Genomic DNA, 111,073 nt, shown 5'->3' with positions numbered 1-111,073 from the left:
GAGATGCCGCCCAGGGCGGTAGCGGAGGTAATCAGTGCGAACAGAATTTTTTTCATGTTAGTGATCTTTCAGCAAAAAGTAAGGGACTTGCTTGGGATCGCAGTTCGTTTTGAAGCGCGATGTAAGGACGATAGCATTGGCAAACCCTCTACGGGTCACTCAATTCCGTAAGAATTGTGAGAAGATGTAATCACCCTTGAAACGCAGAGGATCGCCACAAAATGGCAGAACTTAGCTTAAGAAGCGCTTAAGAAAGCATTTAAGCGAGAATATTGCGGAAGGTGAGGTTGACACGCGGCCCTGACGCTGACTTTTCCTTGTTGATGCCGTGCCGCCAGTGGTGCTGCAAGGCGCCGGCCATTACCAGCAGGCTGCCGTTGCCCAGCGCCAGCTTGACGGTCTTCGGCAAGCGCTTGTGCTTGAGAATGAATGTGCGCGGCGCGCCGAAGCTGACCGAGGCGATCACCGGATTGCGGCCCAGCTCTTTCTCGTCGTCGCTGTGGAAGCCCATGCTGTCCTGGCCGTCGCGGTAGTAATTGAGCAGCACGCTGTTGAAGCGCTGGCCGCTGGCCTGCTCGACGGCATGCTTGATCTCCGATTGCAGCGGCGTGAATGGCTGCGGCTGCAGCGTCATGCCGGAATAGGTGTAGCGCGCCTCGCCGTGCCAGGCGGTCAGGCGCGGCTGCAGCATCTGCTTGCCCCACAGCGTGATCGACTCGGCGCGCCAGTCCGTCTCCGCCACCAGCCGCGCCAGCACGGCGGCGCTGTCCTGCGATAGCGGCAGGCAGGGCATGAAGTACAGCTCGCCGTCTTCAACGGGGATGGCGTCCAGCACGCCGGAGTGCTCGGAAAAAAGGTCCATAACCGCTATGACACCCGTATGAAAAAACGACTCTTCCTCGGCACGCTGGCCGCTGCGGCCACCCTGCCCGCCCTGACTCCCGCCCACGCAGCCGCCCCGGCGCGCGGCCCCGCCCTGCTCACCGTCACTGGCGCGATCAACAAGCCGAACCGCGGCCCGTTCGAGCCGGTGCGCGACCAGATGATGCACAAGCAAAAGCTCAGCTTCGACAAGGCGCACGCCTTCGACTTCGCCGAACTGTCCGCGCTGCCGGCCATCGCCATCAAGCCCACGCTGGAATACGACGGAAAGGTGCACGCGCTGCGCGGCCCGCTGCTGCTGGACGTATTGAAAGCGGCCGGCGCCACTTTGGCGGACAGCAGCAAGATCGTGCTGCGCGCGGTGGATGGCTATGCGGCCGGCATCACGGTGGCGCAGGCGCGCGCGCACCGCTACATCGTGGCGACGCAGATGGACGGCGCGCCGATGGCGCTGGGCGGCCTGGGCCCGCTATGGGCGGTGTACGAGGCGGACAAGGTGCCGGAAATGGCGAGCAAGCCCGTGCAGGACCGTTTCGGTTCCTGCCCATGGGCTCTGTACCACATTGAAGTGCAGGCCTGACAAGTGCAGGCCTGACGGCCTGCCGGGATCAGCGCAGGGGATTTACGCGTAGGCTTCGGCCAGCGACATGACGCGCGGCGCGATGGCGATGCCGACGTCGCTGAAGATCTTGGTGATCTGCGCCATGTTGGCTTCGTTCTCTTCAGGCTTCCAGCCTTTGAACAGGTCGGTGCCGTCTTTCTGGAAATGCAGGTCCAGCACTTTGCCGCGGTCTTTGTGGGTGTAGCCGGAGCTGTGGGTGTTCTGGAACCCGGCTGCGGCCAGCGCGGCCAGCACGTCGGCTGGCGGATTGTCCGGGTCCGTGGCCAGGTAGACGCCGTAAGTCTTGCCTGGCGGTTTGGCGGCGATATCCACTTCGTAGATGCCTGGCGCCTTCGTTACGGACGTACTTTTCAGAAATAACATGGTCTTGCCCCTATCGCTTTGGCCGCCGCGCCATTGGGGCCGGCATGCTCTTGTTTTCCAGTAATTAAGCTTATTGCTTCTGCCGAGGTTTTACAAGGGAATCGGAAGTGTAGAGGAGCAACTCCCGCTATTTGTTGTGCTTTCGGCGCGCCAAGTTCACAGTTGGCGCCACCAGGGCCTGGTAAAGCTCGCCCGTGGCGGCGTCCCATTGCGATACCGCCTGCTGCTGGCGCGCCACGGTGGCCATGTCGCCGCGCGCGATGGGGCCGCTTAACGCAGGCGCCGCGCCCAGGCGGAACACATTGGCCACGGTCTCCGTCACCAGCGGCTGGGCCAGTTCGCGCGCGGTGGCTTCGGGGATGCCGGCGGCCTGGTAGGCGCGCAAGGCGGCGTCCAGCACGGTGGTCAGGTAGTTGCTCGCGAACACGGCGGCGGCGTGGTAGACCGTCTTGGCGGCAGCGTCGATGGCGACCGGGCGCGCGCCGATGGCCAGCAGCGCGGGCTCCAGCACCGCCAGCGCCGGCGCGTCGCCTTCGATGCCGCAGAAGGTGCCCGCAAATGCGGCAGCCACGGCTGCGGGATCGGCAAAGCTGCGGATGGGATGGACGCTGGCCACGTAAGCGCCCGCGCCGCGCGCGGCCTGCAGGCGGCCGGAGGCCAGCGCGCCGCTGCAATGGAACACGATGGCGCCCTTGAGCGGCACGGCCGCCGCCAGCGCGGCGCAGGCCGCCGCAATCTGGTCGTCGCCCACCGATAACATGTAGACATCGGCCGGGCGCAGCGCGGCGTAGCCGTCGGCAGCCGCGCCGGCGCCGATGAAGTCCACCGCGCGCTGCGCCGATGCGGCCGAGCGCGCCAGCACGTCTTGCAGCGCGAACGGCGCGGCCGCGCCGTCCTGCCCGCCGGCTTGCGTGAACAGACGCCCCAGCGCGCGGCCCACGTGGCCGCCGCCGATCACGCTCAGGCTGCGCATCAGAATCCCGATCCCGGCTGCTTGAGAAACTCGGTCTCTTCCGCAGTGGATGCGCGGCCGAGAATGGCGTTGCGGTGCGGGAAGCGGCCGAAGCGGCGGATGATCTCGTAATGGCGCTTGGCGTAATCGAAGGTGCTGTCGAAGCCGCTGGCCGAGGCGCGCAGCATGTCGAACAAGTCCACCGAGCGCAGCTGCATGGACAGGCTTTCCGCGTGCTCGAACGGCAGGTAGGCGAACATGCGCTGCACCGGCGGCAAGGTCTGGTTGGCGCCGGAATTGTCCAGCGCCAGCGCCGCCTCCAGCGCCAGGCTGTCGCCCGCGAACGCCAGCGGCGTGTCGCGGTGGATATTGCGCGTGAACTGGTCGAGCACCACGATGCGCGCCAGCGTGCCTTGCGTGCCCTCATCGTCCCAGTGGCGCAGGCCGCCCTGCAGGGCATGCTCCACCAGCTCGCCGAACTGGGCGCGGATCTGCGCGTCGAAGGCCGCGTCCTTGCGGAACCATTCGGGCCGCTGCGTGTTGTGGCCCTTCACGCCTATCGGCAGGAACCAGAAATCGAGTACGTCTTGTGCAGTCGCTAAAACCATAAAGTAACCTCAGTTGCGCGCGTGGGAAACCTGGAAACCCTCCAGGCCTTCGAACAGCGCCATCTCCGCCGCCAGCTCCGACATCGTCGCGCCGGAGTGCTTGCTCAGCGCAATGGCAACGAAGCGCCATTCCTGCATGCCCTTGTCGCTGGCGATCATCATCGATCCGCCGGCAATTTCGTAGCCGCGCTTGAGCGCGATGTCGCGCAGCGCGGCCTCGTTCGGCACAAAGCCGGCCTTGAAGCGCATGGTCATCGCCACCGCGTGGCGCGACGGCAGCCAGGCTTCCAGCTTGGACAGGTAAATCATCGACATCGAACACAGGAAGGCCAGCCCCATGGCGCCAAGGTAGAAACCGACGCCTATCATCACGCCGATGGCCGACGAGGCCCAGATCGACGCGGCCGTGGTCAGGCCGCTGATATTGAAGCCTTCGCGCATGATGACGCCCGCGCCCAGGAAGCCGATGCCGGTGACGATGCCCTGGATGACGCGGGTGGGATCGGTGGCGATCACGCTGCCGACGTGCGCCATGTGGCCGCCGTACCAGAACGAGGGGTAGCCGGAGATCACCGTCAGCGCGCAGGACGCCATGCACACCAGGCCATAGGTGCGCATGCCGGCCGCCCGGCCGTGATACGAACGCTCATAGCCGACCAGCAGCCCCAGCAGCAGGGCGCCGAAGATGTTCAGCAGCACGATGGCGTTGGTGGCAAGTTCGCTGGCGGACCAATAGGTTTCCAGTAGTGCATTGGCGGGCATGGCCGTCCCCAGGTTATTTTTCGGGTGTCTTTTTAGTCAGCTGCTTTTCAAACGCCACGTCCAGCTTGCTGACGCGCTGGACTTTCTGCGGCCCTTGCGCGTTGACGAAGGCGACGAACTCGTCCAGCTCCATCGGCGCGCACAGCGGCGGCTGGCCGGGGCCGGCGGTGAGGAAGAAATGGCCGCTGCCGGTGCGCGACATGGTGTACAGCTTGTTGCCGCTGCGCTCTTTCAAACGGTCGAGCGCGTTGCTGGCACGGGTGGAACGGGCCGAACTCATACTGCCTCCGTGCGGGTGTGCAGCCAGGCCAGCGCGTCGCCGGACAGGTGCGGGGCCAGGCGCTGGCGCACCGTGGCGTGATAGTCGTTGAGCCAGGCGCGCTCGTCCTCGCGCAGCAGCGCGTGGTCCAGGCAGCGCGTGTCGATCGGGCACAGGGTCAGGGTTTCGAAGCGCAGGAATTCACCGAACCCGCCCCCGCTCTCTCCCATGTCCACCGGCTGGTTCAGCACCAGGTTTTCGATGCGGATGCCCCAGCGGCCGGGCCGGTAGATGCCAGGTTCGATCGACGTGATCATGCCCTCTTCCATGGCGGTGTGCGGTTCCGGCATGGCCGACGGCGAGATCGATTGCGGCCCTTCATGCACGTTCAGGAAAAAGCCCACGCCGTGGCCGGTGCCGTGGCCGAAATCGATGCCCGCCGCCCAGATCGGCGCGCGCGCGATGGCGTCCAGCATCGGCGACTTGGTGCCCTTCGGAAACTTGGTGGCGGACAAAGCGATCATGCCTTTCAGCACCAGCGTGAAATCGCGCCTGTGCTCGGCGGTGATGGCGCCCACCGGCACCACGCGCGTGATGTCGGTGGTGCCGCCCAGGTATTGGCCGCCGGAATCGATCAGCAGCAGTCCGTCGCCCTCGATCACCGCGTGGTTTGCCTCGGTGGCGCGGTAATGCATGATGGCGCCGTTTGAATTAAAGCCTGCGATGGTGCCGAAACTGGGGCTGACGAAACGCGGCCGGCGCGCGCGGGCGGCCGTGATGCGGGTGTTGATGGCCAGCTCGGTCAGCGGTTCGCGCCGCGGGTCGGCCAGGGTCTGCTCCAGCCAGCAGAAGAACTCGCACAGCGCGGCGCCGTCCTGCTCCATCGTGGCGCGCACGTGCGCGGCTTCGGCGTCGGATTTCCTGGACTTGGCCAGGGTGGTCGGATTGACCGCTTCCACCGCCTTCACGCCGGCGGGCAGCGCCTGGCGCGTGCCGTAAGTGACGCGGCGCGGGTCCAGCAGTACCGGCAGGTCCAGCGGCAGCGCCGCCAGGGCTGCGGTGAAGCCGCCATACGGCGCGAGGTCCACGCCCTGCTCCGCCAGCGCGGCGCGCAGCGCGGCCGGCACCTTGCCTTCGGCCACGAATAATGTGGCGCGTACCGGATCGATGAGGGCGTGTGCCAGGAAAACCGGGTTGTAATTGACGTCCGCGCCGCGCAGGTTGAACAGCCAGGCGATATCGTCCAGCGTGGAAATCACGTGGCGGCCGGCGCCGTGCCGGGCCATCGCCGCGCGCAGGTCGGCCAGTTTTTCGGTGCGGCTGCTGGTGGCGTAAGGCGGCAGCAGCTCGTAGACTTCCGCCGTTGGCAGACTGGGGCGGTCCTGCCAGATGTCGATCAGAAGATCGCGCTCCGTGCGCAGGGTGACATTGTTGGCGGCCAGCGCCTGCTCCAGCAGGCGCGCCACGGCCAGGCCCAGCACCGCGCCATCGACCGCGACTGTCTGGCCCGGCTGCGTATGTTCGGCCAGCCAGTCCACGTACTGCACGCTGGCGCCGGATGAAATTTTCATCAGCTGTACCGTGCTGCCGGCCAGCTCGGACTCGGCCTGGGTCCAGTAGCGCCCGTCGGTCCACACGCCCGCGAAATCGGCGGTGATGATGAAGGTGCCCACCGAGCCGGTGAAGCCCGACAGCCATTCGCGGCCCTGCCAGTGCTGCGGCAAATATTCGGACAGGTGCGGATCGGCGGACGGCACCATGCAGGCGTCGATCTGGCGGTCCCGCATGGCCGCCCGCAAAGCGGCGAGGCGGCCGGCGACGGAAGAAAGTTCTAAGTTTGGCATGAGCAAAGTGATGCAGTCGACTTGGCTCTATCATACCTCGCAGCAAACTTTGATGTAGACCTCAATGCAGGGTGCGGCGCTCGCCGGGATAGGTCGTGCCCGGCTCGAGCTCGGGGGCGCGGCGGCGGTCTTCGCCGGGCCAGCCGGAGTTGCCGCTGCGCTCGGCCGCATCGGACGCCGGCAGCAGGCGCAGCTGCTGCTCGCCTTTCTTGTGCGAGAACAGGTAGTAGCCAGCCAGCGCCGCCAGGCCGGCCACGCCGACCACGCGCATCACCCCCCATCGTGCCACGGCCGACGCTGCGCCGCGCAACACCAACATTTCGCCGATCCGGCGTGCCAGGGTATCCATGCTATGCCCTCCTGCAACAGGTGAGTGATACCCCACAGCTTATACCAACTGCTCACAGCGTAGTGTTATGCCACTAACACACTGCCAGCGGCCCGGAGAACGCAACGCTCGGGACGTTCCGGGCAGCTTTATCAAATGATAAAATTGCTGCATGCAAAGAAAATACGCTCCGTGGATTGTCGGCCTGTTCCTGATTGCTGCGATTGCCGATCTGGTTTCTGGAATTTCCGAGGGAAAGAAGCACGAATTGATCGCCAGCCTGGGATACTTCTCGTTCGCGCTGGCCTACCTGCTCGAGTGGCTGCGGCCGCAAGTGGACGGGCAGACGCCGCCTATGATGCAAAGCAAGCGCGCCGCCATCCTGACCCTGACCGGCGTGGTATTGCTGGCGATCGCCTTCGGCCTCAGGCGCAACTGGTTTTAAGCCTCGGACGTTTCGTAACGCCGCAAGCCTTCCAGGTCGAGGATGCGGATGCCGCCGTAGTCCAGGCGCAGCAGGCCCTGCTTCTCCAGCACCTGCAAGGCCTGGTTGGCGCGCTGGCGCGAAGCCCCCGACAGCAGGCCGATTTCTTCCTGCGAAATCTGCACCAGCTTTTCGATCCCCGGATACAGCAGCGAGTTGAACAGCCCGGCCAGGCAGCGCGCCACGCGCGTGTCGATGTCGAGCAGGCGGTCGTTTTCCACCATGCCGATGAACTGCCCCAGCCGTTCATTGAGCTGCATCAACAAAAAGCGGGTAAACGGTAGACTCGTTTCCAGCAGCCAGTTAAAAGTGTCGGCCGGCATGCGCGCGATGCGGCTGTCGCGCAGCGCCATGGCGTCGTATTTGCGCGGTTCGTTCTTCAGCAGGGAGCCTTCGCCGAACCAGCCTCCGGGCGGCACGCCGGTGAAGGTGACGCTCTTGCCGGACGGCGAGAAATTGTTCATCTTGACCATGCCGGCAATGATGCCCACCCAGTTGTCGACCTCTTCGCCTTTACGGCACACAAAGCCGCCTTTCGGCACGAACGTCTCGTAAGTGTCGGCTTCTACCCGGGCCATTTGCTCGGGCGTGAGCGCCTGCGCCCAGATGGCGGAGCGCAGCGCTTCTTTAAGGGTCGGTTGGTTGTTTGTCATTGTTGCATAGCAACGTCAAAATATGAGTGAATTGTCACCGAAAAGACAACGCGCCGGCGAAACGCGAGCTACTATCATCACACAAAAAAAGCACTGAACCAGACAATAGTATACCCCTCGCTCCCACGAGCCATGAAGGAGACAATGGTGCAGACAGATCTGGAGACATTCCCCCGCCGCTTGCTGCAGCACGGGAAAGTGAGAGCGCACAAGCCCGCGTTCCGCGAAAAGTATTTGGGCATCTGGCAGACCTGGACCTGGGCCCAGGTGAACGAGGAGGTGCGCGCCCTCGCCTGCGGCCTGGCCTCGCTCGGCTTCGAGCGCGGCATGAACCTGGCCATCATCGGCGACAACCGTCCGCGCCTGTACTGGTCCATGCTGGCCGCGCAATGCCTGGGCGGCGTGCCGGTGCCGCTGTACCAGGACGCGCCCGCCGCCGACATGGCCTACGTGCTGGAGAACGCGGAAATCCGCTACGCCATCGTGGAAGACCAGGAGCAGGTCGACAAGCTGCACGAGCTGGCCGAACTCTATCCGCACATCGAGCATATCGCCTACGACGATGAGCGCGGCATGCGCCACTACACGCACAAGGAGCTGATCTCCTTCGCCAAGCTGCAGGAACTGGGCCGCGCCTACGACAAGGCCAACCCCGGCTTCTTCGACGCCGCCGTGCAGGCCGGCCAGGCCGGCGATACCGCCATCATCCTCTACACCTCCGGCACCACCGGCCGCCCGAAAGGCGTGTGCCAGACCCACGCCGCCTTTATCGAGGCCGGCGAAGGCGGCGTCACCTTCGAGAAGCTCACCGACGAAGAAAACGTGCTGTCCTACCTGCCCATGGCCTGGGTCGGCGACTGCCTGTTCTCGGTGGCGCAGGCCATGGTGGCCGGCTTCACCGTGAACTGCCCGGAATCGGGCGACACGGTGATGACGGACATGCGCGAGATCGGCCCCACCTTCTACTTCGCCCCGCCGCGCGTGTTCGAGAACATGCTGACCACGGTGATGATACGGATGGAGGACGCCGGCGCCATCAAGCAGCGCATGTTCCACTACTTTATGGACGTGGCGCGCCGCAGCGGCGCCGACATCCTGGACGGCAAGCCGGTGCCGCTGGGCGACAGCATCAAGTACGCGCTGGGCCGCCTGCTGGTGTACGGCCCGCTGAAGAATGTGCTGGGCATGTCCCGCGTGCGCGTGGCCTACACGGCCGGCGCCGCCATCGGCCCGGACCTGTTCCGCTTCTACCGCTCCATCGGCGTGAACCTGAAGCAGTTCTACGGCTCCACCGAAACCTGCGCCTATATCTGCCTGCAGCCGGACCGCAACATCAAGTTCGACAGCGTGGGCCTGCCTGCCCCGGGCGTGGAAGTGAAGCTGGCCTCGAACGGCGAGGTGCTGGTGAAGTCCGCCTCCACCATGCACTGCTACTACAAGCGCCCCGACGCCACCGCCGAAGCGCTGGACGAGCAAGGCTACTTCCACACCGGCGACGCGGGCGTGTTCGACAGCGAAGGCCACCTGAAGATCATCGACCGCGCGGCCGACGTGGGCAAGATGAAGTGCGGCACCATCTTCGCGCCGAACTACATCGAGAACAAGCTGAAGTTCTTCCCCTTCATCAAAGAGGCGGTGGCCTTCGGCCATGAGCGCGACCAGGTGTGCGCCTTCATCAACATCGATATCGAGGCGGTGGGCAACTGGGCCGAACGGCGCGGCATCGCCTACTCGGGCTACACCGACCTGGCTGGCCTGCCGCAGACTTATGAGCTGGTGCAGGAATGCATCGAGAAGGTCAACGCCGACCTGGCTTCCGAAGCGCTGATGGGCAATACTCAGATCTCGCGCTTCCTGGTGCTGCACAAGGAGCTGGACCCGGACGACGACGAACTGACCCGCACCCGCAAGGTGCGCCGCAAGTTCGTGGCCGAGAAGTACGCGGTGCTGATCGACGCGCTGTACGGCGGCAAGCCATCGCAGTACATCGAGACGCAGGTCAAATTCGAGGACGGCCGCGTCGGCACGGCCGCCGCCGATTTGAAGATCAAGGACAGCAAGACATACCCGGTTGTGGGTAAAGCGGCGTGATCGAGGAGACTTCCATGCAAATGAACGAACCCGACGCGCTGCTGCGCGCCACACGGCGCGTTGGCCCCGTGATCCTGGACCTGAAAAACATCTCGCTGTCCTTCGGCGGCGTGAAGGCGCTGACCGACATCTCCTTCGACGTGCGCCAGCACGAGATCCGCGCCATCATCGGCCCCAACGGCGCGGGCAAGAGCTCGATGCTGAACGTGATCAACGGCGTGTACCGCCCGCAGCAGGGCTCCATCATCCACAAGGGCCAGCAGCGCAAGGGCATGGACTGCTACGCGGCCGCCAAGTCCGGCATTGCGCGCACCTTCCAGAACATCGCGCTGTTCAAGGGCATGACGGTGCTGGACAACATCATGACCGGCCGTAACCTCAAGATGAAGTCCAACTTCCTGATGCAGGCCCTGTACTGGGGCCCGGCGCGGCGCGAGGAAATTGCGCACCGCGTGAAGGCCGAAGAGATCATCGACTTCCTGGAAATCCAGGCCATCCGCAAAACGCCGGTGGGCCGCCTGCCCTACGGCCTGCAAAAGCGCGTGGAGCTGGGCCGGGCGCTGGCCGCCGAGCCGGAGATCCTGCTGCTGGACGAGCCGATGGCCGGCATGAACGTGGAAGAAAAGCAGGACATGTGCCGCTTCATCCTCGACGTGAACGACCAGTTCGGCACCACCATCGTGCTGATCGAACACGACATGGGCGTGGTGATGGATATCTCGGACCGCGTGGTGGTGCTCGACTACGGCAAAAAGATCGGCGACGGCACGCCGGACGAAGTGCGCAGCAACCAGGACGTGATCAACGCTTATCTCGGCACGCATTAAGGGGCGCCACCATGAATATCAGTTTTTTCTTTGAAGTGCTGATCGGCGGCCTGCTTTCCGGCGTGATGTACGCGCTGGTGGCGATCGGCTTCGTGCTGATCTACAAAGCCTCCGGCGTGTTCAACTTCGCCCAGGGCGCCATGGTGTTTTTCGCCGCCCTGACCTGCGTGGGCCTGATGGACAAGTTCGGCTTCTCGCTGTGGCTGGCGATACCGGCCACCGTGGTGGCCATGATCATCCTCGGCCTGGCCATCGAGCGCGTGGTGCTGCGGCCGCTGGTGAACCAGCCGGAGATCACGCTGTTCATGGCCACCATCGGCCTGGCCTTCTTCATCGAAGGCCTGGCGCAGCTGATGTGGGGCTCGCAGGTGCACCGCCTGGAACTGCCCATCGAGGACGTCCCGCTGCAGATCCTGATGGACAAGTTCAACATCATCGTGTCGCAGTTCGACGTGACGGCGGCCGCCGTGTGCGGCGTGATGGTGCTGGTCCTGTCGCTGGTGTTCTCCAAGACCAAGGTGGGCCGCGCGCTGCGCGCCGTGGCCGACGACCACCAGGCCGCGCTGGCGGTGGGCATCCCGCTGCAGCGCATCTGGGGCATCCTGTGGGCGGTGGCGGGCATGGTGGCGCTGGTAGCGGGCCTGCTGTGGGGCGCGCGCAACGGCGTGCAGTTCGCGCTCACCTTCATCGCGCTGAAAGCCTTGCCGGTGCTGATCCTGGGCGGCTTCACCTCGGTGCCTGGCGCGATTGTCGGCGGCCTGATTATCGGCGCCTCCGAGAAGCTGGCGGAAGTCTACATCGGCCCCATGGTGGGCGGCGGCATCGAGGGCTGGTTCCCTTATGTGCTGGCCCTGCTGTTCCTGCTGGTACGGCCCGAAGGCCTGTTCGGCGAAAAAATCATCCGCAGGATTTGAGAGGACTCCACCATGTTCTATCGTGAAGCAGGACAATTCAAAACCCGCTACGAAACCGACGGCCAGATCTTCCCGATCCGCCAGGACCGCATCGCCGTCGTCGCAACGCTGGCGGTGGCGGTGCTGGCGCTGCCGCTGCTGGCATCGCCCTACATGCTGTCGGCCATCCTGATCCCCTTCCTGATCTTTGCGCTGGCCGCGCTCGGGCTCAACATCCTCACCGGCTACGCCGGCCAGCTGTCGCTGGGCACCGCCGCCTTCATGGCGGTGGGAGCCTTCGCCTCCTACAACTTCATCCTGCGCATCCCGGGCATCCCGGTGCTGCTGGCCTTTGTGCTGGGCGGCCTGTGCGCGGCCATGGTGGGCATCGCCTTCGGCCTGCCGTCGCTGCGCATCCGCGGCTTCTACCTGGCCGCGTCCACGCTGGCCACGCAGTTCTTCGTGGTGTGGTGCCTGACCAAGATAGGCTGGCTGACGAATTACAGCTCGTCCGGCGTGATCACCGCGCAGAAAATGGAAATCCTCGGCTACGCTTTCGACACCCCGGCCCGCAAATACCTGCTGGTGCTGCTGGTGGTGTCCATCATGGCGCTGCTGGCCAAGAACATGGTGCGCTCCAACGTGGGCCGCTCCTGGATGGCGATCCGCGACATGGACGTGGCGGCCGAAGTGATCGGCTTCCGCCCGCTGCGCACCAAGCTGATGGCCTTCGCGGTGAGTTCCTTCTACTGCGGCGTGGCCGGCGCGCTGTACGCCTTCGCCTACCTCGGCACGGTGGAGCCGGAAGCGTACAACCTGGACCTGTCGTTCCGCATCCTGTTCATGATCATCATCGGCGGCGTGGGCTCGATCCTGGGCTCCTTCCTGGGCGCGGCCTTCATCGTGCTGCTGCCGGTGTTCCTGAACATCGTGGCGCACGGCCTGGGGCTGCCGACCAGCGTGGCGTCGAATCTCGAGTTGATGGTGTTTGGCGCCCTCATCATCTTTTTCCTGATCGTGGAACCTCACGGTCTGGCGCGTTTGTGGCAAATCGGTAAAGAGAAATTGCGCCTGTGGCCTTTCCCGCACTGAGCGCGGCTTACAACAACGAAGGAGACAAAAATGAAATCGATTAAATCCCTGGTGATAGGCGCTACCCTGCTGGCAACCGTGGGTGGCGCATTCGCCCAGTCCGAACAGTTCATCGCGCTGCCTTCCTACCGCGTCGGCCCTTACGCTGCCGGCGGCTCCGGCTTCTACGGCGGCACCATCGACTACTTCAACCTGGTGAACGCCAACGGCGGCATCAACGGCGTGAAGATCGCGTGGGAAGAATGCGAAACCGAATACAACCCGTCGCGCGGCATCGAATGCTACGAACGACTGAAAACCAAGAACGGCGGCGCCACGCTGGTGGAGCCGCTGTCGACCGGCATCGCCTACGGCATCCTGGACCGCGTGGCCAAGGACAAAGTGCCCATGACCACCCTGGGCTACGGCCGTTCGGACGCCGCCAACGGCAAGGTCTTCCCCTATGTGTTCCCGCTGATTACCAGCTACTGGAACCAGGCCGCCGCCATGATCAAATACCTGGGCGATAAGAACGGCGGCATGGCCAAGCTGAAGGGCAAGAAGATCGTGCACCTGTACCACGACTCGGCCTTCGGCAAGGAACCCTTGCCGGTGCTGGAGGAACTGGCCAAGCAGCACGGCTTTGAACTGATCAAGATCGCCGTGGCGCCGCCGGGCAGCGAGCAGCAGTCGCAGTGGCTGCAGATCCGCCAGGCCAACCCGGACCACGTGATCCTGTGGGGCTGGGGCGTGATGAACTCGGTCGCCATCAAGACCGCGCAGCGCAACGGCTTCCCGCGCGAGAAGATGCTGGGCGTGTGGTGGGCCGGCTCGGAGGAGGACACCATTGCGTCCGGCGACGCGGCCAAGGGCTATACCTCGATGACCTTCAACACGCCGGGCAATTATCCCGTGCTCGATGAACTGCGCAAGAAGGTGTACGCCGCCGGCAAGGGCAACCTGGCCGACCAGAGCCGCATCGGTTCGGTGTACCACATGCGCGGCATGACGGCCGGCATCCTGTACGCGGAGGCGATCCGCACCGCGCAGGAGAAATTCGGCAAGGGCAAAGTGATGACCGGCGACCAGGTGCGCTGGGGCCTGGAGAACATGGACATCAACGAGGCGCGCCAGAAAGCGCTGGGCGCGCTGGGCATGTTCCCGCCGGTGAAAACCACCTGCGACGACCACGAGGGTTCGGGCGCCGTGAAGGTGCAGCAGTGGGACGGCAAGAAGTGGGTCGCCATCACGCCGAACTGGGTGGTGGGCGACAAGGCGCTGACCCGCAAGCTGGTGGAGGAATCGTCCGCCAAGTACGCGGCCGAGAAAGGCATCACGCCGGCCTGCGCGAAGTAACTCCCCGGGGCGGGCCGCCAGCCCGCCCATCGAACCATTTTTGGAAAAGCCGCCATGGATACCGCTACCTCCACCGCTCCGCCGCCCTACCTTTCGGTGAACAACATCGAGGTCATTTACGACCACGTGATCCTGGTGCTGAAAGGCGTTTCGCTGCAAGTCCCGCAAGGGAAGATCGTGGCGCTGCTGGGCGCCAACGGCGCGGGCAAGTCCACCACGCTGAAGACCGTCTCCACGCTGCTGCGCGGCGAACGGGGCGACGTCACCAAGGGCGAAGTCCAGTTCAAGGGCGAGCGCGTGGACCATCTGACGCCGAACGAACTGGTGAAACGCGGCCTGTCGCAAGTGATGGAAGGGCGCCACTGCTTCGGCCACCTGACCATCGAGGAGAACCTGCTGACGGGCGCCTACACGCGCAGCCTGAGCCGCGCCGAGCTGAAGGAGTCGCTGGACAAGGTGTATCACTACTTCCCGCGCCTGAGGGAGCGCCGCTCCAGCCAGGCCGGCTACACCTCGGGCGGCGAGCAGCAGATGTGCGCCATCGGCCGTGCCCTGATGGCCAAGCCTTCCATGATACTGCTCGATGAACCGTCGATGGGCATCGCGCCGCAGATCGTCGACGAAATCTTCGGCATCGTGAAGGACTTGAACCACAAGGAAAACGTGTCCTTCCTGCTGGCCGAGCAGAACACCAACGTGGCGCTGCGCTACGCGGACTTCGGCTACATCCTGGAGAACGGCCGGGTGGTGATGGAAGGCGAAGCGTCCGAACTGGCCAACAACGAGGACGTGAAAGAGTTCTACCTCGGCATGTCCGGCGCCGGCCGCAAGAGCTTCCGCGACATGAAGTTTTACCGCCGCCGCAAGCGCTGGCTGGCTTGAGGCAAGCATGAATATGGAAAAAGCGAAAGCCGTGTGCCGCGCCCTGCCCGGCGCCACCGAAGACATCAAATGGGGCGCCGACCTGGTGTTCTCGGTGGGCGAAAAAATGTTCGCCGTCACCGGCAGCGAAGCGGCCGACGGCATCAGCTTCAAAGTGGACGATGAACGTTTCCTGGAACTGACCGACCGTGCGGGCATCGTCCCCGCGCCCTACCTGGCGCGCGCCAAGTGGGTGAAGATCGAAGACCTGAAAGCGGTGAGCGACGCCGAAGCGGCCCAGCTGCTGAAGCGTTCCTACGACATCATTTTCGGCAAACTGACCAAGAAACTGCAGCGCGAGATCGGAGAAGCGTCGTCATGAACGAAACCCTGAGCGACACCCTGGACAGCCTGGAAACGCGCGCGCCCGAGCAGCGCGAACGCGAGCTGCTGGCGCGCCTGCCCGGCCTGGTAGCGCGCGCGCAAAGCGCGCCGGGCTGGGGCCGCATCCTGGCCGGCGTGGACCCCAACGCCGTCAACAGCCGCGCCGCGCTGGCCGCGCTGCCGGTCACGCGCAAGTCCGAACTGAAAGGGCTGCAGCAGCAGATCAAGCCGTTCGGCGGCCTGAACGCCACCCCGGTGGGCCAGCTGGGACGCCTGTTCATGTCCCCCGGCCCCATCTTCGATCCCGAGGGGCGCGGCGCCGACTGGTGGCGCTTCTCGCGGCCGATGTATGCGGCCGGCGTGCGCGCCGGCGGCCTGCTGCAGAACTGCTTCGCCTACCACTTCACGCCGGCCGCCTTCATGGTGGAAGGCGGCGCGGCCCGCATCGGCTGCGCGGTCATCCCGGCCGGCAGCGGCCAGACCGAGATGCAGGTGCAGGCCATGGAGTCGCTCAAGCCGGACACCTACATCGGCACGCCGTCCTTCCTCAAGATCATCATCGAGAAGGCGCGCGAAATGGGCGCCGACATCAGCAGCGTGAAGCAGGCCATGATGGGCGCCGAAGCGCTGCCCGAGTCGCTGCGCCGCTGGTTCGCCGACAACGGCGTGCCGCACGTGCTGCAAACCTACGCCTCGGCCGACATCGGCAGCATCGCCTACGAAACCCGCAGCGGCGACACGGTCCATCCCGGCATGGTGCTGGACGAGGACGTGCTGCTGGAAATCGTCCGCCCCGGCAGCGGCGAGCCGGTGCCGCCCGGCGAAGTGGGCGAAGTGCTGGTCACCCTGTTCAACCCGGACTATCCGCTGATCCGCTTCGCCACCGGCGACCTGTCGGCCATCCTGACCGACGCCCCGCCCTCGCCCTGCGGCCGCACCAACGTGCGCATCCGCGGCTGGATGGGCCGCGCCGACCAGACCACCAAGGTGCGCGCCATGTTCGTCCACCCTTCGCAGGTGAACGAGATCGCGCGCCGCCACCCGGAAATCCTGAAGGCGCGGCTGGTGGTGTCGGGCAAGATGGCCAACGATGTGATGACTTTGCATTGCGAAGTCGACCATCCCGAGGCTGTACAGGCCAGTTCCATCATAGAAACTATTCGCGACCTGACCAAGCTGCGCGGCGAAGTGGCGTTCGCGGTTAAAGGCAGTTTGCCGAACGATGGCAAGGTGATCGACGACGTACGCGACTATACGTGACATCTGTAGCGCGAATCCAACGCCGGAGCGGGCGCGCGGGATATGGCGGATAATAAAGACCATTCCTACCGATGTCAGAATAAGACCAGATCATGCAAGACTTTCATCACAACCGCGCCCGTGACCTGCTGAAGAACGCAGAAGAAATTTTCGATCAAAAAGCCGTGCAGACCGCCGTTAGCCGCATGGCGGACGAGCTGAACCAACGCTTCGACCGGCCGGAAGACCAGGCCTTCCCGCTGGTGCTGGGCGTGATGGGCGGCGCCGTGGTGTTCACCGGCAACCTGCTGCCGCAGCTGACCTTCCCGCTCGAGTTCGACTACATCCACGTGAGCCGCTACGGCGACGAGGACAAGGGCGGCGCCGTGGTGTGGAAAGTGATCCCGCGCTCCAACGTGGTGGGCCGTACCGTGATCGTGCTGGACGACATCCTGGACGAAGGCGAAACCCTGGCCCACGTGAAGCAGCGCCTGCTGGACATGGGCGCGGCCGAAGTGATCCTGGCCGTGTTCTGCGACAAGGCCATCGGCAAGGTCAAGCCGGTGACGGCGGACATCGTCGGCATCACCATCCCCAACCGCTTCGTGGTCGGCTACGGCATGGACGCCTATGGCTACTGGCGCAACCTGCCGGGCCTGTGGGCCATCAACACCGACGACCTGAACGCCTAGACGCCAGCCCCCGGGGGAACTAAGATACCCAATATGGGTATCTTCGCCGACGTACTATTCACCAAGACGCAGCAGCGCGTGCTGGCCGTGCTCTATGGCCAGCCCAACCGTTCCTTTTACGCCAATGAAATCATCGCGCTGGCCGCCTGCGGCTCCGGCGCGGTGCAGCGCGAGCTGGCCAGCCTGGAAGAATCCGGCCTGGTGCACAGCTGGCGCGCCGGCAACCAGAAGCACTACCAGGTCGACCGCGACGCCACCATCTTCGAGGAATTGCACAGCATCGTCGTCAAAACCTTCGGTGCGGGGGATTTGATACGCGCCGCCCTGCAAGCCCAGTTGCCCCAGCTGGAAGCCGCCTTCATTCACGGCGACGCCGTGGCGGGCACGGTGCATGCCAGCAGCGGCATCGATCTGATGTTGATTGCGCCAACCGCCCCACAGGCTGAACTGCGCCACGCGCTGGGCGGACTGACAGGCGAGCTGGGCCGTGAAGTTCGGCCCGCCTTCTACACGGCCGAAGAATTCGGCCAGCTGTGGCGCAGCGGCGACACCGCGCTGCGCGCCGTGCTGGAACAGCCGAAAATTTTCATCAAAGCGTCGGAAGCCGAACTGATCAAACTGGCTCAGGTCCAGTGATTCGCGGCGGGTTTGCAATACCCAGTGTTCAGTTGGCCGCGCGGCCCAGGTAACGGGCAATTGCCTGTTTGCGCAATGCTTGCAATTGGCCATCGGCCTGCATTTTCTCCAGCACGGCGGTAATGCGCGGTACCAGTGGCGCGTGTTTTTTATGCAAATAGTGGAACAGGTGATGCTTGATCAACGGTGGCTCCAGCACTGTAATGCCCTGCAGGCCGGCCGCCTTCACCTGCCACAGGCCTGACAGTCTGGTCTCGACCACCACATCGACCCGGCCGGCGGCCAGCTTGGCAAACGACTGTTCCACGCTCGGAACGCGTTCGACGTACATACCGGCGGTGCCTTGTTCCGCGAACTTCAATCCTATCCTGGTGCCGACCCGGTAGGGACGCAGGCTCTCCCAGCCCGACACAGGAAAATTCAGCCCCTTGGTGAAAACCACCCCGTCCACCTGGTTGATGGCGACAGGCACGCGTATCAGATTAGGGTAAAGCTTTTCCATCCCCTCGATGCGATTGACCTCGCCATCCATCGTGCCGTCGTTGGACAGCGCCAGTGCGCGCGCGGCCGGCAGCTCTTGGGCGTGGATGGTGATACCCAGCTTGGCGTATGCGACGCGCAGCACGTCCTCGCCGATACGGGTCTCAAGATCGGTGACAGCGGCAAAAGTCAGTGGTTCCTGCGAACGTGCCGGAGCAGCGCAGCTTGCCAGCGCAACGGCACAGGCCAGGATAGGGGCGCGCCATGCTGCCATCTGCCCTCTCGGAATGGGGATGTATCGTCCAGTATGCCGATATGGCTCCGGTTTATCAACCCGCAGCAGATCCGCACCAGCGGCACAAGGATTTTCGATCCTTGTGCCTGCCCCGCATCAGAGGCTCAGGCGCGCACGCGCGGCGGCGTATTCGGCTTGCAGGCGCTCCATCATCTCGGCCACGGTCGGCACGTCGTCCATCAGGCCCACGCCCTGGCCGGCGCCCCAGATGTCGCGCCAGGCTTTGGCGCTGCCGGAGCCGAAGCTCATCTTGCTCTTGTCCGATTCCGGCAGCGCGTCCGGGTCCAGGCCGGCGTTGACGATGGATTTTTTCAGGTAGTTACCGTGCACGCCCGTGAACAAATTGGTGTAGACGATGTCCGCCGCAGCCGATTCCACGATGGCGTCGCGGTACTCGTCGGTCACGTTGGATTCCTGCGTGGCCAGCCAGCGCGAGCCGATGTAGGCGAAGTCGGCGCCCATGGCTTGCGCGGCCAGGATGGCGTCGCCGGTGGCGATCGAGCCGGACAGGGCGATCGGCCCCTTGAAGAATTTCCGCACCTCTCCCACCAGCGCGAACGGCGACAAGGTGCCGGCATGGCCGCCGGCGCCGCTGGCGACCAGGATCAGGCCGTCCACGCCCGCTTCCAGCGCCTTTTGCGCGTGGCGGATGGACACCACGTCGTGCAGCACGATGCCGCCGTAGCTGTGGATGGCGTCCATCATCTCTTTCGGCGGCGCGCGCAGCGAGGAGATGATGATGGGCACCTGGTGCTTGACGCACACTTCCACGTCGTGCGCCAGGCGGTCGTTCGACTGGTGCACGATCTGGTTGACGGCGATGGGGCCGACGCGCTTGCCCGGATTGGCGGCCTGGAATTCGGCCAGCTCCGCTTGCAGCTCGGTCAGCCAGGTGTCCAGCAGCTCGGCCGGGCGCGCGTTCAGGGCCGGGAAGGAGCCGACGATGCCGGCCTTGCACTGCGCCGCCACCAGCTTGGGGCCGCTGGCGATGAACATCGGCGAAGCGATGACGGGAAGGGTCAGGTTTTGCAGCACGGTAGGCAAGGCCATGTCGAACTCCGAATTGAATGATTGAAAACGATCAAACCATTATAAATCGAAAAAAGTACGATCGTGCGCTAAACTTGGCGACGTTGTTCAGCCGTCGTTGAGTAAGTACCCACTCTCAATGCGGGCGCTGCAGGCGCGCACCAGCTGCTTAATGGTCCACTCGGCCGTTTCTTCCGGCGTCTTGTCCAGGTAGCGTTTGGAGGCGGCCTGGATGATGGGCAGCGACGCGAACAGGGCCGGCAGCTCGTCCAGCGCCATGCGCTGGCGCTCCAGCAGCAGGAACTTGAGCAGCACCTTGACGGCGTACTCGGCGTTGCGCACCGGGTTGCCGGACAGGAAGTCGAGACGCGTGCGGGCGCGCTTCAGCGCCGCCGCCACGTCGGTGAACACGGCGCCGTGGCCGGGGATCACCGTGCGCACGTCCAGTGTGGCGATCAGGTCTAGCGTGGCGCGCTCTTCGATGAAGCCGGATTCGCCGTCCAGCTCGGGAAAGATCACGCCGAAGCCGTTCTGCCACAGCGCGTCCGCCGAGATCAGGATGCCTTCCTGCGGACAGTACAGCATCAGCGAGTGCGCGTCGTGGCCGGGCGCACCCAGCACGTGCCATTCCAGGTCGGCCATGGTGAGCTTGTCGCCCGGCGTGAGCACGCCCTCGGCGCTGAAGCGCTGGCATTGCTGGCCGGTGGCTTTGAAGCTCAGCTTGTCCTCGTCCCAGTGGCGCACATTGTCCAGCTCGGACACCGGCACCAGCGTGTCGCTGCCGTAGTGCGCCTGCAGGGTGGCGTTGCCGCCGCAGTGGTCCGAATGCAAATGGGTGTTGACGATGCGGTCCAGGCGGCGGCCCTTGAGCGCGTGGCGCACCAGGTCCAGCGTTTGCGGCGCATGGATCAGGTAGCCGCTATCGACCAGGGTGGTCTCGTGGCGGCCCAGCATCAGCACGTTATTGGACGACAGCCAGCCACGTTCGAAGACGTGGACGTTGTCCGGTAGTACAGCGGGTAAGGCTTTCATTGTTACGTCTATTCAAAATCGATCAGCTGCTCGCGGCGGCGGATGTCGGCCCACACGGTGCGCTTGAAATCGTCATCGGCGCGCGACCATTGCACGATTTCGTCGATGGTGCGCATGCAGCCTTCGCAAAAACCGGTGTCGCGGTTCATTTTGCACAGGCTGACGCAGGGGGATGGCACCGGGGAGGCCAGTTCGGGCGTGCCGGTGGGATTTTCAGTGCTCATTGCGCAGTTCTACGGGAAGAATGTGCGCATTTTACCGCGCCAGGCGTTCGACCAGCTCAATCCGGTTGCCGAAGGGGTCGAAGATGCTGGCGCGCAGGGCGCCCGGCACCGGCTCGTCAAAGCCACCGTCCAGGCCGCGCTCCCTCAATTCGGCGAGGTAGCCGGCCAGGTCGTCGACCAGCAGCGCCGGGTGGGCTTTCTTGGCCGGCTGGAAATTGCTTTCCCCGCCGATGTGGATCTGCTGGCTGCCGGACGCGAACCAGCAGCCGCCGCGCACCGCCAGGTTGGCCGGTTTTTCCAGCTCCTGCATACCGAGAACGTTGCCATAAAACTCACGCGCGATGTCTTCCGCGCCAACCGGGATGGCCACCTGCACGTGGTCGAGTCCAATTATTTTTGCCATGGTTTTACCTATGAGAACACCCCTCAACCATACTCCAAGTGCAGAAAAGGCGCTTGCAATTAGAGGGTTCAACCCTATACTACCATCCATGTGGATGGCGCATAGATGCCAATCGGAAGGAACAGGAGACTATGGCAACGCAAGAACTGAGACTGAAAACGAGCGATTCGGAAAAGATCACGATCAACCTGGGTCCGATCGACCTCGGGCAAATCGATTTGCTGGTGCAGGAAGGCTTTTACGCCAACCGCACCGATCTGATCCGCACCGCGATCCGCAACCAGCTGGCGCAGCATGCCGACGTGGTGAAACAGACCGTGGCGCGCAAGAGCCTGGTGCTGGGCATGCAGCATTACAGCCGGCAGGACCTGGAGCAGTTGCAGGCGGCGGGCGAGCGCTTGCGCATCCATGTGCTGGGGCTGGCGAGCATTGCCAACGACGTGTCGGTGGAACTTGCGCTGGCGACCATAGAATCGATATTCGTGCTGGGTGCACTACACGCCAGCGCGGTATTGAAAACCGCGCTTGCAGGGCGCATTCATTAGCGTGCAGATGGCGCTTGAGGGGCAGGACATGAAATTGAATCATCAGCTATTCAGCCAGATGCGGGCGGCGACGCAGCAGTTGTTCGGTAAAGGACCAGGCAAGGGCGCGGCGGCAGCCACTGCGGCGATCCAGCAGGCGCTGGCCGGGCTGAACCTGGGCGGCCGCCGGCCGCAATCCGCCCCCGGCACGGCGCCGGAAGCCCCGCCGATGCGCGACATCAATTCCCCGCCCGGGGCTGCGCAAGGTGGCGCCGCGCCGCATGCCGGCGCGGCGGCCTTTGCGCGGCAGCCGCATAGCGAGCGGCAGCACGCCGGGGCCACGCAGGAGGGGCAGCGCGCAGCCCCGGGCGGCGCCCATGCGGCGGACCAGGAGGCGGCCCACGGCTGGACGCCGCCGCCCATGCCGCAGGTGCCGCCCAACGCGCAGGCCTTCGTTGAAGACTTGCTGGGCCAGCTGGGAGTCAATGGCGGCAAGCTGCCGCAGGGCCTGGACCTCGGCAATTTCGAGATGCCGAATTTCGACCTGCCCGGCATGAAAGGCGGCAAGCACGTGCCGATACCGGAAGGCGCGCAGTTCATCAGCGGCAGCTACACCAACCACGCCGGCACCCGCGGCTACAAGCTGTACATCCCCAGCACCTACCACGGCCAGGCCATGCCGCTGCTGGTGATGCTGCACGGCTGCACCCAGGACCCCGACGATTTCGCGGCCGGCACCCAGATGAACGCGGTGGCCGAGGAGAAGCAGTGCTTCGTGGTCTACCCGGCGCAGTCGCAGCAGGCCAACAACCACAAGTGCTGGAACTGGTTCAACGCGCTGGACCAGCAGCGCGGCCAGGGCGAGCCCTCCATGATCGCGGGTATTGCGCAGCAGGTGATCGCCGACTATCCGGTCGACGAACGGCAAGTGTATGTGGCCGGCCTGTCGGCGGGCGGCGCGATGGCGGTCATCGTCGGCACGCTGTACCCGGACCTGTTCGCGGCGGTGGGCGTGCATTCGGGCCTGCCGTATGCGTCCGCGCAGGATCTGCCGTCGGCGCTGAGCGCCATGAAGCGCGGCGCGTCGGGCAACGTGAGCAAGGCGGCGCACACCGAGGGCGCCAGCCCGCCCATCATCGTGTTCCATGGCGACCAGGACCGCACCGTCCATCCACGCAACGGCGAGCAGGTGATGGAGCAGAAGCTGCGCGCGCACGGCGTGGTGCAGGCCACGGCTGAAGCCGATGCGGGCAGCGTGCCGAACGGGCACCGCTACACCGTCACCACGCACCGCCACGAGGACGGTACACCGCTGGGCGAGCATTGGGTGGTGCACGGCGCGGGCCACGCGTGGTCCGGCGGCAGCGCGGCGGGCAGCTATACCGACGGCAAGGGACCGGATGCGAGCAGGGAGATGATGCGCTTCTTCCGCACGGTGGCGGGTTAGCGGAAGTTGGTGCGGGCGGCGTGGGCTTCGCGCTCGGCGATGTGCTGCTTCAGGCAGGCAGGGCACCAGCATGTCAGGTCGGAGGCGGGACGGGCGCTGGCGTCCGGCACCGGGACGGCGGGCGGCATGGCGGTGCACCAGCACGGGCTGCCGTCGTTGCCGTCCACCATGGCGCAGCTGAACTCCGCGCCGCAGCGCTTGCACACGCTCACGGTTCGTCCCCGGGGAACGCGCGCATGGCCTTGCGCAAGGTGTCCATCTGGCTGTTGAAGCGCGTGCAGGCGCCGCACACCATCAAGTGCAGCCGCATGCGCGTGCGCTCGACCAGCGACAGCTCCCGGTCCATGCCTTCGGAAACCAGGCGGTGCACTTCCCTGCAAGTTGGTTTCAAGCCGTCCTGACTCATATTCCTCTCCGCTTTATCCCCGTGCGCCGAACCAGTTCAGGTCCAGGCATTCGCGCAGGCGCAAGCGCGCCCGGTACAGCAGCACCCAGGCATTAGCCGAAGTAATCGCCAATTCCTTACAAATTTCTTCCGTCTCCAGCTCCAGCCACTCGCGCATCATGAAAATGCGCGCGGTCTTGGCGGGCAGCTTCTCCAGGCACACTTCCAGCACCTTGAAAAAATCCTTCTGCTCCAGGGTGCGGTCCGGATCGCCCCACTGGCGCGGCATGTTCACGGTGTGGCCGTCGGCGGAAAACAGCGCGTCGATGGCGTCGTCCTCGGACTGGTCTTCGGCGGTGTCGATCTGGCGCTCGCGGGTGGAGGCGCGCAGGTTGTCGATGATTTTGTACTTCAGGATGCCGGTGACATAGGTGCGCAGCGAGGACTGACCCTGGAAGCGCTCCGGCTGTTCCAGCACCGCGATCAGCGTGTCCTGCACCGCGTCTTCCGCCAGCGCCTGATTCCGCAATTGCAACAGTGCGAAGCGGACGAGCTGGGGCCGCATGGCTTCCAGCTGGCTATGGAGTGATTGGGTGGTTGGCGTGGTGGGATCCATTTTGGCCCAGCCTAGCGGAACATCCCGGAAATTACAACCGCAAAAAGCCCTATAATGCGTGCTGGAAGCCAGCTTTTGACTTAAAATCGCTCACCTTTTTACCGGATTCGCCATGACCCAACTCACCAACTTGAACTTGGCCGTACCCTCTGACGACCTGACTGCGGTATCGCCCGCAATCAAGGCACAGATCCTGGCCGAGGCGCTGCCCTACATCCGCAATTTCCATGGCAAGACCATCGTCATCAAATACGGCGGCAACGCGATGACCGACGAACGCCTGAAACACGGCTTCGCGCGCGATGTGATCCTGTTGAAGCTGGTGGGCATGAATCCGGTGGTGGTGCACGGCGGCGGTCCGCAGATCGACAACGCGCTGAAGAAAATCGGCAAGCAGGGCACGTTCGTGCAGGGCATGCGCATCACCGACGAAGAAACCATGGAAGTGGTGGAGTGGGTGCTGGGCGGCGAAGTGCAGCAGGACATCGTGATGCTGATTAACCACTACGGCGGCCAGGCAGTGGGCCTGACGGGCAAGGACGGTGGCTTGATCCGCGCGCGCAAGATGGCCATGCCGGACCGCGAGAATCCGGGCCAGTTCCTGGACATCGGCTTCGTCGGCGAGATCGACGCGATCAACCCGGCGGTGGTGAAAGCGCTGCAGGACGACGCCTTCATTCCGATTATTTCGCCGATCGGCTTCGGCCAGGATGGCCAGGCTTACAACATCAACGCCGACGTGGTGGCGGGCAAGATCGCGGAAATCCTGAAAGCCGAGAAGCTGATCATGATGACCAATATCGCCGGCGTGCAGGACAAGAACGGCAACCTCGTGACCGACCTGTCGGCGCGCGAAATCGACGAGATGTTCGCCGACGGCACCATCTCCGGCGGCATGCTGCCAAAAATTTCGTCAGCGCTGGACGCCGCCAAATCGGGCGTCAACACGGTGCACATTATCGACGGCCGCATCGAGCATTCTTTGTTGCTCGAAGTCTTGACGGAACAGGCTTTTGGCACTATGATCCGGTCTCACTAAAGTTTTGGCGGTGCTGAAAGCCACTTGCACCGCCGATGTGTATGCCCTTGTAGCTCAGTGGTAGAGCACTCCCTTGGTAAGGGAGAGGCCACGTGTTCAATCCACGTCAAGGGCACCATTCTTTCCGCAGCACCTCCGCAGTAAATCCTCCCTTGTAAATCCCCCTTAGTAAATCCGCTCCACCGCCACGCCGCGCCGCTTCAGCAATTCCGGTACGCTGTTCGTTCCCACCAGGTGCAGGATGCCGATCGCCACCAGGCTGTTTTTTTCGCGCGCCAGCAGTTTCACCACATTGTCCGCCAGCGCGGGATTGCGCCCGTCCAGCAGCACCTTCTGCACGAAGCGGCCGGAAAAGCTGTCGTCGGCGGCCGCCTTGCGCGCCAGGGCGTCCAGCGCGGCCGCGTCCGCGTTGCGCCAGGCGTTGGCGATCTCGCGCGCCTGCGCGGCCTGCTCCTGGTCTTCGATAGCCGTAATGCCCTCTTGCAGGAACAGCCCCTGCTCGGCCATGGTCATGCTGTTGAACAGCGCCATCTGGCCCGCCACCGATTCCAGCTCCACCACGCGCAGCTTGCGCGCGCGGGCCTGTTGCGACAGCCATGCGTCCACCGCCAAACCGGCTTGGTAGCCCTGCGCCGCGAATTCGCTCACGGTGAGCAGGCTGGCCAGCATCCACGGCTTCATGGCGGCCACCGATTCGTCGGCAATGGAAAAGCGGCGCAGCAGGCGCTCCAGGCGCGGCCGGTACTGCGCCGGCAGCTCGGCGGAGGCCGGGCCGCGGCCGCGCTGGTACAGGCCGTGCTCGCGCACCGCGTTGCCGATCTTGACCGGGTCGCCCAGCGGATCGACTTCCAGCGCCAGCACGGTGGCGCGCTGCAAGGCCTGCATCACGCGCGGTTCCAGCGGATAGAAATCGGCCGCGCCGACATGGATGGTGCCAAACAGATAAGCTGTATGCCCGCCCTGCTCCAGCTTGAACAGCGCGCCCCGGTTGGGCACAACGCCTGGCGACGCCGGCGCCTCCGCCTGGGCCCATCCGGACGCCAGCAGGAAGAGACTGCAAAACATCACTATAATCTGGCGTCGCATGTTTACCTTTTGTACTGAATTTAGCTGTGAATAATAAACCTTCCACCAGGGCACCTGTGTGGCTGTTTGATCTGGACAATACGCTGCACAACGCGTCGCATGCCATTTTTCCGGCCATTACCGCCAACATGAACGCCTACATTGCGCGCGTGCTGGGCAAGGAAGGCGCGCCGGCCGGCGCGGACGAGGTGAACGCGGCGCGCAAGCTGTACTGGCAGCGCTACGGCGCCACCTTGCTGGGCCTGGTGAAGCACCACGGCGTGCGCTCCGAGCACTTCCTGCACGAGACGCACAACATGCCCGACCTGGCGCGCATGATACGCGCCGAAAAAGGCCTGGGCCGCTTGCTGCGCGCCCTGCCCGGCCGCAAAATCCTGCTGACCAACGCGCCGCACCGCTATTCGGCCATGGTGCTGCGGCACATGGGCTTGCAGCGCCACTTCTCGCACCACATCGCCATCGAATCGATGCGCATCCACCGCCAGCTGCGGCCCAAGCCTTCGCGCCTGATGCTGCGCAACCTGATGCGCAAGCAGGGCGTGGCGCCGGGCCGCTGCATCCTGGTGGAGGACACGCTGGCCAACTTGCGCACCGCGCACGGCCTGGGCATGCGCACGGCCTGGGTGACGCAGTACCTGAAAATGGCCGACCCGATCGGTGCGGCCCATGTGCCGAAAAGACTAATTCGCCCCGCTTGGGTCGATGTCAAAGTAAAATCCGTACTGCATCTGCCTGCGCGCCTGTCCCGGCTGCGCTGACTTTTTTTCATCCCGCTTTTTCACCAACCGTCGAGATCCCATGGCAAGCACACAGCCAGGCCAACGCAGGCAACAAATTCTGGAAGCTCTGGCCGAGATGCTGGAGCAGCCCAAAGGCGACAAGATCACCACCGCCGCGCTGGCCCGCAAACTGGAATTTTCCGAAGCGGCCCTGTACCGCCATTTCGCCAGCAAGGCGCAAATGTTCGAGGGGCTGATCGAGTTCATCGAGGCCACCGTGTTCGGCCTGATCAACCAGATCGCGGAACGCGAGGAAGACGGCATGGCGCAGGCGCGCGGCATCGTCGGCATGCTGCTGCAGTTCGCCAGCAGCAACCCGGGCATGACGCGGGTGCTGATCGGCGACGCGCTGGTGAACGAGGACGAGCGCCTGCAGCAGCGCATGAACCAGTTCTATGACCGCGTGGAGCTGGCGCTGAAGCAGGCCTTGCGCCTGGCCGCCAGCACCGGCCATGGCCACGAGGCCGACGTGGCCGCGCGCGCCGCCATGCTGGTAAGCTATGTGGCGGGCCGCTGGCACCGCTACGCCAAGAGCGGCTTCAAGCTGAACCCCGCGCAGGACGCGGCGGTGCAGATCTCCCTGCTGCTGAACTGAGTAAGGGAACGGGCAAGAACATGAGCGTTGAACCGAGTGTGCAGTGCTTCGCATTGCTGGACGATGCCAGCCCGGACGGCATGGCGACGGCGCGCTCGCGCCTGTACACCAGCCACGCGGTCACGTTGCGCTGCCACGATCTGGCCGGCTGGCACCGCATACTCGAACAGATGGAGACCGCGCTGGGCAACGGCCAGCACGCGGTGACCTTGTGCGCCTACGAACTGGGCGCGCATATCGCGGGCATGCCGGCCGTGGCGCAGCACCAGCAGCACCAGGCCACCGGCGCGCCGCTGGCGCAGATCCTGATCTTCAACCGCTGCGACCTGCTATCGCAAGCAGAAGTGGCGGCCTGGCTGGCGGCGTGCTCGGAAGCCGACGCCACGCCGGCCGGCATCGCCAACGTGCACGCCAATGTCGGCAAGGAGCAATTCACCGGCGCGATCAACCGCATCCGCGACTACATCGCGGCGGGCGACACCTACCAGGTGAACTACACCTACCGCCTGCGCTTCGACGCCTTCGGTTCCATCTTCGGCCTGTACGAGCGCCTGCGCGCGCGCCAGCCGGTGCCGTACGGCGCGCTGGTGGCCCTGGACGACGGCACGGCGGTGCTGTCGCTGTCGCCGGAACTGTTCGTGCGCCACGCGGACGGCGAGCTGACAGCGCGGCCGATGAAGGGCACCGCGCCCGCAGCGGCGGGCGGCGACGAGGCGGAGAACGCGAAACGCGCGGCGGCGCTGGCGGCGGACGCCAAGAACCGCGCCGAGAACCTGATGATCGTGGACCTGCTGCGCAACGACATCGGCCGCATCGCGCAGACCGGCACGGTGGAAGTGCCGGCGCTGTTCGAGGTGCGGCGCTACAGCAGCGTGCTGCAGATGACCTCCACCGTGCGCGCCCGGTTGCGCGACGGCGTCGACATGGCAGGCATCTTCCACGCGCTCTATCCCTGCGGCTCCATCACCGGCGCGCCCAAGCGGCGCACCATGGAGATCATCGCCGAACTGGAGCCGTCGCCGCGCGGCCTGTACACCGGCGCCATCGGCTGGTTCCAGCCGTCCGACCACGGCGTGGGCGACTTCTGCATGTCGGTGCCGATCCGCACGCTGGCGCTGCAAGCGCCTCAGCATGGCGTCCGGGCCGGCGAAATGGGCGTGGGCGCAGGCATCGTCTACGACAGCGAAGCGAACGACGAGTTTGCGGAATGCCAGCTGAAGGCGCGCTTCCTGACCGGGCTGTCCAACGACTTCGAACTGTTCGAAACCATGTACGCCACGCGCGAGCAGGGCGCGCGCAACCTGGAGCGGCACTTGCAGCGCCTGTCCGCGTCGGCGCGCTACTTCGGTTTCGCCTACAACGGCGACGCTGCGCGCGCCTACGTCGCCATGGCCTGCAACATGATGCAGCCCGCCACGCCGATGCGCCTGCGCCTGGCGCTGAACCAGGCCGGCGCCTTCGCCGTGCAGCAAGGCGAGCTGGCGCCGCTGGCCGAGCCGGTGCGCGTGCTGCTGTCCGACGACACCACCGACAGCGGCGACCTGTTCCTGCGCCACAAGACCAACCTGCGCGCCCGCTACGACGCCGCCTGGCGCGCGGCCGAAGCGCAAGGCGCGTTCGACATGCTGTTCTTCAATGAGCGCGGCGAGCTGGCCGAAGGTGGCCGCAGCAGCGTGTTCGTGAAGCTGGATGGCCGCTGGTACACGCCGCCGCTGGCAAGCGGCCTGCTGCCCGGCGTGATGCGCGCCGCCATGCTGGACGATCCGGCCTGGAACGCCAGCGAACGCGTGATCACGCGCACCATGCTGGAACAGGCCGAGGAAATCGTGGTCTGCAACGCGCTGCGCGGCGCCGTGCGCGCGGTCCTGTAAGCATTCCACGCTTCGCCGCAGCCCGAAGCAAGGCTGCGGCCGCCGCCGTACAGTGCCTTCATCGACGACAACGGGCGGCACGCATGGAACTGATACGCTACCTGGAACACACTTATCTTGACGAAGAGCAGTTGCTCGCCGCGAGCGGCCTGGCCGCCGGCGAACTGGCCGGCCTGCAGGAGCGCAGGCTGATGCCGCAGCCGTCCTACACGCTGCGCCTGGACATCGCTTGCGATTCGTATTTCGGCGCCCATGCGGAACAGGCCGGCGCGCGCTACTACGCGCGGGGCTATGTCATGTGGGCAGGCACGGTGCGCGCACTGGCGCATGAGGAGGACGGCTTCCGCATCTTCGCCGAACGCTATCTGGCGCGGCTGGCGGCGTTGGACGCGCAAGGCAGCGAGCCGTACCGGCCGGACCTGCGCGCTGAGTGGCAGCACTTCCTGAGCGGCACCTACGGCCTGTGCACGCGCTCGGGACTGCCGGAAGACATTGCGGCCAAGGAGCTGGCCAGCGCCGCGATCCGCAGCCTGGCGGCGCACGGCGTGGCGGAACTGGACGGCGCGCAGCGCGAGCGGCTGATGGCGGCCATCGACCTGCTGGACCTGGCCAGCTCGCCATTCGCGCCGCATGAACGCGCGCGCAGTTCGCGCCACAGCCTGATCGACACGCTGCGCGCGCAGATGGCAGCTACAAATCGATGATCATCTCGAAGCCGCCCCAGAACATGCGCTTGCCGTCGAACGGCATGCTCTCCGGCTTCATCCAGTCGGCCAGGCGCGGGTCCTTCATCACCTTCTCGTTGACCTCGTCGCGCTTGGCGCGCGACTCGTAAATAATCCACGAGAACACCACCGTCTCGCCCTCCTCCAGCTTCACGGCTTGCGGAAACGAAGTGTGCTCGCCCGGCTTCACATCGTCGCCCACGCACTCGCGGTACTCCAGCGCACCGTACTCGCGCCAGATGGCGCCGCAGGCGGTGGACATTTTCTTGTACGCATCCAGATTCTTCGTGGGAACCGGCAATACAAATCCATCGACATAAGGCATGGCTGTCTCCTTAGCGTCTGTAACGCTTGTTGGTGAGCTTTCCAGATTAGGCCAAGGCCGCGTGCAACACAAGGTGCGCACGATAGATGCGGCGCAGGTCCAGGCAACGGTCAAGCCGGTGGCTAAACAGTGGCGGCGAAGCGGCGGCGGTAGGCGCCCGGGCTGGTGGCGGCGAGGCGGCGGAAGTGGTGGCGCAGCGATTCTTCGGAACCGAAGCCGGCCCGCTCGGCCACTTGCGCCAGCGGCACGTCGGCCGCTTCCAGCAAGTCCTTGGCGATGGCGATGCGCTCGCGCGTGAGCCACTCCACCGGTCCCATGCCGGTGGCATCCTGGAACTGGCGCTGCAAGGTGCGCGCGCTCATGGCGGCGTGTTCGGCCATCGATTTGACGCTGTGCTGCTCCGCAGGATTGGCGCGCAGCCAGTCCATCAATCGCGACAGGCGGCCTTGCTCGTCGTGCGCCATGGGGCGCGGCAGAAACTGGGCCTGGCCGCCCTCGCGGTGCGGCGCCACCACCAGCCGCTGCGCCACCAGGTTGCCGACGCGCGCGCCGTAGTCGCGCCGCACCAGGTGCAGCAGCATGTCGATGCCGGCGGCGGAGCCGGCCGAGGTGATGATGCGGCCCTGGTCGACGTACAGGTCGTCCGGCTGCACCATCACGCGCGGATGGCGGCGCGCCAGGCGTTCCGTGTAGCGCCAGTGGGTGGTGGCGCGCAGGCCGTCCAGCACCCCGGCGGCGGCCAGCACGAACACGCCGGAGCAGATCGAGCACAGGCGCGCGCCGCGCGCGTGGGCGGCGCGGATGGCGTCCAGCAGCGCCGGCGGCGGCGCTTCGTCGGCGTCGCGCCAGCCGGGGATGACGATGGTGTCGGCCAGCGCCAGCAATTCCGGCTGGTAAGGCGCCTGCACGGTAATGCCGCCCGCCGCGCGGATCGGGCCTGGCTCGACTGCGCACACCTGGAAGTCGTACCAGTCCACGCCCAGCTCGGGGCGTTCCAGCGCGAACAGTTCGACCACGCAGCCGAACTCGAAGGTGCACAGCCGGTCATAGGCCAGCGCGACGACGAGGTGTTTTTTCATGGCGCAATCTTACCGCATATTAGCATGCGCGCCACTGCCGGACGCGGCGGGCAGCTTCGATAATGGCCTTATTGCAACCAACAAGGAGTCCGCCATGTCGTTCGTCACCGAAACCGCCGCCGCCCCCAGCCAGCTCGCCCTGGCGCATTTTGAAGCGCAGTTCACCTTCGAAACCGACTGCTGGGACGTGCACGACGCGCTCAGTACCGGGAAGCAGGATTTCGTGCTGCTGGACGTGCGCGGCAGCGAAAAATACGCGGCCGGCCACGTGCCGGGCGCAGTGGACCTGGCGCACCGCAAGATCATCGGCTCGAAAATGGCGGCCTACCCGGACGGCACCTTGTTCGTGGTCTATTGCGCCGGGCCGCACTGCAACGGCGCCGCCCGCGCCGCCATCCGCCTTGCCAGGCTGGGCCTGCCCGTCAAGCTGATGACCGGGGGCATCACCGGCTGGCTGGACGAAGGCTTTGTGTTGCAAACGTCCACAGCCAAATCGTTATAGCCATGCCAGCAGGTGCTGGCGGACTTGCGGGCAGTCCAGCAGTTCCAAGTGGTTAACGCCGTACACGGTCGCCAGCCGTTCGGCGGGGATGGCGAGGCTGCGCTGCGGGTCGGGATGCTGGCCGAGGGCGCTGGCCAGGGGGACCAGGCCGTCGCCCGCCAGCCGGCCGCTGAGCCGGTCCGCGTCCTTGCCGATGGTGCCGGCCACGGCGTAGCAGGCCACGCCGGATGGCAGCGGCACCGATGCCGGCGGCGCGCTGCCGTGGGCAAAACGGTCGCGGCCCGCCCAGTCATCGTCCAGCAGGCTGCCGTGCCGCAGATCCGTGATGCCGGCGCTGCGCAGCTTGGCCAGCCGGGTGAAGGGTGCGGTGTAGGGCGTGAGTTCGGTCAGCAGGTGCACCCAGTTGCCGCCGCGCTCCAGCGGCGCGCCGTGGTGCGGCGATCCAAGGAAGACCAGCTTGCTCAGCAGCCCCGGCCAGCGGTGGCCGGCTTGCGCGCCGTAATGGCAGGCGCTGCGGGCCACCAGGCCGCCCATGCTGTGGCCGATAATCACCAGCTCTTCCACCGGTACCGGCCAGGCGGCCAGCAGCGCTTCCAGCTTGTGGGCGAAATCGTCGCCGTTTTCGGAGATGTGGCGGCCGGTGTTGTAGTGCAAATAAACCGGCGTGTAGCCGCGTTCGCGCTCCAGCAGCGCGCCGTGGTCGTGGCCGTTGCGCTGCCACTGCAGATCGTTCATGCAGAGGCCGTGCGCCAGCACCAGGACGCGGCCGCTCAACGCGCTGGCGGGCGCGCCTTGACGGTCCGGCAAGGCCAGAGGCATGCCGGCGCGCCGGAATTGCATGGGGATGGCAAGCGGGTTGTTGTCGCGCGCGAGCTGGTCGCCCAGCACGCCGTTCAGCGCCGCCAGGACGGCTTCCCGCCCGGACCAGCCGCTGCGCTCGCCCAGCAGGGGCTGCAGGCGCGCCAGGGCGTGCTCCAGGCCGCCGCCGGCCAGTCCCGCCACGCCGCGCACGCTGCGGTAGACCAGCGAGGTGGCCAGCGCCAGCGGCCGGCCAACTGGCGCGGGGATATTGCCCAGGACGGCCATGTGCAGCGCCTCCGCCAGCTCCGCCACGCCGCCCACCGCGCCCGTCGCCAGGCGCGCTGCGCCGATCAGGTCGGCAACGCGGGAGGGCTTGGCGGCCACGGCGCGGGCCGCTTAGCCGCCCAGCGCTTTTTCCACCGCGCCGACCAGCTGCTTGTCTTCCGGCGTCACCTTGCTCGGGAAGCTTTCCACCACTTTGCCATTGCGGTCGATCAGGTATTTATGGAAATTCCATGCCGGGGTCTTGCCGGTGGCCTTGATCAGGCTGGCGTAGAAGGGATTGGCGGCCGTGCCGGACACCACCGTCTTGGCGAACATCGGGAACTTCACGCCGTAAGTGTTGTAGCACAGGTCGGCGATTTCCTTGGCCGAGCCCGGCTCCTGCTTGCCGAAGTCGTTCGAAGGAAAGCCCAGCACCACCAGGCCCTTGCTGCCATACTTGCCGTACAGCGCTTCCAGCCCTTCGTACTGCTTGGTGTAGCCGCAATAGCTGGCGGTATTCACCACCAGGATCACCTTGCCCGCGTACTGGCACAGGTCCTGCGGCGCCTCGTCCTGCAGGCGGTTGAACGACTGTTTCAGGATGGCCGGGCAGCCGGCGGCCGGCGCTGCAGCGGCGGCTGGGGCAGCCGATTGCGCGCGGGCGGACGGCACGGCGAAGGAGGCCAGCAATCCGAGGGTGGAGACGAAGGCAAGGGCGGCAGTTTTCTTGGACATGGCGGGTGCGCAATCTGATAAAAAAATCCATTCTATGCCAAAGCCATAAGTGCCGCACAATTGATGCAGATTAAACCCCGCCCACCGCCGCGCCAGCAAAATGGCCTCTTACCCCTGCCAACGAAGAGCATTCCCATGCATCACCTTCCTCCCTCCCGCCGCCTGCTGCATGTGCTGGTGCTGCTGGCGCTGATCGGCGCCGCGCTGCTGCTGTTGCCGCTGCGCGCCCAGCTGCCCGGCCTGCCGGCCATGCAGGCGGCCGACGTGTCCGTATCCGGCCTGTCCTCCGGCGGCTACATGGCGGTGCAGTACGGCGTGGCCTATTCCGCCAGCGTGAAAGGCGCCGGCGTGGTGGCGGGCGGCCCCTACAGCTGCGCGCGCGGCAGCGTGGACACCGCCACCACGGTCTGCAGCTGCACCGGCTTCGGCATGTGCCAGGTGCGCGCGGGCGGCACCAACGTGGCCGCGCTGGCCGCACTGACCGAACAGTACGCCGCCGCCCGCAGCATCGACCCGGTAGCCAATATGGCCAGCCAGCGCATCTGGATGTTTTCCGGCACCGCCGACACCGTGGTGCCGCAAGCCGTGATGAACGACCTGCACAGCTACTACCGGCGCTACATGGATAGCGGCAACATCAGCTACCGCAAGGACGTTGCAGCCCAGCACGCCATGCCGACCGACAGCGCCGGCAACGCCTGCTCCAGCCTGGGCTCGCCCTACATCAACAACTGCGGCATCGATGCCGCCGGCCAGCTGCTGCAATGGATTTATCCGGGCCTGGCGCCGCGCAGCGCCAGCGCCCCGGCCGGCCGCCTGCTGGAGTTCGACCAGGGCCAGTACCTGGCCGACCCCACCGCGCACGGCATGGCCGCCAGCGGCTTCCTGTACATGCCGCCCGCCTGCGACGCCGGCGGCGGCCAGGGCTGCAAGCTGCACGTGGCCTTCCACGGCTGCAAGCAGGATGCGCGCAGCATCGGCGACAAATTCATCCGCGACACCGGCTATTTGCGCTGGGCCGACAGCAACCGCATCCTGGTGCTGTTCCCGCAAGCGGCGCCGGTATTCCCCATCGCCAACCCGAACGCCTGCTGGGACTGGTTCAACTACGACGACGCCAATTACGCCCGCCAGGCCGGCCGCCAGATGGCGGCCGTGAAAGCCATGGCGGACCGGCTGACCGGGGGCGGAACCGCGCCGCCGCCGCCCGGCGGCACGGCCTGCTTCACCGCCAGCAATCCCGACCATGTGCTCGCCGGCCGCGCCTACGAGCGTTTCTTTTTCGCGTATGCGCAGGGTTCCGGCCAGAGCATGGGCCTGAACAGCCTGTTCATCCGCACCACGCTGCGGCGCACCGCGCCCAGCCATTTCGTCGTCGGCAGTTGCCCATAGGAGATCGCCATGTTTCCCCTGTTCTGGAATCTATCGCCGCAGTTTTTCCTGCCGTGGAGCGGCAGCGTAAGGCAGGACATTGAACTGGACCGCTTTTTCAATGCGATCCCGCGCTCGGCGGGCGACGGCGAGGTCGAGGAAGCGGCCTTCAAGCGCGCCTCCTACGGCAGCCAGCTGGGCTGGATCACGGAAGTGCTGCTGCAGACGATGAAGGACGTGCCGGCGGACGAGAAAAGTCCGCTCGGCAAGCTGCGCCTGGCCAACGCCGACATCCAGCGCATCAAGCTGCAGCGGCGCGCCCTGGCGCCGGGGGAATTGAACGGCGAACTGATCGCCGATTACCTGCGCACGCTGCGCGTGCAGGACAGCGCGCGTTATGAAGCGCTGAGCCGGCAGCTGCTGCATGTGCTGCAGCCGCCGGCCTCGGCCACACCGGCCACCGTGGCGCCGGACGCTTAAATGCCGCCCAGGCAGATGTACTTGATGACCAGGTAGTCTTCCATGCCGTACACCGACCCTTCGCGGCCCAGGCCCGATTGCTTGACGCCGCCGAAGGGGGCGATTTCGTTGGAAATCAAGCCGGTGTTTACCCCCACCATGCCGGATTCCAGCCCTTCGGCCACGCGCCAGATGCGGCCGATGTCGCGCGAATAGAAGTAGCTGGCCAGGCCGAACTCGGTGCTGTTGGCCAGCGCCACGGCTTCGTCGTCGGTGTGGAAGCGGAACAGCGGCGCCAGCGGGCCGAAGGTTTCCTCGCCGGACACGCGCATGGCCGGCGTCACGTCGGCGATCACGGTCGGCTCGAAGAAGCTGTGGCCCAGCGCATGGCGCTTGCCGCCCAGCAGCAGCCGGCCGCCCTTGGCCAGCGCGTCGGCCACGTGCTCTTCCACCTTCTGCACCGCCTTGCCGTCGATCAGCGGGCCTTGCGTCACGCCCGGCTCGGTGCCATCGCCCACCTTCAGCTTGGACACGGCCGCCACGAACTTCTCGGCGAAGGCTTCGTACACGCCGTCCTGCACGTAGATGCGGTTGGCGCACACGCAAGTCTGGCCCGCGTTGCGGTACTTGGAGGCGATGGCGCCCTCCACCGCCGCGTCCAGGTCGGCGTCGTCGAACACGATGAAGGGCGCGTTGCCGCCCAGCTCCAGCGACAGCTTCTTGATGGTGGGCGCGCACTGCTCCATCAGCAAGCGGCCCACGCCGGTCGAGCCGGTGAAAGTCAGCTTGCGCACGATGGGGTTGCTGGTCATTTCGCCGCCGATTTCGCGCGGCGAACCGGTCACCACGCTGAACACCCCCGGCGGCACGCCCGCGCGCTCGGCCAGCACGGCCAGCGCCAGCGCCGAGAACGGCGTCGCTTCGGCCGGCTTCAGCACCATCGGGCAGCCGGCCGCCAGCGCAGGGCCGGCCTTGCGGGTGATCATGGCGGCAGGGAAATTCCACGGCGTGATGGCGGCGCACACGCCGATCGGCTCCTTGGTCACGATCAGGCGGCGGTCCGGCCATGGCGAGGCCAGGGTGTCGCCGGCGACGCGCTTGCCCTCTTCCGCGAACCATTCGATGAAGGAGGCGCCGAAGATCACCTCGCCCTTGGACTCGGCCAGCGGCTTGCCCTGCTCGGTGGTCATCAGCAGCGCCAGGTCGTCCACGTTTTCCACGATCAGGTCGGCCCATTTGCGCAGCACGGCGGCGCGCTCCTTGGCGGTCTTCTTGCGCCAGGCCGGCCAGGCGGCGTTGGCGGCCTCGATGGCGCGCCGCGTTTCGGCGGCGCCGCAGTCCGGCATGGTTCCGATCTGCTCGCCCGTGGCGGGGTTGTACACGGCGTGGGTCTTGCCGCTGTCGGCATCGGTCCACTCGCCGTTGATGTAGGCTTGCTGACGCAGCAGGGTAGGATCTTTCAATTGCATAGCGGCTCTCCGTGCATAGTGAATATCATTGCCTACTATGCCACAGAGGCCGCGCCCTTGCAGGGCGCGGCCGATTATTTTATTTTTATCGACAGCAGGGCCGGATCGGGCTTGGGCCAGCTTAATTTCAAGCGCTCCAGCGTCTCCAGCAGCAGCGAGGCGATGGCCAGGTTGCGGTGCGGCTTGGAGTCGGCCGGCACCACGTACCAGGGCGCGTGATCGGCGTCGGTGGCCTGCATGGCGTCCTCGTAGGCGCGCTGAAAAGCCTGCCATTTCTTGCGCTTCTCGAAGTCGGCCGGGTCCAGCTTCCACTGCTTGGCCGGGTCGTCCAGGCGCGCCTGCAGCCGCTCGCGCTGCTCGTCCCTGGAGATGTGCAGGAAGACCTTGACGATGGTGGTGCCGGTTTCAGCCAGCATGCGCTCGAAGTCGAGGATATGGGCGTAGCGGCGCTTGCACTCCTTGGCGTCTATCATGCCCTGCACGCGGGTGATCAGCACGTCCTCGTAGTGGCTGCGGTTGAACACCACCATCTCCCCTTTGGCGGGCGTCTGCCGGTGCACACGCCACAGGAAGTCGTGGCTGGCCTCGATCTCGGTCGGCGCCTTGAACGACACGGCGCGCAGGCCGACCGGGTTGATGGCGCTGAACAGGCTGCGGACAGCGCCGTCCTTGCCGGAGGTGTCCATGCCCTGCAGGACCAGCAGCACCTTGTGCTTGGCCTGCGCGTGCAGCATGGGCTGCAGTTCGGCGATGCGCTCCAGCAGGCGCTGGGTGGCTTCCTTGGTCTCCAGCTTGCCGGTATCCAAAGGCTGGCGGGCCGCGTCGCCATCACGCAGCTTCAGATCGGGAGCAAGACGAAAAAGTTCGCGGGCTTTCATGGCTGGGCCTCTTTATGCTGAAGCCGCCAGCCTAGCAGATCGGCGCTCAGGTCCGCGCCGGATAGCGCAGCGCAGCCACTTCGCGCACGGTGGCCAGCATGGCCTCGGCGCCCGGCGAGAGCTGGTGCTGGCGGCGCGTGACGATGCCGTACAAGTCCATGCGCAGGCCCAACTCATACGGCAGCACCACCAGCAGGCCGGCGTCCAGGTAAGGCCGCACCAGCTCCTCCGGCAGGGCCGCCACCATGCGGCTGCCGCTCAGCAGGTTGGTCACCACCGGCAGCGCCAGCGTTTCCACCGTTTCCGACGGCGGCTCCAAGCCCTGCGACAGGAACAGGGCGGTGAGGCGGTCGCGCAGGATGCTGCCGGCCGGCGGCAGCACCCAGCCTTCGCGCGACAAGTCGGCCAGCTGCAGGTCCTTGCGGCCGGCCAGCGGATGGCCGGCGCCGGCGATCACGCTGTGCGGTTCGTCCGTCAGCGGCTCGAAATTCAGTTCGGCGGTCAGCGCCGAATCCAGGATGCGGCCTATCACCAGGTCCAGTTCGCCGGCGCGCAGGCGCTCGGCCAGCACCTTGCTGGTGTCCACCGTGATGGCCACCTGCAGGCGCGCATTGCGGCTCTTGATCAATTTCACGGCGTCCGTCACCAGCCCAGCGGACGGCGTCAGCACGGTGCCCAGCGCCACCCGGCCGCTCAAGCCGGACAGCAGCTCCATCACCTCCTGGTGGGCCGCGTCCATCTCGGCCAGCGCCGCGCTGGCGCGCCGTATCATCACTTCGCCGTACCAGGTCGGCACCACGCCGCGCGGCAGGCGCTCGAACAGCTGCACGTTCAGGGCGTGTTCCAGCTCGCCCAGCAGCTTGGAAGCGGCGGGTTGCGTCAGGTTGGCGGCTTGTGCGGCGTGCAGGATGGAGCCATGCCGGCCCAGTTCTACCAGCAGAACCAGGTGGCGCGTCTTCAGGTGTGAACGGACAAATCGGTCGGAGCGTGGATCGGGCATGCAGGCCTATGGCGGCAAAAAGTCATCAGTCATGATAGATCTGCGACCTGCCACCGTCAATCAGGATGTCCGTAGCGTTGATAAAACGTGCTTCGTCGCTGGCCAGGAACAACGCGGTGTAAGCGACTTCGCGCGGTTCGCCGACACGCCGGCAAGGCAGCAGGGCCGCCTGCCTGGCACGTTCGGCCTGCGGATCGGGGCAGGAATCCAGCCAGGCCTCGACGTTTTCCGTCATGATCAGGCCAGGCGAAATCGAGTTCACGCGGATGCCGCGCGCGGCGTATTCAATGCCCAGCGAGCGGGTAAGGCCGATCAGCGCATGCTTGGCCACCGGGTAGGGGAAGGAGCCGGGGATGATCTTGTGGCCGTGCACCGAGGCGATGTTGACCACGCTGCCGGCGCCCTGGGCCAGCATATGCGGCAGCGCAGCACGGGTGACGTTCCAGGCGCCTTCCAGGTCCACCGCGAAGCAGCGCTGCCACTGGCCGCCGGTCATTTCCAGCGGGTCGGTGAACATATTCATGCCCGCGTTGTTGACGACAATGTCGATGCGGCCGAAGCGGGCCACGGCCTGCCCGGCCAGCGCCTGCATGGCGGCCTTGTCGGACACGTCGCCCTGCACGAACAGCGAACGCGCTGGGTCCAGCTGCGCGCGCATGGCCGCGGCGGCATCGTCGTCGCGGTGGCTGTTGAGCACCACGCAGGCGCCCTCCTGCGCGAACAGGCGCGCCACCGCCGCGCCGATGCCCAGCGTGGAGCCGGTGACGATGGCGACCTTGTCTGCGATTCTGCCTGCCATGGCGCGCCCTTAATCGCGGTGGCCGGCGGCGCCGCGCGTCTTGAGCTGGTCCAGCAGCACGGCGGCCAGCAGGATCAGGCCGCGCACCAGGTACTGGTAGAACGCGTCCACGTTCATCAGGTTCATCACGTTTTCCACGGTGCCCATGATCAGCACGCCCACCAGCACGCCGATGATGCGCGCCTTGCCGCCTTGCAGGGACACGCCGCCCAGCACGCAGGCCGAGATCACGTCCAGCTCGAAGCCCTGCGCCGCGTTCGGCTGGCCGCTGGTGATGCGCGAAGCCAGGATCAGGCCCGCCATCGCGGTGACCAGGCCTTGCAGCAGGAAGATCCAGACGCGCAGCTGCTCCACCTTCACGCCCGCCAGGCGGGCCGCCTCCGGGTTGCCGCCCACCGCCAGCGTGTTGCGGCCGAACACGGTGTGGTTCAGCAGCACGCCGAAGATCACGAAGCAGGCCGCCACCACCAGCACCGGCAGCGGCATGCCGAACACGCGCGCGTCGCCGAAGCTGATGAAGGTTTCGTCGGCGATGCCGACCGCCTGGCCCTGCGAGGCGATGAAGGCCAGGCCGCGCACCATCAGCATGGTGGCCAGCGTGGCGATCAGCGCGTTGATGCGCAGGTAGGCGATCAGCACGCCGTTGCCGGCGCCGATCAGGGCGCCCGCCAGCAGGCCGCCGCCGACCGCGATCACCACGCTGCCGGTGCGTTCCAGCAGCATGGCGCCCAGCACGCCGGAGAAAGCGATGGTGGAGCCGACCGACAGGTCGAAGTCGCGCGAGGCCAGGCACAGCATCATGGTGCAGGCCACCATGCCGATCTGCGCCACCGACAGCATCAGGCCGACCACGTTACCGGCCGAGAAGAAGTTTTCAACCGTCAGCGCCAGCACGGTGAACAGGGCGATGTACAGCAGCGGCATGCTGTAGTCGGCCAGCCAGGCGTGCTTGCGGTGGCTGGCGGCGGGTGCGGAGGCTGCCGGCGTGGAGGCTGCGCCTGCGGGCGCATCCGGCGCGGCGGATGGGGGGGAACTGAGGCTGTTCATTGCAAACTCCGGGAAGGGGTGTTGTCGGTTGTGGCATCCACTGCGTCCGGCAGCGCCAGGCGCAGCACGGCGGTTTCGCTGGCGTCCGCGCGGGACAGTTCGCCGCTGATGCGGCCCTCGCGCATGACCAGCACGCGGTCGGCCACGCCCAGCACTTCCGGCAGGTCGCTGGAGATGACGATGACGCAGCAGCCGCGCTCGGCCACTTCATGGATGATGCGGTAGATCTCGTTGCGCGCGCCGACGTCGATGCCGCGCGTGGGCTCGTCCAGGATCAGCACTTTCAGGTCCGGTTCGGCCAGCCAGCGCGCCAGGATCACCTTCTGCTGGTTGCCGCCCGAGAGCAGGCGGATTTCCTGGTCGCGGTGCGGCGTCTTGATGCGCAGGCGGCGGATGAAATCGTCCGCGCGCGCCGCTTCCTGCTTGTGGCGCAGGAACAGGCCGCCCAGCAGGTTGTTGCGGCGGCAGCTGATGTTGATGTTCTCGGCCACCGAAGCGCGCGCCAGGATGCCCTGCTCCTTGCGGTCCTCCGGGCACAGCACGATGCCGGCCGCGATGGCGGCCGATGGCCCGCTGGCGGAAACGGCTTTCCCGTCCAGCAGCACCTGGCCGGCGCTGCGGCGGTCGGCACCGTACAGGAGGCGCATCAATTCGCTGCGGCCCGCGCCCACCAGGCCGAAGAAGCCCAGCACTTCGCCGCCGCGTACGCTGAAATCGGCCGGGCCGGCCAGCGCCGCGCCGTGCAGGCCGCGCACCGACAGGCGTTCGCCGTGCGCGGGGCGGGTGCGGTAGTCGTAGATGTCGTTCACCTGGCGCCCCACCATGTCGGCGATCAGGCGTTCGCGCGGCACCTCCGCCATCACCGGGTGGGTGACGATCTTGCGGCCGTCGCGGAAGATGGTGCAGGTGTCGCACAGCGCGTACAGCTCTTCCAGGCGGTGCGAAATGTAGATGATGGTGCGGCCGGCCTCGCGCAGTTCGCGCACCAGCCGGAACAGCACTTCGCTTTCGCGGTGCGACAGGCTGCTGGTCGGCTCGTCGAAGGCGATCACCTGGGCGTCCTGCATCAGCGCCTTGCAGATCTCCACCATCTGGCGCTGCGCGATGGACAGGTCGGCCAGGCGCGCGGCCGGGTCCAGATCCACGCCCAGCTCGGCCAAGCGGCTCGTCACCAGCCGCTGCGCGGCCTTGTGGTCCACCAGGCCGAAGCGCGTGGGCAGGCGGCCCAGCAGCACGTTCTCGGCCACCGTCAGCTCCGGCACGTACTGCAGCTCCTGGTGGATCACCGCCACGCCGGCGGCGATCGCGTCCGCCGCCGACGTGAAGTGGCGCTCCTTGCCGGCCACCAGCAGGCGGCCGCCGTCCGGCTTGTACTGGCCGCCGAGGATTTTCAGCAGCGTGGATTTGCCGGCGCCGTTCTCGCCCAGCAGGCCGTGCACCGTGCCGGCGTGGGCTTCGAAGCTCACGCCGTTCAGCGCCTTCACGCCGGGGAAGACTTTGCTGACGTCTTCAAATTGCAGGTAGGCCGACACTTCAGCCTCCGGCTTTCACCAGCTCGGCCTGATTCTTGCGCGTCATCAGCGTGCCCTTGGTCAGCGTCACGGCGGCCGGCGGCTGGTTGGCGGTGATCCACTGGTGCATCAGCAGCGACGTTTCGTAGCCATGGCGCTTGGGGCTGATCTGCACGGTGCCGTAGAAGCCGGTGGCGGCCGGCTTGGCGAACTCGTTCAGCGCGGTCTTGCTGCCGCCGATGCCGATGCCGATCATGGCGTCGGCGCGCAGGCCGCGTCCCTCGGCGGCGCGCACCGCGCCCAGCACCGCCTCGTCGTTCAGGCCGAAGGCCACCCAGCGCTTGAAGCGGGCCTGTTTGGTGAGCGCGATATTGGCGGCGTTGAAGGCGCTTTCGGTGTCGGTGCGGCTTTGCGGCGCATCGACGATGTTCGCCGCCGGGAAGCCGGCTTCCTTGAGCGCGTCCACCGCGCCCTGGGTGCGTTCCTTGGCGGTCGGCAGCTGGTCGTAGGCGATGCGCAGCGCGCCCACTTCCTCCGGCTTCCAGCCGCGCGCCTTCATTTCCTCGGCCAGGCCCTGGCCTACCTGGCGGCCGATCTCGTAGCCGGAAATGCCCATGTGCGGAATGCTGGCGATAGGCTTGCCGGCGCCGTCCACCAGGCGGTCGTCCACCGACATCACTTTCAGGTTCTGGCGCTTGGCCTGGCGCTCGACGGCCGCGCCCAGTTTCACGTCCGGCGCGCAGATGATGAAACCTTGCGCCTTCTGCGCGGCCAGGTTGTCGATCGCGGCCATCATTTTTTCGCCGTTGGGCACGCCGATCTTCACCAGCGTGAAGCCCTTTTCCTTGGCGGCCTGTTCGGCGAAACGCCATTCGTCCTGGAACCACGGTTCCTCGGCCTGCTTGACCAGGAAACCGATCTTGACCGGGTCGGCCGCCTGCACGGTGAGCGCCGGGAAGGCGGCGGCGGCCAGTGTGGCTGTCAGGGCTGCTGCGAGTAGTTTGATCTTCATGCGTGTCTCCAGTTGGTCCGGTTGGGTATGTTTTTGGTTATGTTTTTCTATCGTCAAACAAGGCATCGGGCAAACCACGCGCGCCCCCGCCGTCGATCACGTGCATGCCGCCGGTGGCGCCCACCAGCAGCTGGTTCTTTTCAGGGCCGCCGAAGGCGGGACGGATGGGGTGCGGTGAAGGTAATGATGTGCTACGCAGCGGGTTGCCGTCCGGCGCGTACTGCACCAGGCGGCCGGCGCTGCCGGGAGCGGCCGCCTGCGCGCTCCACACGCAGCCGGCGCTGTCGATGGCGGCGCCGCGCGGCTGGCTGTCGGTCAATTCCGCGAACAGGCGCACATTGGCCACGCGCGCGGCGCCGGCGTCATAGTCGCACTGCTGGATGCGGCGCGTGGCAGCGTCGCTGAAATACATGATGCGCCCGTCCGGGCTGAAGCAGATGCCGTGCGCGGCGGCCACCGTGGGCAGCGCCAGGCGCCGCAGGCCGTGCTGCGAGGAGTACTGGTAGAAACTGCCGATGGCGGTGCCGCCCGCCGTCCGGCCGGCGGCGGCGGTGCCGAACACGAAATTGCCGGCGCGGTCGGTGCTGCCGTCGCTGATGGCGGTACGCGGCTCGGCCGGGTCCACCGCCACGGCGGGCTGCGGCGGACGCCGTCCCAGTCCTTCCAGCGGCGGCGCGGCCAGGTCAGCAAAGCACAGCCATTTGGCCTGCGCCAGCAGCACCCGGCCGGAACGGCAGAAAGCAAAGGCGGTCACCGCATCCGGCAGCCGGCTGCGCAGCGGGGCGCGGGTCTTAGTTCCGGCGCCAGCGCCATCACCGGCGCCGGCGGCCGTCCACAAATACAGCGCGGCGCCGTCCGGGTCGGTCCACCACCAGCGGTCCGCGTGCCAGCGCAGGCCAGCCACGTGGGCGTCAGGCGCGATCGCCTTCGCCACGCCGGCGGCCAGGTCCTGGAGCGCGGCGCTGTCCATCAGCCGCGCCATGCGCGCACAAAGGCGCGGGCACGCTCGCCGACTTCCGCCGCGCCCAGGCCGGGCTGGTACAGCGCGCCGCCCAGGCCGAAGCCCGCCACGCCGGCAGCGCGGTACGGCGCCATGCCTTCCGGCGTGATGCCGCCAACCGGCAGCAGGCGCAGCATGGGCGGCAGCACGGCGCGCATGGCGCGCACCAGCGTGGGGGTGATCAGTTCGGCGGGGAACAGCTTGACCGCGTCCGCGCCCGCGTGCACGGCGGCGAATGCCTCGGTCGGGGTGGCGGCGCCGGGCACGCAAAACATGCCGGCCGCCTTGGCGGCGCGGATCACTTCCGTGTCCGCGTGCGGCATCACGATCAGCTGGCCGCCGGCCTTCTTCACCTCCTGCACCGCCTGCACGCTCAGCACCGTGCCGGCGCCCAGCAGCGCGTCCTGCGGCAGGCTGCGCGACAGCAGTTCGATGGATTCCAGCGGCTGCGGCGAATTGAGCGGCACTTCTATCATGCGGAAGCCCGCTTCATAGAGCACCGCGCCGACCTCTTCGGCCTCCTGCGGGCGCAGGCCGCGCAGGATGGCGACCAGGGGGAGCGCTTCGAAAGCGCTGTCAAATAAAGATGGGGGCAAAGATGGGGTCATGCTGCATTCTCCTTAAGCACCAAGCCGGCGGCTTGCGCCAGGCTGAGCAGGCCCGCAGGCGCGGTGTTGTCCAAAACCAGGGCTTGCACGCCGCTGTAGCGCTGAAGCGCCAGCTGGTAGCGCGCGCACAGCGCCGGGCTGCCGACCAGCGCCAGCGGGGCGTGGTCCAGTTTTGCGTCGGCGCGCCATTCGAGGCCGGCGCGCAGTTCGTGGCCGATCAGCAGGCCGGAAAGATAGTCGGCCAGCGCCGTGGCGGGCATGCGGCCGGTGACGCCCAGGCTGCGCGCGGAGAAGATCTGGTGGCTCATGCCGAGGTGGCCGGCGTCGCGCGCCATTTCCACGCCTTCGCAGTAGGCCGCTGCGTCGAAGCCGCTGCCGTCTTTCGCGTCCTGCATCAGCCGGCCCAGCACCGAATGCTGGCGCAGCACGGCGTACAGTTCGCCCGTCATGTGGGTGGCGAAGCGTTCCACGCGGCCGCCGCGCACCTGCGCCCATTTCGAATGGGTGCCGGGCAAGACGATGCAGGCCTGCTCGCGCAGTTCAGGGCGCAGCTGCAGCGCGCCGACGATTTGCGTTTCTTCGCCGCGCATCAGGTCAGGCGGCAGGCCGTTGCCGTCTTTCAGCAGGCCGGGAATGATCAGGCACGCGCCGTCCGGCGTGCGGCGCATGCCGGACGCCAGCGCCTGCGCGTCCGCCGGGCAAGTGGCGTAAGGCACGTCCACCCAGCCGTACTGGCTGCCGACCATGCCGCAGGCCAGCACCGGCAGCTCGGGACGGGCGCGCATCCAGTCGCCCGCCGCTTCGTCCAGCACCGCCGCGTAAGCCGCCGCCCCGGACAAGGTGGCCGCGCCCTGCGCCGTGGCGCGTTCCACCAGCGCCCGCCCGTCGGCGCCGACCAGGAAGGCGCGCAAACCGGTGCTGCCCCAGTCGATGCCGATCAGGCGCGCCGCCGCCAGCGCGGCGGCGGAGCCGGCGTCGGGCGTGGCCGCGCCTACCATTCCGCCACGCTCCCGTCGAAGTGGCGCCACAGCGGATTGGCCCAGTCGGGGGCGTTCTTGCTCGCTTCGATCACGCGCTGCTCGTCCACCTCAACGCCCAGGCCCGGCTTGGGCAGCGGCTTGATGTAACCTTTTTCGAGGTGGAAGTCCTCTTTGTTGAGCACGTAATCCAGTACCTCGCCGCCCTTGTTGTAGTGGATGCCCATGCTCTGCTCCTGCAGCACGGCGTTGTGCGACACGAAGTCCACCTGCAGGCAGGCCGCCAGCGCGACGGGGCCCAGCGGGCAGTGCGGCGCCAGCGCGATGTCGTAGGCCTCGGCCATGGCCGCGATCTTCACGCATTCGGTGATGCCGCCCGCGTGCGACAGGTCCGGCTGCACGATGGACAGGCCGCCGGCGTGGAACACGTTCTTGAATTCGAAGCGCGAGTACATGCGCTCGCCGGCCGCCAGCGGAATCGAGGTCGACTCGGCCAGGCGCGGATAGTACTCGGCCTGCTCGGCCAGCACCGGCTCTTCGACGAACAGCGGACGGTAAGGCTCCAGCGCGCGCAGCAGCACTTTGGCCATCGGCGCGGCCACGCGGCCGTGGAAGTCGATGCCGAACTCGATCTCGTTGCCGAAGGCGCTGCGGATCTCGGCGATGCGGCCCACCGCGGCATCAACGGCGGCGGCGCTGTCGATGATGCCGAATTCCTCGGTGCCATTCATCTTGAAAGTATCGAAGCCCGCCTTGCGCAGCGCGCGGATGCCTTCGATCACGTCGGACGGGCGGTCGCCGCCCACCCAGCTATAGGTCTTCATGCGGTCGCGCACCAGGCCGCCCAGCAGTTCGTACACCGGCACGCCCAGGGCCTTGCCCTTGATATCCCACAGCGCCTGGTCGATGCCGGCCATGGCGCTCATCAGGATGGCGCCGCCGCGGTAGAAGCCGCCGCGGTACATCACCTGCCACAGGTCGTTGATGCGGCGCGGATCCTGGCCGATCAGGTATTGCGCGTATTCCTGCACGGCCGTCTCGACGGTGCGGGCCTTGCCTTCGATGACGGGTTCGCCCCAGCCTACGATGCCCTCATCGGTCTCGATCTTGAGCAGCATCCAGCGCGGTGGAACACGGTAAGTAGTCAGCTTGGTAATTTTCATGGCGGTCAAAGGTGATGGTTTGACGCCAGTCTAGCGCGGCTAGCTACCGCGGAAATATGTAATGTTTGCGCGAACGTATAGCGATTTGGCATACGTTCGCGCAGGGGGCGGGACCCGGAACTGGCTTAGAACTTGTAAGTCAGGCCCAGGTTGTAGCGGCGGCCGAATTCCGTCACTTCCTGCTGGTACGGGTTGTTGGCGCTGGTGTAAACCACCTTCTGGTTGGTCAGGTTCTCGATGCCGAAGCGCAGCTGCAGCTGCGGCGTGAGCTGCCTGGCCAGGTTCATCGACACAAAGGTCTCGGCCTCGTTCTCGATCAGTTGTCCGGCGTTCCAGGTCGGGTTGCGCACGAAGGCGCTGTGGTAGTTGGCCGACAGGCGCGCCTCGTAGCCGCCGCGCTCGTACCACAGCGTGGCGCCGCCGTTGTGCCGCATCAGGCCCTCGATCGGGAAGCGGTTCCCGGCCGGGAAGTTCTCCTTGATGTCGCTGCTCGTGTACGAGTAGTTGCTGGCGATGCCGAAGCCGTTGGCGAAGGACTGCTGGTAGATCAGCTCCAGCCCGCGCACGTAGCCGCCCTCCCCGTTCACCGAGCGCGTGATGACCGCAGGACGGCCGCCGATGGTGGTGGTGTCGCCGGTAATGCCGATGTAGCGGCTGATCTTCTTGTAGAACAGGCCTGCGGACAGCAGCGAACCCTTTTCAAAGTACCACTGGTAGGCCAGGTCGGCCTGGTTGGCCATCATCGGCTTCAGGCCGGGATTGCCGGAGCTGCCGGTGAGCGGCTGGGCGGGGTTGGAGTCCACGTTCAGGTTGCGCGAGCCGCGCATTTCGTCCAGCGGCGCGCGCGACATGGCGCGGGCCAGGCTGAAACGCACCTGGCGCTCCTGCTTCTCATCCAGGTTGAAGATCAGGTTCAGGCTGGGCAGGAACTCGGTGTAGCTGCTGCCCTCGCTGACGGCGGTGGGCGCGGCGCCATTCAGCGACTGCATGCCGGCGCCGGTCTGGCGCGTGCGCACCACCCGCAGGCCTACATTGCCGCGATAGTTTTCGCCTTCCAGTTCGCCCTGGCCGTACAGCGAGGTGCTGCGTTCGGTGACCTTCCAGCCGGACAGCAGGTCGTTCTGCGTCGGCGAGCGGCCGGCCGGGTCGAAGGCGGCCGCGCCGAACACTTTGGAAGTGGTGCCGAGGAAATCCTTCAGTGCGATGTAGGGCGCAAAGCCGCTCACCGCCACGCGCTCGTAGTCGGCGTCGGCGATGCCGGCGCCGGCGGCCGGCGACAGGTTCCAGGTGGTCTGGCCGTAGCTCTTTTCGCGGTCGGTGGCGCGCGCGCCCAGCTTGATGCGCTTGAGGGGCCCGGCATCGATGTCGCGCGACGCGTTCAGGTGCAGCGCGGTGAGCTTGTCGTCCAGGTGGCCGTCGGTGTCGACGTACAGGGTGGCCGGGCCGAAGGCGGCCGGGTTGCCGGTGTCCTGGCCGAAGGAATAGTCCTGGCGCTCGTTGCCGGTGAAAGCCCAACTGATGGTGCCGGTGCCCTTGCTCACCTGGCGCAGGTCGCGCCACTGGCTGTCGCGGCCGGAGCGGGAGCTGGACAGGTCGCCTTCCAGTTTCCAGGCGCCGGCGTTGAACTTGCCGTTCAGGCCCAGGGCCAGCGTGTCCATGTCCTGCGTCCACAGCGTGTCGTTGGTGGTCAGGCCCACGTCCTTCACGCTGGCGCCGACCACGTAGCCGTCGCGGATGTCCACGTTGCTGTAGTTGGCCTTCTGCCAGCCGTCCCAGTTGCCCACGTCGCCGCTCCAGTGCGACAGGCCCGGTTCGCGGATCTTCGCAGACGAATAGTAGGCATCGGCCGTGATGAAGGCGTCCGGGCTGGCCTTGAATTCAACCTTGCCCAGCACGCTGGAGCGCTTGTCGCTGCCGCGCTTGACGCCGTCCTCGAAGCCCCATGGGGACTTGTCCACCTTGCCGTCGCCATTCAGGTCGCCGGAATGGTCCTCGTTGAAGCCCCAGTGCTTGATGTTCTTCTGCACCGAAGGCTGGTCCTGGTAGCTGAAGGCCAGCGCTACGCCGAGCGTGCGGTCGTTGAACTGGTCGATGTAGACGCCGCCCACGCGCGGCGCGGTCTTGTCGGCGCCGGGAACGTCCTTGGCGATCGGGTAGTACAGCGCGTCGGCGCGCAAGGTGGCCTGGCGGCCGTTGTACTTCAGCGGCTGCACGGTCTGCAGGTCGATGGTGGTGGCCACGCCGCCTTCCACCAGTTCGGCGGACTGCGTCTTGTAGACGGTGGCGCCGCTCAGCGACTCGGACGGGAACTGCTCGAAGCGCACCGCGCGCGCCGGCTCGGAAGAGGCCAGCTCGCGGCCGTTGAGGGTGGCGCCGATGAAGCGCGGGCCCAGGCCGCGCGCCACGATCTGGCTGGCGTTGCCCCGGTCCAGCCCGGACGACAGGCCGGGCAGGCGCGCCAGCGATTCGGCGATGGTGGTGTCCGGCAGCTTGCCGATGTCTTCGGAGGCGATGACTTCGACCATGCTGTTGGACGCTTCCTTGACGGCCAGCGCGTTGCGCACCGAGCTGCGGATGCCCGACACGGTCACTTGCTGGACCGGTTCAGCCGCCTTGGCGTCGGCCGCTGCCTGCGCCATCGCTTCCGTAGAGGCGAGCGGCATCGCGAACAGACTGGCGATCAGCCAGCTGAGCTTCTTTTGTTTCATGGAGATCTCCCTCGATTTTATTTGTGTGCGTTTTTTATGGTTGTACTGCCAGCGTGTAGACCGGCGTGACTTTCACGCCGCGCAGCTTTGCCACCTGCTGCTTGCCGCCGAAATCGGGACGGCCTTCCTTGGGAAGATAGATCGGCGCATCGGCGCGCAGCGGCAGCACGGACAAGGTCAGCGGACCCGTACCGGCATGCGCCGCCGCGTACTGCCAGCCATAGCCGCTGTAGTACCAGTCGTCCAGCATGCGGGTGCCGTTGAACAGGCGGCCGATGTCGCCGACGAAGTCCAGCTCCACCAGCGCGTTCTTCTCGCCCTGCGGCAGGTCGATGCGCCAGGCGGCCGCGTTGCGGAACGATTCCGGTATCGGCTGGATGGCGGCGCGCGCAAGGCCGCCGACCACCACGGGGGCCACGTTTTTGGCTTCGCGCAGCGGCGTGATCTTCGCTTCCGCGCTGCGCTCCGGCAGCTTGGTCTCGAAGGCCTGGAACACACCGTCGGTGCTGGCGCGCAGGGCGGCGCCGGACTTCGCCGCTGTGGACGCTGTAGGTGCCTTCTGCAACGCTGGGTAGACCGCGAAGCGGAAGGCCGGATCGCCGTCCGAACGCATGCGCAGCGCGCCGCCGCCACCGTCAAACCAGGCCTGCTGCGCGCTCAGCACCAGGCGGCGCTGGCCCGCGAACTGCTCCACCGTCATGCTCTCGGCCTGCTGCGGCGTGAGCACGAGCAGCGTGACGGGCGGCTTCTGCGCGCGCTGTATCGTCACGGCCGCGCCGGTGCCGGGCGTGATGCCCTCGATAACCACGTCGCCATCCACGCCGCTGTCCGCCGTCACGATGCGCGCACCCGGCGCCGACAAACGGCCGGCGGCGCCGCCTTCAAACGCCAGCTCCACCGGCACGCCCGCGCTGGCGGCGAACACATAGGTGATGCCGGCCTTGCCGCTGTCCAGCCTCGCCACCGGCTGCGCCGTGGCGTAGGACAGGCGGGTGCCGTCCAGGTCCATATTCACCGGCCAGATGAAGTAGCTGCCGTTGGCCACGTCCACCGGCCGGCGCGGGAAGGTCTTGGTGCCGCCGGGTAGCTGCACCGAAAAACGCAGCTGTTTCTGCGCCGGCATGGCGTACTGGCGCACGTGGTTGCTGACGAACAGGAAAGCGCTGTCGCCCTTGCTGCGCAAGGAGAAACGCGGCGTGGCCAGGTCTTCCGGGCCGCTCGGCGTGACGTCCGGCTTGCGCACCGTCATCGGCGCCAGGCGGTCGCCGAAGTCGCGCATGAACAGGTGGTAGGGGCGCAGCTTGGCCAGCACCGGGCGCTGCTGGCCGTCCGGGCCGAGCGGCGCCTGGAAGTCGTAGCTGATCATCGGCGTGTCGTTGTAGCCGCCGCTGAGCGAGCTTTCCTCCAGCGAGGTCAGGTCCATGGGATTGCGGCCGCCGTGGAACATGTAATAGCCGACCAGATTCACGCCCGAACCCAGCTGCACCGGCAGCATGGACGCGATATCGTCCGGCGACACCACGGTGCGGCGGCGGTACATGAAGGGCAGGCCCGCGCCGTATTCGGCGCCGAGGAATGGCGTGGTTTCCATGTCGGAGTCCGCCGTGCCCTTGCCTTTGGCCTTGGTCTGCGCGCCGAGGTCGCCGCTGACGCGGCTGTCGAAGCGGAAGGCGTAGGTTTCTTTCGGCGGCAGCTCCTTGGTGCTGACCGCCCACGGCTCGTCCGGATAGCCGCCGAACACCGGCGTCACTTCGCCGGACGGATACACCGTCTGGTCCCAGCCGGTGACGGTGTACAGCGGCACGTCCACGCCGGCCTTGCGCGCCAGTTCCTTCAAGGCGCTGATGTGCGCCGCGCCTTCGCCCGGGCCGTCCAGGTTGTATTCGTTCTCCAGCTGCACGCCGACCACCGGGCCGCCGTCCTTCCACAGCAAGCCCTTGATCTGCGCGGCGATCTGCTGGTACAGGCGCTCCGTGTGGCGCATGTATTGCGGGTCGTTGCTGCGGGTCGGCATGGCGTTCACCACCCAGTCGGGAATGCCGCCGTAGCGCACCTCGGCGTGCACCCATGGCCCCATGCGCACCACTACCTCCAGGCCGGCCTTGGCTGCCAGCTGCACGAAGCGGCGCAGGTCGCGCTGGCCTTTCCAGTCGAACTGGCCGTCGCGCGGCTCGTGGTGGTTCCAGATCACGTAGCTGGCGACGATGTCGATGCCGGCCGCCTTCATCTTGCGCAGCTCCGTTTCCCATTCGGCGGCCGGGGTGCGGCTGTAGTGGAACTCGCCCATCACCGGCAGCCATGGCTTGCCGTCGCGCGTCAGGTACTGGCTGTTGGCGCCCAGCTTGACGCCCGACGGCGACACGGACGTGCCCATTTGCAGCCTGTTTTCGAGCGGGGTTTTGGCGGGGGCGCTGGCGTCGATGCGCAGCAGTGTTTCGGCGTTGGCCATGCCTGCGGCCAGCAAGACGCTTAGCGCGTATGCTTTTTTCATTACATTTCTCCGTAAGTCTAGTTATGTTTATTGCCAGTGAGTGTAAGTTCACCAACTAGAACGGAAATATGAATAATGATGAGAGATCTATACAATAATCAGATAGATGATTACTTTGCCGCGAGCTGCGCGGCGCGGCAACCCCACCACGCAGCCTCCTCGAACACCGAAAAGCCCGACAGGTCGGCGTGCGCGAACAGGATGGGGCCATCCAGCTCTCGCAGCGCCTTCAAGCCCGGATTGCTGCGGAAGCCCGGCAACGGCGCCGCCATGGCGTGGCCGCGCAGCGTGATGTCGACGCGCTCCACGCACGACGCGAACTGCGCGCCGTAAGCGGTCTTCAAGTCCGCGCTGGCCAGTTCCAGCAGCTCCTCCGGCTTGGCCGTCACCATCCAGCGGCGCGCGCTGACCGGCGTGCGGTGGGACAACGCGATGTAGGCGCTGAAGACGGTCTTCTCCGGCGGCGTCACGCGGATGTCCTGATGCGTGGACACCACAAAACCAAGCCCGGGCTCCTGGTACACCACGTTATCCCACGACAGCGGCGCATGCGGCAGCTCGCCCGGGAAGCGCTTGAGCAGGAAGTTCGCCACCATCCACGGCGCGTAGACGGGCGTGTCGCGCCGCGGCTCATAGCCCATGCCGCTGATGCCCTCCACCACGCGCTCGGCCACGTACAGCGGCATGGCGCAGATGGCCTTGCGCGCTTTAACCAGGTAGCTGCGCGGCTTGCCGTTCTCAAGCCGGAAGCACAGCGCTTCGATGCGCGCGCCGGCGCCGCTTCCACTGCGCTTCACCGACAGCACGGTGCCGCCCACGCGCTTGACGCCGGACGCGCGCTCCATGCCGGAAGCCAGCGGCTGCAAGCCGCCCGGCCAGGTCAGCCAGGTGCCGCTCTCCGCGTTGGCCGCATGGCCCCAGCGGCTGCAGTAGTAGTGCAGGCCGGCCCATGCCGACACCTGGTCGTAGCGCGCGCCGTAGTCGTCGCGGCAGCAGTAGTTCAGATACCAGTGCAAGGTGGGCGAACGGTAGCCGTTCTGCTCCAGCCACTGCTTCAGCGTGACGCCGTCCAGCTTGCGCCACTCGGGGTCCTCCGAGGACTGCACGGTGGGGAACACGAAAATACGGCGTCCGTCGCTGCCGCGCGCCTGGCGCAGGCGCTCCACTTCGGCGAAGAAACGTTGGTGCTCGGCCAGTTCCCAGGGTTCCACGCCTTCGGTCGGAATAAAGCCCTCCTGCCACTGGCCCTTGTACAGCAGGCGTTCCTCCGGCGCGTGCAGCAGGAAGCGCTCGTCGTAATACGGCTTGTCGCCATAAGGGTCGCGCTGGATCACGCCCAGGTCGGCCAGGATCTCGCGCACGTGCACCGACTCCGGCGACGGCAGCGGCAGGTAGTGGCCGCCGGTCGGATATTCGAGGTCGCCGAAGCGGCCGCCGGCCGCGTTGCCGTAGGGCTGCGGGCCGTCCACCATCAGGAAGTCCTTGTGTCCCAGCTTGTTCAGCTTCCACGCGGCCGACAGGCCGCCGATGCCGGAACCGAGGATGGCGACGTCGGTCTCCAGCACTTCGGACGGCGCCGGCAGCGCGCGGCCGTCGTGCATCAGGTCACGCATGAAGTGACCCTCGTCGCGGCCCGGGAAATGCAGCGTGGGCGTGATCTCCTGCCAGCGCTGGAAGGCCGCCACGCTGCCGGCGGCGGCCAGTCCGCTGGCGCCGGCCCAGGCCAGGAAAGAACGGCGCAGCATCAGCGTATCACCTGCCGCCAGTCCTGCTCGAACTCGTGCACGAGGGACTGCGTGTTCAGCCGGTTGGGCTCCATCTTCAACGGCTTCATATCCGGCGGGAAGATGAACATTTCGCGCGTGGTGTCCGCGTTCAGGTAGCGCATCGGCAGCTTGTAGGTGGTGGGCGGCGTGTATTCCAGCTGCGGCGACGCCAGGATAAAGCCCCACTCGCCGAACGAAGGAACGTAGGCGTGGTAAGGATGCGTTCTCAGCCCCACCTCCTGCAGCGTGGCGTTCACCGTCCAGTATGCGTGCGGCGCGAAGAACGGCGACGTCGACTGCACCACCACCAGCCCGTTGGCCGCCAGGTGCTTCTTCACCAGGCCGTAAAACGGCACCGAGTACAGCTTGCCGAGCGCGAAGCTGGATGGATCGGGAAAGTCGATGATGACGGCGTCGAACATCTCGGTGGAGTTCTGCAGCCAGACCGCCGCGTCGGCATTGATGACGCGGGCGCGCTTGTCGCGGAAAGCGCCGCCGTTCAGCTTCACCAGCTCCTCGCGCGTGGTGAAGGCGCCGGTCATGGCCGGGTCCAGGTCCACCACCGTGGCCTGCTCGATGTTCGGATAGCGCAGGATTTCGCGCAGCGCCAGGCCGTCGCCGCCGCCCAGCACCAGCACCCGCCTGGCCCACGGCAGCGCCTCCATCACCGGGTGCACCAGCGCCTCGTGGTAGCGGTACTCGTCGCGCGAGGAGAATTGCAAATTGCCGTTGATGTACAGGCGCAGGTCGTCCTTCCAGCGCGTGATCACCAGGCGCTGGTAGGGCGTGGTGGTGGAGTAGACGATTTCGTCGCCGAACAGGCCTTGCTCGCCCCAGTGCGTCATGCGGTCGGCCGAGGCGAAGCCGAAGATCAGCACGCACATCACCGCCGAGGCGCGCAGCACGCGGCCGGTGAGGTTGGCCAGCTCGGCGCGGAACACGTAGATGGTCCACAGGCCCACGCCGACATTGAGCATGCCGAACAGGAAACCGGTGCGCACCAGCCCCAGGTAGGGCGCCAGCACCAGCGGGAACAGCAGCGACACGGCCAGCGCGCCCAGGTAGTCGAAGGTCAGCACGCGGCTGACCAGCTCACTGAACTCGGTGTTGCGCTCGTTCAGCGCGCGCATCACCAGCGGCACTTCCATGCCCACCATGCAGCCGATCATGAACACCGTGGTGTACAGCAGCGCGCGGAACGGCGCGGTCATCCAGGTAAAGGTGAGGAACAGCAGCGCGGCCGAGACGCCGCCGATCAGGCCCACCGCCAGCTCGATGTCGACGAAGCGCGCCAGCACGTCCTCGTCCTTCACGTATTTGGACAGGTGCGCGCCCACGCCCATGGCGAACAGATAGCAGCCGATGATGGTGGAGAACTGCAGGATGGAGTCGCCCAGCAGATAGCTGGACAGCGCCCCGGCGATCAATTCGTACGCCAGCCCGCATGAAGCGACCACGAAGACGGACAGGATCAGAATCTTTTTTGTCATGTGGGTGCGAATGTTTTATGATGAACAATTATCAGGATAGCCACTTTAACCGAGGATCGCCGTGCCGCCCATCCTAAACTACGTAATTCACCTGTTCCTGGCCGCAGTGCTGCTGGTGATGTTCTTCATGATCTACACGCGCCTCACGCCGTACAACGAGGTGCTGCTGATCCGCCAGGGGAATAACGCGGCAGCGCTGTCGCTGAGCGGTTCGCTGCTCGGCTTCTCGATGACGATCGCCTCCAGCCTGATGCACACGGCGGACTACCAGCAGTTCTTCCTGTGGGCTTTCGGCGCCATGGTGGTACAGATCCTGGCGTACTTCTGCACCACGCGCGCGCTGCGCATGGCGCAGGACCATATCGAATCGGGCAACACGGCGTTCGGCGGCCTGCTGGGCGCCATTTCGCTGGCGATCGGCGCCATCAACGCCGCCTGCATTTCCTGACACCGCTTTACTTTAAGGACGACTATCATGGGTCTCGGCAGCTTTATCAAGAAGCAGTTTATCGACGTTCTGCAATGGACGGAAGACAAGGAAGGCGTGCTGGCCTGGCGCTTCCCCATGGAGGACATGGAAATCCAGAACGGCGGCGTGCTGGTGGTGCGCGAATCGCAGGTTGCGGTGTTCGTCAACGAGGGCCAGATCGCCGACGTGTTCGGCCCCGGCACCCACACGCTGACCACGCAAACCCTGCCCCTGCTGACCAACCTGAAGAACTGGGACAAGCTGTTCGACTCGCCGTTCAAGTCGGACGTGTACTTCTTCAGCACCCGCGTGCAGACCGGCCGCAAGTGGGGCACGCAGCAGCCCATCACCATCCGCGACAAGGACTTCGACATGATACGGGTGCGCGCCTTCGGCATGTACTCGTACCGCGTGGCCGACCCGCGCAAGTTCTACACCGAATTGAGCGGCACGCGCGAGGAATACACGCGCGAGAACGTGGAAGACCAGCTGCGCGGCATCCTGATGGCCACCATGGCCAGTTCGCTCGGCTCGGCCAACGTGGCCTTCCTCGACATGGCCGCCAACCAGGCGCTGATGGCGCAGGAAGTGCGCGGCGACCTGGCCGACGCCTTCGCGCGCTACGGCATCGGGCTGGACGAGTTCAACGTGGCCAGCGTGAGCCTGCCGGAAGAGCTGCAGGCGGCGCTGGACGAGCGCATCTCGGCCGGCATGAAGGGCGGACTGGGCGCGGACAAGATGAGCGGCTTCACCAAGTTCCAGACCGCCACCGCGATTCCGCTGGCGGCGCAGAACGAAGGCGGCATTGCCGGCATCGGCGCCGGCCTGGGCGCGGGCGTGATGCTGGGCCAGGCCATGGGCCAGGCGGTCGGCTCCACGCTGGCCCCGGCCAGCTCGCATCCGAACGCCCCGCCCGTCCCGGCTGAAGACGGCATCGAAGCGCGCCTGGAAAAGCTGAAAGGCCTGCTCGACAAAGGCCTGATCTCGGCCGCCGACTACGACAGCGCCAAGTCCGAGCTGCTCAAGAAACTGATAGGCTAAGACCGCGTACATGCAAATTGTTTCCTGTCCCAGCTGCGGCGCGGAGGTCAAATTCCGCTCGCACGCGTCGGTCATGGCCGTGTGCGAGTACTGCAACACGCGCGTGCTCAAGGATGCGGACGCGGTCAAGGACCTGGGCAAGATGTCCTCCGTGCTGGAGGACTACTCGCCGCTGCAGATCGGCACCTCCGGCGTGCTGGGGGGACGCGCGTTCAGCGTGATCGGCCGCATCCAGCTGCGCTATTCGGCCGGCATGTGGAACGAGTGGTATCTGCTGTTCGACGACGGCGCCGCGTCCTGGCTGGGCGATTCGTCCGGCCTGTACACCGTCACCGCCGCGCGCGCAACGCAGCCGCCGCTGCCCGCCTTCGACGATCTGCGGGCAGGCGAAATGGTGCGCGTGGGCGGCGAGCGGCTGATGGTGTCCGAAGTGCGCACCGCCGATTGCATCGGCGGCCAGGGCGAGCTGCCGTTCAAGGTGGGCGACGGCTGGCAGGCCAAGGTGGCCGACTTCCGGCGCGGCGGCACCTTCCTCACGCTGGACTACTCGGACGGCCCGGAGCCGGTGGTCTACACCGGCGTATCCGTCACGCTGGAAGCGATGCAATGCCAGCTGCTGCGCGACGACGAGCAGATCGAGCGCAGCGCCGGGCGCTATCGGGGCAAGCTGACCGCGCTGGACTGCCCCTCGTGCGGCGGCGCCATCAACTACCTGCCCGGCCAGACCGCCAACCTGCTGTGCCCTTCCTGCCATGCGCAGATCGACGCGGCCAGTCCCAAGGCGCAGGTGCTGGCGGCCGGCGAGCGGGTGGAAAAGGTGGGCACCACCTTGTCGCTGGGCGCGGAAGCCACCATCAACAAGCAGCGCTACCGCGTGATCGGCTTCATGGTGCGCGAGGACGACGAGGGCGCGCGCTGGACCGAGTACCTGCTGTCCGGCGCCCGTTCCGGCTTCACCTGGCTGGTGGAGACCGACGACGGCTGGTGGCGCGCCAACGTGATGCCGGAGTGGCCGGAGTGGGAAAGGACCAGCGCGGACACGGTCTCGCTGGACAAGGTCATGTACGGCAAGCTGTACGACTACGGCGCCACCGTGGTGTACGCGGCGGGCGCGTTCAACTGGCGGGTGCAGGTGGGCGACCATGTGCACGTCTACGAATTCGAACGCGGCCAGACGCGCCTGGCGGCGGAGCTCACCGCCGAGGAACTGACCTGGTCGCGCTCGACCCGGGTGCCGGCCGACCAGGTCCACCTGTGGTTCGGCGTGCCGGTGAAAAACCTGATGCGCGCGGCGCCGCCGGAAAAAGGCCGCTACGCCAACGCTGCCAAAAAATTCATCATGGTGATGCTGGCGGTGAACGCGATTCCCCTGCTGGTGAACTTCGGCGGCTCGTTCGCCTTCAATCTGCTCGGCGCGCTGGCGATCTTCCTGCCCGCCCTGTTCCTGGACTCCATCGACAAGGGGGATAAGCCTTGAAGCGCTATCTCGTGTATGCGCTGGTGGTGTTCACCATGACAAGCTGCAGCAGCTGGGCACGCATGTTCAATTCACTCGGCCCTTCCAGCGGCGCCGGCTCCGGCTGGAGTTCGCACACCGGCGGCGGCGGCGGCAGCTTCGGCGGCGGTTCCGGCGGCGGAGGCCACAAGTGAGCGAAGCCGAGCGCATTCACTTGCCGGCCGGCAGCCACCTGCTGGCCGACCTGTCCGGCATCGACGCCGGCCGCCTGAGCGGCTGCGGCGAGCTGGAAGCGCTGCTGCGCTCCGCCGCTGCGGCGGCCGGCGCGCGCGTGCTGCACAGCCATTTCCACGGTTTCGGAGAGGGGCTGGGCGTGACCGGCGTGGTGCTGCTGGCCGAATCCCACATTTCCATCCACACCTGGCCGGAAGACGGCTTTGCGGCTGTGGATATCTTCATGTGCGGCGCCAGCCGGCCGCAAACCGCGCTGGACGTGATCCAGGCCTCGCTCGGCCCGCAACATTGTCAGTTAAATACCATACGCCGCGCTGCCGGCGATTGACTGTTTTGACAACCGGTGCGACACTAGCCGCTCCCAACACTTATCCACAGGAGACTAAAAAATGCGCACCTTGGACATTGCCCTCCTGTCGGCTGCCTGATCGCCCGTCTACGCCCCCTGTTCTGACCGAGCTGGTGTCGAGCCGCGCCTGATCGCGCGCCGGCCTATCCCTGACTTTTCGCGCCTCCGCATTTCGCGGATGGCTGTGCTCGCGCGCGCCGCGAGCGGCTCCGAATACAGGAACACCACTCATCATGATCGAATTCAATTTCGAAGTTTTACGCCGCATCGGATTTAAGCAAATCACCGCCAGCCAGTTGCACACGCTGGCACCCGCAGCCGAAGGCGCACGCCTGATGCGATTAACCGAAGTCCAGCGCAGCTGGTTCACGGTCCACGACGGCGCTGCCGAATATAAAGCCCGCGCCCTGCCCCGCTTATTAGCCGATTGCACGCCGGCAGTGGGAGATTGGCTCGTCGTTGAAAAAAACGGCGAAAGAGAACTGTGGATAAGCCAGCTTTTATCCCCAGCCAATCATATTGCCCGCCGCTCAGCGGACGGCCGCCGGCAATCCATCGCCAGCAATATCGATACCGCGCTGCTGGTAATGGGCTTGGACCACGATTTTAATTTGCGCCGGTTGGAGCGCTATATCGCAATGGTGCAGTCTGCAGAAATTTCGCCGGTTATAGTGCTGACCAAGGAGGATATCTGCGACGATATAGGCCAGCATATTAACGATATACGCGGCCGGCTTCCTTCGTATATTCCAATGGTTTGCATTAACGCCCTGAATCCCGGCGCCATTGCTGAATTAAAACCCTGGCTGGGCGACGGGCAGACTTTATGCCTGCTCGGCTCATCCGGCGCCGGCAAATCGACGCTGACCAATACCTTATGCGCGGCGCACCAGGAAACCGGCGGCATCAGAAAAGGCGACGGCCGGGGGCGGCATACCACCACGGCCCGCTCGCTCCATTTATGCCCGGACGGCGCTTGCATTATCGATACACCCGGATTGCGTACCTGGCGGCCGGACGCGGATGAGGAAACGCTGACATCCGTCTTCAGCGATATCGAAATACTGGCGGCGGATTGCCAATTCAGGGACTGCCGCCATGAATCCGAGCCCGGCTGTGCCGTGCGCGGGAATATCCATGCCGACCGGCTATTAAATTATCACAAGCTGATGCGCGATGCGCAGCGCAGCCAGCAAACTCCGCTGGAACGGATTGCGGAAAGGGCGAGATGGAAAGTGCTGCACAAGGCCGGTACCAAGCGCAGCCACGATAAACGGAACTAAGCCTGCGGGAAGGGCTCTTCAGCCCTTCTCCGGCCCGAAATCGGCCCTTTTTATGCCAGTTTTTGGCTTAATCATGCTCGAATCGTGCATAAGCGGTCCGGCACGCTTGAATGCGTGCCGCAAAGAGCCTAGTCTATGAAGGTCAACTCAGCTAAGGAGGTGGAAATGGCGTTATCCAAAATAGGCCAGGTTGCCCTGGCGGTATCCGATGCGGACCAGGCCGAGAAGTTTTATGGCGAGGTCTTGGGAATGCACAAGCTCTACCGCTTTGGCGAGCTGGTGTTTTTTGACTGCGATGGCGTGCGGTTAATGCTGGAAGGAACCAGCAAGCAAATCTATCCCGGGCAAGGGACGTGCATTTATTTTACGGTAAAAGATATCGAGGCCGTGGCCGACCGGTTGAAATCCAAATCGGTGGCATTCGACGGAACGCCGCATTTGGTGACAAAAATGTCGGATCACGAATTATGGATGGCCTTCTTCCGTGACCCCGACGGCCATTTGCTGGCTTTAATGGAAGAGAAGCGCTGATTTCTGATACCATGCGGGTATTCAACTACTAACCGGTAATCCTTATGCGCCGCTACGCGCCTCTTTCCCTGCTGTTCGCCCTGGCCGCTTGCGGCGATAAGTACACCCCCGCCGACTTGTACCAGGCCAAAACACCTGATTGCAAGAACTGGGTGGATGAATCGCGCTTTGATTTACCCGATGGCATTTACGTGACGGCGACGGCGCCTGTTGCTCTGCCGGAAGGCGGTGTGGAGATTGGCCTGGTTTATATGCTGCCCCGGAATACCCAGGCCCAATTCACCAGCCGCGCATTCAAAATATATCAGCCTAAAGGCGCGCCGCTGATGAATGCCGAAATCGCCAGCATTTACCAGCGCGGCACCAGCGCGCGGCCCGAAATGGTGGAAGTCATCAAGGAAATGCCTGTATTAATGGTGGCGACTGCCAGGTCAGACGCCACCCAATTCCGCTTCCTCCTTCAATTCAAAGGCAAGCTGCCGGACCGTTTCGATTTCACGCCGCCACCGATGGTGATCAACCGCGACCGTTACCCGGTCCGCACCTTCACGTACCGCTATTTCGAAGACCGCAAAGCCTATGGCATGTGCAGCTGAGCATTCGCCGGCTGCGCTTGAGCCTTTAAGGTTTTAATTGCTGCCGCCATCAGCGGGCGCGCTTCCGCGCAACTGAGTTTGGCGAGTTGCGCCGGGCTGCGGGATTTGCCCAGCTCCTGGGCGATCAGATAACCCAGCATATAGCCGCGCCGCGGCGGCAGACCGCCTTCGCTGCGGCCGTCCATCTGGAACAGACTCGCGAATTGCTGGCGGTCGCCACTGTCCAGCACCTGCTCCAGTTGAGCCAGGCTGGCATACATCCGGCCCCGGATCAGATTGGTGCTGCCTTTGGGCAGGTCGAGCAGCATTTCCTGGTCGCTGGCGCGCGGGTTCATGACTTTCGATATGTAGGTGGCCAGGCCCTCGGTCCACAGGCGGTCCGGCAGCTTGTCGTCGTTGCAGTCCACTGCCTGGGCCGCATGATGGATATGGAACAGCTCGTGATGGAAGAAGGCCGCTTCGTCGCCGGCGCCGTGGTAGCGGACCATGCCGTCCGCACCGAAGATCAGGTAGTTGCGGCCGTTCAGCTCGCGCGTACCGCCGTCCATTTCTCCGAGCGAATGAACGAAGTAGGTGCTCACTGTCGGCTTAAAGTCTGGAAACGCGGCGGTAAAGGTCGCAATGTGCCGCGGCAGATCCGCGTCGAAGCGGGCCACCTTATCCAGGTAAGCTTGCCGCATCGATCCGAAGCTGGCCAGATTGCGGCGTATCAGCTCATCCTGCTCGGCCTGTGTGCGTGTGCCGGCATAGCGTTCAATCCCGTAGAACTCCGGGAAACGCGCACCGATCTGCGTTTTAAACGCCGCCACGCGCTCCGCTTCCGGCATGCCCTGGCTGCCATCCCAGAACGTCACAAACTCCCGCGCCAGGCTGCGCACCTCGATTTTCGGCGGCTGCGCATCGGCCGCGAAGCAGGATAGGGAGGCGACGAGGCCCAGGCAGGCAATCAGAGACTGTTTCATATGCGAATTTCAACCGGGAAATGCGCAGTTTGCCATAAAAACAATATCATGAATACAATTCGGGCAATAAAAAAGGCAGCCGAAGCTGCCTTTTTGGCTCTGCTGCGTGAAGCTTAATGCTTGGCGCGCAGTTTGGCGATGGCGGCCAGTTGGCCGATCGCGGCGGCCAGCTCGGCTTGCGCTTTCGCGTAGTCGATGCTGCCGGTGTTGTTGGCCAGCGCTTCTTCCGCCAGTTTCTTGGCGGCCGAGGCCTTGGCTTCATCCAGGTCTGCACCACGGATCGCGGTGTCAGCCAGTACCGTGACGGCATTCGGCTGCACTTCCAGCAGGCCGCCGGCGACGAAGACGAACTCTTCTTCAGCCTTGCCCGCTACCTTGATGCGTACCGCGCCTGGACGAATACGGGTGATCAGCGGGGTGTGCTTGGGGTAGATACCCAGCTCGCCCTGCTCGCCCGGCAACGCGACGAATTCGGCTTCGCCCGAGAAGATCTGCTCTTCCGCGGAAACCACGTCTACGTGTATGGTATTTGCCATGTGTGTCCTATCGGGATATGACGGCCCCGCCTTGCGGCGGGGCCGAAGCAAACTCAGCGATTAGTTGAGTTTTTTGGCTTTTTCGATTGCTTCTTCGATCGTGCCGACCATGTAGAACGCTTGTTCCGGCAGGTGATCCAGTTCGCCCGAAGCGATCATCTTGAAGCCCTTGATCGTGTCTTTCAGCGAAACGTATTTACCTGGGGAACCGGTGAACACTTCAGCAACGTGGAACGGCTGCGACAGGAAACGCTGCATCTTACGAGCGCGCGCCACCAGCAGCTTGTCTTCCGGCGCCAGTTCGTCCATGCCCAGAATCGCGATAATGTCGCGCAGTTCCTTGTAGCGCTGCAGGGTGCCCTGTACGGCACGCGCGGTGTCGTAGTGGTCCTGGCCAACGACCAGCGGGTCCAGCTGGCGCGAGGTCGAGTCCAGCGGGTCCACCGCAGGGTAGATACCCAGCGAGGCGATGTCACGCGACAGAACCACGGTCGAATCCAGGTGACCGAAGGTGGTCGCTGGCGACGGGTCGGTCAAGTCATCCGCTGGAACGTACACGGCCTGGATCGAGGTGATCGAACCGGTCTTGGTGGACGTGATGCGCTCTTGCAGGCGGCCCATTTCTTCGGCCAGGGTAGGCTGGTAACCCACTGCGGAAGGCATACGGCCCAGCAGTGCGGATACTTCGGTACCGGCCAGGGTGAAGCGGTAGATGTTGTCCACGAAGAACAGAACGTCCTTGCCTTCGTCACGGAACGCTTCCGCCATGGTCAGACCGGTCAGCGCGACGCGCAGACGGTTGCCTGGTGGTTCATTCATCTGACCGTAAACCATCGCCACTTTGGAGTTTTCCGGGTTTTCCAGGTCAACCACCTTGGCATCGGCCATCTCGTGGTAGAAGTCGTTACCTTCGCGGGTACGCTCGCCCACGCCGGCGAACACGGACAGACCCGAGTGCGCTTTGGCGATGTTGTTGATCAGTTCCATCATGTTCACGGTCTTGCCCACACCGGCACCGCCGAACAGACCGACTTTACCGCCTTTGGCGAACGGGCACACCAGGTCGATAACCTTGATGCCGGTTTCCAGCAGGTCTTGCGACGGCGACAGTTCGTCGTACGCAGGGGCCGTGCGGTGGATCGAAGCGATCTGGTCGTGCGCAACTGGACCGCATTCGTCGATCGGGTTGCCCAGCACGTCCATGATGCGGCCCAGCGTGGCTTTGCCCACTGGAACCATGATTGGTTTGCCGGTGTTCTGGATCATCATGCCGCGGCGCAGGCCGTCGGACGAACCCAGAGCAATGGTACGGACCACGCCGTCGCCCAGCTGTTGTTGTACTTCCAGGGTCAGCTCGGAGCCTGCCATTTTCAAGGCATCAAATACCTTGGGCATCGCGTTGCGTGGAAACTCAACGTCCACCACAGCGCCGATACACTGAACGATTTTGCCATCAGCCATGTTCGTTCCTTCAAATATAGTTAAATTCGTTTAAACCGCAGCCGCACCGGCAACGATTTCGGAGAGTTCTTTGGTAATCGCAGCCTGACGCGTCTTGTTATAGATCAGCTTCAGTTCACCGATGACGCTGCCTGCGTTGTCGCTGGCGGCTTTCATCGCCACCATGCGGGCCGATTGCTCGGACGCCAGGTTTTCCGCCACCGCCTGGTATACCAGCGCTTCAATGTAGCGCTCCAGCAGTTCGTCAATCACGGTCGCTGCATCCGGCTCGTAGATGTAGTCCCACTTGAGGCTACCCTTGTCGGCCGTGATGTTGTCCGCCGTCAGCGGCAGCAGCTGCTGCACTTGCGGCTCTTGCTTCATCGTGTTGATGAACTTGGTATAGCACAGGTACACTGCGTCGAGTTTGCCTTCCGTGAACTTCTCGAGCATGACCTTCACAGGCCCGATCAGTTTCTCCAGATGCGGCGTGTCGCCGATCTGCGTCGCTTGCGCAACAACAGGGACGCCCACCCGATTCAAGAACCCCAAACCTTTGTTACCGATGGCTACTGCTTCAACCTTGACGCCGGCCGTTTCCAGCTCGCGCGTTTTCGCCGTCACCATGCGCAGCACGTTGGTGTTCAAGCCACCGCACAGACCCTTGTCGGTCGTGACGATGATGAAACCCACTGCTTTCGCTTCGGTTCCCTGGGCTTGCGCCAGGAACGGGTGCGTGTATTCAGGGTTGGCGGTCGCCAGATTAGCGGCGATATTACGAACCTTGTCACTGTAGGGACGGGCGGCGCGCATGCGATCCTGCGCCTTGCGCATTTTCGATGCGGCGACCATTTCCATCGCCTTGGTGATCTTCTTCGTATTCTCTACGCTTTTGATCTTGCCACGTATCTCTTTGCCTACTGCCATGAGTCCTTACTCCTTCTGCGCTGAGGGCGGTCCGAGGCGTGCGCCTGGACCGCCGAGCCGCTTAAAATGCGCCGGATTTCTTGAAATCAGCAATGGCGGCCGACAGGGCGGCTTCGCCGTCTTTGTCCAGTTGCTTGGTTTCTTCGATCTTGGCCAGCAGAGCAGCTTGCTTGGTCTTCAGGTAGGCGTGCAGGCCGGCTTCGAATGGCAGCACTTTCTTCACTGCCACGTCGTCCAGGAAGCCCTTGTTCACTGCGAACAGGGATGCGCCCATCAGGGAAATCGACAGCGGCGAGTACTGAGCCTGCTTCAGCAGTTCGGTCACGCGGGCACCGCGGTCCAGCTGCTTGCGGGTCGATTCGTCCAGGTCGGAAGCGAACTGCGCGAACGCAGCCAGTTCACGGTACTGCGCCAAGTCGGTACGGATACCGCCGGACAGGTTTTTGATGACCTTGGTCTGGGCGGCGCCACCAACGCGCGACACCGAGATACCCGCGTTGATCGCAGGACGGATACCGGAGTTGAACAGCGAGGTTTCCAGGAAGATCTGGCCGTCGGTAATCGAAATCACGTTGGTTGGCACGAACGCCGAAACGTCGCCAGCCTGGGTTTCAATGATCGGCAGCGCGGTCAGCGAGCCGGTCTTGCCTTTGACTTCACCCTTGGTGAAGGCTTCGACGTAGTCGGCGTTCACGCGTGCTGCGCGTTCCAGCAGGCGGCTGTGCAGGTAGAACACGTCGCCTGGGTACGCTTCGCGGCCTGGTGGGCGGCGCAGCAGCAGCGAGATCTGACGGTAGGCAACTGCTTGCTTGGACAGGTCATCGTACACGATCAGGGCGTCTTCGCCGCGGTCGCGGAAGTATTCGCCCATGGTGCAGCCGGAGTAGGCCGAGATGTACTGCATTGCGGCGGACTCGGAAGCGGTCGCGGCCACAACGATGGTGTACTCCATCGCGCCGTGCGTTTCCAGCGAGCGCACGATGTTCTTGATGGTGGAAGCTTTCTGGCCGATTGCAACGTAGATGCAAGTCATGCCCTGGCCTTTTTGGTTGATGATCGCATCAACCGCTACCGCCGACTTACCGGTCTGGCGGTCGCCGATGATCAGCTCACGCTGGCCACGGCCGATAGGCACCATCGCGTCGATCGACTTCAGGCCGGTCTGCATAGGCTGCGACACGGATTCGCGGGCGATCACGCCCGGTGCGATCTTTTCGATAGGCGAGGTCAGCTTGGCTTCGACCGGACCTTTGCCGTCGATCGGCTGGCCCAGGGCGTTGACCACGCGGCCGCGCAGCTCAGGACCGACCGGCACTTCCAGGATGCGGCCGGTGCACTTGACGGTGTCGCCTTCCGAGATGTGCTCGTAAGCACCCAGAATAACGGCGCCGACCGAGTCGCGCTCCAGGTTCATTGCCAGGCCGAAGGTGTTGCCTGGGAATTCCAGCATCTCGCCTTGCATTACGTCCGACAGACCGTGGATGCGGCAGATACCGTCGGCTACGGAAATAACCGTGCCTTGATTGCGCACTTCAGCGCCGCCATCAATGCCTTGGATCCGGCTCTTGATCAGCTCGCTGATTTCAGATGGGTTGAGTTGCATACTAACTCCTAAATGTAGTTCTCTCCGCTTGCGCGAGGGTATATTTGGTCTGCCGTAGCGGCCAGCGGGTCTTAAGCGACCAGCGCGACGCGCATCTGCTGCAGCCTGGCGCGGACCGAAGTGTCGAGCACTTCGTCACCGACGACCACGCGCACGCCACCGATCAACGATGGGTCTACGGTCACGCTCGGGTTGATCTTGCGGCTGAATTTCTTTTCCAGCGTGGCAACCAGCTCGGAAACCTGGGCGGCGCTCATGTCGAACGCGCTCGTGATCTCGGCATCCGCCGCACCTTCCGCGCTGTTTTTCAACAGCTGGAATTGGGCGCCGATTTCAGGCAGCAATTCGATACGATTGTTGGCGACCAGCATGCCGAGGAAGTTATTGGCTTCCGCGTTCAGCGGCGACTTCACCAGAGACTGAATGGCGGCGGTGACATCGCTTTCCGAAACTTTCGGATTGCGGGCATAGTCCAGCACATCGGCGTTGCCGCCGATCTGGGCCAGTTCGGACACCAGATCGGACCACTGCGCGAGGTTGCCGGCTTGGGCTACGCGGAAGAGGGCTTCCGCGTAGGGACGGGCGACGGTTGCGAGTTCAGCCATGATTACAGCTCAGTCGCGAGGCGGGCCAGCAGGTCGGCGTGGGCCGACGCGGTGACTTCACGCTTCAAGATCTGCTCGGCACCTTTGACCGCCAGGTCGGCCACCTGGGCGCGCAGAGCTTCGCGGGCCTGGGTAACTTGCTGTTCGGCTTCAGCTTTGGCTTGCGCAATGATGCGGTCCGCTTCGGCTTTGGCGTTGGCCTTGATTTCTTCAGCCACCAGTTGCGCACGCTTCTCGGCGTCCGCGACGCGCTGGGCAGCTTCGTCGCGGGCGGAGGACAGGGCTTCGGAAGCACGCTTTTCAGCGATTTCCATCGAGGCCTTGCCCTGGTCGGCCGCAGCCAGACCATCGGCGATACGCTTGGCACGCTCGTCCAGCGTGGAATTCAACGCTGGGAAAACGAATTTCATCGAGAACCAAACGAGCACCGCGAAGGTGATCATCTGGCCGATGAGCGACATATTAATGTCCATACCTTGCTCCTAAAAAGTTTCCCCGGTTGGAGCGGTGATTACTGCGCTACAGCGGCGGTCAGGGCGGTCAGGAACGGGTTGTTGAACGTGAACAGCAGAGCAACACCAACGCCGATCATGGAGATCGCGTCCAGCAGACCGGCGATAACGAACAGTTTGGTTTGCAGTTGTGGCATCAGCTCTGGTTGACGTGCCGAAGCTTCCAGGAACTTGCCACCCAGGATAGCGAAGCCGAGTGCGGTACCGATGGCGCCCAGGCCAATGATGATTGCTACGGCCAGAACGGTCATGCTTTGTACTTGTGCGATCAGAGCTTGCATTAGATTTCTCCTAAATTTAAAAAAAACGAAAGATACTTCAAAAACTAAAAATAAAGTTGCTGATTAATGCTTCTCAACCGCGAGGGAGAGGTACACAACCGTCAACGCCATAAACACAAAAGCTTGCAGAGTTACAATCAGGATGTGGAAGATTGCCCATGGACCACCCAACAGCCACTGCGCCCACCAAGGCAACAACGCGATCAGAATGAAAATCAGCTCGCCGGCGTACATATTGCCGAACAGTCGCAGCGACAGCGAAATTGGTTTGGCCAGCAGTTCCAGCATCTGGAAGATGAAGTTGACCGGCGCCAGGAAGATGGCGGCGATGCCGTGTGCGTGGAACGGCGCGGTGAACAGCTCTTTGCCCCAGCCGCCGACGCCCTTGGCCTTGATCGAGAAGCCGATAATGCACAGCAGTACGCCGATCGACATGCCGAAGGTGTGGTTCACGTCGGCGGTCGGCACCACGCGCAGCTTGTACACGCCGAAGAATTCCAGCACTTTCGGCAGCAGGTCAACCGGCAGGAAGTCCATTGCGTTCATCAGCCATACCCAGACGAAGATGGTGATGGCCAGCGGCGCGATCACGGCGCTCTTGGCGTGGAAAGCGGAATTGACGGTGTCGTTGACCAGTTCCATGATCCATTCGACGAAGTTCTGCAGCTTGCCCGGCACGCCGGGGGTGGCGCGGCGCGCAGCCATGGCGAACACGCCGATAAACACCAGGCCCAGAATGGCCGAAACCCAGAACGTGTCCAGGTTGATGGTGGCGTCCGCACTTTTCAGGTGCGACAAGTGGTGCTGGATGTACTCTGTGGCGTTAGCCGGAGCCGCGTGGCCCCCGTGTTCAGTGGTCATAATGTTTGTCAGATTTTGTTAATTAAACTGCTAGCAGCGCGAACCAGTAAGCCAGGGTCGCTACCGCGAAACCTATGATCAGCCATAACCATGCGGCCGACGAGAACAGTACCAGCGCCGTAATGAACAGCGCTGCCGTTATGAAAACTTTAACCATCTCGGCGCGAAAATGCGTCCGGAATGCTTTCTTGGCGTCATTCGTTTCGCCCGCGACAATCATCGCGTACACCAGGCTCCCGATGACTGCGATCGCTCCGCCTAAAGCGGCAGACCAGCCTCTCTCAACGCTGCCAAAGTAAGCCGTGGCGGCGGAAAAAAACGTGGCGATTGTGAACTGCAAGGCAACTACTTTAAACACCGGAGAGGCAATGCGTTGCGAAAAATCACTCACTTGCCGGGTTCCCAGAGAAAGCGTATACACCTAAAGACACGGGATTATATTAGGAATTGCTTAGTTTGGTCAAACATGGTGCGCCGCAACATGGCCGTTTGGGCAAGAAAGATACGGTTTTGCATCGATTTTAGAGGGGATGCACCAAGATAGCGCACCGTGGGTGCGCTATCACAGTCGCTATCTTTCCGCAACTGTTGGTATCAGACGGTGCGATGCTAGCCGCGCAGGCGGGTCAGCAGGCCATCCAGCACGTCCAGGTCGGCGAAATCGATCACCATCTGGCCGCGGCCCTTGGCGCCCATCTTGAATACCACCGGCGTGGCCAGCAGATCGGCCAGTTCCTCCTCCAGGCGCAGGATGTCGCCGGACTTGTCCTTCTGCTTGCGCTGGGCCTGCTCGGATTGCTCCTCCTGCGCGCGCTGCACCAGCTTTTCCGTCTCGCGCACCGAAAGACGTTTCGCCACGACAACATTCGCCAGGGTGATCTGGGTCGCGGCATCGACCGCCAGCAGGGCGCGGGCGTGGCCCATGTCGATATCGCCCGCCATCAGCATGGTCTGCACCGGCGCCGCCAGGTTGATCAGCCTTAACAGATTGGAAACAGCGCTGCGCGAACGGCCGACGGCGGTGGCCGCCTGCTCGTGGGTGAAGTCGAAGTCCGTGATCAGGCGCTGGATGCCCTGCGCCTCTTCCAGCGGGTTCAGGTCCTCGCGCTGAATGTTCTCGATCAGCGCCATGGCGGCGGCGGTCTTGTCGTCCACCTCGCGCACCAGTACCGGCACGTTTTCCAGGCCGGCCAGCTGCGCCGCGCGGAAACGGCGTTCGCCGGCGATGATTTCATATTTCACAACGCTGCCCTTGGCCGGCGCGATCGGGCGCACCAGGATGGGCTGCATGATGCCCTGGGTCTTGATCGAGGCGGCCAGCTCGGCCAGCCCGCCCTCGTCCATGCGCGTGCGCGGCTGGTATTTGCCGGCCTGCATGTGCGCCACGGCCAGCTCGGTCGGCGCGCTGCCGTTCGCCGCCGGGTTGGATGGATCGCCGTCGCCGCCCAACAGGGCGTCCAGGCCGCGTCCCAGGCCTTTCAGTTTCTTGGTTGCCATAGTTTTATCCTGTTACATCTTCTTGATGCGCTTGACCATCTCCGCGCCGAAGGCGATGTACGCCTGCGCGCCCTTGGAGGCGGGATCGAAGGTCACGCCCGGCATGCCGTACGACGGCGCTTCGGCCAGGCGCACGTTGCGCGGAATGATGGTCTTGAAGACCTTGTCGCCGAAGTGCTGCTCCAGCTGCGCCGACACCTGCTGCGACAGCGTCATGCGCGGATCGAACATCACGCGCAGCAGGCCGATGATCTTCAGGTCCGGGTTCAGGTTGGCGTGCACCTTCTTGATGGTGTTCACCAGGTCGGACAGGCCTTCCAGCGCGTAGTACTCGCACTGCATCGGAATGATCACGCCGTGCGCGGCGCACAGGCCGTTCAGCGTCAGCATCGACAGCGCGGGCGGGCAATCGATCAGGATGAAGTCGTATTCCTTGTCGACGGCGGCCAGCGCATCCTTCAGGCGGCGCTCGCGGTTGTCCAGCTCCACCATCTCCACTTCGGCGCCGGCCAGCTCGCGGTTGGACGGCAGCACGTCGAAGCGCCCTGCTTCCGAACGCTGGCGCGCCGTGGCCACGTCCGACTGGCCCAGCAGCACTTCATAGGTCGATGCCGCCAGCCCGGCCTTGTTGATGCCCGCGCCCATGGTGGCGTTGCCCTGCGGGTCCAGGTCCACCAGCAATACGCGCTGGTTCAGTTTGGCCAGTCCGGCGGAGAGGTTGACCGTGGTGGTTGTCTTGCCCACGCCGCCCTTTTGATTCGCTACACAAAAAATTTTGGCCATGTACTCTTCTTATTAGTTATATCGTTTATACGGTATAAATCGTTTATATGGTTTATTTAGTTTATACGGTATAAATGATTTATACCGTTTATATCGTTACTGCCTGGCGATGAAAACCAGGTGGCGCTCCGCCTCCAGCCCCGGCACTTTCAAGGCCTGCAGCCGTTCCACTTTCCATGGCGCCGGCAGGCGCTCGCGCTCGTCCTGCGGCGCCGTGCCTTTCAGGGCGATAAAGCGGCCGCCCTCGGCCAGCAGGTGCCCGGACCAGTTCACGAAATCGCTCAGGTCCGCGAAGGCGCGCGACGTGATCACGTCGAACGGCTGCTTGACCTCCAGCTCCTGTACCTTCTTGGTGTACACCGTCACGTTGGCCAGGCCCAGCTCCGCCTTCACCTGCGTCAGGAAGGCGGTCTTCTTGTGCACCGTGTCGATCATCGACAGCTTCATGTCCGGCTTCGAGATCGCCAGCACCACGCCCGGCAGCCCGCCGCCCGCGCCCACGTCCAGCACGTTCTGCGCACCCTGGAAGGCCGGCACGGCGGCCAGCGAGTCCAGCAAATGCAGCGTCATCATCTGCATCGGATCGCGCACCGAGGTCAGGTTGTAGACGCTATTCCACTTGTTCAGCAGCGCCAGGTAATCCAGCAGCTGCTCCTGCTGCGCGGCGGACAGCTCCAGCGCCAGTTCCGCCACGCCCTGCTTCAACACTTCGGCCAATGCTGCTCGGTCGAAAAACTTCATTGCACAGCCTCATCTTTCAAGTTCACGAAACCGCCGAAACCGGTCTTTTTCAGGTGCACCAGCAGCAGCGAAATCGCCGCCGGGGTCACGCCCGAGATGCGCGACGCCTGGCCCAGGGTCTCCGGGCGCTGCGCGTTCAGCTTCTGGCGCACCTCCACCGACAGCGCGGTGATGTCCAGGTAGTTGAAACCTTCCGGCAGTTTCAGGTTGTCGTAGTGCTCGTGGCGCTCCACTTCCTTGCTCTGGCGGTCGATATAGCCCGAATATTTGAGCTGGATTTCCACCTGTTCCTGCACCGCCGCGTCGTCCACGCCGGGGCCGGCCAGGGCCTGCCCTTCCATGCCGGACATGGTCATCAGCTTATCGTAGGCCACGCCCGGACGGCGCAGCAGATCGGCCAGCGAGTACTCGCGTTCGATGGCCTGGCCGATCACGCGTTCCGACTCGTCCGCCGCCAGGATGCGCGGGTTCACCCACGTGGAACGCAGGCGCTCCAGCTCCCTGGCCACGGCTTCGCGCTTGCGGTCGAAGGCTTCCCATTGCGCGTCGCCGACCACGCCCAGCTTGCGGCCGATCTCGGTCAGACGCATGTCCGCGTTGTCTTCGCGCAGGCTCAAACGGTACTCGGCGCGGCTGGTGAACATGCGGTACGGCTCCTGCACGCCCTGCGTCACCAGGTCGTCCACCAGCACGCCCAGGTAGGCTTCCGAGCGCGCCGGGGTCCAGGCTTCCTTGCCCTGGGTCTGCAGCGCGGCGTTGATGCCGGCCAGCATGCCCTGCGCGGCCGCCTCTTCATAGCCGGTGGTGCCGTTGATCTGGCCGGCGAAATACAGGCCGCCCACGGCCTTGGTTTCCAGCGACGCCTTCAGGCCGCGCGGGTCGAAATAGTCGTATTCGATGGCGTAGCCGGGCCGCAGGATGTGGGCGTTTTCCATGCCCTTCATCGAGCGCACCAGCTCGATCTGCACGTCGAATGGCAGGCTGGTGGAGATGCCGTTCGGGTAGAACTCGTTGGTGGTCAGGCCTTCCGGTTCCAGGAAAATCTGGTGCGATTCCTTGGACGAGAAGCGGTGGATCTTGTCCTCGATGGACGGGCAGTAGCGCGGGCCGACACCCTCGATCACGCCGGTGTACATCGGGCTGCGGTCCAGGCCGGCGCGGATGATGTCGTGCGTTTTGGTGTTGGTGTGGGTCACCCAGCACGGCATCTGGCGCGGGTGCATGGCGGTGTTGCCCATGACGGAAAACACCGGCACCGGGTCCAGGTCGCCCGGCTGTTCGGTCATGGCGCTCAGGTCGATGCTGCGGCCGTCGATGCGCGGCGGCGTGCCGGTTTTCAGGCGGCCCTGCGGCAGCTTCAGCTCCTTCAGGCGGGCCGACAGCGAGATCGCGGGCGGGTCGCCGGCGCGGCCGGCCGAATAGTTTTGCAGGCCGACGTGGATCTTACCGTCCAGGAAAGTGCCGGCGGTCAGCACCACGGCCGGGGCCAGGAACTTCAAGCCGATCTGGGTGACGGCGCCGACCACGCGGTCGCCCTCCACCATCAGGTCGTCCACGGCCTGCTGGAACAGCCACAGGTTGGGCTGGTTTTCCAGGCGCGAACGGATGGCCTGCTTGTACAGGATGCGGTCGGCCTGGGCGCGGGTGGCGCGCACGGCTGGGCCTTTGGAGGAATTCAGGATGCGGAACTGGATGCCCGACTCGTCGGTGGCAATCGCCATGGCGCCGCCCATCGCGTCGACTTCCTTGACCAGGTGGCCTTTGCCGATACCGCCGATGGAAGGGTTGCACGACATCTGGCCCAGCGTCTCTATGTTGTGCGTCAGCAAGAGCGTCTTCTGGCCCATGCGGGCAGAAGCAAGGGCCGCCTCGGTGCCGGCGTGACCGCCGCCAACGACGATGACGTCGAATTGGGTAGGAAATAACATTTTTGGTATTGGGGTGAATGCGAGGAATGAGATCAGATTATAGAGTCTTTTTGCTGCTGCGACTTTTTTAGGCAGAAATTTAGACATGAAATTTTCTGATTGTTCCACGTGGAACACTGCGATTGGACAACAAGGGACGTAAAAAAGGGCGCCGAAGCGCCCTCATCCACTGTTCCACGTGAAACAATCACTTCAGGAAAGCGTCGTACCCGGTCTTAAAGATGAGCACCGTCACCACCAGCAAGAACAAGCGGCGCACGAAACCGCTGCCGTGCTTCATCGCCAGCTTGGTGCCGAGCAGCGAGCCGGCCACCTGGCAAGCCGCCATCATCAGGCCCAGCTGCCACAGCAAGTGGCCCGAGTAGCCGAACCACATCAGCGCGGCGAAGTTGCAGGCCACGTTCACCACCTTCGCCACGGCGGAAGCCGCCAGGAAGTCGAAGCCGAAGAAGCGCACGAACAGGAACACCAGGAAGCTGCCGGTGCCGGGGCCGAAGAAGCCGTCGTAGAAACCGATCAGCGCGCCGCAGCCGACGGCCATCAGGCGCTCCCTGGCGCCGGTGTGCAGCGGCGCGTGGATGCTGCCGAAGTCCTTGCGCCAGAAGGTGTACACCGCCACGGCGATCAGCACGATGGGCAGCAGGGTGCGCATGAAGTCCGGCGGGATCTTGGTGACGGTGTAGGCGCCGAGGAAGGCGAACACGAAAGCGGCCATCGCGGCCGGCGCCGCCGTGGTCCAGGCGATGCTGACGCGGCGCGCATAGTTGACCGCCGCCGCCGCCGTGCCGAAGATGCCGGCCAGCTTGCTGGTGCCGAGCAGCGTGGCCGGGGCGGTGTTGCCAAACACCGAGAACAGCACCGGGATCTGGATCAGGCCGCCGCCGCCCACTACCGCATCCACCAGCCCGGCCGCAAACGCCGCCACGCCCAACACCAGAATATCAACAACCATAACGCCCCATGAACGCCGCCCGCGCGGCAAGTTAGAAGCTCATCATTGTACGGAAGAAAGTTGCAAGCCGTCCGCCACGAACCGGGCTGAGCCGCATTCGGGGTCAGGCCCCGAATGCGGCTCAGCTCGCTAGATTTTGGTGTAAGCTGGAATGCCAACATTCCACGCCGGCTAGCAGCCGACCTCGCCATGAACGACTTCCCTGCTTTCGCTTTCAGCACCGTTGCCCACATCGTTTCTGAACTGGGCGCGGCCCGGAAACTGGGCGAGCATGTGCGCTCCCGCTTTCCCGCCGCGCGCCGCGCGCTGCTGGTGACCGACCCGGGTTTCCTGAAAACCGGCTTGGTGCAGGCGCCGGCAGACAGCCTGGGCGCCGAAGGGTTCCACGTGAAAATCTATTCGGACGTGGTGGCGGACCCGCCGGAGCAGGTGGTGCTGACGGCAGTGGCCGCCGCGCGCGAGCATGACGCGGATCTGGTCATCGGCCTCGGCGGCGGCAGTTCGATGGATGTGGCCAAGCTGATCGCGGTGCTGGCGGGCGGCGAGCAGCCGCTGTCGGCCATCTACGGCATCGGCAACGTGAAGGGCGCGCGCCTGCCGCTGGTGCAGATTCCCACCACCGCCGGCACCGGCTCCGAGGTCACCAATATCGCCATCGTCACCACCGGCGAGACCACCAAGATGGGCGTGGTGGCGCCGCAGCTGTACGCGGACCTGGCGATCCTGGATGCCGAGCTGACCATGGGCCTGCCCGCCATGGTGACGGCCGCCACCGGCATCGATGCCATGGTGCACGCGATCGAGGCCTACACCAGCCGCCACAAGAAGAACCCGCTGTCGGACATGCTGGCGCGCCAGGCGCTGGGCCTGCTGTCCCGCAACCTGATCCCGGCCTGCGAGAACGGCAAGAACCTGGCCGCGCGCCAAGCCATGCTGCTGGGCGCGATGCTGGCGGGCCAGGCCTTCTCGAACGCGCCGGTGGCGGCGGTGCACGCACTGGCGTACCCGATCGGCGGCATCTTCCACGTGCCGCACGGCTTGTCGAACTCGCTGGTGCTGCCGCACGTGATGCGCTTCAACGCGCCGGCGGCGGCGCCGCTGTATGCAGAACTGGCCGGCATCGTGGTGCCGCATGCGGAGGGCTCGGTGGAGGCGAGGGCCGAAGCGCTCGTTGTTGCAATGCAGCAGATTGCCGTCATCTCGGGGATAGAGCGGACCCTGCAGCAAGTCGGCATCGCAGAGGCCGACCTGGACCGGCTGGCCGATGACGCCATGCTGCAGACCCGCCTGCTGGGCAACAATCCGCGCGAGGTGACGCGGGCGGACGCCAGGGCGATCTACGCCGCCGCGCTGTAGGAACGCAGCGCGCCAGGCGCCTGCGCATCAATCCGATCAACAATAGGCCGACGCCGCCGGGATGCGCAGCGTCAGTTCGGTGCCCTGCCCCGGCGCGCTCGCTATATCCAGTGTTCCGTCCAGCTGCGCCGCCCGTTCGCGCATGCCGGGCAAGCCCCAGTGGCCGGGGCGCGATCCCGCGCCCAGCACGTCCTGCGCGATGCCCACGCCGTCATCCTTGACACTCAGCACCAAGCCGTCCGCCTTGTACGCCAGCACCACGTCCAACGCCGTGGCGCGCGCGTGCGCCGCGACATTGGACAAGGCCTCGCTGCCGATGCGGTAAATATCGTAGACCGCCTCCTCCCGCAACGCGCGCGGCCGGCCCTTAGTCGTCATGCGGAACGTCAGCCCATGTTCCGCCGCCAGCTCGCCGCCAGCCTCCGCCAGCGCCCCTGCTATGCCCTGTTCCAGCAAGACCGGGTGGCGCAGGTCACGCACCCGGTCGCGGCCTTCCGTCAGCACTTGCTCGGCGCGGTCCAGCGCGGAGTCCATCGCCAGCCTTGCGGGTTCGGCGGCGGGCAGGCGCTGCGCCGCCGCGTGGACACGCAGTATCAAGCCCTGGATGCCCTGCAGCAGCGTGTCGTGCAGTTCGCGTGCGATGCGCTCGCGCTCGGCCTGCCGCCCTTCCAGGTGCGCCTGCACCCGCGCCGCCAGCTGGCGCACCCGCATACAGTACAGCAGCCATAGCGACAGACCGCCCAGGCCGCCGCACAGGCCCTTGAACCACAGCGTCTGGTACCACGCGGGCGGCAGGGTGACCGCCATGCCGGGGCCGGCCTGGCCCCAGGCGCCGCCGGCGCTGGACGCCATTACGCGGAAGCGGTAGCTGCCCGGCCCCAAGCCGGTGTAGAACGCCTGGCGCCGCGCGCCCGCCTCCTGCCACTCCTTGTCATAGCCTTCCAGCATGTAGCGGAAGCGCGTGCGCTCCGGCATCGCCAGTTCGGGCGCGCTGTAGTCGAACTGCAGGTTCTGCATGCCCACCGGCAGCGCCGCGGCGCCAAGATTAGGGTACAGCTTGCCGCCCGCGCTCAACGACTGCACCTGCGCCTCCGGTGCCGACAGGTAGCGCGGCAGGTGCAGCGGGTCCAGCCAGAACTGCCCGTTGGACGTGGACACCCACAGCTTGCCGTCGGCGGCCAGCGCCAGCCCGGCAGCGCTGAACTGGCTGCCCCGGCCCTGCAAGCCGTCGGCCTCGTCGAACACGCGCGGGCGCACGATGTGGGCGGGATCGGCCAGCAGGGCGCGCAGGTCTTCCGGGCTGATGCGCAGCAAGCCCGCGCCGGTGAGCAGCCACAGGCTGCCGTCCGGCGCCGCCTGCATCGACGAGGTGCTTTCCAGCAGCGCCGCCGGCTCGGCGCGCACGCGCACAAACCGGTCTTGCCGCGACAGCGGGTCTTGCCGCAACAGCGCCAGGCCCTGCATGCCGCCAGCCCAGATGCGGCCGCCGAATTCGCGCAAGGCGATGACGCGGCCCAGCGCCAGGCCTTCCGCCGCGCCATAGGTGCGCACCGGCGCGGCGCCGTCCAGCATGGCGATGCGGTTGTCGATATAGCCGAACCATTGCCGGCCCTGGCTGTCGCCCAGCATGGAAAACGCGGCATCCGGGATCAGCCTGCTGTCCACGCTCCACAGGCCGCCGCTGTAGCGGAACACGCCGCCGCGCACGATGGAGGCCCAGATGGCGCCGGACTTGTCCTGCATCAGGCTGTGCACGTGCCCCTTGTAGCCCCCCGGCGGATAGGCGACCTCGCGCACGGCGGAGGCGCTGTCCCGCTTGTGTTCCTCGCCCTGCTCCAGCCGGTAGATGCCCGCGCGCCCGCCCAGCCACAGTTCGCCGCCCTGCCCGCGCAGCGCTGCCGATACCGCAACCGGCAGCGCCGGCTGCGCCTGCCAGAAAGTGGCGTCGGGCCGCGCCAGCGTCCAGGGAAAATTCTTGGAGGGCATGGCCAGCCACATGCCGTCGCCGCCGGCCGGCAGCAAGTCCGCGTTGGCCAGGTTCACGCCCGGCTCGGCGGCCGGAACGGCGGTCAGGGCGGCGCGGCGGAAGCGGTCCAGGCCCTTGTCGGTGGCGATCCAGACGGTGCCGCTGTCGTCTTCCAGCATGCTGTGCACCACGCTGCCGCTCAGGCCTTCGCCGTGGCCGTAGGCTTGCGTCTGCGGCGCCAGCATGCGGCCCGGCGCGGCGCGCGCGGTGGCCGGATCGCTCAGCCGGTACAGCCGGTCCTTGCCGTCGAACCATAGCGTGCCGTGGCGGTCGGCCAGCATGCTGCCGCTCTCGCCGGCCGGGTCGCGGTAGACCCAGGCGCTGTCGTCCTCGTAGCGTTCCAGGCTGTCGAGCAGGCGGATGCCGCGCTGCTCCAGGAAATAGATGCGGCCGTCCTTGTCCTGCTGCGGCGGCTGGCGCGTGTCCAGCTTGCCGATCGGCGGGCCGAAGCGGGTGGCGCCCTTGGGCATCAGGAACAAACCCCGCTCGGTGAAAGCGGCCACGGTGCCGTGGCGGTCCACGAACACGGCGGACGCCTTGCGCGCCGTGAAGCCCTGCTGCGGGCCCATCTGCTGCCAGCGCCTGCCGTCGTAGCGGGCCAGTCCGGTCAAGCCGGCGGCCCAGACGCCGCCCTGCTGGTCGAAGGCGAAGCCCCAGATGGTGCCCTTCTGCAGGCCGTCGGCCACGGTGAAATTGCTCACCGCGCCGTCGCGCAGAAGGCTCACTCCGCCGATGCTCCAGCCTATCCACAGCCCACCGCCCGGCGCGGCCTTCATCACGTTGACGTCCTTGTCGGGCAGCTGGCCGCGCAGCGGCTGGTACAGCTCGAAGCGGGTGCCGTCGAAGCGCACCAGGCCGCTGTCCGAGCCCATCCAAAGATAGCCGTCGCGGGTCGACGCCAGTGCGCGCAGGTCGCCCGGCACGCCGTCGCGCTGCAGCCACGAGGTGTGGTGCAGCTGCTGCAGCTTCGCATCGGCTTCGATGGCCCAGCCCTTATGCAACGGAGACAGGCAACAGGCCAGGGCCAGTGTGATTGTTAATGCGCGCGTTTTCCCCTTGCCCATGCAGCGGCTTCTTTCAGTTGTTTCGGAGGAAAGATTGTAGCGTGGCCTTTGGCCGGCCGAGGCCGGCCAAAGGCATGCCGCGGAAAATACTTAGTTGGGCACGTCCACCGTGGTGCTGGTGGCGGTGATGGCGTTGGCGCCGGCCGACGCGGCGATCGGCGGCAGGTTGGCCACCGTGATCGGCACCGCGTTGCTGGCGCGCGTGGTGGTGCGCACCAGTTGCGACGGCGGCAGCGGCGCGCCGCTGGGGTTGCGCAGGTTGGCGTACACCGCGTCCAGCGCGCGGAACAGGTACACGTGCAGCGGCACCACGTTGGCCGGCAGCGCATTGCTGAACGAGTCGAAGTGGTTGGCGTTGGTCACCTCGATGTAGCGCAGCTTGCTGGCACTGCCCTCCACGCTGGCGTTCAGGCCGAGATAGGCGCGCGACGCATGGTTGACCGGGATCAGCGCGTCGCTGCGGCCGGACACGATGATGGCCGGCTTGCCTTTCAGGTTGCCGCTGGCCTGCACTTCGGCGATGCCCGCTTTCACGCGCGCGCTCTGCTCGGCCAGCGTGCCGCTCAGCGCCGCGCCCGTGACCGGGTTGCTGCCGGTGGCCAGCGAGCGCAGGCACAGGAAGCCGTCCAGCGACTGGTCGGCCGCATTGGTCGACGGCGACACGCCCAGGTTGTAGGCCTTGGCGCCGCCCACCGAGTTCTCATAGATCACGCTGCCGATGATGCCGTTCTGGGTGGCGAAGCTGGACGCCTTGACGGCGGCCGTCATCACGGCCGGCGCGCCGGCTGCGTCCACCCCCGCAAAGGTGAAGCCGCACACCTTGTCGAGCGCGCTGAACTTGCCGTAGGCGTAGGCGTAGGTCACCGCCACCAGGATGTTGGTGCCGGCGTGCGCGGCCTGCAGCACGTCGGATTCCGCGTTCCAGCCGTAGGCCTTCAGGCGGGCCCTGGCGTCGTTCTGCTGGTCGGCCAGGCTGCTGCCGGTCAGCAGGCCCTTGGCGGCCAGCGCGCCGCAGCGGCCGCCGGCGACGGTTTCGGCCAGGCAGGGCTGGTACAGCGCGGCGAAGGTCGAGTAGTCGAACAGCGGCTTGGCCTGGGACGGCACAGGAACGCCGCCAAGGCGCACCGAGTAGCCGGTGGCTGTCCTGGGCTGGATTTGCGGCTCGGTGGCCGCCACGGCGCTGATAAGGCCCTTGGTGTCCTGCTCGGCAGCCAGCAGGGCGGAGCCGGCGCCGTTCGAGATGCTGGACGCGATCGCCACGCTGTTCTTCGGCGTCAGCCGCACCAGGTGGCTCTTGCCGTCCGACGCCAGCTGGCCGTAGCGCTCGTTCAGCACGTAGTAGGCGAATTCCACCGCCTGCAGGGTGATCTTGCCCCAGTCTTTCTCTGGATTCTGCTGCGAGTGCGCGTGCTTGAAGGCGACCCGGCCCGGGTTGCCTGCCGCGAAGGCGGCGCGCTCGGCCTCGGTGTAGGCCGGCGCGAAGTTGGCGTTCTTGCCGGCCGCCGCGCGCGTGGCGCGCTGGCCGTTCTGCAGGTTCACGCTGTCGTCCTCGAAGGTGTACAGGCCGATGCCGCTGCCCTTGTCGGCATAGGCCACGGCGCAGTTGTTCTTCAGGCCCCACTCCCCGGCGCTGCCGATGGCGCCGTAGATGCCGCGCGAGCCGCTGGAAACGCCGGTGACGATGCAGGGATTGACCGGGTCGAACGTGGCCGGCACCTGCACCAGCAGGGTCACGTTCTGCTTGCCGGTGCCGTCGTCCGCGTAGGCCACGTATTCGGTGCCGGCCACCTTGCCCTCGCCGCTGCCGGCCACGCCGGCCGCGTTCACGTTGGGGCCGTACATGGTGCCGTAGCCGCTGTTGGCGTTGATGTCGAGCACGGCGCGGTAATTGCCGTGGATGGCGTTGCGGCGCAGTTCGGCGGCGGTCGGTTTCAGCGGGTCGGCGTAGGCGGGCGCGGCGGCGGCCAGGCCGGTGCGGCCCAGGCCCGCCGTCAGCAGGTCGTCCGTGTTGCCGTCGTAGCTGGTGCTGGTGACCGCGCCCAGGTAGGACGGCAGCACGTTCAGTTCTTCCGGCGCGTTGCTGCTGTCGCCGCAGGACGCGAGCGTGGCCACGGCGGCGGCCATCGCGGTGAGCTTGGCCATGCGGATATTGTTCTTGTTCATGTCTCCTCCATGCTTGCAGTTGGTTGTAAATCGGAAGTAAAAAAAACGCCGGACGAATCCGGCGTTGTTGCTGGTTCAGGCTGGCTTCTTGTGATCGAAGCGCGCCACGATTTCCCCTATTATTCCGCGCCGGAACAGCAGCACGCAGGCCACGAAGATCAGGCCCGTCACCATGCTGACCGCTTCGCCCAGCGTGTTGAACCACTCCACGCCGGTGAGGCTGGCGAGGAAGGTGCCGATGTCGCCCAGCTTGTTCTCCAGCAGGATGATGATGACCGCGCCCAGCATCGGACCGGCCAGCGTGCCCATGCCGCCCACCAGGGTCATCAGGATCACCAGGCCGGACATGGTCCAGTGCACGTCGGTCAGCGTTTCAAAGCCCAGCACCACGGTCTTGGTGGCGCCGGCCAGGCCGGCCAGCGCGGCCGACAGCACGAAGGCCATCAGCTTGTACTTGTCGACGTCGTAGCCCAGCGAGATGGCGCGCGGCTCGTTTTCCTTGATGGCCTTGAGCACCTGGCCGAACGGCGAATGCACGGTGCGCACGATCAGCGCGAAGCCGGCCACGCAGATGGCCAGCACCACGAAGTACAGCACGGTGTCGTTGGCCAGGTCGAGCGCGCCCAGCAGTTTTCCACGTGGAACGCCCTGCAGGCCGTCCTCGCCGCCGGTGAACGGCGCGCGCAGCGCGCCGAAGTACACCATCTGCGCCAGCGCCAGCGTGATCATGGAGAAGTAGATGCCCTGGCGGCGGATCGCCAGGCCGCCCATCACCAGGCCGATCAGGGCGGCAGCGGCCACGCCGGCCAGCAGGCCCAGCTCGAACGGCCAGCCCATGTCGCGCAGCATGTAGCCGGCCACGTAGCCGGCGCCGCCGAAGAAGGCCGCGTGGCCGAAGGACAGCAGGCCGGTGAAGCCGATCAGCAGGTTGAAGGCGCAGGCGAACAGCGAGAAGCACAGCAGCTTCATCAGGAACACCGGATAGCCGACGAAGGGGGCGGCCAGCGCGATGGCGAAGGCGATGGCATAGCCTATGTTTTTATTCATGGGATGAATTCCTCGGTTCTCTTATTTCTCTTTGCCGAACAGGCCGGCGGGACGCAGCAGCAGCACGATGACCATCACCACGAACACCACCACGGACGAACCCTCCGGATACAGCACGCGGGTCAGGCCCTCGATCACGCCGAGCGCCAGGCCGGTCAGGATGGAGCCCATGATGGAACCCATGCCGCCGATCACCACCACGGCGAACACCACGATGATGAGGTTCGAGCCCATCAGCGGCGAGACCTGGATGATGGGCGCGGCCAGCACCCCGGCGAAGCCCGCCAGCGCCACGCCGAAGCCGTAGGTCAGGGTCACCATCAGCGGCACGTTGATGCCGAACGCTTCCACCAGCTTGGGGTTCTCGGTGCCGGCGCGCAGGTAGGAGCCGAGCTTGGTTTTCTCGATCACGTACCAGGTCGCCAGGCACACGGCCAGCGACGCCACCACCACGAAGGCGCGGTAGTTGGGCAGGAACATGAAGCCGAGGTCGGTGGCGCCCTGCAGCAGCGCCGGCGTCTCGAACGGCTGGCCGGACACGCCGTAGAAGGAGCGGAACACGCCCTCCACCACCAGGGTGATGCCGAAGGTGAGCAGCAGGCCGTACAGGTGGTCCAGCTTGTAGAGCCAGCGCAGCATGGTCTTTTCAATGACGATGCCGAACAGTCCGACCACGATGGGGGCCAGCGCCAGCATGGCCCAGTAATTCAGGCCGAAATAGGTCATGCCCATCCAGGCCAGGAAAGCGCCCATCATGTACAGGGCGCCGTGGGAAAAATTGATGACGTTCAGCAGGCCGAAGATCACGGCCAGGCCGAGCGACAGCATGGCATAAAAGGAACCGTTGACGAGTCCCAGCAACAGCTGGCTCATCCACGCGGACAAGGGGATATCGGTTATAGCCATGGCTCGCGAGATAAAAAATCACCGGGACCGGTGATGTGGTAAAGACATGCCGCCCCCTGCGGGGGCGGCGCGGGTGCAACTAACTTACTTCCAGAGTGCGCACTTGGTTTCGGCCTTGGTCACATAAGCCTGGTCGCCGGGGATGGTGGCCACCACCTTGTAGTAGTCCCAGGGGTATTTCGATTCCGCCGGCTTCTTCACTTCCATCAGATACATGTCGTGCACCATGCGGCCGTCCTGGCGGATCACGCCGCCCTTGGCGAACATGTCGTTGATCGGGGTTTTCTTCAGGTGCGCCATGACCTTGTCCGAGTCGTCCGTGCCGACCGCTTTCACGGCCTTCAGGTAGTTCGCGGTGGCCGAGTAGTCGGCCGCCTGCAGCATCGACGGCTCCTTCTTCATCTTCTCGAAATAGCGCTTGGACCAGGCGCGGGTGTCCGCGTTCAGGTCCCAGTACCAGCCGTCGGTCAGGTACATGCCCTGGGTGGTGCTCAGGCCCAGCGAATGCACGTCGTTGATGAAGATCAGCAGGCCGGCCAGCTTCATCTTCTTGGTGATGCCGAACTCGTTGGCCGCCTTGATGGAGTTGATGGCGTCGCCGCCGGCATTGGCCAGGCCCAGGATCTGCGCGCCGGACGACTGCGCCTGCAGCAGGAAGGACGAGAAGTCCGACGCCGACAGCGGGTGCTTGACGCTGCCCAGCACCTTGCCGCCGGACGCCTTCACCACGTCCGCCGTGTCCTTCTCGAGCGACTGGCCGAAGGCGTAGTCGGCCGTCATGAAGTACCAGTTCTTGCCGCCCTGCTTGGCGATGGCGCCGCCGGTGCCGCGCGCCAGCGCCACGGTGTCGTAGGCGTAGTGCACGGTGTAGGGCGTGCATTCCTCGTTGGTCAGGCGGGCCGAGCCGGCGCCGATGGAAATGAAGATCTTCTTCTTCTCGGAGGCCACCTTGGCCATGGCCAGGTTGGCGCCCGAGTTGGTGCCGCCGATCAGCAGGTCCACGCCCTGCTGGTCGAACCATTCGCGCGCCTTGGAGGCGGCGATGTCGGCCTTGTTCTGGTGGTCGGCGGAGACGAATTCAACTTTCTTGCCGGCGATGACCACGCCGGCATCGGCGATTGCCATCTTGATCGCTTCCGCGCCGCCCAGGCCGTCGATATCGGAATACAGGCCGGACATGTCGGTGATGAAGCCGATCTTGATGGTGTCGCCGGACACCTGGGCTTGCGCGCCGCAGGCCAGGCCCAGGGCGCATGCTGCTGCGGTTGCGGTGGCGATAGTTTTGAGTTTCATTTTTTGTCTCCGTCCTAAGGGTTTTGTAGTGGTACGGTAAAAATTCAGACGCCGAGCAGTTCGGTCAACACCGGCATCTTTGCGCTCAACTCCGATGCAGCAAAAGTCTCGACGATCTGACCATGCTCCATCACGTAAAACCGGTCCGCCAACGGAGCGGCGAAGCGGAAATTCTGTTCCACCATGACGATGGTGTAGCCCTTCGCTTTCAGGGTCAAAATCATGCGCGCCAGGCCCTGCACGATGACCGGCGCCAGGCCTTCCGAAATCTCGTCCAGCAGCAGCAGGCGGGCGCCGGTGCGCAGGATGCGCGCCACGGCCAGCATCTGCTGCTCGCCGCCCGACAGCCGCGTGCCCTGGCTGTGCTTGCGTTCCTCCAGGTTGGGGAACATGGCGTAGATTTCCTCGATCGGCATGCCCTTCTCGCCGGTGGCCAGCTGCGGCGGCAGCAGCAGGTTTTCCTCGGTCGACAGCGACGCGAAAATGCCGCGCTCCTCGGGACAATAGCCGATGCCGAGGTGGGCCACTTTGTGCGTCGGCAAATCGATCGCTTCCACCCCGTTCACCTTGATCGAGCCCTTGCGCGCGCCGGTCAGGCCCATGATGGCGCGCAAGGTGGTGGTGCGGCCGGCGCCGTTACGGCCCAGCAAGGTCACCACTTCGCCCGGCTGCACCGCGATGTTCACGTCGTGCAGGATGTGCGATTCGCCGTACCACGCCTGCAGATTGCTGATTTCCAGTGCGGCCGCCATCAGTGCGCCCCCACCAGTTCGGTTGCTTCCGTGCCCATATATGCTTCCATCACCTGCGGGTTTTTCGACACCTCGGCATAGCTGCCTTCGGCCAGCATGGCGCCGCGCTGCAGCACCGAGATCTTGTCGCAAATGCCAGACACCACGTTCATATTGTGTTCCACCATCAAAATGGTGCGGCCGGCCGATACCTTCTTGATCAGCTCGGTTACGCGGTGCACGTCCTCGTGGCCCATGCCCTGGGTCGGCTCGTCCAGCAGCATCAGCTCCGGCTCCATCGCCAGCGTGGTGGCGATCTCCAGCGCGCGCTTGCGGCCGTAGGGCATGTCCACGGTGATGGTGTCGGCGAACTCGGTCAGGTCCACCTCGGCCAGCAATTGCATGGCGCGCGCGTTCAGCTGGTCCAGCGAGCGCTCGCTCTGCCAGAAGTGGAAGGTGGTGCCCAGCTGGCGCTGCAGGCCGATGCGCACGTTCTGCAGCACCGTGAGGTGGGGAAAGACGGCGGAAATCTGGAAAGAACGTATCACCCCCATGCGCGCGATGTGCGCCGGCTTGGCGGCGGTGATGTCCTTGCCGTTGAACAGGATCTGGCCCGAGGTCGGCACCAGGAACTTGGTCAGCAAGTTGAAGCAGGTGGTCTTGCCGGCGCCGTTAGGGCCTATCAAGGCGTGGATGTGGCCGCGCTGGACCTTCAGATTCACGTCGTTTACAGCAGTGAAACCCTTGAATTCCTTGGTCAAATTTCTTGTTTCCAAGATAAAGTTTGACATCGTATCTCCTGGTTATTCTTTATAAACTGCCAAATTTTCAACCGATCATACACACAAAAAAAATCGTGAACAATACAGTATAAATACCATCAAGCTAGCAAGTTTGGCTACAAAAAGGCAGCTTGATCTGGCTCAAAACAGGAGGGAAAACAAGACCTAGTTCCAGCTGGAATGAATCATCTGGGCGGCTTTCTCGGCGATCATGATGGTCGGCGAATTGGTGTTGCCGGACGTGATAAACGGCATCACCGAGGCATCCACCACCCGTAGTCCAGCTACACCGCGCACGCGCAATTCGCTGTCGACCACGGCGGAAGTGTCGTTTTTTCGCCCCATGCGGCAGGTTCCCACCGGGTGGAAGATGGTGGTGCCGATGGCGCTGGCCGCCGCCGCCAGTTCCTCGTCGGTCTGGAACTCCGGACCGGGCTTGAATTCCTGCGGCATGTACTTGGCCAGCGCAGGCGCGGCGGCGATGCGGCGCGTCAGCTTCAGCGCGTCCGCCGCCACCTGGCGGTCCTCCGGCGTGCTCAAATACATCGGCATGATCTTGGGCGGCGCATAGGAATCCGCGCTGGCGATGCGGATATGGCCGCGCGAGGTGGGGCGCAGATTGCACACGCTGGCGGTGAAGGCCGGGAAAGCGTGCAGCGGATCGCCGAACTTCTCCAGCGACAGCGGCTGCACGTGGTACTGCAGATTCGGCGTCGCCTGGCCCGGGTCCGAGCGGGCGAACGCGCCCAGCTGCGACGGCGCCATCGACATCGGCCCGCTCTGGAACATCGCGTACTCCATGCCGATGCGCATCTTGCCGAACCAGTTGCTGGCCAATACGTTCAGCGTTTTCACGCCGTTCACCTTGAACACCATGCGCAGCTGCAGGTGGTCCTGCAGATTGGCGCCCACGCCGGGCAGATCCGCCACCGGCGCGATGCCCAGCTCGTGCAGCATGCCGGCCGGCCCGATGCCCGACAGCTGCAGCAGCTGCGGCGAGCCCACCGACCCGGCCGCCAGGATGGTTTCGCGCGTGGCCTGCGCCTGCCAGCGCGTGCCGCCGCCGGTGAACGCCACGCCCTTGCAGACGACCCCGGGGTTGCCATCTGCCCCTTGCTCCACCAGCAGCTTTTCCACGTGGCAGCCGGTCATCAGGGTCAGGTTGGGGCGGGTGGTGGCCTGCTTCAAAAACGCCTTGGCCGTATTCCAGCGGATGCCGCGCTTCTGGTTCACCTCGAAATAGGCGCAGCCCAGGTTGTCGCCGCGGTTGAAATCGTCCACTTTCGGGATGCCGGTCTGGTCGGCCGCGTCGCGGAAGGCATCCAGGATCTGCCACGACAGGCGCTGCTTCTCCACCCGCCACTCGCCGCCCGCGCCATGGAAATCGGTGGCGCCGCCGTGGTGGTCCTCGCTCTGGCGGAACAGCGGCAGCACCGCGTCCCAGCGCCAGCTCTGGTCGCCGCATTCATCGGCCCAGCGGTCGTAATCGCCGGCCTGGCCGCGCATGTAAATCATGCCGTTGATGGAAGAACTGCCGCCCAGCACTTTGCCGCGCGGATAAATCAGGCTGCGCCCGCCCAGGCCGGGGTCGGCTTCGGTGCGGTACAGCCAGTCCGTGCGGGGATTGTTGATGCAATGCAGATAGCCCACCGGGATGTGGATCCACAGGTAATCGTCCTTGCCGCCCGCCTCGATCAGCAGGACTTGCACATTTTTATCGCGCGTGAGGCGGTTGGCGAGAACACAGCCGGCAGTGCCGGCGCCGATGATGATGTAGTCGAACTGTCCTGCAGATTCCAAAATCCACTCCTTACGCTAAGGGCTAAATCAGACTGCTTGCATTTCCTTCACCAGCGTTTCCACCAGCCGGGCCGCGGGCATGCCGCGCGCGCGGTCCACGCTGCTGCCGCACCACAGCGACATCCACTCGGTGTCGCCGCGCCGCGCAGCTTCCGCGCGGATGCTGCCGGTGAGCGCGTTTTGCACCGGGTAGGCCGGCACCTCCGGTTCCGCCTCCGCCATCACCAGCATGAAGCGGTTTTCCAGCCCGCGCGCGTAGCGGCCGGAAAAAGCGCGCGTCTGCCGGGTCGGGCGGCTGCCCGCCGTCAGCAAAGCCTGCTTGTACGCCGGGTGGATGCCCGATTCATTGGTCACCAGGAAAGCCGTGCCCATTTGCACCGCCTTGGCGCCGGCAGCCAGCGCGCGCCGGATATCCTTGCCGTCCATGATGCCGCCGGCCGCGATCACCGGGATCCGCACCGCCGCCACCACCGCCGGCAACAGCTCGAAGGTGGTCAGCGTGGCATCCTGCTGCGCGCCGATAAAGGTGCCGCGATGGCCGCCCGCCTCCACCCCGGACGCCACCACCGCGTCCGCGCCCGCCGCCTGCCAGGCCAGCGCCTCGGCGATGGTGGTCACGGTGCCGATCACGGCAATGCCGGCGGCATGCAGCCGGGAAACCTGGTCCGGACTGAGGATGTCGAAGGTAAAACTTGCCACGGCAGGGCGCAATTCCAGCAGCGTTTCAAACTGCGCGGCGAAATCCTCGCACCACTTGGATGGGGTCGGCAGCTGATCCCAGCCCAGCTCCTGGTAAACCGGTTTCAGCAGTTCCTTGGCGCGCTCCAGCACCGCCGCGCTGGGCGCCGGCGTTCCCTGGACGAAGAAATTGAGCAGAAAAGGCCGGTCCGTCAGCGCGCGGATAGCCGCCACCTGGCTGCGCAGCGTGTCCGGCGACAGCAGCGAAGCAGCCAGCGAACCCAGCGCGCCGGCATTCGACACGGCCGCTACCTGCTCGGGCGTATTGGCCCCGCCGGCCATCGGCCCCTGGACGATGGGGTGGGAAAACAGGGACAGCAACTCCATAACAGCCTCCTGGCGCCTGTTGATAACTATCTGGATATCCACAGGCATGGTTTGTGAGTAAGCAAAAGGTAAACCTGGACGCCAAAAATTGTCCAGATACAGTCCTTTTACCGTACACCGTTTCCGCGCCCGCTTGTACAAGACGCAAACGCCTGATTCTAATCCAGTTAACCCGGTTATCCACAGAAAAGTGGCGACGTTAACAACTACTATTATTTTGTATACACAGCTTTAAAGTAAACCAAAGACCGGCGCTGCGTCACTTCCGCAACGAAAGCCACAACAAATGTTGATGACTTGAAAAATCTGATTCTCGTCAACTTCAGCTTTCCCCTATACTGAAATGGCAGCGATCACTCAGCCGGAAGCCGGAGTTGCCGTGGCCATACAGCGCAAAAAAACGGAAATCGTCCGCTCCAAAGCCTACCTGCGCTTTCGCCAGCGTTTGCTGTCCGGCTTGCTGACCATGGCCTTGACCGCCATTGCCATCGTCGCCTGGCAACTGCATACCGCCTACCTCGACCGTGAAGCGGGCCTGCGCCGCCAAACCCTGCACTTCGCGCGCGCCATGGAAGCCCATGTGCTGTACGCCATCCAGTTTGCCGACCTGTCGCTGATCGGTTTTTCCAATGCCATCAAAGTCCTGCCGCCCAACAGCCCGCCCGATTCCATCGCCGCCCTGCTGTCCTCGCGCAGCAGCTCCTTCACCCACGATTTCTGGATCAGCTTTATCGACGCCAACGGCAAAGGCGTCGCCACCTCCAACCATCTGTCCATCAACGGCATCGACTACAGCGACCGCGACTACTTCCGTTTCCACCAGAACAGCGCCTCGCCGCACCAGCTCTTCATCGGCGGCCCCACCCTGGGCAAAGTATCAATGAAGAAATTGTTTTACCTGAGCCGCAGAGTGGAAAGCCATGACGGCCGCTTCCTCGGCGTCATCGTCGCCCCGCTGGACGCCACGCGCTTTGCCACCGTCTTTGAAAACTCCAGGATCACGGAAGACGTCTCCATCACCCTGGTGCACCGCAACGGCCGCATCATCGCGCGCGCGCCGCTATTCGAAGAAGCCTACAACCTGGACCTGTCGGACGGCGTGTTGTTTGCCAACCTGAAAAACAACCCGATCGGCACTTTCCGCACGCCCAGCCAGGTGGACAAAGTCTCCCGCCTGTTCAGCTACCGTGCGCTGGACAATTTACCGCTCATCATTGTTGTCGGTGGTACCGACAAGGATGCCGTCTGGTTCGCCAGTCCCACCTTTATCGTCGCCGGCGGCGGCCTGGCCTTGCTGCTGCTGCTGATACTGCTCAGCGGCATGTTCGCGCTCAAATCCTATGCAAAACTGGAAGAACGCAAGCTGCGCTACCGCCAGCTGTACGGATCGAGCCGCGAAATGGAAGCCAAACTGTCGGCCAGCGAAGAAAGATTGCGCCTGATTGCCGACAATCTGCCCATCCTCATCACCTACGTCGACCGCCAGGAACGCTACACCTTCACCAACCGGCGCTTCGAGGAAGTATTTGAAATCGGCCCGCACGCGGCGCTGGGGCGCAAAGTGGAAGACATCGTGGGGCCGGCTGCCTATGCCCTGTCGCAACCCAAGCTGCATCGCGCCATGGCCGGCGAGGCAGTCCATTTCGAGCGTCCGCTCCAGACCCGCCACGGCTTGCGCTGGGACGCCATCACCTATGTGCCCGATTACGATGCAAACGGACAAGTGCGCGGCCTGTTTGTCATGGCCGAAGACATCACCGCCCGCCGCGCCGCCGACGAAACCATGAAACTGGCCAGCCTGATGTACCAGAACAGCAGCGAAGGCATGATGGTGACGGACGCCGACGGCAAAATCCTGTCCGTCAATCCCGCCTTCTCCCGCCTCAGCGGCTATAGCGAAGACGAAGTGAAGGGCCACTGGGCCTACGAACTGACGTCCGGCCTGCAGGACCAGGAGTTTTTCCGCAAGATGCAGAACGCGCTGCGCCAGACGGGAGAATGGGAAGGCGAAGTCTGGCACCAGAACAAGCAAGGCGAGCACTACCTGGTATCGATGCGTTTCAACGCCGTGTTCGACGAGCACGGCCAGGCCTACCGGCGCGTGGCCCTGTTCTGCGACATCACCAAGAGAAAGGCCTCCGAAGAGCTGATCTGGCGCCAGGCCAACTTCGACGCCCTGACCGGATTGCCCAACCGGCGCATGTTCCAGGAAAGAATGCGGCAGGAAATGAAGAAATCCGACCGCGCCGCCCTGCCGATGGCGCTGGTTTTCATCGACCTGGACGGATTCAAGGCCGTCAACGACACCCTGGGCCATTCCATGGGCGACGTCCTGCTCAAAGAAGTGGCGGACCGGCTCAGCCACTGCGTGCGAGGCACCGACACCGTGTCCCGCCTGGGAGGCGACGAGTTCACCGTCATTCTTGGCGAGCTCAAAGACAGCAACGACGTGCAGCGCGTCGCCCAGGAAATCCTGAACCACTTGGCCGCACCCTTCAAACTGGGGCAGGAAATCGTCCACATTTCCGCCAGCATCGGCATCGCCCTGTATCCGGCAGACGCCACCGACCCGGAAAACCTGCTCAAACAGGCCGACCAGGCCATGTATTCCGCCAAACAGCAGGGCCGCAGCCGCTACCAGTACTATGCCAGCACCTAGCCTGTTGATAAGTGCATGGATATCCACAGGACGAGATGTGGGCAAGGAAGTGGAATGTCCACCGGTCAAAATTTATCCAAGTTTTACCCCGTGACTGGTACAGGCCTTGTCCAGCACCTTATCTTTTCTCTAAACCCATGATTTTTCGGCGGTTAACATAGTTATCCACAGCAAAGTGGACGTTTACTACTACTATCAATTTATATAAAAGCTCTAGTTAACAAACTAAAGAAGCCGCGGATTTGCCCGCAAAGGAGTGCAGATCAAAAAACCAGGAAAAAGCAGGAATGTGGATAAGGTCATGCATATCCACAGGATGACTTGTGCGTAAACCAGCCACTTCTGCACAGCGAAAATCTTGTCCAGAAGTCGTCCTGCGTAGATACAATGCTTGTTCAGGTGCTTGTAAACGCTGTAAACCCCTGATTTTTAGCTTGTTAACAGACTTATCCACAGAAAAACGCTGGTTTACTATCTACTACTATTTTTTATATATATTTTTGTTGTAAACCTATAAAAGAACGCGAAACCAAAAAAACGGAGGAAAAATGCGTCTTGGCATCATCAGCGCACTCGCTGAAGAGCAAAACGGACTGATAGAAGCCATGGAAAGCCCGATCAAGGCCAGCCACGGGATGCGCGACTACACTGCAGGCAAGCTTTGGAACGTGGACACGGTTTGCGTGCTGTCCCGCATAGGCAAAGTAGCCGCAGCCATGACTGCCAGCATCCTTGTGGAAAAGTTCGGAGTTACCCACATCGTCTTCACCGGCGTTGCCGGCAGCGGAGACCTGGGCGTAAGAGTTGGAGATGTCGTGGTCGCAGACAGCCTGGTCCAGCACGACATGGACGCCAGCCCGCTGTTTTCGCGCTTCGAAATCCCGTTAACCGGCCAATCGCACATCGCCAGCGACCGCGAACTGACGCGCCGGTTGGCTATAGCAGCCCGTGAATTCCTGGAAAACCAGTCTGGAAGCCCGCAATTCCACCGCGGCCTGATCGCCAGTGGCGACCAATTCATCAACAAACGCAGCCAGATCGCAGCATTAAAGGACGCGTTGCCCGAATTACTGGCAGTCGAAATGGAAGGAGCAGCGGTCGCCCAAGTGTGTTTCGAGCTGGGCGTGCCGTTCGCCGTCATCCGCACCATCTCCGACAATGCCAACGAAGACGCCGCAGTCGACTTCATGCACTTCGTCCAGACAGTCGCCTCCCGCTACGCCTACGGCATCCTCAAAAACTTCTGTGGACAAGCCTGAACTTATCCCCAACCCTTTCTTGCCCAACAAATGGGGTCAGGGTTAATTATCCCGGGCGCAAGGTCTGCCAGGCAGCAAGATGTCGCACCGCACTTCCGTCAGTTTTTCCACCTTGTGGAGAAAGTCCGGGTTACCCACAGGCTTGTTGTGGTTGAGTGCGTTGCGAATTGCATGCAGAAGATCGTCTCCAAGGCGGCTGCCGAACAAGGACCGATAGGCGGCCAGCCGCTCGGCCCCGGCATTTCCCAAGCCCGTGTAGAGCTCGTGCTGCGCGAGCAAAGGATTCCGTTCGCCCAGTGCATTGGCGCGAAAACTGCTCCAGCGGTAGTTTTCCGGCGCAGCAACCATGCGCGCCCGCACTGGATTGAGCTCGATGTAGCGGTGGCAATTGAACAAGTAATCCTCAACCTGGACCAGCGAGGAGCGGTAGCGGCCTTCCCACAGCGTGCCGGACCTGTCGTACTTTTCGTTGATGTAGCGTACATATCGCCGCCCCAGGGACATAAACAGCCTGGCGACGCTGTCGCGGCGCCCCGGCGTGAGAAGCAGATGGACGTGGTTGCTCATCAGCACATAAGCGTGCAGCGAGCATTCTTGCTCGTCCAGCGCACGGCCCAGGCAGTGCAGATAAAACTCGTAGTCATCGTCGTCGAAAAAGCACGCGGCGCGATTGTGTCCGCGCTGCACCAGGTGCAGGGGAACGCCGTCTAGCTGGATGCGGGGTGGGCGGGACATTCGGCCAGCTTACGCCGGGCCATCATTGGCGTCATGACGTGGCGCAACAATTGCAAAATTAATTAACCCTGACCCCATTTTGGTTTGGGGCAAAAAAAAGCCAGGCGGGGTGCCTGGCTTGGAGGGCGACGCTGGAAATCAGGCGCTGAGGGTCATCAGGCTGGCGTTGCCGCCGGCTGCCGTGGTGTTGACGCACAGGGCGCGTTCGGCTACCAGGCGCCACAGGGGGATGGCTTCGTCCGCCAGCGTGTCGATGACGGCCACCACAGCCCCGTCACGGGCCGCCAGCTGCTCGCGCACACCCGGGGCTAGGCCGGACTCAACCAAGGCCACCTGGAAGCTGCAATCGATGCTGGCGAGGCTCGCAGCTTGCTTGACCTGGTCCAGCACCGCCGCCGGCAGGTCGGCAGGCAGGGATTTGGACACCACCACCGCCTGGTTGCCGGTCGCCAGCACGGCGGCGATCTGGTTCAGCAGCACGTCGGCCGACTCGGCCAGGCACACCACGTTGCCGCGCGGGGCGAAGCGCAGGGTGTTGCGTTCGCCCGTCGGGCCCGGCAGCTCGATGGTGCTGCCCAGCGTGGTGCTGTGGGCGTACTGGTCGGCCAGCGAGACCACGCGCTCGCGGCCCTGGCCCTTGGCCCACACTTCCAGCGCGTCCAGCGCCGGCGTGGCCAGGCGGGCGTGCTGGGCCGGCGTGACGGCGCCGCGCTGCAGGCGCTTGAGGTACAGCGGGCCGCCGGCTTTCGGGCCGGTGCCGGATTTGCCTTCGCCGCCGAAGGGCTGCACGCCCACCACCGCGCCGACGATGTTGCGGTTGATGTAGATGTTGCCGACGTGCGCGCGGGCGGTGATGAAGTCGATCGTTTCGTCGATGCGCGAGTGCACGCCCAGGGTCAGGCCGTAGCCGCTGGCGTTGATCTGTTCCACGATCTTGCCCAGGTCGGCGCGCTTGTAGCGGATCACGTGCATCACGGGGCCGAACACTTCCTTGCTCAGCTCGTCCAGCGAGCGGATTTCCAGCACCGTCGGCGGCACGAAGGTGCCGGCCGAGGCCACCGGCACGTTCAGCGAGAAGTGGTTCACTGCCGACTTTTTCATCGTTTCGATGTGGTTCAGCAGGTTTTGCTGCGCTTCGCTGTCGATCACGGGGCCGATGTCGGTGATCAGCCGGTCCGGGCTGCCGATGTTCAGCTCGCTCATCGCGCCTTTCAGCATTTTGATGGTCTTGTCGGCAATGTCTTCCTGCAGGAACAGCACGCGCAGCGCGGAGCAGCGCTGGCCGGCGCTGTCGAAGGCAGACGAGATCGCGTCCTGCACCACTTGCTCGGGCAGCGCGGAGGAGTCGACGATCATGGCGTTCTGGCCGCCGGTCTCGGCGATCAGCGGGATGTCGGCCCCTTCGGCCGCGGCGCGCTTGGCCAGCGTGCGGTTGATCAGCTGCGCCACTTCGGTGGAGCCGGTGAAGATCACGCCTTTGACGCGCGCATCGTTGCACAGGCCGGCGCCGACCACTTCGCCGCGGCCCGGCAGGAATTGCAGCGCGGCGCGCGGGATGCCGGCTTCGTGCATCAGTTCCACCGCGCGGTGCGCGATCAGCGGGGTCTGCTCGGCCGGCTTGGCCAGCACCACGTTACCGGCCGCCAGCGCGGCGGCAGCCTGGCCGGTAAAGATGGCCAGCGGGAAGTTCCACGGGCTGATGCAAGTCACCGGGCCGAGCGCCGGCGTGTTGACGGACGCAGCCACCTGCTGCGCGTAGTAGCGCAGGAAGTCGACCGCTTCGCGGATCTCGGCGATGGCGTTGGGCAGCGATTTGCCCGCCTCGCGGATGGCCAGGGCCATCAGTTCCAGCATGTTGTTCTCGAACAGGTCGGCCGCGCGCATCAGCGCGCTGGCGCGCTGCGACGGTTCGGTGGCTTGCCAGTCCGCGGCATAGGCGCTGGCGCTGGCCAGCGCGCTGTCGACGTCGGCCGCGGTGGCTTCGGTGACGCTGCCGACCACGTCGCTGCGCTGGGCCGGGTTGACCACGGCTTGCGACGGCTGGCCGATGGTGAGCGCGCCAGCCAGCAGCGGGCTGGCGCTCCAGCTGCGCGGTTCGGCCAGGGTGGCGGCCACCTGACGCAGCACGTCTTCATTGGACAGGTCCAGGCCGGCCGAGTTGCGGCGCTCGGCGCCGAACAGGTCCAGCGGCAGGCGGATGGCCGGATGCGGCTGGCCGCCCTGTTCGCGCGCGGCGTCGATCGGGTTCTTGATCAGCGATTCCACCGGGATGGCTTCGTCGACGATCTGGTTGACGAAGGAGGAGTTGGCGCCGTTTTCCAGCAGGCGGCGCACCAGGTAGGCCAGCAGCGTTTCGTGCGAACCGACCGGGGCATAGATGCGGCAGGCCTTGTCCAGGTTGTCCTTGCCCACCACCTGGTCGTACAGCGATTCGCCCATGCCGTGCAGGCACTGGAATTCGTAGTTGGACACGCCCGCTGCCTTGGCCCAGGTGTAGATGGTGGCCAGGGTCTGCGCGTTGTGGGTGGCGAACTGGGCGAAGATGCGGTCGGTGGCGCCCAGCAGCTTCTGCGCGCACACCAGGTAGGACACGTCGGTGTACACCTTGCGCGTGTAAACCGGGTAGCCGGGCATGCCGTCCACCTGGGCGCGCTTGATCTCGGCGTCCCAGTAAGCGCCTTTCACCAGGCGCACCATGAAGTTGCGGCCGCTGCGCTTGGCCAGGTCGATCAGGTAGTCGATCACGAAGGGGCAGCGCTTCTGGTAGGCCTGCACCACGAAGCCGATGCCGTCGAAGCCTTCCAGCGCCGGGTTGAAGGCCATCGCTTCCATCAGGTCCAGCGACAGTTCCAGGCGGTCGGCTTCCTCGGCGTCGATGTTCAGGCCGATGTTGTATTGCTTGGCCAGCAGCACCAGCGCGGTCAGGCGCGGCAGCAGTTCGCTCATTACGCGGGCGTGCTGGGCGCGCGAGTAGCGCGGGTGCAGCGCCGACAGTTTCACCGAGATGCCGGGGCCGTCCTTGATGCCGCGGCCGTCGGAGGCGCGGCCGATGGCGTGGATGGCGGTTTCGTAGGCGGCGTAGTAGTTGGCCGCGTCCGCTTCGGTCAGCGCCGCTTCGCCCAGCATGTCGTAGGAATAGCGGTAGCCGCGCGCCTCGTTGGGCTGGCCGTTCTTGATGGCTTCGTCGATGGTCTGGCCGGTGACGAACTGGTTGCCCAGCATGCGCATGGCCAGGTCCACGCCCTTGCGGATCAGCGGTTCGCCGCCCTTGGCGATCAGGCGCGTGATGGCCGAGCCCAGGCCCTGCTCGCTGCTCGAGCCGACCAGCTTGCCGGTCACCAGCAAGCCCCAGGTGGCGGCGTTGACGAACATGGACGGCGATTCGCCCAGGTGCTTGCGCCAGTCGCCCTTGCTGATCTTGTCGGCGATCAGGCGGTCGGCGGTGGCGCTGTCGGGGATGCGCAACAGTGCTTCGGCCAGGCACATCAGCGCCACGCCCTCTTCGGACGACAGCGAAAACTCGTGCATCAGCGCGTCCACGCCGGAGGCGCGGGTGCGTTCCTTGCGCACCGACGACACCAGCCGGTGCGCCAGCGCTTGCGCGTCGGCGGTGCCGCTTTCGCGCACCTGGCCCAGCAGCCATTGCACGGCGCCGGCTTCGTCGCGGCGGTAGGCGGCTGTGATGGCGGCGCGCAACGGGCTGGGCTGGCGCAGGATTTCGGCTTGCAGGGTGGAGAACGGGGTGGCCGGAGCCGGGTTGGCTGCTTGCATGAAGAGGCTTTCTACAATGGATTTCCGAGGCACGCGCAGTTAAAAAAACGCCCGTCCGGCACCAGGCTGGGCGAGCGTCATTGTCAGTTCTGCGTCGGTGCTGCTAATGATTCGATTGTAGAGTGAAATCTTCTGGATTAATTCTGGTATTACTAAAGACTAGCAATACATTGTTTTTGGTGAGAGAATTTAACCAAATATAATTTGAGGGGGATAACTCATGCTGGACAAGATCAGTAAGAAGATACTGATGGAGCTTCAGAGCGACGGACGCATCAGCAACGTGGAGCTTGCTGCGCGTGTCAACCTGTCGCCTGCGGCCTGCCTGGAACGGGTGCGCAAGCTGCACGAGTCCGGCTACATCATGGGCTACACCGCCCAGCTCAACCCGCAATTGCTGGATGTGTCGCTGCTGGTGTTCATCGAGGTCGTGCTAGATCGTACCACGCCCGAAGTCTTTGATGCATTCAAACATAGCGTGCAAGTGATCCCGGAAGTGCTCGAATGCCATATGGTGGCCGGCGGCTTCGACTACCTGGTGAAGGCGCGCGTGAAGGACATGGCGGCCTACCGCGAATTCCTGGGCAAGACCCTGCTGCAAAAAGGCGTGCGCGAAACGCATACTTATGCTGTGATGGAGGAAGTAAAAAATACCAGCAAGCTGCCGATTAAATAGTAGATCGGTCGGCTCAAGCCGCTACGGAGACGGAGGTCAGATGAAGTTGCAGCACAAGCAGGTGCGACATATTTTACGGATACTCGGCGCCACGGCGGCAGGCGCTCTTGCAGCATGGCTGGCCCAGAGTGCTGGCGCTGGTGCGCTGTGGCAGGCCACGCTGGCCGGCCTGGTGGCGGCGCTGACGGCGCAGCTGGCCCAGGCGGCGGCCGGCAATGGCGACGACGGCACGCGCCGTTTCGCCCACACAGTGGGCGAGGAAATCGACGCCATCATGATCGGCGCGGCGGAAACCTCCTATTTCGTCGACTCCGTCAAAAAGAAAATCGAAAGCGACGTGCGCACGGCCAGCGAGATCGTGGCCAGCTCCAGCCACAACGCGCGCGCCACCGAGCAGATCGCGGCCAACGCCGAGCGCGCCGCGCAGGTGGCGGCCCGGGTCCGCTCCGAAACCGAGACCGGGCGCGCCGAGGTGGACCAGGGCCTGGCGCGCATCAGCCGCGCCCGCGGCGACGCGCAGCAGGCCGCCGCCACCATGGCCAGCCTGCAGGAAAAGGCCAAGCGCATCTACGGCTTCACGGAGGCCATCACCGAGATCTCGGCGCGCACCAATCTGCTGGCGCTGAACGCCGCCATCGAGGCGGCGCGCGCGGGCGAACAGGGACGCGGCTTTGCCGTGGTGGCGGGCGAAGTGCGCCAGCTGGCGCAGCGCACCAAGGAAGCCACCGACGAGATCAGCGCCATGGTGCGCGCGATTAACGAGCAGGCCGTGTCGGCCACGGCGGGCATGGCTTCGCTGGCCGGCATGGTGAGCGAGGCGGCAGGCAATGTGGAAACGGTGCATGGGCTGCTGAGTAGCATCGAGCGGTCGTCCGGCGTGTCGGAGAAGGAGATCGGGCAGATTGCGCAGGCCTCGCGCGAGCACGTGGAGACCACGCGCGTGATCGCGGACGCCATCACGCAGATCCGCGACAGCATGCTGTCCACCGATGCCGAGCTGCCGCGCGCCGCCGGTTCCGCCATGGCGCTGGCCGAGCGCGCCGAAGTCATCACGGCCGCGCTGGGCCTGTCCGATATCGAAACCGCGCACGATGAAATCCGGGAAGCGGCGCAGACGGCCGCCAGGGAAGTGGGCAAGATTTTCGAAGCGGCCATCGCCGCCGGCAAGATCACGCAGGCGGCGCTGTTCGACCGCCAGTACACGCCGATCCCGAACACCGATCCGCCCAAGCACAACACCAAGTTCGACGCCTTCACCGACCGCGTGCTGCCGGACCTGCAGGAAAGCCTGCTGGCGCGCCTGCCGCACCTGGCGTACGCGGGCGCGGTGGACAACAACGGCTACTTCCCCACCCACAACAAGAAGTTTTCGCAGCCGCTGACGGGCAATTACGACGTCGACATCGTCAACAACCGCACCAAGCGCATCTTCAGCGACCGCACCGGCAAGCGCTGCGGCTCGAACACCAAGCCCTTCCTGCTGCAGACCTACAAGCGCGACACGGGCGAAGTGATGCACGACTTGTCGGCGCCGATCTACGTCAACGGCCAGCACTGGGGCGGTTTCCGCATCGGCTACCGCTCCGCCGCCCATTAACCATTAAACGGGGTCAGGTCCGGCATCGCGTCACGAACTGGGCTGTATTACGCCTGAGCTCGTGACGCGATGCCGGACCTGACCCCAACGGATTAGTAGGTATCGCTGCGCGGGCTGGTGCCCGGCGCGGTGCGCTGGGCTACGCTGTTCATGCCTTCCAGGTTGGAGCGCAGCCATTTGTGCGCCGGGCTGCGCGCGTCGCGCTCGTGCCACAGCATGTCCAGGTGCACCGCCGGCAGCGTGAACGGCAATTCCTTGTGGATCAGCGCGTCCGTCATGCCGGTGGAGGCGATCAGGTGCTTGGGCAGCACGGTGATCAGGTCCGAGTTGGCCACCACGCGGCCTGCCGTGAAGAACTGGTTCACCGTCAGCAGGATGCGCCGCTCGCGCTGGATCTGCGCCAGCGCCTCGTCCACCAGGCCGTGCGCGCGCCCGGAGAAGCTCACCAGCAGGTGGTTGGCCGAGCAGTAGTTCTCCAGCGTCAAATCGCTCTTGGCCAGCGGATGGTCGCGCCGCATCACGCACACATAGTGGCCCGAATACAGGCGCTCGTGGCGGATCGGCGAACTGGTGTCGCTCGACAGCTGCGCCGCCACGCCGGGGAAGAAGCCCACCGCCAGGTCCACGTCGCCGCGCAGCAGCATCGGGCGCGGTTCGCGCGTGGTCAGCGGCACCATGCGCACGTTCACGCCCGGCGCTTCCCGTTCGATCGAACGCATCAGCGACGGCAGCCAGAAGGCGGCGGTGGCGTCGGCCATGGCCAGGCGGAAGGTGGCGTGCGCTTTCGACACGTCGAAGGTTTCCGGCGTCACCGCCGCCTCCAGGCTGGCCAGCGCGCTGCGCACGGACGGCCACAGCGCTTCGGCGCGCGGGGTCGGCTTCACGCCGTAGGCGGTGCGTATCAGCAGTTCGTCGCCCAGGCTTTCGCGCAGGCGCTTGATGGCGTTGGAGACGGCCGGCTGGGTCATCGCCAGGTGGCCGGCGGCGCGGGTGAGGTTTTGCTCGGTCATCACCGCGTCGAATACACGCAGCAAGTTCAAGTCCAGCGTCAGGAAGCTCATAAATACTCGGCTCGGTGGTAAGGACTCTTATTCACATTTCGTATAGTTGATATCGGGAAACGGAATTGGATTTATATGTTGCAGCGCACTATAGTGACACTTGATTGTAATTGCACCTGAACTTCAATGTCTACCTTCATTTCTGCTGTACAAGCTTTAACTACCGGAATTTCTATCATGGATGCGATCCAAATCCTGCTGGGCGCCGTGCTGGCGCTGGCCATGCTGCTGCTGTTCAAGCCCCTGCTGCGCGGCATCGGTCGCGCGCTGCTGCTGGTGGTGAAACCCAAGCTGAGCAAGGAGGAACGCCTGCAGCGCCGCCTGATGAAGGACGCCATGATGCTGAACCGCATGCTGAACTCGATGGAAAGCGCCCCCAGCCACGCCGCCGAACTGCGCGCCATGGCCGCCCGCGCCTAAGTTTCGCTGGTTTCAGGCAGCAGCGCGCGGCAGAGCGCAAGAAAACGTCTGCCGCGCCGCAACAACTTTATTTTTCACCCAGCAGCTGAGGCTTCAGCGAGCTGTCCACCGGCTTGTCGCCCAGCCAGATGCGCAGGATGGCGTTGTAGAACGCCAGGTCCGGCAACACGCCGCCCACGTTCTTGCCGTTCAACATGACCTGCGAGCCCGTTCCGGGCAACCAGTCCACCGTCAGCACGTCGCCCTTCTTCAGCGCGGGGAACATGGCGAACATTTCACCGAATTGCTTGGTCTGCGGCACCAGCTTGGCGCGCTCGGCCGCGTCGGTGTTGTCGTTCAGGCCGGCCATGAAGGCTTTGCCGAACTCTTCCGAGGTCAGCTCGCGCAGCACCACGATTTTCACGCGGCGCGGGCCCTCGGCGGCCAGGATGTCGGCCACGGCGGTTTTCTTTTCGGGGAGATACAGGCCCAGCGCGTAGACCTTGAAGATGACCTTGGTGCGCAGGCCGGCGCCGTTCAGTTTCAGCGTGGCGCCGTTGACGGTGACGGTGTCGTCGAACTTCACGCCGGCCACTTCGGCGGCGAAAGAGGGCAAGCAGGCCAGCGCAAGCACAGCGGCTGCGGCGGCGCTTTTCAGGATGGAACGGCGGGCAAAGGTCATGTTGTCTCCATAAAGGTGTTATGGAGGCAAATATACCATTCCTTTACTTCGCGTCGTCCTTGCCGGCGGTCAGGCGTTCGTATTTCGCCATCAATTGTTCCTTGCTCTCGATCCAGGCCGGATTGAGGGGGATGCATTCCACCGGGCAGATCGCCACGCATTGCGGCTCGTCGAAGTGGCCGACGCATTCGGTGCACTTGTTGGGGTCGATCTCGTAGATCTCGGCGCCCATGTAGATGGCGTCATTCGGGCACTCGGGCTCGCACACGTCGCAGTTGATGCACTCGTCGGTAATCAGTAAAGCCATGGTAAATCCTTAGCCCGCCGCCTGCGCGCCCTTGATCGCTGCAATTTTCTTTTGCAGCCAGCGGTCGACGGAAGGGAATACAAATTTGGACACGTCGCCGCCCAGCATGGCGATTTCGCGCACGATGGTGCCCGAAATGAACTGGTACTGGTCGGACGGGGTCAGGAACAGCGTTTCGACGTCCGGCAGCAGGTAGCGGTTCATGCCCGCCATCTGGAACTCGTACTCGAAGTCGGACACGGCGCGCAGGCCGCGCACGATCACGCGCGCGTCGTGCTGGCGCACGAAATCTTTCAGCAGGCCGGAGAAGCTCTCCACCTTCACGTTCGGATAATGGCCCAGCACCTCGTTGGCGATTTCCAGGCGTTCTTCCAGCGAGAAGAAGGGGTTCTTGTTCTGGCTGTCGGCCACGCCCACCACCAGCGTGTCGAACAGGCCGGACGCGCGGCGCACCAAATCTTCATGTCCGCGGGTCAGCGGATCGAACGTTCCCGGATATACGGCTACTACCATTGCGGCTCCCTTGCGACGCACCATAGAACGCGCATTATGCCTGAAAATCAGGCGCTCCCGCAGGTCCGGGCTGGCTTTGGCCTAGGCCGGGTTAGCCTTGATACTCAAGTAAATGATAGAACACCATCCCGGCCTTGTCAGCGCGGACCACGTTCCAGCCCTGCATCCACTCCGGCGCGCCGCCTTCTTCGAAGGTCAGCGGCAGGCCGGATTCGGCGTACACCAGGCCCTTTTCCTTGAGCAGTTTGCTGCAAAGCGGCAAAACGCGCGCCAAAAAGTCCTGCTGGTAGGGCGGGTCCAGGAAGATCAGGTCGAACTTCTGGCCGCGCACCGCCAGCGACTGGGCGGTGGCCAGCGCGTCGCTGCGCAGCAGCTGCACATTGGCGGCGTTCAGCTTGTTCTTGATCACGTCCAGCTGGCGCACCACGGCGGTGTTGGTGTCGGCCATGACGACATTGGCGGCGCCGCGGCTGGCCGCTTCGAAGCCGAGCGCGCCGCTGCCGGCGAACAAGTCCAGCACCTGGGCGCTGGCCCATTCGCCGTCGCGCAGATGGCTGATCCAATTGAAGGCGGTTTCGCGCACGCGGTCCGGCGTGGGACGCAGGCCCAGCGCTTCCAGCACGGGTAGCGGGGTGCGCTTCCAGGCACCGCCGATAATGCGGACCTGGTTGCTGTGTTTTGGCCCGTGGACGGGCACCTTGGCGGGTTTTTTAACGGGCTTCTTTTGCATGGCGGCACTATAACATGCGGCGCCGGGCCGCTTCCCGGGCTGCGCCTACTTGGCCTGCACCGCCAGCGCGTTCAAATCCTCGATCCAGCCCTGCATGCGCTTGTGCGCGTGCGCCTTCTGTTCCGGGGTGGCGATGCGGATCACCGTCAGCACCAGTTCCATGGTGCCGTTGGCGTAGGCGTCGAAGAAGGGCTTGCGGTCGGACGGCTTTTCGGTGCGCTCGAAGTTTTCCATGATCAGCTCGCGGATCATGGCCTCGGCCGCCGCCGGCGCAGGTTTCTCCTGCTGGATGCGGCGCGCCAGCGCGAGGATGCCCTTCTGGCGCCGCATGCGCTCGTCCAGCCACAGCTCGTTGTCCAGCGGGCGCGCGTCGGACGCCTTGCGGATCACGGCCTCCTGGTCGCGGCTGAAGTCGCCGAACCACAGCTCGAACTGCTCCATGGATTTCTTGTAGCGGAACTTGAGCTGCTCGTCGCGCCCGCCCTTCATGTTCTTTTTACGGAAGTCCTTGTTGTTCTTGTCGAACTTGTGCTCCATCTGCTCGAGCTGCTCCGGCTTCAGCGACAGCGCCAGCTCGGCGATGTCCGGCGCCGCCTTGAGCAGCATGGCCTGGGTGCGCGCGCGCACGTCCTTGTAGTCCGCCTGCAGGTCGGCCAGGCTGGGATTGGCCTGCAACTGCTGCTGGGCGCGCTGCAGCACTTGCGCGTAATCCTGCAGCTGGGTCTTGCGGTGCCAGCGGAAGAAGTCGCCGATGTCGGATTTGACGGGCGGCTTTTGCGCCGAATCCAGGTCCACATAGGCGTCCAGCCACCAGAACAGCAGCGTGTCGCCGTTGTTGTAGGCCAGGCGCAGCGAGCTGCACGCGCCCAGCAGCACCAGAATAACGATGGCGAAAACGTACCGTGCGCCCCGGTTGCGGCTGTCCTGCATGTTAAACTTTTCCATATTCTTAACTTTTTGAGTAGGCCTATGAACGTAGTTATTCTCGCCGCAGGCATGGGCAAACGTATGCAGTCCGCATTGCCCAAAGTGCTGCACCCGCTGGCTGGCAAGCCGCTGTTGTCGCACGTGATCGATACCGCGCGCGGATTGTCCCCGGCCAAATTATGCGTGATTTACGGCCACGGCGGCGCAGCCGTGCTGGAGCAGTTGGAAAAAGAGAAGCAGGTGCCCGGCACCGACATCTCCGCCGCGCTGCAGGAACCGCAGCTGGGCACGGGCCACGCCGTCATGCAGGCGCTGCCGGTGCTGGACGAATCCCACCCCACCCTGATCCTGTACGGCGACGTGCCGCTGACCACGTCCGCCTCGCTGCAGCGCCTGGTGGACGCGGCCGGCGCCGACAAGCTGGGCATTCTCACCGTGGAGCAGGACGATCCCTTCGGCCTGGGCCGCATCGTGCGTGAAGGCGGCAAGATGAGCGGCCAGATCGTCCGCATCGTCGAGGAGAAGGACGCCAGCGCCGAGGAGCGCGCCATCAAGGAAATCAACAGCGGCATCATGGTGGCGCCCACCGCGCGCCTGAAGAAATGGCTGGCCGCGCTGCAGAACAATAACGCGCAGGGCGAGTACTACCTGACCGACATCGTGGCCCAGGCCGTGGCGGACGGCGTGCCGGTGGTGTCGGCCAATCCGGGCGGCGTGTGGGAAGTGGCGGGCGTCAATTCCAAGGTGCAGCTGGCCCAGCTGGAACGCATCCACCAGCTCAACATCGCCCAGGCGCTGCTGGAGCGCGGCGTCACGCTGATGGACCCGGCCCGCATCGACGTGCGCGGCGAACTCATTTGCGGCCGCGACGTCACCATCGACGTCGGCTGCGTATTCGAAGGCAAGGTCGAACTGGCCGACGGCGTCACCGTAGGCGCGCATAGCGTGCTGGTTAACGCCCGCGTCGCGGGGGGCGTGCAGATCAAGCCCTTCTGCCACATCGAAGACGCGGTGGTGGGCGCCAAGTCCATCATCGGACCGTACGCGCGCCTGCGTCCGGGCACCGAGCTGGCGGAAGATGTCCACATCGGCAACTTCGTGGAAATCAAGAACAGCCAGATCGCCGCGCACAGCAAGGCCAACCACCTGGCCTACGTGGGCGACGCCACCGTGGGTTCGCGCGTGAACGTGGGCGCCGGCGTCATCACCTGCAATTACGACGGCGCCAACAAGTTCCGCACCGTGATCGAGGACGACGCCTTTATCGGCAGCGACAGCCAGCTGGTGGCCCCGGTGACCGTGGGCCGCGGCGCCACCATCGGCGCCGGCACCACCCTGACCAAGGACGCGCCGGCCGAGCAGCTGACCATCTCGCGTCCCAAGCAGCTGACCATTCCCGGCTGGAAGCGCCCGGTGAAGATCAAGAAGTAAACTGCCTGATGTTTCTACGACGGCGCCGTGAGGCGCCGTTTTTTTATGCCCGCCGCCTGTGGATAAAGATGTGGGCAAGCTTGAGGAAAACCGTCTGACAAGCGTGGGACAAATAGGGGACAACTTGGTGCTAACCCAAGCGTATCAAGGAGCTATCGCTTGCCGATATTTCTACTGTGTAAACAAACAGGTTTACCGAAAAATGTGGACAACTTTGTGGGTAAGCAGCGGAATAAGGCTTGGAAAAGTGGTGAAAAACCCGGGATAAGTGAGATGGGGCTGTGCATAAAGTTGTGGGCAAGCCTGTTGAAACGCCGGGATAAGTCCGCCTCCGGGCGTCCGGCACCCGGTTGCGCTGCCGGCCGCCGCGCAACCGTGTTGATAAAGCTGTGAAAAACCGTGGGAAAAGCACCGGATAAGCCCGGTATAACCGCGTGGAAAACCGGAGGAAAACCAGTGGATGAGCCGGTACAAGCCTGTATAACTCAGACCGCGATGCGCGTTTCGAACTTGCTGCGCAGGGTGGAAAAGTAGGTTTTCACGTTGCGCACATTGGCGTGCGCGGCAAACAGCCGGTGCGCCAGCGCGTTATAGGCCGGCATGTCCGCCACCTGTATCACCAGCACGAAATCCGGCCCCGGCGACACGCGGTAGCACTGCAGCACCGCCTCGTCGCCCGCCACGTGCTGCTCGAACTCCACCATGCGTTCGGCCGCCTGCACATCCAGCGTAATCTCCACGATGGCAGTCAGGCGCGCCCCCACGCTTTCCGGTGATACGATGGCGACCTGCCGCTGTATCACCCCGCTGTCCGTCAGCTGCTTCACGCGCCGCAAGCAGGTCGGCGGCGACACATGCACCGCCAGCGCCAGCTCCGCATTGGTCAAGGCCGCGTTCTGCTGCAGCAGGTTCAGGATGCGACGGTCCACTTCGTCGAGTTCTGGAATATTCATAAAAAATTCAATGAAAAGTGAAATTTAATTTCATCATCATACACGCATGAAATAATATTTCATGCACGATTGAATTTAGAAAGCTTATTTCAACCCCTCTGCTCTAGTATGGATTCATTAACACTTCATACAGCAAAGAGGTCTTTATGTGCGGCATCGTCGGCGCGGTAGCGCAACGTAACATCACCCCCATCCTGCTCGAAGGCCTGAAGCGCCTCGAATACCGCGGCTACGACTCCTGCGGCGTGGCCCTGCACGTGGACGGCCAATTGCAGCGCTCGCGCAGCACCTCGCGCGTGGCCGACCTGGAAAAGCAGGTCGAAGAAACCGGCCTGAGCGGCTTCACCGGCATCGCCCACACCCGCTGGGCCACGCACGGCGCGCCGGCTTCGCACAACGCCCACCCGCACTTCTCGCCCAGCTCCGAGAACGCGCGCATCGCGCTGGTCCACAACGGCATCATCGAAAACCACGACGAACTGCGCGCCGAACTGACCGCGCTTGGCTATGTGTTCCAGAGCCAGACCGACACGGAAGTGATCGCCCACCTGGTCGACCACATGTACAACGGCGACCTGTTCGACACCGTGCAGCAAGCCGTCAAGCGCCTGCACGGCGCCTACGCCATTGCCGTGTTCTCGCGCGAAGAACCGCACCGCGTGGTGGCCGCCCGCCAGGGCTCGCCGCTGATCGTCGGCATCGGCGAAGGCGAGAACTTCGTCGCCTCGGACGCCATGGCGCTGGCCGGCACCAGCAACCAGATCATCTACCTGGAAGAAGGCGACGTGGTCGACCTGCAGCTGGGCCGCGTGTGGATCGTGGACGTCAACGGCAAGTCCGTCGAGCGCGAAGTGAAAACCGTGCACGCGCACACCGGCGCGGCCGAACTGGGCCCTTACCGCCACTACATGCAGAAAGAGATCTTCGAGCAGCCGCGCGTCATCGGCGACACGCTGGAAGGCATCACCGGCATCATGCCCGAGCTGTTCGGCGACGGCGCCTACAAGGTGTTCAAGGAAATCGACCGCGTGCTGATCCTGGCCTGCGGCACCAGCTACTACGCCGGCTCCACCGCCAAGTACTGGATCGAATCCATCGCCAAGGTGCCGGTCAACGTGGAAATCGCCAGCGAGTACCGCTACCGCGACTCGGTACCCGACCCGCGCACGCTGGTGGTCACCATTTCGCAGTCCGGCGAAACCGCCGACACCCTGGCCGCGCTGAAGCACGCGCGTTCGCTGGGCATGGAGCACACGCTCACCATCTGCAACGTGGCCACCAGCGCAATGGTGCGCGAATGCAAACTGGCCTACATCACCCGCGCCGGCGTGGAAGTGGGCGTGGCCTCCACCAAGGCCTTCACCACCCAGCTGGCCGCGCTGTTCCTGCTCACCTTGACCCTGGCGCAAGTGAACGGCCGCCTCACGGACGAAGAAGAAAGCGCGCACCTGAAAGCCATGCGCCATCTGCCGTCGGCGATCACCTCGGTGCTGGCGCTGGAGCCCCAGATCATCGCCTGGGCCGAAGAATTCGCGCGCAAGGAAAACGCCCTGTTCCTGGGCCGTGGCCTGCACTATCCGATCGCGCTGGAAGGCGCGCTCAAGCTGAAAGAGATTTCGTACATCCACGCCGAGGCCTATCCTGCGGGCGAATTAAAGCACGGCCCGCTGGCGCTGGTGACCGAGGAAATGCCGGTGGTGACCATCGCCCCGAACGACACGCTGATCGAAAAGCTGAAATCGAACATGCAGGAAGTGCGCGCGCGCGGCGGCCAGCTGTTCGTGTTCGCCGACGTCGATTCGCGCATCACCTCCGGCGACGGCGTGCACGTGATCCGCATGCCCGAGCACTACGGCCAGCTGTCGCCTATCCTGCACGTGGTATCGCTGCAGCTGCTGGCCTACCACTCCGCCCTGGCGCGCGGCACCGACGTCGACAAGCCGCGCAACCTGGCCAAGTCGGTGACGGTGGAGTAAAGGTTTGCGGGACTTTTTCCAGGGTGTAAGCGGTAAATAAAAGTATTGGTTTCGTAGCGCTAAGGCTTGGTTTTGGAGGCTTGAATCACCCGGGACGCCCCATGTAGCCTGCTTCTCAACGCATCTATTTACCGTGACATACTCCTGCTACTGCAGGGCCTGGATAGCCCTCCATCCGGACACACATTTTTAGTATGCCGGGTGGCGTTTCCACTCAGCTTCGGGGATGCAGTCTTGCCATCCTTTAACCAGGTCTTTTACTGTATAGCGCGCGCGGGTTGGTGACGTCAAAAACAAAGACGCACATTTCTAGGGCGGGGATGGGCGGAGGAAGTCGTGCGAAGCAGGAGGACCTAGCCGATACCGCCCCAGCGCTGTAGACCGATAGCATCGGCCTCGGAGCGGCCGTACAAAACGTTGCACAGCTGCCTTTGAAGAAGCGGCTTAGGCTTCCCTTAGGTTGTCTTTCCCGACTGTTTGGCTGCGGCCTTGGCGGCCTTCTTTGCATCCCGTTCTGCCTTGGCCTCGTCGACCGCCTTCTGCCTGGCGAACTGGCGCACGCCCTCGGCGATGTTCTTTGGGACGAAAACGTATTTGAGAACCTCATCAATGATCTCGGGATGCATGAAGAACGGCGAGTTGCCTGATTCCCAGCTCGATTGCATCTTTACGCTCTTGCGTCGTGACGGACCGAAGAATAGGTTGTTCCAGATCAGTGCTTCGCGCGCTGGGTGGTCCTTATTTTCGATGATCTTTTCCAGGACGCCTCCCATGACGCATGGACTGACCACGAAGGAGCTCCTGCGGTCGTATTGCGGACGTGGCGTCTGCGAGGGAGTGGTATTAGCGTCGAGTCCTACTCAACACAAGGATGCGACCTGCTACTACGTCCAGACCTTCTCGATACGCTCCATTCGACGTTTGGCGGCCCTTTGAAGGAACTGCATAACGTGCGTGTGAGAGAGCTCATCGAAAGCTCCCGATGACGGCCCGTGCCATCCGTGACACGATTCCGGTCTCCAATTGCGGCGGCAGGACCACAGGCTACGGAACGCTTTTATTTCCTTCCCTTGTTTAGTCCTGCTGGATTGGGTACTTCGCAAGTTAAGAAACGTTGGTTTACCAAAAAATATCCTTAAAAATCAGAGGATTGAGAGGTTTCGCAGCCACGAACCCAATGTTTCTATTTTCCGCCTACAAGGGCAGCGATACCAGCACGGCCGCCAAGGCGTGCATTGAAGCCGGCACGCTGCTCCGCCCCGAGGGTACCCGCCATATTCTGAAGACGGTGCCCAGTTGCGCCGCTGCGGACAGGCGGCCGCTGCTCGTTCTGCTGCATGGCGCCGGCTCCTCCGCAGCGCAAGTGCTCGGGCTGAGCTTCCCGCCGTCGCCCTTGTCGCTGTGGCTGGAGATCGCCGAGCGCGAGCAACTGGTGGTCATCGCGCCGGATGGCAGCAAGCATCGTGGTGAACGCGCCTGGAACGACAGCTACGCCGGCGTGACCGCCAATCCAAAATCCGACGACAGTGCGTTTATCAGCGCCCTGATCGACCGTGCCATCGCCGAAGACAACGTAGACCCGGCACGGGTCTACCTCATGGGCGTGTCCAAGGGCGGCATGATGGCCTACCGCGTTGCGACGGAAATCCCGCACCGGCTGGCGGCATTCTCGGTGGCGCTGGCCTCCATGCCTGTCACCAGCAATTGCGGCCAGCCCGGCACGCCGTTGCCGGTCCTGTTCATCGCGGGAACGGCCGACCCCTTCATCCCCTATACCGGGCGCAA

At 64.7% G+C, this 111,073-nt stretch carries 111 protein-coding genes and 1 tRNA gene (2 of these 112 only partly in view); 40 read left to right on the top strand and 72 right to left on the bottom strand.

All coding sequences use genetic code 11. From position 1 onward, the window contains the following. Together AC56DV_RS14730 and AC56DV_RS14725 are read right to left on the bottom strand one after the other, a co-directional pair. Positions 1–56, bottom strand: partial view of an outer membrane beta-barrel protein gene (locus tag AC56DV_RS14730; protein WP_496315024.1) — the 5' portion only. 538 nt of this gene lie to the left of the window's left edge; the window shows 56 of its 594 coding nt (coding positions 1–56); its start codon is at positions 54–56; the stop codon falls past the left edge of the window. 203 nt (positions 57–259) lie between these two features. Beyond that, the gene (locus AC56DV_RS14725) at positions 260–862 is read right to left on the bottom strand and encodes an alpha-ketoglutarate-dependent dioxygenase AlkB family protein (protein WP_496315023.1); all 603 of its coding nucleotides are present in this window, start codon (positions 860–862) and stop codon (positions 260–262) included. Positions 863–880: 18 nt separating this feature from the next. On the opposite strand from AC56DV_RS14725, the gene AC56DV_RS14720 reads away from it, so the two are divergent. Next, entirely contained in the window at positions 881–1,462 is a 582-nt protein-coding gene (locus tag AC56DV_RS14720) for a putative pterin-binding protein (RefSeq protein ID WP_496315022.1), read from the top strand. Positions 1,463–1,504: 42 nt separating this feature from the next. Here AC56DV_RS14720 and AC56DV_RS14715 read toward each other — a convergent pair whose 3' ends face one another. From AC56DV_RS14715 to AC56DV_RS14685, 7 genes are all read right to left on the bottom strand, one after another. After that, entirely contained in the window at positions 1,505–1,867 is a 363-nt protein-coding gene (locus AC56DV_RS14715) for a hypothetical protein (RefSeq protein WP_057158606.1), read from the bottom strand. 127 nt (positions 1,868–1,994) lie between these two features. Further along, complete coding sequence (locus AC56DV_RS14710) at positions 1,995–2,840, bottom strand: Rossmann-like and DUF2520 domain-containing protein (RefSeq protein WP_496315021.1); 846 nt, start codon at positions 2,838–2,840, stop codon at positions 1,995–1,997. Beyond that, on the bottom strand, positions 2,840–3,427 hold the full coding sequence (locus AC56DV_RS14705) for a DUF924 family protein (RefSeq protein WP_496315020.1): 588 nt from the start codon (positions 3,425–3,427) through the stop codon (positions 2,840–2,842). Before AC56DV_RS14705 ends, AC56DV_RS14710 begins: the two co-directional genes overlap by 1 nt. 9 nt (positions 3,428–3,436) lie before the next feature. Further along, on the bottom strand, positions 3,437–4,189 hold the full coding sequence (locus AC56DV_RS14700) for an MgtC/SapB family protein (RefSeq protein ID WP_496315019.1): 753 nt from the start codon (positions 4,187–4,189) through the stop codon (positions 3,437–3,439). A gap of 13 nt (positions 4,190–4,202) precedes the next feature. Beyond that, on the bottom strand, positions 4,203–4,469 hold the full coding sequence (locus AC56DV_RS14695; RefSeq protein ID WP_496315018.1) for a hypothetical protein: 267 nt from the start codon (positions 4,467–4,469) through the stop codon (positions 4,203–4,205). Continuing rightward, a complete protein-coding gene (locus AC56DV_RS14690) occupies positions 4,466–6,292 on the bottom strand; it encodes an aminopeptidase P family protein (RefSeq protein WP_496315017.1) in 1,827 nt (608 codons plus the stop codon). Before AC56DV_RS14690 ends, AC56DV_RS14695 begins: the two co-directional genes overlap by 4 nt. Before the next feature lie 61 nt (positions 6,293–6,353). After that, entirely contained in the window at positions 6,354–6,581 is a 228-nt protein-coding gene (locus AC56DV_RS14685) for a hypothetical protein (protein WP_496315016.1), read from the bottom strand. A 211-nt stretch (positions 6,582–6,792) separates the two neighbouring features. On the opposite strand from AC56DV_RS14685, the gene AC56DV_RS14680 reads away from it, so the two are divergent. Continuing rightward, positions 6,793–7,065 (top strand): hypothetical protein, encoded by a 273-nt coding sequence (locus AC56DV_RS14680; RefSeq protein WP_496315015.1) that lies wholly within the window; start codon positions 6,793–6,795, stop codon positions 7,063–7,065. Here AC56DV_RS14680 and AC56DV_RS14675 read toward each other — a convergent pair. Further along, entirely contained in the window at positions 7,062–7,757 is a 696-nt protein-coding gene (locus AC56DV_RS14675; RefSeq protein WP_496315014.1) for a Crp/Fnr family transcriptional regulator, read from the bottom strand. The genes AC56DV_RS14680 and AC56DV_RS14675 overlap by 4 nt on opposite strands. A gap of 144 nt (positions 7,758–7,901) precedes the next feature. On the opposite strand from AC56DV_RS14675, the gene AC56DV_RS14670 reads away from it, so the two are divergent. From AC56DV_RS14670 to AC56DV_RS14625, 10 genes are all read left to right on the top strand, one after another. Then, complete coding sequence (locus AC56DV_RS14670) at positions 7,902–9,848, top strand: AMP-binding protein (protein ID WP_496315013.1); 1,947 nt, start codon at positions 7,902–7,904, stop codon at positions 9,846–9,848. A 14-nt stretch (positions 9,849–9,862) separates the two neighbouring features. Further along, the gene (locus AC56DV_RS14665) at positions 9,863–10,675 is read left to right on the top strand and encodes an ABC transporter ATP-binding protein (RefSeq protein ID WP_496315012.1); all 813 of its coding nucleotides are present in this window, start codon (positions 9,863–9,865) and stop codon (positions 10,673–10,675) included. A 17-nt stretch (positions 10,676–10,692) separates the two neighbouring features. Then, complete coding sequence (locus tag AC56DV_RS14660; protein WP_496315632.1) at positions 10,693–11,589, top strand: branched-chain amino acid ABC transporter permease; 897 nt, start codon at positions 10,693–10,695, stop codon at positions 11,587–11,589. Positions 11,590–11,601: 12 nt separating this feature from the next. Beyond that, positions 11,602–12,660: a branched-chain amino acid ABC transporter permease gene (locus AC56DV_RS14655; protein ID WP_496315011.1), complete on the top strand. Its 1,059-nt coding sequence runs from the start codon at positions 11,602–11,604 to the stop codon at positions 12,658–12,660. A 30-nt stretch (positions 12,661–12,690) separates the two neighbouring features. Next, the gene (locus AC56DV_RS14650; protein ID WP_496315010.1) at positions 12,691–13,995 is read left to right on the top strand and encodes an ABC transporter substrate-binding protein; all 1,305 of its coding nucleotides are present in this window, start codon (positions 12,691–12,693) and stop codon (positions 13,993–13,995) included. A 54-nt stretch (positions 13,996–14,049) separates the two neighbouring features. After that, positions 14,050–14,877 (top strand): ABC transporter ATP-binding protein, encoded by an 828-nt coding sequence (locus AC56DV_RS14645; RefSeq protein ID WP_496315009.1) that lies wholly within the window; start codon positions 14,050–14,052, stop codon positions 14,875–14,877. 7 nt (positions 14,878–14,884) lie between these two features. Further along, positions 14,885–15,238 carry an MmcQ/YjbR family DNA-binding protein gene (locus AC56DV_RS14640; protein ID WP_496315008.1) on the top strand — a complete coding sequence of 118 codons (354 nt, stop codon included), beginning with the start codon at positions 14,885–14,887 and terminating at the stop codon, positions 15,236–15,238. After that, positions 15,235–16,500, top strand: coding sequence for a phenylacetate--CoA ligase family protein (locus tag AC56DV_RS14635; protein ID WP_496315007.1), 1,266 nt, complete (start codon positions 15,235–15,237; stop codon positions 16,498–16,500). Before AC56DV_RS14640 ends, AC56DV_RS14635 begins: the two co-directional genes overlap by 4 nt. 92 nt (positions 16,501–16,592) lie before the next feature. Continuing rightward, positions 16,593–17,171 carry a hypoxanthine-guanine phosphoribosyltransferase gene (locus tag AC56DV_RS14630; protein ID WP_496315006.1) on the top strand — a complete coding sequence of 193 codons (579 nt, stop codon included), beginning with the start codon at positions 16,593–16,595 and terminating at the stop codon, positions 17,169–17,171. Positions 17,172–17,204: 33 nt separating this feature from the next. Then, a complete protein-coding gene (locus AC56DV_RS14625) occupies positions 17,205–17,807 on the top strand; it encodes a transcriptional regulator (RefSeq protein ID WP_496315005.1) in 603 nt (200 codons plus the stop codon). 28 nt (positions 17,808–17,835) lie between these two features. Here AC56DV_RS14625 and AC56DV_RS14620 read toward each other — a convergent pair whose 3' ends face one another. From AC56DV_RS14620 to AC56DV_RS14600, 5 genes are all read right to left on the bottom strand, one after another. Continuing rightward, positions 17,836–18,561 (bottom strand): substrate-binding periplasmic protein, encoded by a 726-nt coding sequence (locus tag AC56DV_RS14620; RefSeq protein WP_496315004.1) that lies wholly within the window; start codon positions 18,559–18,561, stop codon positions 17,836–17,838. Positions 18,562–18,678: 117 nt separating this feature from the next. After that, the gene (locus AC56DV_RS14615; RefSeq protein ID WP_496315003.1) at positions 18,679–19,632 is read right to left on the bottom strand and encodes an NAD(P)H-dependent flavin oxidoreductase; all 954 of its coding nucleotides are present in this window, start codon (positions 19,630–19,632) and stop codon (positions 18,679–18,681) included. Between the two features lie 87 nt (positions 19,633–19,719). Further along, positions 19,720–20,643: an MBL fold metallo-hydrolase gene (locus AC56DV_RS14610; RefSeq protein ID WP_496315002.1), complete on the bottom strand. Its 924-nt coding sequence runs from the start codon at positions 20,641–20,643 to the stop codon at positions 19,720–19,722. Positions 20,644–20,651: 8 nt separating this feature from the next. Then, positions 20,652–20,867: a DUF1289 domain-containing protein gene (locus tag AC56DV_RS14605; RefSeq protein ID WP_496315001.1), complete on the bottom strand. Its 216-nt coding sequence runs from the start codon at positions 20,865–20,867 to the stop codon at positions 20,652–20,654. 31 nt (positions 20,868–20,898) lie between these two features. Further along, on the bottom strand, positions 20,899–21,270 hold the full coding sequence (locus AC56DV_RS14600; RefSeq protein WP_496315000.1) for a VOC family protein: 372 nt from the start codon (positions 21,268–21,270) through the stop codon (positions 20,899–20,901). A gap of 131 nt (positions 21,271–21,401) precedes the next feature. On the opposite strand from AC56DV_RS14600, the gene AC56DV_RS14595 reads away from it, so the two are divergent. Continuing rightward, positions 21,402–21,815, top strand: a complete 414-nt coding sequence (locus AC56DV_RS14595) for a hypothetical protein (protein WP_057158639.1) — start codon at positions 21,402–21,404, stop codon at positions 21,813–21,815. A gap of 28 nt (positions 21,816–21,843) precedes the next feature. Beyond that, complete coding sequence (locus tag AC56DV_RS14590) at positions 21,844–23,241, top strand: extracellular catalytic domain type 1 short-chain-length polyhydroxyalkanoate depolymerase (RefSeq protein WP_496314999.1); 1,398 nt, start codon at positions 21,844–21,846, stop codon at positions 23,239–23,241. On the opposite strand, the gene AC56DV_RS14585 is transcribed toward AC56DV_RS14590, so the two are convergent. From AC56DV_RS14585 to AC56DV_RS14575, 3 genes are read right to left on the bottom strand one after another with little or no spacing between them, the layout of a single operon-like run. After that, a complete protein-coding gene (locus AC56DV_RS14585) occupies positions 23,238–23,453 on the bottom strand; it encodes a cysteine-rich CWC family protein (RefSeq protein WP_496314998.1) in 216 nt (71 codons plus the stop codon). The two genes, AC56DV_RS14590 and AC56DV_RS14585, sit on opposite strands and share 4 nt — an antisense overlap. Continuing rightward, positions 23,450–23,647: a zf-HC2 domain-containing protein gene (locus tag AC56DV_RS14580; protein WP_496314997.1), complete on the bottom strand. Its 198-nt coding sequence runs from the start codon at positions 23,645–23,647 to the stop codon at positions 23,450–23,452. Before AC56DV_RS14580 ends, AC56DV_RS14585 begins: the two co-directional genes overlap by 4 nt. 13 nt (positions 23,648–23,660) lie before the next feature. After that, positions 23,661–24,242, bottom strand: coding sequence for a sigma-70 family RNA polymerase sigma factor (locus tag AC56DV_RS14575; protein ID WP_496314996.1), 582 nt, complete (start codon positions 24,240–24,242; stop codon positions 23,661–23,663). Between the two features lie 112 nt (positions 24,243–24,354). Here AC56DV_RS14575 and argB point away from each other — a divergent pair, with 112 nt between their 5' ends. Further along, positions 24,355–25,281, top strand: a complete 927-nt coding sequence (argB, locus tag AC56DV_RS14570; protein ID WP_496314995.1) for an acetylglutamate kinase — start codon at positions 24,355–24,357, stop codon at positions 25,279–25,281. 43 nt (positions 25,282–25,324) lie between these two features. Continuing rightward, positions 25,325–25,399: transfer RNA gene (locus tag AC56DV_RS14565), tRNA-Thr, on the top strand. A gap of 47 nt (positions 25,400–25,446) precedes the next feature. Here the strand turns inward: AC56DV_RS14565 and AC56DV_RS14560 are convergent. Further along, entirely contained in the window at positions 25,447–26,346 is a 900-nt protein-coding gene (locus AC56DV_RS14560; protein ID WP_496314994.1) for a TraB/GumN family protein, read from the bottom strand. A 77-nt stretch (positions 26,347–26,423) separates the two neighbouring features. Between AC56DV_RS14560 and AC56DV_RS14555 the strand changes: the two genes are divergently transcribed. From AC56DV_RS14555 to AC56DV_RS14540, 4 genes are all read left to right on the top strand, one after another. After that, the gene (locus AC56DV_RS14555) at positions 26,424–27,125 is read left to right on the top strand and encodes an HAD-IA family hydrolase (protein WP_496314993.1); all 702 of its coding nucleotides are present in this window, start codon (positions 26,424–26,426) and stop codon (positions 27,123–27,125) included. 40 nt (positions 27,126–27,165) lie between these two features. After that, positions 27,166–27,741: a nucleoid occlusion factor SlmA gene (gene slmA / locus AC56DV_RS14550; RefSeq protein ID WP_496314992.1), complete on the top strand. Its 576-nt coding sequence runs from the start codon at positions 27,166–27,168 to the stop codon at positions 27,739–27,741. Positions 27,742–27,761: 20 nt separating this feature from the next. After that, positions 27,762–29,612, top strand: a complete 1,851-nt coding sequence (gene pabB / locus AC56DV_RS14545; RefSeq protein ID WP_496314991.1) for an aminodeoxychorismate synthase component I — start codon at positions 27,762–27,764, stop codon at positions 29,610–29,612. An 83-nt stretch (positions 29,613–29,695) separates the two neighbouring features. Beyond that, positions 29,696–30,316: a DUF6058 family natural product biosynthesis protein gene (locus AC56DV_RS14540; protein ID WP_496314990.1), complete on the top strand. Its 621-nt coding sequence runs from the start codon at positions 29,696–29,698 to the stop codon at positions 30,314–30,316. Here the strand turns inward: AC56DV_RS14540 and AC56DV_RS14535 are convergent. Together AC56DV_RS14535 and ftrA are read right to left on the bottom strand one after the other, a co-directional pair. Continuing rightward, a complete protein-coding gene (locus tag AC56DV_RS14535) occupies positions 30,303–30,662 on the bottom strand; it encodes a DUF1428 domain-containing protein (RefSeq protein WP_496314989.1) in 360 nt (119 codons plus the stop codon). The genes AC56DV_RS14540 and AC56DV_RS14535 overlap by 14 nt on opposite strands. A 122-nt stretch (positions 30,663–30,784) precedes the next feature. Next, positions 30,785–31,741 (bottom strand): transcriptional regulator FtrA, encoded by a 957-nt coding sequence (gene ftrA, locus AC56DV_RS14530; RefSeq protein ID WP_496314988.1) that lies wholly within the window; start codon positions 31,739–31,741, stop codon positions 30,785–30,787. A gap of 94 nt (positions 31,742–31,835) precedes the next feature. Here ftrA and AC56DV_RS14525 point away from each other — a divergent pair, with 94 nt between their 5' ends. Further along, positions 31,836–32,243, top strand: a complete 408-nt coding sequence (locus tag AC56DV_RS14525) for a rhodanese-like domain-containing protein (protein WP_496314987.1) — start codon at positions 31,836–31,838, stop codon at positions 32,241–32,243. On the opposite strand, the gene AC56DV_RS14520 is transcribed toward AC56DV_RS14525, so the two are convergent. Next, positions 32,238–33,428 (bottom strand): esterase/lipase family protein, encoded by a 1,191-nt coding sequence (locus AC56DV_RS14520; RefSeq protein WP_496314986.1) that lies wholly within the window; start codon positions 33,426–33,428, stop codon positions 32,238–32,240. The genes AC56DV_RS14525 and AC56DV_RS14520 overlap by 6 nt on opposite strands. A gap of 12 nt (positions 33,429–33,440) precedes the next feature. After that, positions 33,441–34,043 (bottom strand): glutathione peroxidase, encoded by a 603-nt coding sequence (locus AC56DV_RS14515; protein ID WP_496314985.1) that lies wholly within the window; start codon positions 34,041–34,043, stop codon positions 33,441–33,443. A 135-nt stretch (positions 34,044–34,178) separates the two neighbouring features. Here AC56DV_RS14515 and AC56DV_RS14510 point away from each other — a divergent pair, with 135 nt between their 5' ends. Further along, the gene (locus AC56DV_RS14510; RefSeq protein WP_496314984.1) at positions 34,179–35,435 is read left to right on the top strand and encodes an extracellular catalytic domain type 2 short-chain-length polyhydroxyalkanoate depolymerase; all 1,257 of its coding nucleotides are present in this window, start codon (positions 34,179–34,181) and stop codon (positions 35,433–35,435) included. Between the two features lie 9 nt (positions 35,436–35,444). Then, the gene (locus AC56DV_RS14505; RefSeq protein ID WP_496314983.1) at positions 35,445–35,894 is read left to right on the top strand and encodes a hypothetical protein; all 450 of its coding nucleotides are present in this window, start codon (positions 35,445–35,447) and stop codon (positions 35,892–35,894) included. On the opposite strand, the gene gabD is transcribed toward AC56DV_RS14505, so the two are convergent. The 15 genes from gabD to AC56DV_RS14430 form a co-directional block, all read right to left on the bottom strand. Further along, positions 35,891–37,342: an NADP-dependent succinate-semialdehyde dehydrogenase gene (gene gabD / locus AC56DV_RS14500; RefSeq protein WP_496314982.1), complete on the bottom strand. Its 1,452-nt coding sequence runs from the start codon at positions 37,340–37,342 to the stop codon at positions 35,891–35,893. The two genes, AC56DV_RS14505 and gabD, sit on opposite strands and share 4 nt — an antisense overlap. Before the next feature lie 74 nt (positions 37,343–37,416). Beyond that, a complete protein-coding gene (locus AC56DV_RS14495; protein WP_496314981.1) occupies positions 37,417–38,220 on the bottom strand; it encodes a PPK2 family polyphosphate kinase in 804 nt (267 codons plus the stop codon). Positions 38,221–38,266: 46 nt separating this feature from the next. Beyond that, entirely contained in the window at positions 38,267–39,220 is a 954-nt protein-coding gene (locus AC56DV_RS14490) for a LysR substrate-binding domain-containing protein (RefSeq protein WP_496314980.1), read from the bottom strand. A gap of 25 nt (positions 39,221–39,245) precedes the next feature. Continuing rightward, positions 39,246–40,019, bottom strand: a complete 774-nt coding sequence (locus AC56DV_RS14485; RefSeq protein ID WP_496314979.1) for an SDR family oxidoreductase — start codon at positions 40,017–40,019, stop codon at positions 39,246–39,248. 9 nt (positions 40,020–40,028) lie between these two features. Further along, on the bottom strand, positions 40,029–41,066 hold the full coding sequence (araH, locus tag AC56DV_RS14480) for an L-arabinose ABC transporter permease AraH (RefSeq protein ID WP_496314978.1): 1,038 nt from the start codon (positions 41,064–41,066) through the stop codon (positions 40,029–40,031). Next, a complete protein-coding gene (araG, locus tag AC56DV_RS14475) occupies positions 41,063–42,598 on the bottom strand; it encodes an L-arabinose ABC transporter ATP-binding protein AraG (RefSeq protein WP_496314977.1) in 1,536 nt (511 codons plus the stop codon). Before araG ends, araH begins: the two co-directional genes overlap by 4 nt. A 1-nt stretch (position 42,599) precedes the next feature. After that, positions 42,600–43,589, bottom strand: coding sequence for an arabinose ABC transporter substrate-binding protein (locus AC56DV_RS14470; protein WP_496314976.1), 990 nt, complete (start codon positions 43,587–43,589; stop codon positions 42,600–42,602). Between the two features lie 37 nt (positions 43,590–43,626). Beyond that, complete coding sequence (locus AC56DV_RS14465; RefSeq protein ID WP_496314975.1) at positions 43,627–44,559, bottom strand: SMP-30/gluconolactonase/LRE family protein; 933 nt, start codon at positions 44,557–44,559, stop codon at positions 43,627–43,629. After that, positions 44,559–45,197, bottom strand: coding sequence for a 2-dehydro-3-deoxy-6-phosphogalactonate aldolase (locus AC56DV_RS14460; protein WP_496314974.1), 639 nt, complete (start codon positions 45,195–45,197; stop codon positions 44,559–44,561). The genes AC56DV_RS14465 and AC56DV_RS14460 overlap by 1 nt, the downstream gene beginning before the upstream one ends. Further along, positions 45,194–46,195 carry a 2-dehydro-3-deoxygalactonokinase gene (locus AC56DV_RS14455; protein ID WP_496314973.1) on the bottom strand — a complete coding sequence of 334 codons (1,002 nt, stop codon included), beginning with the start codon at positions 46,193–46,195 and terminating at the stop codon, positions 45,194–45,196. Before AC56DV_RS14455 ends, AC56DV_RS14460 begins: the two co-directional genes overlap by 4 nt. After that, a complete protein-coding gene (dgoD, locus tag AC56DV_RS14450; RefSeq protein WP_496314972.1) occupies positions 46,189–47,337 on the bottom strand; it encodes a galactonate dehydratase in 1,149 nt (382 codons plus the stop codon). The genes AC56DV_RS14455 and dgoD overlap by 7 nt, the downstream gene beginning before the upstream one ends. Before the next feature lie 125 nt (positions 47,338–47,462). Continuing rightward, positions 47,463–50,045, bottom strand: coding sequence for a TonB-dependent receptor (locus AC56DV_RS14445; RefSeq protein WP_496314971.1), 2,583 nt, complete (start codon positions 50,043–50,045; stop codon positions 47,463–47,465). A 34-nt stretch (positions 50,046–50,079) separates the two neighbouring features. Continuing rightward, positions 50,080–52,536 (bottom strand): beta-galactosidase, encoded by a 2,457-nt coding sequence (locus AC56DV_RS14440; protein ID WP_496314970.1) that lies wholly within the window; start codon positions 52,534–52,536, stop codon positions 50,080–50,082. A 110-nt stretch (positions 52,537–52,646) separates the two neighbouring features. Beyond that, a complete protein-coding gene (locus tag AC56DV_RS14435) occupies positions 52,647–54,281 on the bottom strand; it encodes an NAD(P)-binding protein (protein ID WP_496314969.1) in 1,635 nt (544 codons plus the stop codon). Next, positions 54,281–55,792 carry a polyamine aminopropyltransferase gene (locus AC56DV_RS14430; protein ID WP_496314968.1) on the bottom strand — a complete coding sequence of 504 codons (1,512 nt, stop codon included), beginning with the start codon at positions 55,790–55,792 and terminating at the stop codon, positions 54,281–54,283. Before AC56DV_RS14430 ends, AC56DV_RS14435 begins: the two co-directional genes overlap by 1 nt. Before the next feature lie 61 nt (positions 55,793–55,853). Between AC56DV_RS14430 and AC56DV_RS14425 the strand changes: the two genes are divergently transcribed. From AC56DV_RS14425 to AC56DV_RS14390, 8 genes are all read left to right on the top strand, one after another. Further along, entirely contained in the window at positions 55,854–56,240 is a 387-nt protein-coding gene (locus AC56DV_RS14425; protein ID WP_082551664.1) for a DUF350 domain-containing protein, read from the top strand. A gap of 27 nt (positions 56,241–56,267) precedes the next feature. Beyond that, complete coding sequence (locus tag AC56DV_RS14420; RefSeq protein WP_496314967.1) at positions 56,268–57,302, top strand: SPFH domain-containing protein; 1,035 nt, start codon at positions 56,268–56,270, stop codon at positions 57,300–57,302. Positions 57,303–57,312: 10 nt separating this feature from the next. After that, on the top strand, positions 57,313–58,779 hold the full coding sequence (locus AC56DV_RS14415) for a DUF4178 domain-containing protein (RefSeq protein ID WP_496314966.1): 1,467 nt from the start codon (positions 57,313–57,315) through the stop codon (positions 58,777–58,779). After that, the gene (locus AC56DV_RS14410) at positions 58,776–58,952 is read left to right on the top strand and encodes a hypothetical protein (protein WP_496314965.1); all 177 of its coding nucleotides are present in this window, start codon (positions 58,776–58,778) and stop codon (positions 58,950–58,952) included. The genes AC56DV_RS14415 and AC56DV_RS14410 overlap by 4 nt, the downstream gene beginning before the upstream one ends. Then, positions 58,949–59,320, top strand: a complete 372-nt coding sequence (gene speD, locus AC56DV_RS14405; RefSeq protein ID WP_496314964.1) for an adenosylmethionine decarboxylase — start codon at positions 58,949–58,951, stop codon at positions 59,318–59,320. The genes AC56DV_RS14410 and speD overlap by 4 nt, the downstream gene beginning before the upstream one ends. A gap of 254 nt (positions 59,321–59,574) precedes the next feature. Next, a complete protein-coding gene (gene rsgA, locus AC56DV_RS14400) occupies positions 59,575–60,624 on the top strand; it encodes a ribosome small subunit-dependent GTPase A (protein WP_496314963.1) in 1,050 nt (349 codons plus the stop codon). Positions 60,625–60,789: 165 nt separating this feature from the next. Further along, positions 60,790–61,155 (top strand): VOC family protein, encoded by a 366-nt coding sequence (locus AC56DV_RS14395; protein WP_496314962.1) that lies wholly within the window; start codon positions 60,790–60,792, stop codon positions 61,153–61,155. A gap of 44 nt (positions 61,156–61,199) precedes the next feature. Continuing rightward, positions 61,200–61,751 (top strand): hypothetical protein, encoded by a 552-nt coding sequence (locus AC56DV_RS14390; RefSeq protein ID WP_496314961.1) that lies wholly within the window; start codon positions 61,200–61,202, stop codon positions 61,749–61,751. Here the strand turns inward: AC56DV_RS14390 and AC56DV_RS14385 are convergent. From AC56DV_RS14385 to AC56DV_RS14315, 15 genes are all read right to left on the bottom strand, one after another. Continuing rightward, positions 61,733–62,713 carry a DUF2268 domain-containing putative Zn-dependent protease gene (locus tag AC56DV_RS14385; RefSeq protein WP_496314960.1) on the bottom strand — a complete coding sequence of 327 codons (981 nt, stop codon included), beginning with the start codon at positions 62,711–62,713 and terminating at the stop codon, positions 61,733–61,735. The genes AC56DV_RS14390 and AC56DV_RS14385 overlap by 19 nt on opposite strands. A 113-nt stretch (positions 62,714–62,826) precedes the next feature. Next, positions 62,827–63,249, bottom strand: coding sequence for a F0F1 ATP synthase subunit epsilon (locus AC56DV_RS14380; RefSeq protein ID WP_496314959.1), 423 nt, complete (start codon positions 63,247–63,249; stop codon positions 62,827–62,829). A 60-nt stretch (positions 63,250–63,309) separates the two neighbouring features. Then, positions 63,310–64,710: a F0F1 ATP synthase subunit beta gene (gene atpD / locus AC56DV_RS14375; protein ID WP_496314958.1), complete on the bottom strand. Its 1,401-nt coding sequence runs from the start codon at positions 64,708–64,710 to the stop codon at positions 63,310–63,312. A gap of 30 nt (positions 64,711–64,740) precedes the next feature. Next, on the bottom strand, positions 64,741–65,616 hold the full coding sequence (atpG, locus tag AC56DV_RS14370; protein WP_057154293.1) for a F0F1 ATP synthase subunit gamma: 876 nt from the start codon (positions 65,614–65,616) through the stop codon (positions 64,741–64,743). Positions 65,617–65,677: 61 nt separating this feature from the next. Further along, on the bottom strand, positions 65,678–67,219 hold the full coding sequence (gene atpA / locus AC56DV_RS14365; RefSeq protein WP_057154292.1) for a F0F1 ATP synthase subunit alpha: 1,542 nt from the start codon (positions 67,217–67,219) through the stop codon (positions 65,678–65,680). Between the two features lie 71 nt (positions 67,220–67,290). Further along, on the bottom strand, positions 67,291–67,824 hold the full coding sequence (locus AC56DV_RS14360; RefSeq protein WP_496314957.1) for a F0F1 ATP synthase subunit delta: 534 nt from the start codon (positions 67,822–67,824) through the stop codon (positions 67,291–67,293). Between the two features lie 2 nt (positions 67,825–67,826). Beyond that, the gene (locus AC56DV_RS14355) at positions 67,827–68,297 is read right to left on the bottom strand and encodes a F0F1 ATP synthase subunit B (protein WP_496314956.1); all 471 of its coding nucleotides are present in this window, start codon (positions 68,295–68,297) and stop codon (positions 67,827–67,829) included. 38 nt (positions 68,298–68,335) lie between these two features. Beyond that, positions 68,336–68,617 (bottom strand): F0F1 ATP synthase subunit C, encoded by a 282-nt coding sequence (gene atpE / locus AC56DV_RS14350; RefSeq protein WP_057154289.1) that lies wholly within the window; start codon positions 68,615–68,617, stop codon positions 68,336–68,338. Positions 68,618–68,680: 63 nt separating this feature from the next. Continuing rightward, on the bottom strand, positions 68,681–69,478 hold the full coding sequence (atpB, locus tag AC56DV_RS14345; RefSeq protein WP_496314955.1) for a F0F1 ATP synthase subunit A: 798 nt from the start codon (positions 69,476–69,478) through the stop codon (positions 68,681–68,683). 22 nt (positions 69,479–69,500) lie between these two features. Next, the gene (locus tag AC56DV_RS14340) at positions 69,501–69,869 is read right to left on the bottom strand and encodes an ATP synthase subunit I (protein WP_496314954.1); all 369 of its coding nucleotides are present in this window, start codon (positions 69,867–69,869) and stop codon (positions 69,501–69,503) included. 218 nt (positions 69,870–70,087) lie between these two features. Further along, positions 70,088–70,975 (bottom strand): ParB/RepB/Spo0J family partition protein, encoded by an 888-nt coding sequence (locus tag AC56DV_RS14335; protein ID WP_496314953.1) that lies wholly within the window; start codon positions 70,973–70,975, stop codon positions 70,088–70,090. Positions 70,976–70,987: 12 nt separating this feature from the next. Beyond that, positions 70,988–71,758: a ParA family protein gene (locus AC56DV_RS14330; protein WP_057154285.1), complete on the bottom strand. Its 771-nt coding sequence runs from the start codon at positions 71,756–71,758 to the stop codon at positions 70,988–70,990. A 96-nt stretch (positions 71,759–71,854) separates the two neighbouring features. Continuing rightward, positions 71,855–72,499: a 16S rRNA (guanine(527)-N(7))-methyltransferase RsmG gene (gene rsmG, locus AC56DV_RS14325; RefSeq protein WP_496314952.1), complete on the bottom strand. Its 645-nt coding sequence runs from the start codon at positions 72,497–72,499 to the stop codon at positions 71,855–71,857. Continuing rightward, positions 72,496–74,427, bottom strand: a complete 1,932-nt coding sequence (mnmG, locus tag AC56DV_RS14320; protein WP_496314951.1) for a tRNA uridine-5-carboxymethylaminomethyl(34) synthesis enzyme MnmG — start codon at positions 74,425–74,427, stop codon at positions 72,496–72,498. The genes rsmG and mnmG overlap by 4 nt, the downstream gene beginning before the upstream one ends. A gap of 187 nt (positions 74,428–74,614) precedes the next feature. Beyond that, complete coding sequence (locus AC56DV_RS14315; RefSeq protein WP_496314950.1) at positions 74,615–75,379, bottom strand: sulfite exporter TauE/SafE family protein; 765 nt, start codon at positions 75,377–75,379, stop codon at positions 74,615–74,617. A 189-nt stretch (positions 75,380–75,568) separates the two neighbouring features. Between AC56DV_RS14315 and AC56DV_RS14310 the strand changes: the two genes are divergently transcribed. Then, a complete protein-coding gene (locus tag AC56DV_RS14310; protein ID WP_496314949.1) occupies positions 75,569–76,735 on the top strand; it encodes an iron-containing alcohol dehydrogenase in 1,167 nt (388 codons plus the stop codon). A gap of 36 nt (positions 76,736–76,771) precedes the next feature. On the opposite strand, the gene AC56DV_RS14305 is transcribed toward AC56DV_RS14310, so the two are convergent. From AC56DV_RS14305 to AC56DV_RS14265, 9 genes are all read right to left on the bottom strand, one after another. After that, positions 76,772–79,762: a sensor histidine kinase gene (locus tag AC56DV_RS14305; protein ID WP_496314948.1), complete on the bottom strand. Its 2,991-nt coding sequence runs from the start codon at positions 79,760–79,762 to the stop codon at positions 76,772–76,774. A 153-nt stretch (positions 79,763–79,915) separates the two neighbouring features. Beyond that, complete coding sequence (locus tag AC56DV_RS14300) at positions 79,916–81,988, bottom strand: 3-hydroxybutyrate oligomer hydrolase family protein (protein WP_496314947.1); 2,073 nt, start codon at positions 81,986–81,988, stop codon at positions 79,916–79,918. 75 nt (positions 81,989–82,063) lie between these two features. Next, the gene (locus AC56DV_RS14295; protein WP_496314946.1) at positions 82,064–83,035 is read right to left on the bottom strand and encodes a branched-chain amino acid ABC transporter permease; all 972 of its coding nucleotides are present in this window, start codon (positions 83,033–83,035) and stop codon (positions 82,064–82,066) included. A gap of 21 nt (positions 83,036–83,056) precedes the next feature. Next, entirely contained in the window at positions 83,057–83,941 is an 885-nt protein-coding gene (locus tag AC56DV_RS14290) for a branched-chain amino acid ABC transporter permease (protein ID WP_496314945.1), read from the bottom strand. Between the two features lie 84 nt (positions 83,942–84,025). Further along, positions 84,026–85,234, bottom strand: a complete 1,209-nt coding sequence (locus AC56DV_RS14285) for an ABC transporter substrate-binding protein (protein WP_496314944.1) — start codon at positions 85,232–85,234, stop codon at positions 84,026–84,028. A gap of 44 nt (positions 85,235–85,278) precedes the next feature. Then, entirely contained in the window at positions 85,279–85,986 is a 708-nt protein-coding gene (locus AC56DV_RS14280) for an ABC transporter ATP-binding protein (RefSeq protein ID WP_496314943.1), read from the bottom strand. Further along, entirely contained in the window at positions 85,986–86,756 is a 771-nt protein-coding gene (locus tag AC56DV_RS14275; protein WP_496314942.1) for an ABC transporter ATP-binding protein, read from the bottom strand. Before AC56DV_RS14275 ends, AC56DV_RS14280 begins: the two co-directional genes overlap by 1 nt. A gap of 156 nt (positions 86,757–86,912) precedes the next feature. After that, a complete protein-coding gene (locus tag AC56DV_RS14270) occupies positions 86,913–88,547 on the bottom strand; it encodes a GMC family oxidoreductase (RefSeq protein WP_496314941.1) in 1,635 nt (544 codons plus the stop codon). 27 nt (positions 88,548–88,574) lie between these two features. After that, the gene (locus AC56DV_RS14265) at positions 88,575–89,612 is read right to left on the bottom strand and encodes an NAD(P)H-dependent flavin oxidoreductase (RefSeq protein ID WP_496314940.1); all 1,038 of its coding nucleotides are present in this window, start codon (positions 89,610–89,612) and stop codon (positions 88,575–88,577) included. A gap of 379 nt (positions 89,613–89,991) precedes the next feature. On the opposite strand from AC56DV_RS14265, the gene AC56DV_RS14260 reads away from it, so the two are divergent. Then, positions 89,992–92,271 carry a bifunctional diguanylate cyclase/phosphodiesterase gene (locus AC56DV_RS14260; RefSeq protein WP_496314939.1) on the top strand — a complete coding sequence of 760 codons (2,280 nt, stop codon included), beginning with the start codon at positions 89,992–89,994 and terminating at the stop codon, positions 92,269–92,271. Positions 92,272–92,819: 548 nt separating this feature from the next. Then, the gene (locus AC56DV_RS14255) at positions 92,820–93,530 is read left to right on the top strand and encodes a 5'-methylthioadenosine/adenosylhomocysteine nucleosidase (RefSeq protein ID WP_496314938.1); all 711 of its coding nucleotides are present in this window, start codon (positions 92,820–92,822) and stop codon (positions 93,528–93,530) included. A 42-nt stretch (positions 93,531–93,572) separates the two neighbouring features. On the opposite strand, the gene AC56DV_RS14250 is transcribed toward AC56DV_RS14255, so the two are convergent. After that, entirely contained in the window at positions 93,573–94,265 is a 693-nt protein-coding gene (locus AC56DV_RS14250; RefSeq protein WP_496314937.1) for a transposase, read from the bottom strand. Between the two features lie 138 nt (positions 94,266–94,403). Continuing rightward, positions 94,404–98,036, bottom strand: a complete 3,633-nt coding sequence (gene putA / locus AC56DV_RS14245) for a trifunctional transcriptional regulator/proline dehydrogenase/L-glutamate gamma-semialdehyde dehydrogenase (RefSeq protein WP_496314936.1) — start codon at positions 98,034–98,036, stop codon at positions 94,404–94,406. 220 nt (positions 98,037–98,256) lie between these two features. Between putA and AC56DV_RS14240 the strand changes: the two genes are divergently transcribed. Together AC56DV_RS14240 and AC56DV_RS14235 are read left to right on the top strand one after the other, a co-directional pair. After that, positions 98,257–98,712 (top strand): Lrp/AsnC ligand binding domain-containing protein, encoded by a 456-nt coding sequence (locus tag AC56DV_RS14240; RefSeq protein WP_028833852.1) that lies wholly within the window; start codon positions 98,257–98,259, stop codon positions 98,710–98,712. Between the two features lie 40 nt (positions 98,713–98,752). Next, the gene (locus AC56DV_RS14235) at positions 98,753–100,309 is read left to right on the top strand and encodes a methyl-accepting chemotaxis protein (protein WP_496314935.1); all 1,557 of its coding nucleotides are present in this window, start codon (positions 98,753–98,755) and stop codon (positions 100,307–100,309) included. 92 nt (positions 100,310–100,401) lie between these two features. Here AC56DV_RS14235 and AC56DV_RS14230 read toward each other — a convergent pair whose 3' ends face one another. Beyond that, positions 100,402–101,370 carry a LysR family transcriptional regulator gene (locus tag AC56DV_RS14230; RefSeq protein ID WP_496314934.1) on the bottom strand — a complete coding sequence of 323 codons (969 nt, stop codon included), beginning with the start codon at positions 101,368–101,370 and terminating at the stop codon, positions 100,402–100,404. A 177-nt stretch (positions 101,371–101,547) separates the two neighbouring features. On the opposite strand from AC56DV_RS14230, the gene AC56DV_RS14225 reads away from it, so the two are divergent. Then, positions 101,548–101,790: a hypothetical protein gene (locus tag AC56DV_RS14225; protein WP_496314933.1), complete on the top strand. Its 243-nt coding sequence runs from the start codon at positions 101,548–101,550 to the stop codon at positions 101,788–101,790. Between the two features lie 67 nt (positions 101,791–101,857). On the opposite strand, the gene AC56DV_RS14220 is transcribed toward AC56DV_RS14225, so the two are convergent. The 5 genes from AC56DV_RS14220 to AC56DV_RS14200 all read right to left on the bottom strand — a co-directional run bounded on the left by AC56DV_RS14220 (position 101,858) and on the right by AC56DV_RS14200 (position 104,946). Continuing rightward, entirely contained in the window at positions 101,858–102,451 is a 594-nt protein-coding gene (locus AC56DV_RS14220; RefSeq protein WP_496314932.1) for a chalcone isomerase family protein, read from the bottom strand. Positions 102,452–102,494: 43 nt separating this feature from the next. Next, entirely contained in the window at positions 102,495–102,758 is a 264-nt protein-coding gene (locus AC56DV_RS14215) for a YfhL family 4Fe-4S dicluster ferredoxin (RefSeq protein WP_496314931.1), read from the bottom strand. A 9-nt stretch (positions 102,759–102,767) separates the two neighbouring features. Beyond that, entirely contained in the window at positions 102,768–103,271 is a 504-nt protein-coding gene (gene coaD, locus AC56DV_RS14210; RefSeq protein ID WP_028833720.1) for a pantetheine-phosphate adenylyltransferase, read from the bottom strand. 91 nt (positions 103,272–103,362) lie between these two features. Further along, positions 103,363–104,001 (bottom strand): 16S rRNA (guanine(966)-N(2))-methyltransferase RsmD, encoded by a 639-nt coding sequence (gene rsmD, locus AC56DV_RS14205; protein ID WP_496314930.1) that lies wholly within the window; start codon positions 103,999–104,001, stop codon positions 103,363–103,365. A gap of 45 nt (positions 104,002–104,046) precedes the next feature. After that, positions 104,047–104,946: a DUF6279 family lipoprotein gene (locus AC56DV_RS14200; protein ID WP_496314929.1), complete on the bottom strand. Its 900-nt coding sequence runs from the start codon at positions 104,944–104,946 to the stop codon at positions 104,047–104,049. Between the two features lie 24 nt (positions 104,947–104,970). Here AC56DV_RS14200 and glmU point away from each other — a divergent pair, with 24 nt between their 5' ends. Then, positions 104,971–106,359, top strand: a complete 1,389-nt coding sequence (glmU, locus tag AC56DV_RS14195; protein ID WP_496314928.1) for a bifunctional UDP-N-acetylglucosamine diphosphorylase/glucosamine-1-phosphate N-acetyltransferase GlmU — start codon at positions 104,971–104,973, stop codon at positions 106,357–106,359. A 485-nt stretch (positions 106,360–106,844) separates the two neighbouring features. Here the strand turns inward: glmU and AC56DV_RS14190 are convergent, their stop codons facing one another. Then, a complete protein-coding gene (locus AC56DV_RS14190; RefSeq protein ID WP_496314927.1) occupies positions 106,845–107,312 on the bottom strand; it encodes an Lrp/AsnC family transcriptional regulator in 468 nt (155 codons plus the stop codon). 146 nt (positions 107,313–107,458) lie between these two features. On the opposite strand from AC56DV_RS14190, the gene glmS reads away from it, so the two are divergent. Beyond that, positions 107,459–109,288, top strand: a complete 1,830-nt coding sequence (gene glmS, locus AC56DV_RS14185; RefSeq protein WP_496314926.1) for a glutamine--fructose-6-phosphate transaminase (isomerizing) — start codon at positions 107,459–107,461, stop codon at positions 109,286–109,288. Positions 109,289–109,743: 455 nt separating this feature from the next. Here glmS and AC56DV_RS14180 read toward each other — a convergent pair whose 3' ends face one another. Continuing rightward, positions 109,744–110,079, bottom strand: coding sequence for a hypothetical protein (locus tag AC56DV_RS14180; protein WP_496314925.1), 336 nt, complete (start codon positions 110,077–110,079; stop codon positions 109,744–109,746). Between the two features lie 386 nt (positions 110,080–110,465). On the opposite strand from AC56DV_RS14180, the gene AC56DV_RS14175 reads away from it, so the two are divergent. Continuing rightward, a protein-coding gene (locus tag AC56DV_RS14175) for a CE1 family esterase (protein ID WP_496314924.1) crosses the window boundary here: on the top strand, positions 110,466–111,073 show its 5' portion. 103 nt of this gene lie beyond the right edge of the window; only the first 608 of its 711 coding nucleotides appear in the window; its start codon is at positions 110,466–110,468; its stop codon lies beyond the right edge, outside the window.

The sequence above is a fragment of the Massilia sp. BGA-UO-ETr-WB1 genome, assembly GCF_059567845.1.
The sequence above is the reverse complement of the archived record's forward strand: the minus strand, read 5'-3'. Positions and strand labels throughout refer to the sequence as shown.

What these genes read in the sequence shown, in the direction of transcription:
- AC56DV_RS14615 (WP_496315003.1), bottom strand. Translation starts at nt 19,632, where the DNA reads ATGGCCTTGCCTACCGTGCTGCAAAACCTGACCCTTCCCGTCATCGCT.
- AC56DV_RS14225 (WP_496314933.1), top strand. Translation starts at nt 101,548, where the DNA reads ATGGATGCGATCCAAATCCTGCTGGGCGCCGTGCTGGCGCTGGCCATG.
- AC56DV_RS14355 (WP_496314956.1), bottom strand. Translation starts at nt 68,297, where the DNA reads ATGGACATTAATATGTCGCTCATCGGCCAGATGATCACCTTCGCGGTG.
- AC56DV_RS14485 (WP_496314979.1), bottom strand. Translation starts at nt 40,019, where the DNA reads ATGGCAGGCAGAATCGCAGACAAGGTCGCCATCGTCACCGGCTCCACG.
- rsgA (WP_496314963.1), top strand. Translation starts at nt 59,575, where the DNA reads ATGATCGAATTCAATTTCGAAGTTTTACGCCGCATCGGATTTAAGCAA.
- AC56DV_RS14240 (WP_028833852.1), top strand. Translation starts at nt 98,257, where the DNA reads ATGCTGGACAAGATCAGTAAGAAGATACTGATGGAGCTTCAGAGCGAC.
- AC56DV_RS14610 (WP_496315002.1), bottom strand. Translation starts at nt 20,643, where the DNA reads ATGAAAGCCTTACCCGCTGTACTACCGGACAACGTCCACGTCTTCGAA.
- coaD (WP_028833720.1), bottom strand. Translation starts at nt 103,271, where the DNA reads ATGGTAGTAGCCGTATATCCGGGAACGTTCGATCCGCTGACCCGCGGA.
- AC56DV_RS14680 (WP_496315015.1), top strand. Translation starts at nt 6,793, where the DNA reads ATGCAAAGAAAATACGCTCCGTGGATTGTCGGCCTGTTCCTGATTGCT.
- AC56DV_RS14460 (WP_496314974.1), bottom strand. Translation starts at nt 45,197, where the DNA reads ATGACCCCATCTTTGCCCCCATCTTTATTTGACAGCGCTTTCGAAGCG.
- AC56DV_RS14360 (WP_496314957.1), bottom strand. Translation starts at nt 67,824, where the DNA reads ATGGCTGAACTCGCAACCGTCGCCCGTCCCTACGCGGAAGCCCTCTTC.
- AC56DV_RS14220 (WP_496314932.1), bottom strand. Translation starts at nt 102,451, where the DNA reads ATGACCTTTGCCCGCCGTTCCATCCTGAAAAGCGCCGCCGCAGCCGCT.
- AC56DV_RS14300 (WP_496314947.1), bottom strand. Translation starts at nt 81,988, where the DNA reads ATGAACAAGAACAATATCCGCATGGCCAAGCTCACCGCGATGGCCGCC.
- AC56DV_RS14670 (WP_496315013.1), top strand. Translation starts at nt 7,902, where the DNA reads ATGGTGCAGACAGATCTGGAGACATTCCCCCGCCGCTTGCTGCAGCAC.
- AC56DV_RS14255 (WP_496314938.1), top strand. Translation starts at nt 92,820, where the DNA reads ATGCGTCTTGGCATCATCAGCGCACTCGCTGAAGAGCAAAACGGACTG.
- AC56DV_RS14715 (WP_057158606.1), bottom strand. Translation starts at nt 1,867, where the DNA reads ATGTTATTTCTGAAAAGTACGTCCGTAACGAAGGCGCCAGGCATCTAC.
- AC56DV_RS14560 (WP_496314994.1), bottom strand. Translation starts at nt 26,346, where the DNA reads ATGTTTTGCAGTCTCTTCCTGCTGGCGTCCGGATGGGCCCAGGCGGAG.
- AC56DV_RS14455 (WP_496314973.1), bottom strand. Translation starts at nt 46,195, where the DNA reads ATGGTAGGCGCGGCCACGCCCGACGCCGGCTCCGCCGCCGCGCTGGCG.
- AC56DV_RS14285 (WP_496314944.1), bottom strand. Translation starts at nt 85,234, where the DNA reads ATGAAACTCAAAACTATCGCCACCGCAACCGCAGCAGCATGCGCCCTG.
- AC56DV_RS14235 (WP_496314935.1), top strand. Translation starts at nt 98,753, where the DNA reads ATGAAGTTGCAGCACAAGCAGGTGCGACATATTTTACGGATACTCGGC.
- dgoD (WP_496314972.1), bottom strand. Translation starts at nt 47,337, where the DNA reads ATGAAAATTACCAAGCTGACTACTTACCGTGTTCCACCGCGCTGGATG.
- glmS (WP_496314926.1), top strand. Translation starts at nt 107,459, where the DNA reads ATGTGCGGCATCGTCGGCGCGGTAGCGCAACGTAACATCACCCCCATC.
- AC56DV_RS14620 (WP_496315004.1), bottom strand. Translation starts at nt 18,561, where the DNA reads ATGGCAGCATGGCGCGCCCCTATCCTGGCCTGTGCCGTTGCGCTGGCA.
- putA (WP_496314936.1), bottom strand. Translation starts at nt 98,036, where the DNA reads ATGCAAGCAGCCAACCCGGCTCCGGCCACCCCGTTCTCCACCCTGCAA.
- AC56DV_RS14290 (WP_496314945.1), bottom strand. Translation starts at nt 83,941, where the DNA reads ATGGCTATAACCGATATCCCCTTGTCCGCGTGGATGAGCCAGCTGTTG.
- atpG (WP_057154293.1), bottom strand. Translation starts at nt 65,616, where the DNA reads ATGGCAGTAGGCAAAGAGATACGTGGCAAGATCAAAAGCGTAGAGAAT.
- AC56DV_RS14310 (WP_496314949.1), top strand. Translation starts at nt 75,569, where the DNA reads ATGAACGACTTCCCTGCTTTCGCTTTCAGCACCGTTGCCCACATCGTT.
- AC56DV_RS14630 (WP_496315006.1), top strand. Translation starts at nt 16,593, where the DNA reads ATGCAAGACTTTCATCACAACCGCGCCCGTGACCTGCTGAAGAACGCA.
- AC56DV_RS14470 (WP_496314976.1), bottom strand. Translation starts at nt 43,589, where the DNA reads ATGAAGATCAAACTACTCGCAGCAGCCCTGACAGCCACACTGGCCGCC.
- AC56DV_RS14280 (WP_496314943.1), bottom strand. Translation starts at nt 85,986, where the DNA reads ATGGCGGCCGCACTGGAAATCAGCAATCTGCAGGCGTGGTACGGCGAA.
- AC56DV_RS14510 (WP_496314984.1), top strand. Translation starts at nt 34,179, where the DNA reads ATGCATCACCTTCCTCCCTCCCGCCGCCTGCTGCATGTGCTGGTGCTG.
- atpA (WP_057154292.1), bottom strand. Translation starts at nt 67,219, where the DNA reads ATGCAACTCAACCCATCTGAAATCAGCGAGCTGATCAAGAGCCGGATC.
- ftrA (WP_496314988.1), bottom strand. Translation starts at nt 31,741, where the DNA reads ATGAAAAAACACCTCGTCGTCGCGCTGGCCTATGACCGGCTGTGCACC.
- AC56DV_RS14380 (WP_496314959.1), bottom strand. Translation starts at nt 63,249, where the DNA reads ATGGCAAATACCATACACGTAGACGTGGTTTCCGCGGAAGAGCAGATC.
- AC56DV_RS14200 (WP_496314929.1), bottom strand. Translation starts at nt 104,946, where the DNA reads ATGGAAAAGTTTAACATGCAGGACAGCCGCAACCGGGGCGCACGGTAC.
- AC56DV_RS14725 (WP_496315023.1), bottom strand. Translation starts at nt 862, where the DNA reads ATGGACCTTTTTTCCGAGCACTCCGGCGTGCTGGACGCCATCCCCGTT.
- AC56DV_RS14445 (WP_496314971.1), bottom strand. Translation starts at nt 50,045, where the DNA reads ATGAAACAAAAGAAGCTCAGCTGGCTGATCGCCAGTCTGTTCGCGATG.
- AC56DV_RS14230 (WP_496314934.1), bottom strand. Translation starts at nt 101,370, where the DNA reads ATGAGCTTCCTGACGCTGGACTTGAACTTGCTGCGTGTATTCGACGCG.
- AC56DV_RS14650 (WP_496315010.1), top strand. Translation starts at nt 12,691, where the DNA reads ATGAAATCGATTAAATCCCTGGTGATAGGCGCTACCCTGCTGGCAACC.
- AC56DV_RS14665 (WP_496315012.1), top strand. Translation starts at nt 9,863, where the DNA reads ATGCAAATGAACGAACCCGACGCGCTGCTGCGCGCCACACGGCGCGTT.
- atpE (WP_057154289.1), bottom strand. Translation starts at nt 68,617, where the DNA reads ATGCAAGCTCTGATCGCACAAGTACAAAGCATGACCGTTCTGGCCGTA.
- AC56DV_RS14465 (WP_496314975.1), bottom strand. Translation starts at nt 44,559, where the DNA reads ATGGACAGCGCCGCGCTCCAGGACCTGGCCGCCGGCGTGGCGAAGGCG.
- AC56DV_RS14710 (WP_496315021.1), bottom strand. Translation starts at nt 2,840, where the DNA reads ATGCGCAGCCTGAGCGTGATCGGCGGCGGCCACGTGGGCCGCGCGCTG.
- AC56DV_RS14420 (WP_496314967.1), top strand. Translation starts at nt 56,268, where the DNA reads ATGGGTCTCGGCAGCTTTATCAAGAAGCAGTTTATCGACGTTCTGCAA.
- AC56DV_RS14275 (WP_496314942.1), bottom strand. Translation starts at nt 86,756, where the DNA reads ATGTCAAACTTTATCTTGGAAACAAGAAATTTGACCAAGGAATTCAAG.
- AC56DV_RS14190 (WP_496314927.1), bottom strand. Translation starts at nt 107,312, where the DNA reads ATGAATATTCCAGAACTCGACGAAGTGGACCGTCGCATCCTGAACCTG.
- glmU (WP_496314928.1), top strand. Translation starts at nt 104,971, where the DNA reads ATGAACGTAGTTATTCTCGCCGCAGGCATGGGCAAACGTATGCAGTCC.
- pabB (WP_496314991.1), top strand. Translation starts at nt 27,762, where the DNA reads ATGAGCGTTGAACCGAGTGTGCAGTGCTTCGCATTGCTGGACGATGCC.
- AC56DV_RS14690 (WP_496315017.1), bottom strand. Translation starts at nt 6,292, where the DNA reads ATGCCAAACTTAGAACTTTCTTCCGTCGCCGGCCGCCTCGCCGCTTTG.
- araH (WP_496314978.1), bottom strand. Translation starts at nt 41,066, where the DNA reads ATGAACAGCCTCAGTTCCCCCCCATCCGCCGCGCCGGATGCGCCCGCA.
- AC56DV_RS14395 (WP_496314962.1), top strand. Translation starts at nt 60,790, where the DNA reads ATGGCGTTATCCAAAATAGGCCAGGTTGCCCTGGCGGTATCCGATGCG.
- AC56DV_RS14600 (WP_496315000.1), bottom strand. Translation starts at nt 21,270, where the DNA reads ATGGCAAAAATAATTGGACTCGACCACGTGCAGGTGGCCATCCCGGTT.
- AC56DV_RS14295 (WP_496314946.1), bottom strand. Translation starts at nt 83,035, where the DNA reads ATGAATAAAAACATAGGCTATGCCATCGCCTTCGCCATCGCGCTGGCC.
- atpB (WP_496314955.1), bottom strand. Translation starts at nt 69,478, where the DNA reads ATGACCACTGAACACGGGGGCCACGCGGCTCCGGCTAACGCCACAGAG.
- AC56DV_RS14695 (WP_496315018.1), bottom strand. Translation starts at nt 4,469, where the DNA reads ATGAGTTCGGCCCGTTCCACCCGTGCCAGCAACGCGCTCGACCGTTTG.
- AC56DV_RS14655 (WP_496315011.1), top strand. Translation starts at nt 11,602, where the DNA reads ATGTTCTATCGTGAAGCAGGACAATTCAAAACCCGCTACGAAACCGAC.
- AC56DV_RS14490 (WP_496314980.1), bottom strand. Translation starts at nt 39,220, where the DNA reads ATGCCCGATCCACGCTCCGACCGATTTGTCCGTTCACACCTGAAGACG.
- AC56DV_RS14640 (WP_496315008.1), top strand. Translation starts at nt 14,885, where the DNA reads ATGAATATGGAAAAAGCGAAAGCCGTGTGCCGCGCCCTGCCCGGCGCC.
- AC56DV_RS14595 (WP_057158639.1), top strand. Translation starts at nt 21,402, where the DNA reads ATGGCAACGCAAGAACTGAGACTGAAAACGAGCGATTCGGAAAAGATC.
- AC56DV_RS14330 (WP_057154285.1), bottom strand. Translation starts at nt 71,758, where the DNA reads ATGGCCAAAATTTTTTGTGTAGCGAATCAAAAGGGCGGCGTGGGCAAG.
- slmA (WP_496314992.1), top strand. Translation starts at nt 27,166, where the DNA reads ATGGCAAGCACACAGCCAGGCCAACGCAGGCAACAAATTCTGGAAGCT.
- AC56DV_RS14315 (WP_496314950.1), bottom strand. Translation starts at nt 75,379, where the DNA reads ATGGTTGTTGATATTCTGGTGTTGGGCGTGGCGGCGTTTGCGGCCGGG.
- AC56DV_RS14215 (WP_496314931.1), bottom strand. Translation starts at nt 102,758, where the DNA reads ATGGCTTTACTGATTACCGACGAGTGCATCAACTGCGACGTGTGCGAG.
- mnmG (WP_496314951.1), bottom strand. Translation starts at nt 74,427, where the DNA reads ATGTTATTTCCTACCCAATTCGACGTCATCGTCGTTGGCGGCGGTCAC.
- AC56DV_RS14575 (WP_496314996.1), bottom strand. Translation starts at nt 24,242, where the DNA reads ATGGATCCCACCACGCCAACCACCCAATCACTCCATAGCCAGCTGGAA.
- AC56DV_RS14435 (WP_496314969.1), bottom strand. Translation starts at nt 54,281, where the DNA reads ATGCTGCGCCGTTCTTTCCTGGCCTGGGCCGGCGCCAGCGGACTGGCC.
- AC56DV_RS14430 (WP_496314968.1), bottom strand. Translation starts at nt 55,792, where the DNA reads ATGACAAAAAAGATTCTGATCCTGTCCGTCTTCGTGGTCGCTTCATGC.
- AC56DV_RS14645 (WP_496315009.1), top strand. Translation starts at nt 14,050, where the DNA reads ATGGATACCGCTACCTCCACCGCTCCGCCGCCCTACCTTTCGGTGAAC.
- AC56DV_RS14515 (WP_496314985.1), bottom strand. Translation starts at nt 34,043, where the DNA reads ATGTCCAAGAAAACTGCCGCCCTTGCCTTCGTCTCCACCCTCGGATTG.
- AC56DV_RS14720 (WP_496315022.1), top strand. Translation starts at nt 881, where the DNA reads ATGAAAAAACGACTCTTCCTCGGCACGCTGGCCGCTGCGGCCACCCTG.
- AC56DV_RS14250 (WP_496314937.1), bottom strand. Translation starts at nt 94,265, where the DNA reads ATGTCCCGCCCACCCCGCATCCAGCTAGACGGCGTTCCCCTGCACCTG.
- AC56DV_RS14440 (WP_496314970.1), bottom strand. Translation starts at nt 52,536, where the DNA reads ATGAAAAAAGCATACGCGCTAAGCGTCTTGCTGGCCGCAGGCATGGCC.
- rsmG (WP_496314952.1), bottom strand. Translation starts at nt 72,499, where the DNA reads ATGAAGTTTTTCGACCGAGCAGCATTGGCCGAAGTGTTGAAGCAGGGC.
- AC56DV_RS14540 (WP_496314990.1), top strand. Translation starts at nt 29,696, where the DNA reads ATGGAACTGATACGCTACCTGGAACACACTTATCTTGACGAAGAGCAG.
- AC56DV_RS14580 (WP_496314997.1), bottom strand. Translation starts at nt 23,647, where the DNA reads ATGAGTCAGGACGGCTTGAAACCAACTTGCAGGGAAGTGCACCGCCTG.
- AC56DV_RS14335 (WP_496314953.1), bottom strand. Translation starts at nt 70,975, where the DNA reads ATGGCAACCAAGAAACTGAAAGGCCTGGGACGCGGCCTGGACGCCCTG.
- gabD (WP_496314982.1), bottom strand. Translation starts at nt 37,342, where the DNA reads ATGCAATTGAAAGATCCTACCCTGCTGCGTCAGCAAGCCTACATCAAC.
- argB (WP_496314995.1), top strand. Translation starts at nt 24,355, where the DNA reads ATGACCCAACTCACCAACTTGAACTTGGCCGTACCCTCTGACGACCTG.
- AC56DV_RS14705 (WP_496315020.1), bottom strand. Translation starts at nt 3,427, where the DNA reads ATGGTTTTAGCGACTGCACAAGACGTACTCGATTTCTGGTTCCTGCCG.
- AC56DV_RS14700 (WP_496315019.1), bottom strand. Translation starts at nt 4,189, where the DNA reads ATGCCCGCCAATGCACTACTGGAAACCTATTGGTCCGCCAGCGAACTT.
- AC56DV_RS14385 (WP_496314960.1), bottom strand. Translation starts at nt 62,713, where the DNA reads ATGAAACAGTCTCTGATTGCCTGCCTGGGCCTCGTCGCCTCCCTATCC.
- AC56DV_RS14590 (WP_496314999.1), top strand. Translation starts at nt 21,844, where the DNA reads ATGAAATTGAATCATCAGCTATTCAGCCAGATGCGGGCGGCGACGCAG.
- rsmD (WP_496314930.1), bottom strand. Translation starts at nt 104,001, where the DNA reads ATGCAAAAGAAGCCCGTTAAAAAACCCGCCAAGGTGCCCGTCCACGGG.
- AC56DV_RS14635 (WP_496315007.1), top strand. Translation starts at nt 15,235, where the DNA reads ATGAACGAAACCCTGAGCGACACCCTGGACAGCCTGGAAACGCGCGCG.
- AC56DV_RS14535 (WP_496314989.1), bottom strand. Translation starts at nt 30,662, where the DNA reads ATGCCTTATGTCGATGGATTTGTATTGCCGGTTCCCACGAAGAATCTG.
- AC56DV_RS14390 (WP_496314961.1), top strand. Translation starts at nt 61,200, where the DNA reads ATGCGCCGCTACGCGCCTCTTTCCCTGCTGTTCGCCCTGGCCGCTTGC.
- atpD (WP_496314958.1), bottom strand. Translation starts at nt 64,710, where the DNA reads ATGGCTGATGGCAAAATCGTTCAGTGTATCGGCGCTGTGGTGGACGTT.
- AC56DV_RS14525 (WP_496314987.1), top strand. Translation starts at nt 31,836, where the DNA reads ATGTCGTTCGTCACCGAAACCGCCGCCGCCCCCAGCCAGCTCGCCCTG.
- AC56DV_RS14605 (WP_496315001.1), bottom strand. Translation starts at nt 20,867, where the DNA reads ATGAGCACTGAAAATCCCACCGGCACGCCCGAACTGGCCTCCCCGGTG.
- AC56DV_RS14625 (WP_496315005.1), top strand. Translation starts at nt 17,205, where the DNA reads ATGGGTATCTTCGCCGACGTACTATTCACCAAGACGCAGCAGCGCGTG.
- AC56DV_RS14415 (WP_496314966.1), top strand. Translation starts at nt 57,313, where the DNA reads ATGCAAATTGTTTCCTGTCCCAGCTGCGGCGCGGAGGTCAAATTCCGC.
- AC56DV_RS14265 (WP_496314940.1), bottom strand. Translation starts at nt 89,612, where the DNA reads ATGGAGTTGCTGTCCCTGTTTTCCCACCCCATCGTCCAGGGGCCGATG.
- AC56DV_RS14675 (WP_496315014.1), bottom strand. Translation starts at nt 7,757, where the DNA reads ATGACAAACAACCAACCGACCCTTAAAGAAGCGCTGCGCTCCGCCATC.
- AC56DV_RS14495 (WP_496314981.1), bottom strand. Translation starts at nt 38,220, where the DNA reads ATGAAAGCCCGCGAACTTTTTCGTCTTGCTCCCGATCTGAAGCTGCGT.
- AC56DV_RS14505 (WP_496314983.1), top strand. Translation starts at nt 35,445, where the DNA reads ATGTTTCCCCTGTTCTGGAATCTATCGCCGCAGTTTTTCCTGCCGTGG.